At 68.2% G+C, this 114,577-nt stretch carries 107 protein-coding genes and 1 pseudogene (1 of these 108 only partly in view); 58 read left to right on the top strand and 50 right to left on the bottom strand.

Translation table 11 applies throughout. The features are described from left to right. Window positions 1–3,548 carry the end of a non-ribosomal peptide synthase/polyketide synthase gene (locus O3I_RS21495; RefSeq protein ID WP_014985082.1) on the top strand. 17,197 nt of this gene lie to the left of the window's left edge, so 3,548 of the gene's 20,745 nt are visible here — the last part of the coding sequence; the start codon falls outside the window, past its left edge; its stop codon occupies window positions 3,546–3,548. Here the strand turns inward: O3I_RS21495 and O3I_RS21490 are convergent, their stop codons facing one another. Further along, window positions 3,549–4,109, bottom strand: a complete 561-nt coding sequence (locus O3I_RS21490) for a TIGR03086 family metal-binding protein (RefSeq protein WP_014985081.1) — start codon at window positions 4,107–4,109, stop codon at window positions 3,549–3,551. A 122-nt stretch (window positions 4,110–4,231) separates the two neighbouring features. Between O3I_RS21490 and O3I_RS21485 the strand changes: the two genes are divergently transcribed. Beyond that, entirely contained in the window at window positions 4,232–5,047 is an 816-nt protein-coding gene (locus tag O3I_RS21485; protein WP_014985080.1) for a DUF1206 domain-containing protein, read from the top strand. Window positions 5,048–5,081: 34 nt separating this feature from the next. Here O3I_RS21485 and O3I_RS21480 read toward each other — a convergent pair whose 3' ends face one another. From O3I_RS21480 to O3I_RS21445, 8 genes are all read right to left on the bottom strand, one after another. Further along, window positions 5,082–6,062: a glycine betaine ABC transporter substrate-binding protein gene (locus O3I_RS21480; protein ID WP_014985079.1), complete on the bottom strand. Its 981-nt coding sequence runs from the start codon at window positions 6,060–6,062 to the stop codon at window positions 5,082–5,084. Further along, on the bottom strand, window positions 6,059–6,796 hold the full coding sequence (locus O3I_RS21475) for an ABC transporter permease (RefSeq protein WP_014985078.1): 738 nt from the start codon (window positions 6,794–6,796) through the stop codon (window positions 6,059–6,061). Before O3I_RS21475 ends, O3I_RS21480 begins: the two co-directional genes overlap by 4 nt. Then, the gene (locus tag O3I_RS21470; RefSeq protein WP_014985077.1) at window positions 6,793–8,073 is read right to left on the bottom strand and encodes an ABC transporter ATP-binding protein; all 1,281 of its coding nucleotides are present in this window, start codon (window positions 8,071–8,073) and stop codon (window positions 6,793–6,795) included. The genes O3I_RS21475 and O3I_RS21470 overlap by 4 nt, the downstream gene beginning before the upstream one ends. Further along, window positions 8,070–8,714 carry an ABC transporter permease gene (locus O3I_RS21465; protein ID WP_014985076.1) on the bottom strand — a complete coding sequence of 215 codons (645 nt, stop codon included), beginning with the start codon at window positions 8,712–8,714 and terminating at the stop codon, window positions 8,070–8,072. The genes O3I_RS21470 and O3I_RS21465 overlap by 4 nt, the downstream gene beginning before the upstream one ends. A 194-nt stretch (window positions 8,715–8,908) precedes the next feature. Beyond that, window positions 8,909–9,817: a TauD/TfdA dioxygenase family protein gene (locus O3I_RS21460; RefSeq protein ID WP_014985075.1), complete on the bottom strand. Its 909-nt coding sequence runs from the start codon at window positions 9,815–9,817 to the stop codon at window positions 8,909–8,911. Between the two features lie 104 nt (window positions 9,818–9,921). Further along, window positions 9,922–10,818, bottom strand: coding sequence for a type II CAAX endopeptidase family protein (locus tag O3I_RS21455; RefSeq protein WP_081594061.1), 897 nt, complete (start codon window positions 10,816–10,818; stop codon window positions 9,922–9,924). A gap of 103 nt (window positions 10,819–10,921) precedes the next feature. Continuing rightward, window positions 10,922–11,965, bottom strand: a complete 1,044-nt coding sequence (gene mgrA, locus O3I_RS21450) for an L-glyceraldehyde 3-phosphate reductase (RefSeq protein ID WP_014985073.1) — start codon at window positions 11,963–11,965, stop codon at window positions 10,922–10,924. 77 nt (window positions 11,966–12,042) lie between these two features. After that, entirely contained in the window at window positions 12,043–12,504 is a 462-nt protein-coding gene (locus O3I_RS21445) for a MarR family winged helix-turn-helix transcriptional regulator (protein WP_014985072.1), read from the bottom strand. A gap of 90 nt (window positions 12,505–12,594) precedes the next feature. Between O3I_RS21445 and O3I_RS21440 the strand changes: the two genes are divergently transcribed. The 4 genes from O3I_RS21440 (at window position 12,595) to O3I_RS21425 (ending at window position 16,015) form a co-directional block, all read left to right on the top strand. After that, window positions 12,595–13,353, top strand: coding sequence for a dioxygenase (locus tag O3I_RS21440; protein ID WP_014985071.1), 759 nt, complete (start codon window positions 12,595–12,597; stop codon window positions 13,351–13,353). Between the two features lie 28 nt (window positions 13,354–13,381). After that, window positions 13,382–13,942 (top strand): DoxX family protein, encoded by a 561-nt coding sequence (locus O3I_RS21435; RefSeq protein ID WP_041562757.1) that lies wholly within the window; start codon window positions 13,382–13,384, stop codon window positions 13,940–13,942. A 127-nt stretch (window positions 13,943–14,069) separates the two neighbouring features. Then, the gene (locus tag O3I_RS21430) at window positions 14,070–15,353 is read left to right on the top strand and encodes a hypothetical protein (protein WP_014985069.1); all 1,284 of its coding nucleotides are present in this window, start codon (window positions 14,070–14,072) and stop codon (window positions 15,351–15,353) included. A gap of 116 nt (window positions 15,354–15,469) precedes the next feature. Then, window positions 15,470–16,015 carry a nitroreductase/quinone reductase family protein gene (locus O3I_RS21425; RefSeq protein ID WP_014985068.1) on the top strand — a complete coding sequence of 182 codons (546 nt, stop codon included), beginning with the start codon at window positions 15,470–15,472 and terminating at the stop codon, window positions 16,013–16,015. Window positions 16,016–16,075: 60 nt separating this feature from the next. On the opposite strand, the gene O3I_RS21420 is transcribed toward O3I_RS21425, so the two are convergent. The 11 genes from O3I_RS21420 to O3I_RS21370 all read right to left on the bottom strand — a co-directional run bounded on the left by O3I_RS21420 (window position 16,076) and on the right by O3I_RS21370 (window position 31,317). Next, window positions 16,076–16,678 carry a hypothetical protein gene (locus tag O3I_RS21420; protein WP_014985067.1) on the bottom strand — a complete coding sequence of 201 codons (603 nt, stop codon included), beginning with the start codon at window positions 16,676–16,678 and terminating at the stop codon, window positions 16,076–16,078. 64 nt (window positions 16,679–16,742) lie between these two features. Next, on the bottom strand, window positions 16,743–18,182 hold the full coding sequence (locus tag O3I_RS21415; protein ID WP_014985066.1) for a short-chain fatty acid transporter: 1,440 nt from the start codon (window positions 18,180–18,182) through the stop codon (window positions 16,743–16,745). A 187-nt stretch (window positions 18,183–18,369) separates the two neighbouring features. Then, a complete protein-coding gene (locus O3I_RS21410; RefSeq protein WP_014985065.1) occupies window positions 18,370–20,661 on the bottom strand; it encodes an ATP-binding cassette domain-containing protein in 2,292 nt (763 codons plus the stop codon). Window positions 20,662–20,705: 44 nt separating this feature from the next. Further along, window positions 20,706–22,568 (bottom strand): asparagine synthase (glutamine-hydrolyzing), encoded by a 1,863-nt coding sequence (gene asnB, locus O3I_RS21405; RefSeq protein ID WP_014985064.1) that lies wholly within the window; start codon window positions 22,566–22,568, stop codon window positions 20,706–20,708. 28 nt (window positions 22,569–22,596) lie between these two features. After that, window positions 22,597–24,084, bottom strand: a complete 1,488-nt coding sequence (locus O3I_RS21400) for an aldehyde dehydrogenase family protein (protein ID WP_014985063.1) — start codon at window positions 24,082–24,084, stop codon at window positions 22,597–22,599. 19 nt (window positions 24,085–24,103) lie between these two features. Further along, window positions 24,104–25,159: a zinc-dependent alcohol dehydrogenase family protein gene (locus O3I_RS21395; RefSeq protein ID WP_014985062.1), complete on the bottom strand. Its 1,056-nt coding sequence runs from the start codon at window positions 25,157–25,159 to the stop codon at window positions 24,104–24,106. Next, the gene (locus O3I_RS21390; protein ID WP_014985061.1) at window positions 25,156–26,358 is read right to left on the bottom strand and encodes a cytochrome P450; all 1,203 of its coding nucleotides are present in this window, start codon (window positions 26,356–26,358) and stop codon (window positions 25,156–25,158) included. The genes O3I_RS21395 and O3I_RS21390 overlap by 4 nt, the downstream gene beginning before the upstream one ends. Next, complete coding sequence (locus O3I_RS21385; RefSeq protein WP_014985060.1) at window positions 26,355–27,419, bottom strand: methyltransferase domain-containing protein; 1,065 nt, start codon at window positions 27,417–27,419, stop codon at window positions 26,355–26,357. The genes O3I_RS21390 and O3I_RS21385 overlap by 4 nt, the downstream gene beginning before the upstream one ends. A gap of 36 nt (window positions 27,420–27,455) precedes the next feature. Further along, window positions 27,456–29,255, bottom strand: coding sequence for a gamma-glutamyltransferase family protein (locus O3I_RS21380; RefSeq protein WP_014985059.1), 1,800 nt, complete (start codon window positions 29,253–29,255; stop codon window positions 27,456–27,458). A gap of 50 nt (window positions 29,256–29,305) precedes the next feature. Continuing rightward, complete coding sequence (locus O3I_RS21375) at window positions 29,306–30,685, bottom strand: FAD-binding protein (protein WP_014985058.1); 1,380 nt, start codon at window positions 30,683–30,685, stop codon at window positions 29,306–29,308. 146 nt (window positions 30,686–30,831) lie between these two features. Beyond that, window positions 30,832–31,317 carry a MarR family winged helix-turn-helix transcriptional regulator gene (locus tag O3I_RS21370; RefSeq protein WP_202804855.1) on the bottom strand — a complete coding sequence of 162 codons (486 nt, stop codon included), beginning with the start codon at window positions 31,315–31,317 and terminating at the stop codon, window positions 30,832–30,834. A gap of 103 nt (window positions 31,318–31,420) precedes the next feature. On the opposite strand from O3I_RS21370, the gene O3I_RS21365 reads away from it, so the two are divergent. The 13 genes from O3I_RS21365 (at window position 31,421) to O3I_RS21305 (ending at window position 48,344) form a co-directional block, all read left to right on the top strand. Then, window positions 31,421–32,191 (top strand): VOC family protein, encoded by a 771-nt coding sequence (locus O3I_RS21365; RefSeq protein WP_014985056.1) that lies wholly within the window; start codon window positions 31,421–31,423, stop codon window positions 32,189–32,191. A gap of 35 nt (window positions 32,192–32,226) precedes the next feature. Continuing rightward, the gene (locus O3I_RS21360) at window positions 32,227–33,441 is read left to right on the top strand and encodes an MFS transporter (protein WP_014985055.1); all 1,215 of its coding nucleotides are present in this window, start codon (window positions 32,227–32,229) and stop codon (window positions 33,439–33,441) included. Between the two features lie 191 nt (window positions 33,442–33,632). Beyond that, entirely contained in the window at window positions 33,633–34,103 is a 471-nt protein-coding gene (locus O3I_RS21355) for a VOC family protein (RefSeq protein ID WP_014985054.1), read from the top strand. After that, window positions 34,100–34,999: an L-tyrosine 3-hydroxylase gene (locus O3I_RS21350; protein WP_202804854.1), complete on the top strand. Its 900-nt coding sequence runs from the start codon at window positions 34,100–34,102 to the stop codon at window positions 34,997–34,999. Before O3I_RS21355 ends, O3I_RS21350 begins: the two co-directional genes overlap by 4 nt. Further along, on the top strand, window positions 34,996–35,880 hold the full coding sequence (locus O3I_RS21345) for an LLM class flavin-dependent oxidoreductase (protein ID WP_014985052.1): 885 nt from the start codon (window positions 34,996–34,998) through the stop codon (window positions 35,878–35,880). Before O3I_RS21350 ends, O3I_RS21345 begins: the two co-directional genes overlap by 4 nt. Next, window positions 35,880–36,710: a phenazine biosynthesis protein PhzF gene (locus O3I_RS21340; protein WP_424769586.1), complete on the top strand. Its 831-nt coding sequence runs from the start codon at window positions 35,880–35,882 to the stop codon at window positions 36,708–36,710. Before O3I_RS21345 ends, O3I_RS21340 begins: the two co-directional genes overlap by 1 nt. Further along, complete coding sequence (locus O3I_RS21335; RefSeq protein ID WP_014985050.1) at window positions 36,707–37,888, top strand: kynureninase; 1,182 nt, start codon at window positions 36,707–36,709, stop codon at window positions 37,886–37,888. The genes O3I_RS21340 and O3I_RS21335 overlap by 4 nt, the downstream gene beginning before the upstream one ends. Then, entirely contained in the window at window positions 37,885–38,685 is an 801-nt protein-coding gene (locus tag O3I_RS21330) for a tryptophan 2,3-dioxygenase (RefSeq protein ID WP_014985049.1), read from the top strand. Before O3I_RS21335 ends, O3I_RS21330 begins: the two co-directional genes overlap by 4 nt. Window positions 38,686–38,724: 39 nt before the next feature. After that, entirely contained in the window at window positions 38,725–39,789 is a 1,065-nt protein-coding gene (locus tag O3I_RS21325; protein ID WP_014985048.1) for a methyltransferase, read from the top strand. Further along, window positions 39,782–40,672, top strand: coding sequence for an alpha/beta hydrolase (locus O3I_RS21320; protein ID WP_014985047.1), 891 nt, complete (start codon window positions 39,782–39,784; stop codon window positions 40,670–40,672). Before O3I_RS21325 ends, O3I_RS21320 begins: the two co-directional genes overlap by 8 nt. Beyond that, on the top strand, window positions 40,669–42,510 hold the full coding sequence (locus O3I_RS21315; RefSeq protein ID WP_014985046.1) for a non-ribosomal peptide synthetase: 1,842 nt from the start codon (window positions 40,669–40,671) through the stop codon (window positions 42,508–42,510). Before O3I_RS21320 ends, O3I_RS21315 begins: the two co-directional genes overlap by 4 nt. Window position 42,511: 1 nt before the next feature. Then, window positions 42,512–46,954, top strand: coding sequence for a non-ribosomal peptide synthetase (locus O3I_RS21310; RefSeq protein WP_081594060.1), 4,443 nt, complete (start codon window positions 42,512–42,514; stop codon window positions 46,952–46,954). After that, entirely contained in the window at window positions 46,947–48,344 is a 1,398-nt protein-coding gene (locus tag O3I_RS21305) for an FAD-dependent oxidoreductase (RefSeq protein ID WP_014985044.1), read from the top strand. The genes O3I_RS21310 and O3I_RS21305 overlap by 8 nt, the downstream gene beginning before the upstream one ends. 24 nt (window positions 48,345–48,368) lie before the next feature. On the opposite strand, the gene O3I_RS21300 is transcribed toward O3I_RS21305, so the two are convergent. Beyond that, entirely contained in the window at window positions 48,369–49,106 is a 738-nt protein-coding gene (locus tag O3I_RS21300) for a response regulator transcription factor (RefSeq protein WP_202804853.1), read from the bottom strand. A 26-nt stretch (window positions 49,107–49,132) separates the two neighbouring features. Continuing rightward, window positions 49,133–50,572 (bottom strand): flavin monoamine oxidase family protein, encoded by a 1,440-nt coding sequence (locus O3I_RS21295; RefSeq protein ID WP_014985042.1) that lies wholly within the window; start codon window positions 50,570–50,572, stop codon window positions 49,133–49,135. Between the two features lie 1,029 nt (window positions 50,573–51,601). On the opposite strand from O3I_RS21295, the gene O3I_RS21290 reads away from it, so the two are divergent. The 4 genes and pseudogenes from O3I_RS21290 to O3I_RS44880 all read left to right on the top strand — a co-directional run bounded on the left by O3I_RS21290 (window position 51,602) and on the right by O3I_RS44880 (window position 53,270). After that, on the top strand, window positions 51,602–51,790 hold the full coding sequence (locus O3I_RS21290) for a hypothetical protein (protein WP_014985041.1): 189 nt from the start codon (window positions 51,602–51,604) through the stop codon (window positions 51,788–51,790). Window positions 51,791–52,176: 386 nt separating this feature from the next. Further along, window positions 52,177–52,323: pseudogene (locus tag O3I_RS47065) on the top strand (DUF4236 domain-containing protein); the annotation flags it as partial. 138 nt (window positions 52,324–52,461) lie between these two features. After that, the gene (locus tag O3I_RS46390) at window positions 52,462–52,722 is read left to right on the top strand and encodes a DUF2510 domain-containing protein (RefSeq protein ID WP_237748105.1); all 261 of its coding nucleotides are present in this window, start codon (window positions 52,462–52,464) and stop codon (window positions 52,720–52,722) included. 68 nt (window positions 52,723–52,790) lie between these two features. Continuing rightward, the gene (locus O3I_RS44880; protein WP_141691934.1) at window positions 52,791–53,270 is read left to right on the top strand and encodes a hypothetical protein; all 480 of its coding nucleotides are present in this window, start codon (window positions 52,791–52,793) and stop codon (window positions 53,268–53,270) included. Between the two features lie 13 nt (window positions 53,271–53,283). Here the strand turns inward: O3I_RS44880 and O3I_RS21280 are convergent, their stop codons facing one another. Further along, complete coding sequence (locus O3I_RS21280) at window positions 53,284–54,849, bottom strand: sugar porter family MFS transporter (RefSeq protein ID WP_014985039.1); 1,566 nt, start codon at window positions 54,847–54,849, stop codon at window positions 53,284–53,286. A gap of 140 nt (window positions 54,850–54,989) precedes the next feature. Between O3I_RS21280 and O3I_RS21275 the strand changes: the two genes are divergently transcribed. Both O3I_RS21275 and O3I_RS21270 read left to right on the top strand, forming a co-directional pair. After that, on the top strand, window positions 54,990–55,274 hold the full coding sequence (locus O3I_RS21275) for a hypothetical protein (protein WP_014985038.1): 285 nt from the start codon (window positions 54,990–54,992) through the stop codon (window positions 55,272–55,274). A 247-nt stretch (window positions 55,275–55,521) separates the two neighbouring features. Further along, on the top strand, window positions 55,522–56,103 hold the full coding sequence (locus tag O3I_RS21270; protein WP_014985037.1) for a hypothetical protein: 582 nt from the start codon (window positions 55,522–55,524) through the stop codon (window positions 56,101–56,103). A 117-nt stretch (window positions 56,104–56,220) separates the two neighbouring features. Here O3I_RS21270 and O3I_RS21265 read toward each other — a convergent pair whose 3' ends face one another. Together O3I_RS21265 and O3I_RS21260 are read right to left on the bottom strand one after the other, a co-directional pair. Continuing rightward, a complete protein-coding gene (locus O3I_RS21265) occupies window positions 56,221–56,958 on the bottom strand; it encodes a PP2C family protein-serine/threonine phosphatase (RefSeq protein ID WP_014985036.1) in 738 nt (245 codons plus the stop codon). A gap of 110 nt (window positions 56,959–57,068) precedes the next feature. Beyond that, window positions 57,069–57,566, bottom strand: a complete 498-nt coding sequence (locus O3I_RS21260; protein ID WP_041564114.1) for an Lrp/AsnC family transcriptional regulator — start codon at window positions 57,564–57,566, stop codon at window positions 57,069–57,071. Between the two features lie 70 nt (window positions 57,567–57,636). On the opposite strand from O3I_RS21260, the gene O3I_RS21255 reads away from it, so the two are divergent. From O3I_RS21255 to O3I_RS21245, 3 genes are all read left to right on the top strand, one after another. Beyond that, window positions 57,637–58,800 carry a MalY/PatB family protein gene (locus O3I_RS21255; protein ID WP_014985034.1) on the top strand — a complete coding sequence of 388 codons (1,164 nt, stop codon included), beginning with the start codon at window positions 57,637–57,639 and terminating at the stop codon, window positions 58,798–58,800. Between the two features lie 116 nt (window positions 58,801–58,916). Next, the gene (locus tag O3I_RS21250; RefSeq protein WP_051066711.1) at window positions 58,917–60,278 is read left to right on the top strand and encodes a M20/M25/M40 family metallo-hydrolase; all 1,362 of its coding nucleotides are present in this window, start codon (window positions 58,917–58,919) and stop codon (window positions 60,276–60,278) included. 22 nt (window positions 60,279–60,300) lie between these two features. After that, on the top strand, window positions 60,301–60,843 hold the full coding sequence (locus O3I_RS21245) for a YbhB/YbcL family Raf kinase inhibitor-like protein (protein WP_014985032.1): 543 nt from the start codon (window positions 60,301–60,303) through the stop codon (window positions 60,841–60,843). A gap of 58 nt (window positions 60,844–60,901) precedes the next feature. On the opposite strand, the gene O3I_RS21240 is transcribed toward O3I_RS21245, so the two are convergent. The 4 genes from O3I_RS21240 to O3I_RS21225 form a co-directional block, all read right to left on the bottom strand. Next, on the bottom strand, window positions 60,902–62,734 hold the full coding sequence (locus O3I_RS21240) for an AMP-dependent synthetase/ligase (RefSeq protein ID WP_014985031.1): 1,833 nt from the start codon (window positions 62,732–62,734) through the stop codon (window positions 60,902–60,904). Window positions 62,735–62,936: 202 nt separating this feature from the next. Next, a complete protein-coding gene (locus O3I_RS21235; RefSeq protein ID WP_014985030.1) occupies window positions 62,937–63,521 on the bottom strand; it encodes a GTP cyclohydrolase in 585 nt (194 codons plus the stop codon). Window positions 63,522–63,540: 19 nt separating this feature from the next. Next, window positions 63,541–64,494 (bottom strand): GTP cyclohydrolase, encoded by a 954-nt coding sequence (locus O3I_RS21230; protein ID WP_014985029.1) that lies wholly within the window; start codon window positions 64,492–64,494, stop codon window positions 63,541–63,543. Continuing rightward, window positions 64,491–65,975 (bottom strand): PfkB family carbohydrate kinase, encoded by a 1,485-nt coding sequence (locus O3I_RS21225; RefSeq protein ID WP_237748104.1) that lies wholly within the window; start codon window positions 65,973–65,975, stop codon window positions 64,491–64,493. The genes O3I_RS21230 and O3I_RS21225 overlap by 4 nt, the downstream gene beginning before the upstream one ends. 477 nt (window positions 65,976–66,452) lie before the next feature. Here O3I_RS21225 and O3I_RS21220 point away from each other — a divergent pair, with 477 nt between their 5' ends. Together O3I_RS21220 and O3I_RS21215 are read left to right on the top strand one after the other, a co-directional pair. Further along, a complete protein-coding gene (locus tag O3I_RS21220) occupies window positions 66,453–66,743 on the top strand; it encodes a hypothetical protein (RefSeq protein ID WP_014985027.1) in 291 nt (96 codons plus the stop codon). Between the two features lie 31 nt (window positions 66,744–66,774). Next, window positions 66,775–67,161: a hypothetical protein gene (locus O3I_RS21215; protein ID WP_014985026.1), complete on the top strand. Its 387-nt coding sequence runs from the start codon at window positions 66,775–66,777 to the stop codon at window positions 67,159–67,161. A gap of 15 nt (window positions 67,162–67,176) precedes the next feature. Here the strand turns inward: O3I_RS21215 and O3I_RS21210 are convergent, their stop codons facing one another. The 3 genes from O3I_RS21210 to O3I_RS21200 are packed head-to-tail and all read right to left on the bottom strand — an operon-like array spanning window position 67,177 to window position 69,561. Continuing rightward, window positions 67,177–68,253 (bottom strand): quinone-dependent dihydroorotate dehydrogenase, encoded by a 1,077-nt coding sequence (locus O3I_RS21210; RefSeq protein WP_041562756.1) that lies wholly within the window; start codon window positions 68,251–68,253, stop codon window positions 67,177–67,179. 4 nt (window positions 68,254–68,257) lie between these two features. Continuing rightward, window positions 68,258–68,545, bottom strand: coding sequence for a DUF5703 family protein (locus tag O3I_RS21205; RefSeq protein WP_226887334.1), 288 nt, complete (start codon window positions 68,543–68,545; stop codon window positions 68,258–68,260). Beyond that, window positions 68,545–69,561 carry a hypothetical protein gene (locus tag O3I_RS21200; protein ID WP_051066707.1) on the bottom strand — a complete coding sequence of 339 codons (1,017 nt, stop codon included), beginning with the start codon at window positions 69,559–69,561 and terminating at the stop codon, window positions 68,545–68,547. Before O3I_RS21200 ends, O3I_RS21205 begins: the two co-directional genes overlap by 1 nt. 154 nt (window positions 69,562–69,715) lie before the next feature. On the opposite strand from O3I_RS21200, the gene O3I_RS21195 reads away from it, so the two are divergent. From O3I_RS21195 to O3I_RS21180, 4 genes are read left to right on the top strand one after another with little or no spacing between them, the layout of a single operon-like run. Then, window positions 69,716–70,072 (top strand): hypothetical protein, encoded by a 357-nt coding sequence (locus O3I_RS21195; protein ID WP_014985022.1) that lies wholly within the window; start codon window positions 69,716–69,718, stop codon window positions 70,070–70,072. Between the two features lie 6 nt (window positions 70,073–70,078). Beyond that, a complete protein-coding gene (locus O3I_RS21190) occupies window positions 70,079–70,612 on the top strand; it encodes a hypothetical protein (RefSeq protein ID WP_141691935.1) in 534 nt (177 codons plus the stop codon). Window positions 70,613–70,624: 12 nt separating this feature from the next. Next, complete coding sequence (locus tag O3I_RS21185; RefSeq protein WP_014985020.1) at window positions 70,625–72,778, top strand: MMPL family transporter; 2,154 nt, start codon at window positions 70,625–70,627, stop codon at window positions 72,776–72,778. Between the two features lie 9 nt (window positions 72,779–72,787). Then, window positions 72,788–73,156, top strand: coding sequence for a YrdB family protein (locus O3I_RS21180; RefSeq protein WP_202804851.1), 369 nt, complete (start codon window positions 72,788–72,790; stop codon window positions 73,154–73,156). Window positions 73,157–73,159: 3 nt separating this feature from the next. On the opposite strand, the gene O3I_RS21175 is transcribed toward O3I_RS21180, so the two are convergent. Then, a complete protein-coding gene (locus O3I_RS21175; RefSeq protein ID WP_014985018.1) occupies window positions 73,160–74,035 on the bottom strand; it encodes an LLM class F420-dependent oxidoreductase in 876 nt (291 codons plus the stop codon). A gap of 336 nt (window positions 74,036–74,371) precedes the next feature. Between O3I_RS21175 and O3I_RS21170 the strand changes: the two genes are divergently transcribed. Together O3I_RS21170 and O3I_RS21165 are read left to right on the top strand one after the other, a co-directional pair. Beyond that, the gene (locus O3I_RS21170) at window positions 74,372–74,821 is read left to right on the top strand and encodes a nuclear transport factor 2 family protein (protein WP_041562755.1); all 450 of its coding nucleotides are present in this window, start codon (window positions 74,372–74,374) and stop codon (window positions 74,819–74,821) included. A gap of 75 nt (window positions 74,822–74,896) precedes the next feature. Beyond that, window positions 74,897–75,652 (top strand): aminoglycoside phosphotransferase family protein, encoded by a 756-nt coding sequence (locus O3I_RS21165; protein ID WP_202804850.1) that lies wholly within the window; start codon window positions 74,897–74,899, stop codon window positions 75,650–75,652. Between the two features lie 55 nt (window positions 75,653–75,707). Here the strand turns inward: O3I_RS21165 and O3I_RS21160 are convergent, their stop codons facing one another. From O3I_RS21160 to O3I_RS21145, 4 genes are all read right to left on the bottom strand, one after another. Continuing rightward, on the bottom strand, window positions 75,708–76,556 hold the full coding sequence (locus O3I_RS21160; protein WP_014985015.1) for a heme ABC transporter ATP-binding protein: 849 nt from the start codon (window positions 76,554–76,556) through the stop codon (window positions 75,708–75,710). Window positions 76,557–77,103: 547 nt separating this feature from the next. Continuing rightward, entirely contained in the window at window positions 77,104–78,192 is a 1,089-nt protein-coding gene (locus O3I_RS21155; protein ID WP_041562754.1) for a FecCD family ABC transporter permease, read from the bottom strand. 73 nt (window positions 78,193–78,265) lie between these two features. Further along, complete coding sequence (locus tag O3I_RS21150) at window positions 78,266–79,333, bottom strand: heme/hemin ABC transporter substrate-binding protein (RefSeq protein WP_014985013.1); 1,068 nt, start codon at window positions 79,331–79,333, stop codon at window positions 78,266–78,268. Between the two features lie 60 nt (window positions 79,334–79,393). Next, window positions 79,394–80,362, bottom strand: coding sequence for an aldo/keto reductase (locus O3I_RS21145; protein ID WP_014985012.1), 969 nt, complete (start codon window positions 80,360–80,362; stop codon window positions 79,394–79,396). Window positions 80,363–80,632: 270 nt separating this feature from the next. Between O3I_RS21145 and O3I_RS21140 the strand changes: the two genes are divergently transcribed. From O3I_RS21140 to O3I_RS21105, 8 genes are all read left to right on the top strand, one after another. Continuing rightward, window positions 80,633–81,577 carry an undecaprenyl-diphosphate phosphatase gene (locus O3I_RS21140; protein WP_014985011.1) on the top strand — a complete coding sequence of 315 codons (945 nt, stop codon included), beginning with the start codon at window positions 80,633–80,635 and terminating at the stop codon, window positions 81,575–81,577. Between the two features lie 79 nt (window positions 81,578–81,656). After that, on the top strand, window positions 81,657–82,409 hold the full coding sequence (locus O3I_RS21135; protein ID WP_014985010.1) for a histidine phosphatase family protein: 753 nt from the start codon (window positions 81,657–81,659) through the stop codon (window positions 82,407–82,409). A 74-nt stretch (window positions 82,410–82,483) separates the two neighbouring features. Then, the gene (locus O3I_RS21130; RefSeq protein WP_014985009.1) at window positions 82,484–83,068 is read left to right on the top strand and encodes a DUF3090 domain-containing protein; all 585 of its coding nucleotides are present in this window, start codon (window positions 82,484–82,486) and stop codon (window positions 83,066–83,068) included. A gap of 3 nt (window positions 83,069–83,071) precedes the next feature. After that, window positions 83,072–83,875, top strand: coding sequence for an SCO1664 family protein (locus tag O3I_RS21125; RefSeq protein WP_014985008.1), 804 nt, complete (start codon window positions 83,072–83,074; stop codon window positions 83,873–83,875). 440 nt (window positions 83,876–84,315) lie between these two features. Continuing rightward, window positions 84,316–85,554 carry a cysteine--1-D-myo-inosityl 2-amino-2-deoxy-alpha-D-glucopyranoside ligase gene (mshC, locus tag O3I_RS21120; protein WP_014985007.1) on the top strand — a complete coding sequence of 413 codons (1,239 nt, stop codon included), beginning with the start codon at window positions 84,316–84,318 and terminating at the stop codon, window positions 85,552–85,554. A gap of 314 nt (window positions 85,555–85,868) precedes the next feature. Further along, the gene (locus O3I_RS21115) at window positions 85,869–86,327 is read left to right on the top strand and encodes a hypothetical protein (RefSeq protein ID WP_081594059.1); all 459 of its coding nucleotides are present in this window, start codon (window positions 85,869–85,871) and stop codon (window positions 86,325–86,327) included. 63 nt (window positions 86,328–86,390) lie between these two features. Beyond that, entirely contained in the window at window positions 86,391–87,671 is a 1,281-nt protein-coding gene (locus O3I_RS21110) for a sensor histidine kinase (RefSeq protein WP_051066702.1), read from the top strand. Continuing rightward, entirely contained in the window at window positions 87,656–88,309 is a 654-nt protein-coding gene (locus O3I_RS21105; RefSeq protein ID WP_014985004.1) for a response regulator transcription factor, read from the top strand. The genes O3I_RS21110 and O3I_RS21105 overlap by 16 nt, the downstream gene beginning before the upstream one ends. Here the strand turns inward: O3I_RS21105 and O3I_RS43920 are convergent. Next, window positions 88,285–88,617 (bottom strand): histidine phosphatase family protein, encoded by a 333-nt coding sequence (locus O3I_RS43920; RefSeq protein ID WP_081594057.1) that lies wholly within the window; start codon window positions 88,615–88,617, stop codon window positions 88,285–88,287. The two genes, O3I_RS21105 and O3I_RS43920, sit on opposite strands and share 25 nt — an antisense overlap. 129 nt (window positions 88,618–88,746) lie before the next feature. On the opposite strand from O3I_RS43920, the gene O3I_RS21095 reads away from it, so the two are divergent. From O3I_RS21095 to O3I_RS21085, 3 genes are all read left to right on the top strand, one after another. Continuing rightward, window positions 88,747–89,244 (top strand): pyridoxamine 5'-phosphate oxidase family protein, encoded by a 498-nt coding sequence (locus O3I_RS21095; protein ID WP_014985002.1) that lies wholly within the window; start codon window positions 88,747–88,749, stop codon window positions 89,242–89,244. 150 nt (window positions 89,245–89,394) lie between these two features. Next, entirely contained in the window at window positions 89,395–89,802 is a 408-nt protein-coding gene (locus O3I_RS21090; RefSeq protein WP_272944310.1) for a VOC family protein, read from the top strand. A 138-nt stretch (window positions 89,803–89,940) separates the two neighbouring features. After that, window positions 89,941–90,249, top strand: coding sequence for a DUF7677 family protein (locus O3I_RS21085; RefSeq protein ID WP_041562752.1), 309 nt, complete (start codon window positions 89,941–89,943; stop codon window positions 90,247–90,249). Between the two features lie 120 nt (window positions 90,250–90,369). On the opposite strand, the gene O3I_RS21080 is transcribed toward O3I_RS21085, so the two are convergent. From O3I_RS21080 to O3I_RS21070, 3 genes are read right to left on the bottom strand one after another with little or no spacing between them, the layout of a single operon-like run. Continuing rightward, the gene (locus O3I_RS21080) at window positions 90,370–91,245 is read right to left on the bottom strand and encodes a TIGR03619 family F420-dependent LLM class oxidoreductase (protein ID WP_014984999.1); all 876 of its coding nucleotides are present in this window, start codon (window positions 91,243–91,245) and stop codon (window positions 90,370–90,372) included. A 1-nt stretch (window position 91,246) separates the two neighbouring features. Next, entirely contained in the window at window positions 91,247–92,695 is a 1,449-nt protein-coding gene (locus O3I_RS21075) for an FAD-binding protein (RefSeq protein ID WP_014984998.1), read from the bottom strand. Further along, on the bottom strand, window positions 92,686–93,273 hold the full coding sequence (locus tag O3I_RS21070; RefSeq protein WP_237748102.1) for a VOC family protein: 588 nt from the start codon (window positions 93,271–93,273) through the stop codon (window positions 92,686–92,688). The genes O3I_RS21075 and O3I_RS21070 overlap by 10 nt, the downstream gene beginning before the upstream one ends. A 65-nt stretch (window positions 93,274–93,338) precedes the next feature. On the opposite strand from O3I_RS21070, the gene O3I_RS21065 reads away from it, so the two are divergent. From O3I_RS21065 to O3I_RS21055, 3 genes are all read left to right on the top strand, one after another. After that, window positions 93,339–93,941, top strand: a complete 603-nt coding sequence (locus O3I_RS21065) for a helix-turn-helix domain-containing protein (protein ID WP_014984996.1) — start codon at window positions 93,339–93,341, stop codon at window positions 93,939–93,941. 79 nt (window positions 93,942–94,020) lie between these two features. Next, the gene (locus O3I_RS21060) at window positions 94,021–94,542 is read left to right on the top strand and encodes a DUF1772 domain-containing protein (RefSeq protein ID WP_014984995.1); all 522 of its coding nucleotides are present in this window, start codon (window positions 94,021–94,023) and stop codon (window positions 94,540–94,542) included. 63 nt (window positions 94,543–94,605) lie between these two features. Further along, the gene (locus tag O3I_RS21055; RefSeq protein WP_041562751.1) at window positions 94,606–94,992 is read left to right on the top strand and encodes a VOC family protein; all 387 of its coding nucleotides are present in this window, start codon (window positions 94,606–94,608) and stop codon (window positions 94,990–94,992) included. Here the strand turns inward: O3I_RS21055 and O3I_RS21050 are convergent. Next, the gene (locus O3I_RS21050) at window positions 94,980–95,789 is read right to left on the bottom strand and encodes a HugZ family protein (RefSeq protein ID WP_014984993.1); all 810 of its coding nucleotides are present in this window, start codon (window positions 95,787–95,789) and stop codon (window positions 94,980–94,982) included. The two genes, O3I_RS21055 and O3I_RS21050, sit on opposite strands and share 13 nt — an antisense overlap. 154 nt (window positions 95,790–95,943) lie before the next feature. Here O3I_RS21050 and O3I_RS21045 point away from each other — a divergent pair, with 154 nt between their 5' ends. Next, window positions 95,944–97,035 carry a hypothetical protein gene (locus O3I_RS21045; RefSeq protein ID WP_014984992.1) on the top strand — a complete coding sequence of 364 codons (1,092 nt, stop codon included), beginning with the start codon at window positions 95,944–95,946 and terminating at the stop codon, window positions 97,033–97,035. Between the two features lie 59 nt (window positions 97,036–97,094). Here the strand turns inward: O3I_RS21045 and O3I_RS21040 are convergent, their stop codons facing one another. The 4 genes from O3I_RS21040 to O3I_RS21025 all read right to left on the bottom strand — a co-directional run bounded on the left by O3I_RS21040 (window position 97,095) and on the right by O3I_RS21025 (window position 103,314). After that, window positions 97,095–98,357, bottom strand: a complete 1,263-nt coding sequence (locus tag O3I_RS21040; RefSeq protein ID WP_014984991.1) for an alpha/beta fold hydrolase — start codon at window positions 98,355–98,357, stop codon at window positions 97,095–97,097. Window positions 98,358–98,509: 152 nt separating this feature from the next. Further along, entirely contained in the window at window positions 98,510–99,493 is a 984-nt protein-coding gene (locus O3I_RS21035) for an SMP-30/gluconolactonase/LRE family protein (protein ID WP_081594056.1), read from the bottom strand. Window positions 99,494–99,926: 433 nt separating this feature from the next. Beyond that, the gene (locus O3I_RS21030; protein WP_041562750.1) at window positions 99,927–100,643 is read right to left on the bottom strand and encodes a metal-dependent hydrolase; all 717 of its coding nucleotides are present in this window, start codon (window positions 100,641–100,643) and stop codon (window positions 99,927–99,929) included. A 439-nt stretch (window positions 100,644–101,082) separates the two neighbouring features. Beyond that, window positions 101,083–103,314 (bottom strand): serine/threonine-protein kinase, encoded by a 2,232-nt coding sequence (locus tag O3I_RS21025; protein WP_014984988.1) that lies wholly within the window; start codon window positions 103,312–103,314, stop codon window positions 101,083–101,085. A gap of 196 nt (window positions 103,315–103,510) precedes the next feature. On the opposite strand from O3I_RS21025, the gene O3I_RS21020 reads away from it, so the two are divergent. The 3 genes from O3I_RS21020 to O3I_RS21010 are packed head-to-tail and all read left to right on the top strand — an operon-like array spanning window position 103,511 to window position 104,778. Next, window positions 103,511–103,975, top strand: a complete 465-nt coding sequence (locus O3I_RS21020; RefSeq protein ID WP_014984987.1) for an SRPBCC domain-containing protein — start codon at window positions 103,511–103,513, stop codon at window positions 103,973–103,975. Next, the gene (locus tag O3I_RS21015) at window positions 103,972–104,313 is read left to right on the top strand and encodes an ArsR/SmtB family transcription factor (protein WP_014984986.1); all 342 of its coding nucleotides are present in this window, start codon (window positions 103,972–103,974) and stop codon (window positions 104,311–104,313) included. Before O3I_RS21020 ends, O3I_RS21015 begins: the two co-directional genes overlap by 4 nt. 15 nt (window positions 104,314–104,328) lie before the next feature. After that, window positions 104,329–104,778, top strand: a complete 450-nt coding sequence (locus O3I_RS21010; RefSeq protein ID WP_014984985.1) for an SRPBCC family protein — start codon at window positions 104,329–104,331, stop codon at window positions 104,776–104,778. 3 nt (window positions 104,779–104,781) lie between these two features. Here O3I_RS21010 and O3I_RS21005 read toward each other — a convergent pair whose 3' ends face one another. Then, a complete protein-coding gene (locus O3I_RS21005; RefSeq protein ID WP_081594055.1) occupies window positions 104,782–105,330 on the bottom strand; it encodes a YfbM family protein in 549 nt (182 codons plus the stop codon). 718 nt (window positions 105,331–106,048) lie between these two features. Here O3I_RS21005 and O3I_RS21000 point away from each other — a divergent pair. Then, complete coding sequence (locus O3I_RS21000) at window positions 106,049–106,678, top strand: YczE/YyaS/YitT family protein (protein ID WP_041562749.1); 630 nt, start codon at window positions 106,049–106,051, stop codon at window positions 106,676–106,678. A gap of 572 nt (window positions 106,679–107,250) precedes the next feature. Here O3I_RS21000 and O3I_RS20995 read toward each other — a convergent pair. Both O3I_RS20995 and O3I_RS20990 read right to left on the bottom strand, forming a co-directional pair. Then, a complete protein-coding gene (locus O3I_RS20995) occupies window positions 107,251–107,652 on the bottom strand; it encodes a hypothetical protein (RefSeq protein ID WP_014984982.1) in 402 nt (133 codons plus the stop codon). Then, a complete protein-coding gene (locus tag O3I_RS20990; RefSeq protein ID WP_141691936.1) occupies window positions 107,649–108,311 on the bottom strand; it encodes a hypothetical protein in 663 nt (220 codons plus the stop codon). Before O3I_RS20990 ends, O3I_RS20995 begins: the two co-directional genes overlap by 4 nt. 24 nt (window positions 108,312–108,335) lie before the next feature. Here O3I_RS20990 and O3I_RS20985 point away from each other — a divergent pair, with 24 nt between their 5' ends. The 3 genes from O3I_RS20985 (at window position 108,336) to rox (ending at window position 113,603) form a co-directional block, all read left to right on the top strand. Beyond that, a complete protein-coding gene (locus O3I_RS20985; protein WP_141691937.1) occupies window positions 108,336–109,304 on the top strand; it encodes an SGNH/GDSL hydrolase family protein in 969 nt (322 codons plus the stop codon). Between the two features lie 60 nt (window positions 109,305–109,364). Continuing rightward, window positions 109,365–111,569 carry a molybdopterin oxidoreductase family protein gene (locus tag O3I_RS20980; protein WP_014984979.1) on the top strand — a complete coding sequence of 735 codons (2,205 nt, stop codon included), beginning with the start codon at window positions 109,365–109,367 and terminating at the stop codon, window positions 111,567–111,569. A 528-nt stretch (window positions 111,570–112,097) separates the two neighbouring features. Continuing rightward, window positions 112,098–113,603 (top strand): rifampin monooxygenase, encoded by a 1,506-nt coding sequence (gene rox, locus O3I_RS20975; protein WP_272944309.1) that lies wholly within the window; start codon window positions 112,098–112,100, stop codon window positions 113,601–113,603. 205 nt (window positions 113,604–113,808) lie between these two features. Here rox and O3I_RS20970 read toward each other — a convergent pair whose 3' ends face one another. Beyond that, on the bottom strand, window positions 113,809–114,198 hold the full coding sequence (locus O3I_RS20970) for a hypothetical protein (RefSeq protein WP_014984977.1): 390 nt from the start codon (window positions 114,196–114,198) through the stop codon (window positions 113,809–113,811). Window positions 114,199–114,577: the final 379 nt, after the last annotated feature.

Genomic DNA, 114,577 nt, shown 5'->3' with positions numbered 1-114,577 from the left:
CGCTGCTGGCAATCGTGCAGGCCGGGGGCGGGTATCTGCCGATCGATCCGGGCTACCCGGCGGATCGGTTGGCGTTCATCCTCGCCGACGCGGCACCGGTGGTCGTGCTGACCGACTCGGCCACCGCCGCAGTGCTGCCGCAGACGGCGACGCCGCGGGTGGAACTCGAGGCGATCACCACGTCCGAGGCAGATCACGCGGACCGGTTCGATCCGCCGCGGCCGCAGAATCTCGCGTACGTCATCTATACCTCCGGCTCGACCGGTGTACCGAAGGGCGTCGGCATCACGCATCGGAACGTGGTGAACCTGGTGGCACAGGCGTGGTCGACGGGCCTCTCCGACCGGGTGCTGGTGCATTCCTCGATCGCCTTCGACGCATCGACGTACGAGATCTGGCCCGCGCTGTGCGGGGGTGCGGCACTCGTGATGGCGAGCGCACAGCGCTCGGATCCGGCCGAGATCACGCGGCTGGTCCAGACAGCTGCGGTGACGAAGATGTTCGCGACGCCACCGCTGCTGGCGGCGTTGGTCGAATACTCGGAGGCGTTGCCCGGCAAGCCTTTCCAGAGCCTCCGGCAGGTGAACACCGGTGCCGACAGTCTTTCCGCCGGACTGGTCGAGGCGTTGCGGGCCACCTGCGGTGTGTCCCGTATCGACAATCTCTACGGTCCGACCGAGGCGACCGTGGATGTGACGTCCTATGTCGTGCCCGGCGCAGTGTCCGGGGCGACGGTGCCGATCGGCGCTCCGGTCGCCAATACCCGCGTATACGTGCTGGATTCGTGGTTGTCGCCGGTGCCGGTGGGGGTGGCCGGTGAGTTGTACGTCGCCGGTGCGAAATTGGCGCGCGGCTATCTCGGCCGCTCGGGTCTCACGGCGGCGCGGTTCGTGGCCGACCCGTTCGATCCGGCCGGTGGGCGGCTCTATCGCACGGGGGATGTGGTGCGGTGGACCGCCGCCGGGGTGCTGGAGTTCGCGGGCCGCGCCGACGATCAGGTCAAGATCCGCGGCTTCCGTGTCGAGCCGGGGGAGGTGGAAAGCGTGCTCGCGCAACATCCCTCGGTGGCGCAGGCGGTGGTACTGGCCCGCGCGACCGGCACCGGCGGGAAACAGTTGGTGGGCTACGTGGTCGCGGACAAGGCCGGCCCGGTGGTCGGTGAGGACGAACTGGTCGGGCAGTGGCGCCGGGTCTACGACGACCTCTATTCCGGGGTGACCGGCGGCGCGGAAGCGGCGGCGGAACCCGGCGATGAACCGGCCCGCGCGGACGAACTGGCCTCGGACTTCGGTGGGTGGAACAGCAGTTACACGGGCGCGCCGATTCCGTTGGCGCAGATGCGGGAGTGGCGGGCGGCGACGGTGGATCGGATTCGGGAGTTGGGTCCGCGTCGGGTGCTGGAGATCGGTGTGGGTTCGGGTTTGCTGATGTCGCAGTTGGCCCCGGAATGCGCCGAGTACTGGGCCACCGACCTGTCGGCGGAGACGATCGGGAAGCTACGCGACCAGTTGGCGCGCGTCGACGCCGGATGGGCGGCCAATGTCTTCTTGAGCGCCCGTCCGGCCGACGATCCGGCCGGGCTGCCCGAATGTCATTTCGACACCGTGGTGTTGAACTCCGTCGTCCAGTACTTCCCGAGCCAGGCCTACCTCAGCAAGGTCCTCGAACAGGTGCTGCGAGTGCTCGCACCGGGCGGCGCGGTATTCGTCGGCGACGTGCGGAATTTCGCGTTGCTGACGGAATTCACGACCGCGGTGCAACTCGTTCGCCACGGCGGGGCAGACGCCGTGGCCGTGCGGGAGCGGGTGCGCCGCGATATCGCCGCGGAACAGGAACTGCTGCTCGCGCCGGAGTACTTCACGGCGCTCGGGCGCGAATGTGGTTTCGACGCCGTCGATATCGAGCTCAAGCGCGGGCATTCGGTCAACGAGCTGAACCGCTACCGCTACGACGTGGTGCTGTGGAAGGCGCCGGCGCAACCGCTTTCGGTGGCGGATCTGCCGAAAGCCGGGTACCGCGATTACGACTGGCTGTGCGCGCTCCTGCGGAACGGTCATTCGGACGGCCTGCGGATCACCGGTATTCCGCACGCCGGGCTGGTCGGTGAGGTCGCCGCGGCGGAGCTGATCCGAGGTGGGCAGCCCGTGCCGGATGAACCGGAATCGCTCTCGAAGGCAGTGGGTTTCGAAGGAACACTCGATCGGGCCGTGCGACCGGACACCGGCCTGCTGCCGGAGGAACTGCACGTGCTGGGCTCCGCGCAGGGCTACACCACCGCCGTGACCTGGTCCGCCACAACGGGATACATGGACGCGGTGTTCCTCGACGCCGAGACCCGGGACGGGCGGCCGCTGGCCGACGTGTACGAGCCGACGGCGAGCCCGGCGGCCTGTGCGAACAACCCGCAGGCGGGCCTGCTGGCCGCGGCGGTGCGCCGCTGGGCGGGGGACCGGTTGCCGGAATTCATGGTGCCCGCCACCGTGCTGGTGCTCGACGCGCTCCCGCTGACCGCGAACGGCAAGCTCGACCGTGCCGCACTGCCCGATCCGGAACTGTTGTCCGCCAACGAGTACCGGGCCCCGCGTACCGAGCGCGAACAGACCGTGGCCGAGCTGTTCGCCGAGATCCTCGGTGTCGGACGGGTGGGTATCGACGACGACTTCTTCGCGCTGGGCGGCCACTCGCTGCTGGCGACCCGGCTCACCAGCAGGATTCGCGCGACCCTGGGGGTGGAGGTGCCGGTGCGGGTGGTCTTCGACGCGCCGACCGTCGCCCAGCTGGTGCCGCGGCTCGACGAAGGCGCCACGGCGGGCACGGATTTCGATCCGGTACTGCTGCTGAAGAGTTCCGGCGGGCAGCAGCCGCTGTGGTGCCTGCACCCGGGTGGCGGTCTGGGCTGGTTCTATCAGCAACTCGGGGGGCACCTGCCCGACCGGCCGGTGTACGCCATCCAGTCCCGCGGGCTCGACGGCGGGCCGGTCGCCGCATCGTTCGGCGAGATGGTGGCCGACTACATCGACCGGATCGTCGCCCTGCAGGACGAGGGCCCCTACTACCTGCTCGGCTGGTCCTACGGCGGCATCGTCGCGCACGCGCTGGCCTGCGAACTCACCAGGCGGGGAAGGGAAGTCGGGTTCCTCGGCATCCTGGACAGCAAGCCGCCGGTGGCCTCGGACGACGATCCCGATATCTCGGAAGAGCAAGCCATGGCGGGCATCCGGGATTGGGCGGCCGACCGTTTCGGCGAGCAACTCGAATCCCCGGTGATCCAGCGGCTGGTGGCGCAGGCGACCAAGGTGCTGATCAACAACAGCACCCTGCTGGACGGCTTCACCTCGCCGTTCTTCGACGGGGACCTGACCGTCTTCGGCGCCGCGATCGACGAGGAGGGTAATCGCACGACGGACGCGGCGGCGGAGTTCGAGCAAGCCTGGCGGCCCCATGTCGGCGGCCGGATCGACGTGCGCGAAGTGGACTGCGCGCACGGCGACTTCGACCGGCCCGAGAACATGCACCGCGTGGGCCGGATGTTGAACGAGCTGCTGTGATCAGTGCGCGCGACCGAGAAAGGCGAGGACGCGGGTCTGCTCGTCGGCGTCGGCGGGGGCTTCGACGGCGGGCCCGCAAACTCCGGGCATGCGCAGCGAGTCGCCGAGCGAGTGCGCCACGCCCTCGACCCATTCGAGATCCGCGGCGGGGATGGTGGCGTCGGTCCCCGTGGCGCGGGCGATATCCCAGCCGTGCACGACCAGGTCGAAACAGTAGAAGCGCTCGATCGTCGCGGCGAGGTTTGTGCGGCCGAAGTGGCCGTCGTATTCCAGGGTGGCCCGCGCGGGATCGTCGAGAATGTCCTGCACAGCGGCGCGGGTCGCGGCCCACGCCGCGGCCGGATCGTCGTCGACGGACGGGCCCTGCGGCAGCTCGAGCCCGACCATCCGCACGATATCGCGCTCGCTGTCGATGACGTGCCGGACGACATCGCGTGCGGTCCAGTCGGCGCACGGCGAGTCGGCGTCCCAGCCGGTCGCCGGGACGGCCTCGACTTTGCGGGTGAAGGTCTGCGCCAGCGCACGATAGCGGTCGGCGGGAGAAGGGGTCGTTTCAGCCATGCGGCAAATTCTGCGCCACCGCCGGGTGCCCGTCTTGGATATTCGCGACACCCTGTTTCGAGCGGCCCGGACCGGGTATTTGCCCCGACGTTCGGTTCGATCGAAATGAGATGAGTGCCAGCATGACTCAGACCAAGGCGACCAGCAAAGCGGAACGGATCGCCCAGCACCGCGTCTTCGAGCGCTTCGCCCGGGCGGGGTTCGTCATGACGGGCGTCGTGCACCTGATCATCGGCTACATCGCCATCCGCATCGCGCTCGGCGGTTCGGGCGGCGCCGCCGACCAATCCGGGGCGATGAAGGAATTGGCGGCGGAGCCCGGCGGCCCGCTCGTGCTGTGGGTCGGCGCGGTGGCCTTCCTGATCCTGGCGCTGTGGCGCCTGGTCGAAGCGGTGCTGGGCAGCGCGTCCAAACCGGACAAGGACAGCAAGAAGTCCGAGGCGTTCCGCCGGGTGAAGGCCTTGTCGCTCGCGGTGATCTACTTCGTCTTCGCCGTGTCCGCCTTCGGTTTCGCCCGCGGCAGCGGCAAGTCCAGCAGCGGCGAGAGCGCCGGGCTCGCGGCCCGCGTCATGCAGCACACCGCGGGCGCCATCGCCTTGGTCGTGGCCGGGCTGATCATCATCGGGGTCGGCGGCTACCACGTCTACAAGGGCGTCACCCAGAAGTTCGTCGACGATTTGCAAGGCGCGCCGAGCAAGCTGGTCCGGCGCCTGGGCATGGCCGGCTACCTCGCCAAGGGCCTCGCCGTCGGCGCGGTCGGCCTGCTGGTCATCCTCGCCGCGACCAAGTCCGAGCCCGAGAAGGCCGCGGGATTGGACGGCGCCCTGAAAATCCTCGGTGCCCAACCCTTCGGCATGGTCCTGCTCATCGTCGCCGGTCTCGGCATCATCACCTACGGCCTCTACAGCTTCGTCATGGCCCGCTACGCGAAAATGTAAGCCCCAGCACGACTTTGCCGCCGCAGCCCGCTGATCAGGCGATCAGTTTCTGGGTCTTCAGCCAGTCGTAGGCGACGTCGGCGGGGTCTTCGCCGTCGATGTCGACGCGGCCGTTGAGTTCCTGCATGAGGTCGTCGGTGAGGCGTTCGGAGATGATGCCGAGCAGCGGGCGCAGTTCCGGATGCCGTTCGAGCACGGCGCCGCGCACGACGGCGGTGCCGCTGTAGGGCAGGAAGAACTTGCGATCGTCTTCCAGGACAACGAGGTTCAAGTTCTTCACCCGGCCGTCGGTGGTATAGATCATGCCGAAGTTGCAGGGTGTGCCCTTGGCGGTGGCGGTGTAGACCACCCCCGCGTCCATCCGGGTCACGTTGCCGGACGGGACGCCGTTCGGATCGTTGTACGGAATACCGTATTTCGCCAGCATCGGTATGAAACCGTCAGAACGGCTGAAGAATTCGTCGTCGAGGCAGAAGGTGCGGTCGGGGACCGGCAAAGCGGCAACGTCGGACAGCGATTTCACCCGCAGGCGTTCGGCGTTCGGTGTCGACGCGCCGAAGGCGTAGGTGTCGTTGAAGTTGGCCGGCGGCAGCCACACCAGATCGTGATCACGCTGCTCCAGGTCGTGCACGCGCTGCCAGAGCTGTTGCGGGTCCGCGATCGTGTCGGTCTGGTTGTGGTAGTTCACCCACCCGGTGCCCGTGTACTCCCAGAGGATATCGGCGTCACCGTTGAGCTGAGCCTGCCGCGACGACGCGGAACCCGGCGCCCCGGTGAGGTCGGTGACCTTCGCGCCCGCCGCGCCCAGATAGGTCGCGGTGATCTTGCCGAGCAGCACGCCCTCGGTGAAGCTCTTCGAGGTGACGACCAGCTTCACCCCGTCCAGCGGCTGCGCGCCGTCGGGCAGCTGTGCGTCGTGAAAAGTGCCCGACGAGCTGACGAGGCCACACCCGGTGAGCGCGGCGCTCGCCACGACGAGCGCGGCGAGCAGCGTCGTGAGCCGCGGCGGCCTCATGCGATGCCCCGCGGCGTCGCGGCGAGTTCGACGAGCCGGCCCAGCCAGTCGATGGTCAAAGCCAGCAGGCCCACCAGGATCGCGCCGGAGACGAGCAGTTTCGGCAGGAACAGCGTGACACCCGTGGTGATCAGCGTGCCGAGGCTGGTCGCACCGATGAACGTGCTCAGCGTCGCCGTGCCGACCAGGATGACCAGCGCGGTGCGCACGCCGTTGAGGATGACCGGCACCGCGAGCGGCAACTCCACCTGGAACAACGTCCGGCTGCCGGAGTAGCCGATTCCGCGCGAGGCCTCGATGGTGCGATGGTCCACCTGCCTCAGTCCGACGATGGTGTTCTGCAGGATCGGCAGGATCGCGTACACGACGAGACCGACTATCGCCGTGCGGAATCCGGTGCCGAGCCAGAAAGTGAACAGCACCAGCAGGCCGACCGCCGGCGCGGCCTGCCCGATATTGGCGATGTTCACCGCGAGGGGTTCGACGCGTTCGAGCGCGGGCCGGGTGAGCGCGATGCCGAGCGGGATGGCGATGACGACCACGATCAGCGTGGCCACAACGGTGAGTTTGATGTGGGCGAGGATCGTAGTCTGCAAGTTGTCCCAGGCCAGGGACGCTTGCTCGGTGGGGGTGAAGGTCGTGGACCGGTACCAGAGGATATAGCCGAGACCGATGACGACGATGATGATCGGTTCGAACCACACGTCGAGCGGCACGCGCCGCAGCCTGCTCATGCCGGCTCGGCCGATCCGGGTTCGTCGTCGGCGGCGACCACCGGCGTCGGCGCGGGATCGGTGCCGTCGACGTAGGTTTCGTAGGACAGGTCGGGCTCGTCCGATCGCACCTCGGCGAGTTTGGCCTGGATCGTCTCGGTCACCGTGCCGATGCTGAGCGCGCCGACGACGGCGCCGCGACCGTCGGTGACGAGCGCGGCCCCTTGACTGGCCGCGAGCATGGCGTCGAGCGCATCGTTGAGCGTGGAGGAGCGGGCGACCACCGGCAGGCGCCGATCGAGGAAGTCCGAGACCTCCGGTTTGGTCCCCAGCTCGGTGAGCGAGGGCCACGACCGCGGCCGCCCGGCCTCGTCGACGACCACGACCCAGGTGTGCCCGGCCGCCATCGCGCGCTGGATCACGCCCTGCGCGGGTTCGCCGACCCGGGCGGTGACCACCTCGTCGTATTCGACGTCGCGCACCCGGGACACGGTGAGATACGCCAGCTTCGCGCCGGACCCGACGAACTCCTCGACGAACGGCGTGGCCGGGTCGGTGAGGATCTCCTCCGGGCTCGCGTACTGCTCGACATGCCCGCCCTCGGACAGGATCAGCACCTTGTCACCGAGTTTGGTGGCCTCCTCGAAATCGTGCGTCACGATCACGATGGTCTTGCCGAGTTCGTGCTGGATCGCGATCAGGCTGTCCTGCAAGCGCACCCGGGTGATCGGGTCCACCGCGCCGAACGGTTCGTCCATCAGCAGGACCGGCGGGTCCGCGGCGAGCGCGCGGGCGACGCCGACCCGCTGCTGCTGGCCGCCGGACATGTCCTTGGGTAGCCGGTCGGCGAACGTATCGGGATCCAGCCCGACGAGATCGAGCAGGTATTCGGTGCGTTCGGCGATCCGCTTCTTGTCCCAGCCGAGCACCCGCGGGATGGCGCCGACGTTCTTGGCGACGGTCCAGTGCGGGAACAGTCCGCCGGACTGGATGACGTACCCGATCGACTGCCGCAGCTTGTCCGGGTCCTCGCGGGTGACATCGCGGCCGTCGATGAAGATCCGGCCCTCGGTCGGTTCGATCAGCCGGTTGATCATCTTCAACGTCGTGGTCTTGCCGCAGCCGGACGGACCGACGAACGCGACGATGTCACCGGCGTCGATCTCCAGGTCGAGCCGCGCTACCGCGGGCGCGTCCTGGCCGCGGTAGCGCTTGACTACGGCGTCGAGTTTTATGTCGGCGCCGGTCACGTTGCGCTCCGGCGCGGGCGGAGCGGGGCGGCTGGTCACTTCGGTCATGACAGTCCCTTTGCGATCGTGAGGCGGCCGAGCAGGACGAGGAGTGCGTCGAACACCAACGCGATGAGGACGATGAGGATGGTGCCGGTCAACGCCATCTCGATGGCGTTGGCGCCACCGAGCCGGGACAGGCCGTTGAAGATCAGCGACCCGAGGCCGGGGCCGAGGACGTAGGCGACGATGGCGGCCACGCCGACGATCATCTGAGTGGAAACCCTGATGCCGGTGAGGATCACCGGCCAGGCGATCGGCAATTCGACGGTGAGCAGGATACGCAGCCGGGAAAAGCCGATGCCTTTGGCGGACTCGATGACCGAGGGCGGCACCGCGCGCAACCCCACGATCGCGTTGCCGATCACCGGCAGCGCCGCGAAGAACGTCAGCATGAGAAACGAGGGGACCACGCCCAATCCGAACGGCACCAGCAGCAGGGCGAGCAGGGCCAGCGACGGAATGGTCAGCGCCACCCGGCTAGAGGTGAGCGAGAGCGCGGCCAGCAGCGGCAGCCGATAGACCGCGACCGCGATGAGCACCGCGACGACGGTTCCGACCAGGACGGTCTGAAACGCCAGGGAGGCATGCTGATAAGTGAGGAACGCGAGGAATTCGCCCCGCCCTCGGATATAACTCCATAAATCCACGCGATTCCCCTCGTCGGGCAAGACCGGTCGGTACCTGCGGGTGCGTAATCACCGGACGCGAGCCGTCAAAGCGTAATCGAGACTTCGTGTGCGGTTCTGGATGGCGCGCTGCGCGCGGATCGCCGGGTTGCCGATCTCGCGATTGTTTTCACCGCCGAGCCGGTGTCCAAACAATTCGCACTCGATGGGGACGGCTAAGCCGCCGTGGTAAGTGGATCGACGGCGGAGTAGGATTCGGCATTTCCCGCGATCACGGTGCTGGACGTGCCGTCGACGCCGACCGGGATATCGCCGGCCAGGGTGATCCGGGTGAGCCTGCGGTGCTCCGCGCCGTCGTAGTCGTCGATCGCGTAGTGCTGGGTGGCACGGTTGTCCCAGATGGCCACGTCGCCGAGCGACCAGTTCCACCGGACGGTGTGCTCGAGCCGGGTCACCCGATCCTGGAACAACCGGAACAGCGCCTGCGACTCGCTGCTGGACAGGCCCACGATCTGCTTGACGAAGCAGCCCAGCAGCAGTGCGCGCTCGCCGGTCTCCGGGTGCACCCGGACCACCGGATGTTCGGTCTCGAAGTAGGTCGACTCGAATTCGCGGCGGTAAGCGCGCGCGTTCTCGTCCGGGCGATCCTCGACGGTGGCCGCGTAGTCGTACTGGTTGGTGTGCCGCGCGCGCAGGCTGTCGGCCAGCCGCCGCAGCGGCTCCGGCAGCGAGTTGTAGGCGGCGACGGTCGAGGCCCAGGTGGTCGCGCCGCCGTAGCTCGGCAGCGTGACCGCGCGCAGGATGGAGGCCTTCGGCACGCGGTCGACGAAGGTGACATCGGTGTGCCAGGTATTGGACCGGCCGTGGTGGGAGTCGATGGCCAGGCTCTTCACGCCCGCGGAGGTGAGCGTCGGGTGCGGTGTGGTCGGGGTGCCGAGCAGTTCGGCGAATTCGTACTGGCCGTCCTCGGTGAGGTGGTGCTGTTCCCGGAAGAAGATCACCTTGTGCTCGTTGAGCGCGGCGCGCACGGTGGCGACGGTCGCACCGTCCAAGCCACCGCCGAGCCGGACTCCCTCGATTCGGGCGCCGATGTGCGCACCGAGCTTGACCACCTGCACCGACATTCCACGACCTTTCGCTCCACCCGGATGATTACGGATGAGGAAACCAGGCCGGGCGCGGCTCGGCCAGTATTACGGTCACCGGGATCGCAATGTGCAATCGCGCATCAACTGCCATTTTGTGCGGCCGAATCCGACGCGCTCGAAAGTGGTCGGCGCAGGAATCTTCCCGGACGCCGGTAGAGCAGGAATACACAGATCGCGTTGGCGGCCAACAGTAGTAGTCCTTGTTCGCCGAGCCACAGCCATGCCCGCGCGCCCGTGGTGTGGGTGTCGAATACGGATTGAATCACCGAATTCCACGACGCGTGCAGCACGACGGCGGGCCAGACGCTGCCGGTATCCAGCCGCACTCGCGCGAAAACATAGGAGACCACGACGATTTGGATCACGAACAGCGGGGCGATCACCAGCACGGAACCGCCGTTGCCGCTCAGATAGTTGCCACCGATGATCAACGGCAGATGCCAAGCGGCCCAGATCAATCCGCCGACCAGAATCGGCCGCGGTATGCCCGCGTCGATGAGCCGGGTGAGCAGATAGCCGCGCCATCCGAGTTCCTCGCCGAGCGCGAACACCAGGCCGATGGCGGTGCCGGGCACCAGGCCGATGAGCAGTTGGACCGCGAAGGCGAACCAGCCCGTGGCTTCGCCGTCCGGCGTGCTGAACTCGGCCAGGCCGGTGAGCCAGCCGACGCCGTACGCGGCCCCCGCGACGACCACCGGATAGCCGAGCGCGAACAGGCAGGCCCACCAGCCGCGCCGGCCGCCGAAGCGCAGCGAGATATCGCCGAATCCCTCGCGCAGCAGCAGCCGGGCGAGCAGCGAGGCGACGCCCGGCGCCCACATGAGCAGCAGGATGCCGATTTCGTTGCGCGCCACGACCGCGAAGATCATGGCCGGTGCGGACAGCGCGACCAGCGCGACGAGGAATAGGCCGACGCCCCGCTGGGCGAGTCGACGGCGGTCGGGTAACGGTGGAGCGTCGGGTCGCCCTGGGGTCATGCGGGCACACTATGCAGCGGGCAGACGGTTCGTCGTCAGCCCGGAGGATGGTATCGGCCTCCGGTATTTCCCTGACTCGCTTGTGCGCGAAGGGGTTCCGGGGTCAGAGCGTGCCCTCGCGGGCCGACCGCCACAGATCGACCGCTCCGTCGTCGTCGAGCAGGGCGTCGATCTCGGCCAGTTCCTCGGCGCGGAACTCGAGGCCGTCGAGCGCGGCGACGTTCTGCTCGAGCTGGCCGGTCGTGGACGCGCCGATGACCAGGGACGTCACCCGCTCGTCGCGCAGCGCCCACGCGAGCGCGAGCTGCGCGAGCGTCTGGCCGCGCCGCTCGGCGAGGGCGTGGAGCTTGCGCAGCCGGTCGATCATCGCGGGGGTGAGCAGCTCGTTCTGGAACGACTTGTCCTGGGCGGCCCGCGATTCCCGCGGAATGCCGTCCAGATATTTCGCGGTGAGCAGGCCCTGGGCCAGCGCGGTGAAGCCGATGACGCCGAAGCCCGCCTCGGCGGCGGCGTCGAGCAGTCCTTCGGTCTCGATCCAGCGGTTCAGCATCGAGTACGACGGCTGGTGGATGAGCAGCGGCGTGCCCAGCTCCCGCAGCAGCCCCGCGATCGTGCGCGAATCCTGCGCGGTGTACGACGAGATGCCGACATAGAGCGCTTTGCCCTGCTGCACCGCGGTGTGCAGCGCCGACGCGGTCTCCTCCAGCGGTGTCGTCGGGTCGAACCGGTGCGAATAGAAGATGTCGACGTAGTCCACGCCGAGCCGGGTCAGTGACTGGTCGAGCGAGGCGAGCACATACTTGCGCGAGCCACCGCCCTGCCCGTACGGTCCGGGCCACATGTCCCAGCCCGCTTTCGTGGACAGCACGAGTTCGTCGCGATACCGAGCCAGGTCCTCGCGCAGGATGCGTCCGGCGTTGATCTCGGCCGCCCCGTACGGCGGCCCGTAATTGTTCGCCAGATCGAAATGGGTGATACCCAGGTCGAAGGCACGCAGCGCGATCTCGCGCTGGGTGCCATACGGCCGGTCGTCGCCGAAGTTGTGCCAGAAGCCCAGCGACAGCATCGGCAGATCGAGCCCGGATCGGCCCGATCGCCGATACCGCATCGGCCCGTCGTACCTGGTGGGTTCGGGAACGTAGGTCATAGGGGATCTCCTCGGCGTTCGTGGTCGACGGTTGCGGCCGGTGCGCGTGGCACGCACCGCATCATTGCGCTGCGTGCTCAACGGAGGTCGGCGGCGACCTTGCCCAGGCCGTCGGCGATGGCTTTGCGTTGTTCGGGGGTGAGGACGTCGATCAGGAGTTCGCGGACCAGAGCGACGTGGCCGGGGGCGGCGGCCTGGAGTTTGCGGCGGCCGGCGGGGGTGAGGGTGGCGATGATGCCGCGGGGGTCGTCGGGGGCTGGGGTGCGGCGGACGAAGCCTGCCTTCTCCAGCTGTCCGATCTGATAGGTGAGACCGCTCTTGGAGGTGAACAGGGCGGCGGAGAGTTCGGTCATCCGCAGCGCGTCGCCGGGCGCGTCCTCGAGTCGCACCAGCACCTCGTACTGGGTGTGCGACAGGTGCGCGTCCTCCTTGAGCTGCTGTTCGATCCGGCGGTTCAGCAGTGCCGTCGAGGCGAGGAACGCCTGCCAGGTCCGCATCTCTTCGTCGTCGAGCCAGCGGGGCTCGTCCAATGTGACCACCCTCCCTATTGTTCAAATTCGAACGATAATCTACCATCGTCGACAGATGTTCAAATTTGAACTACTTGCTGGAGGCCGAGACCGATGCGAATGCCCGTGGTGTACCTCTCGCACGGCGCCCCGCCGCTGGCCGATGACGCGGTATGGCCGGGGCAGTTGGCCGCGTGGTCCGCCGAACTGCCGAAACCCGAAGCGGTACTGATGATTTCGGCGCATTGGGAAGACGCGCCGCTCGCCGTCGGTGCGACCGCGACGGTTCCGCTGGTCTACGACTTCTGGGGCTTCCCGCAGCACTACTACGACGTGACCTATCCCGCGCCCGGGGCGCCCGAACTCGCCGACGACGTGCGCAAACTGCTGCGCGCCCCCGGCCGCTCGGTGCACGACGTGCCCGATCGCGGGCTCGACCACGGGGCGTACGTGCCGCTGGTGGAGATGTACCCGGCGGCCGACGTGCCCGTGCTGCAACTGTCGATGCCGACGCTCGACCCGTCCGGTCTGCTGGACCTCGGCCGCAAACTCGCGCCGCTGCGCGACCAAGGCGTGCTGATCGTCGGCAGCGGTTTCTTCACCCACAATCTGCGCGCGCTGACCCAGGACGGCTCGGTGCATCCGGTGATGACCGAGTTCGACGACTGGGGTCGCCGGGCGCTGGCCGCCGGGGATGTCGACGCCCTGCTCGATTTCGAGCAGAAGGCCCCGGCCGCGGCGGCGGCGCACCCGCGGACCGAACACTTCGCGCCGCTGTTCGTCGCGCTCGGCGCGGCCGACGCCGACCTGAGCACCCAGCGCAGCGTGATCGACGGCTTCTGGAACGGCCTGGCGAAACGTTCCCTCCAATTCGGCTGACCCCTGCCCCCACTGAAAGGACCATCGAATGAGTTCCACCGCAACACCCGCACCTACCGCATCCACTGTCGCGGCCCGCGTGGCGACGGACCACGCCGCGACCCCGCACGCCTACGACGCGGGCCTGCTCCTGCTGCGCATCGCGGTCGGGCTGACCATGGCCGCGCACGGCGCGCAGAAGCTGTTCGGCTGGTTCGGTGGTGGGGGACTGGACGGGACCGGAAAGTTCTTCACCAGCAAGGGTTATCCCGCCGGTGAAGCCATGGCGTTCGTCGCGGGCGTGACCGAGACGTTCGGCGGCCTCGCGCTCGCCGTCGGCCTGCTCACGCCGCTGGCCGGCGCGGCCGTGGTCGGCACCCTGCTCAACGCCATCGCGGTCAAGGGCACCGGCGCGTTCTTCGCCCCCAAGGGCATCGAATACGAACTGATCCTCACCGCGGCCGCCGCCGCCCTCACCCTGACCGGCCCCGGCCGCTACGCTTTCGACCGCTTCGTCCCGGTCCTGCGCAATCACCGGCTCATCTACGGCCTCGCTGCCATCGTCCTCGCCCTCCTCGCCGCCGGAGCGGTCCTCGTCGTGCGCAGCTGAGGGCTGAATCGCCGCTGCCGAGTGGTGCGGCGGTCCCATCTGCTGCCGAGGAACCGGCGGTATCTTCTGCACGAAATCTCCACAGGCGCAACACCACAAGCGTCTCGCGGCTCGCTATCGTAGCCTCGTGCCCACCCTGCAGCCCTGGCAGCGTTTCGGCGGAAGCCACGCGGCCTGGATCGTCTTCGCTGTTGCCGTCCTCGCCGGTCTGTCCGTGCTGCTGTCGGTGACGTTCGCCGACGCCTGCTACTACCTGGAGTGCCGGAACACGTTGGCGCCCTACTCCCTTTCGCTGGGGATGACCGCTGCCGGTGTCGGACTCTCGCTGATCGTGGGCGCGGTGCTGCTCTACCGCACCGGGCGTCACGGTCGGCCGCGGTTCAAATGGGCGGTGATCGCGGCAGCCGGCGTTTTCGTGTCCTCCTGCAGCGGTTGGCAACTCATGACCGTCGCGCCCTTCGACGACCGACCGGCGCTGACCCGGGAGGCAAGGGATATCGCGACTGTGCTCGGCCGGCTGCCGGGAGTCCACCGGGTGTCGACCGAGATCGACGGTCTGTTCTCGACGGTCGTCGTGCTGTCCGGGGAAGCGTCGGCGGCGCAGGCCAAGGCGGTGATCGAGGCGTTCCGCGACCAGGTGGGGGCCGCAACGGATTTCGCTCAGTGGGAGACAGAGCTGGAAGTCCGTCGCGAACAGTCCGGAAGCTCCTTCAGGGCCGGGAAGCCCGGGTTCGTCGAGGCGCCGGACCGCGCCGGTCTGTGGTTCGCCTTGACCGAGGCTCTTCCCGAGGACGAGGTGAAGTGGACCTACCGCACGTGGGCCCACTACTCCTACGGATCAAGCGATCAGTTCGAGCGAGGAGATGTCGGCGTCGGTGATATCTCCGTGAAACTAATGCGCGCGAGCGATTTCGGTGGTGTCACCGACACGTACCGACGCCTGATGCAGGAGTTTCCCGGGCTGTCGGGGGCGCGCTGGCAGATAGGTCCCGCCGCCGCCGGGAGCGGGTCGCTGTCCGTGGCCAACCGGTACCCGACCGAACTCGAATTCTCTGTCTGGCAACGACTCAACGAAGACCGATCCATGCCGCACAGCGTGCTGATGGCTTCGGGGACCGCCCTACCGGCACGGCCACCGCGACCTCAGGTCACCGAGCAGCTCCACTCGGGGAATCTCGACGACGCGAGAGTGCTGGCCGAGCAGCATCTTCCGATCGTCGCGGAGCTGGGTGCGCCCGAGATCGACTATTTGGTCACCACCGACCCCGACGACTACTTCACCCCCGAAGGATTGAGACGCATTTGCCTCGAACCAAGCCTGTCGATGACCGTCACCAATCGCGCGTATCCCGCAAACCACCCGCCTGCGTCCGCCGCAGAGCCCTTCTCGGTCCGGTACCGGACCTGCTGATCGGCGGTGCGGCATGAGCGACGAGCAAGGCCCGCCGGACCACTGGCTGCGGCTCCCGGACGGTGACTACTGGCGTTAGGACCGTATCTGTCCTAAGCGCCCGGCATGCTCGAACCATGAGCGAAATCGAATCGACTGCGGCACCGGCGGAACAGACCGCGATCACCGACTACGACGATCCGAACGCGCCGTGGAACCAGGAGTGGGATCCCGCGGTCGGCATCGCCGACTGGAACGATGATGTGATCGCCGAGTTCCGGGCGAACTCGGGCAAGGTGGGTGGGGCGTACGCGGGTGGCGACCTGATCCTGCTCACCACGACAGGCGCGAAAAGCGGCAAGCGGCATACGATTCCGCTGGGCCCCGGGTATCGCGGCGACATCATGTATGTGAGTTCGTTCATGGAGGACAGGTACCCGGCCTGGTGGCACAACATCAAGGTGAACCCGCAGGTCACCATCGAACTCCGGGACAAGACCTACCGGGGGACCGGCAAGGTGCTCGAAGGCGCGGACTACGCCGAGTTCGCGACCTGGGTGCTGGCCGACAACGCGCTGCTGGCGGACTTCCAGTCCAAGGTGGACCGCCCGATACCGCTGGTTTTGCTGACCCTCGATAGCGAGATCGCCTGCCGGACAAGCGATCGGGAGGAACTAACTTAACCGCCTGCTCGGTCTACGCCGCCGTCGATTCCTCCTGATCGTCCGACCTACCGGCGGAGATCAGGATCCGCGGAGCCCGAGGGTGCGCAGTTCCAGGGCGGCGAGGGCGCGGACGGTCGAATCGTCGCCGCGGCGCCACGCCGCCACCACCTCGGGATCGATGCGGTCGAGCCGGCGCAGCGGCTGGTGGGTGAGGGCGCGCAGGGCGAGGAGGTCTCGTCCGCCGGGCTCCGCACGCAGCCGAGTCGCGGTGGCGGCGCGGCGAATCCAGCGCAGCCGCAGCGGCAGCCAGACGAACAGGACCAAGCCGAGGGGCACGACGGACAGGCCGATGGCGAGGGCGAGCGCGAGATCGCCGACCAGGTCCTGCTGATCGTGGCCCGCCTCGGCGATCGAGCGGGCAGCCGTGGCCGCCCGCTCGAACGGCGAGGTCAGTTCGTCGCCCACCACGGGAACCCGGCCCACCTTGTCGCCGACGGTGTCGAGGTTGTCGGCCAGGCCGCCGCCCGCGCCTTCGAGTTTGCGCCCGGGCACGGCGAGGGCCAGTACCAGGTCGTGTAGCCACAGGGCAGCGCGGAGGGTACCGTACACCCACGCTGCCACGAGGAGATCGGTGACGAGCTGACGCAGTGCGGTGGGCGGGCGGTCGGCGTAGATCCTCATGCCCTCAGAATCCACCGGACCGGCTGCTGATCAACGGTTTTCGGTTATTGCGGCCGATCCGATCTCACTTGCCCGCGGGGATGATCGGCGGGACGTAGTCGAACGTCATGCCGAGCAGCCAGACGAGCAGCAACACCACCGGCAGGTGGAAGATGAACTGCAGGAACGTGAACCCGACGAGATCGCGCGCCCGCAGTTTCAGCACCGCGAGCAACGGCAGCATGAAGAACGGGTTGATCAGGTTGGGCAGCGCCTCGGCCACGTTGTAGATCTGTACCGTCCAGCCGAGATTCATCTGCACATCGGTCGCCGACTGCATGACGTAAGGCGCTTCGACCAACCACTTTCCGCCGCCGGACGGGACGAAGATGCCGAGCACCACGGTATAGAGGGCGATCACGACGGCGAAGCTGCCACCGCCGCCGATGCTGGTGAAGAAGTCGGCCAGGTGTTCGGAGACGGTGATCCCGCCGCGCCCTTTCGCTTTGGTGAGGATCGCGGCCATCGCGGCGTAGAGCGGGAACTGCACCAGGATGCCCGCGGTGGCGGGCACGGCCAGGGTGACGGCTTGCAGGAACTTGCGCGGCGTCCCGTGCAGCACCAGCCCGAGCATCAGGAAGACGAGCAGGTAGCCGTTGAGGCTGCTGACCACGGTGAGTGCCGCCTTGGTGACGAACTGGGAGATCAACCAGCCCAACGTCATCAGCCCCGCGATGATCGGCAGGATGCGGCTGTACTCGAGCCATTCGCCGGGCCGCGCCCGCGGGGTGACTTCGTCGGGCTGATCGTCGAGGTCGACCTCGAGTTCTTCGGCGGTCTTGATCGCCTCGCCTTTCGGCGCCGAGAAATGGGCGATCACCACGGTGATGGCCATGATGATCGCGCACGTCAGCAGCGACTGCCAGGTGAAGATCGTCTTCCCGAAGTCCAGGACGCCGGTGATCCGCAGCAGAGCGGGCGGTAAGGAACTCGCCGTCGCTTGCAACTGCGCGGCGGAGGACGAAATACCCAGTGCCCATACGGCGCCCAGCCCCATGAAGGCCGCCGCGCCGAGCGCGCGATAGTCCACCCGCAGATCGGTGCGCCGGGCGATCGCGCGGGCCAGCAGGCCGCCGAACACCAGGCTGAGTCCCCAGTTCAGGAAGGACACCGACATGCTCAGGAACGCAACGAAACTCACCGCGCCGGCCGCGGATCGCGGTACGGCGGCGAGGCGTTCGATGAGCCGCGCGACCGGTGGGGAAGTGGCCACCACGTAGCCCGTCAGCACGACCATCGCCATCTGCAGCGTGAAAGCCGTGAGATCCCAGAAGCCGTCGCCGAACGCGGTCACCACGGTCTGCGGCGACGAGCCGTTCGCGAATGCCGCGACGGCCACGATGAACACACCGGCCAAGGCGACGACGTAGGCATCCGGAAACCATCTCTCCGTCCATTTCGCGAGCGACTGCGCGATTCGCGCTAGTCCCTTCTCGGAGCTGGCTTCGTCGATCGTGGCCGTCATGGAGCTGTCCCTCATCTTTCTGCACACCACCCACGCGCGCGCATGTGACGCACCGCACACGGGCTCGGTTGGCCAGTATCGAGGCCCACCTGTCCGCAGACAATAAGGAATCGCGCAGATCCGGTCTGCAAATATGCAGAAATCCCCCCTGGTCAGGGGGGAGGGTGACCGGTATGTCCGGGTCGGGCTAGCGGTCGGCTCGTGCGAGGTCGGCGCGCAGGTATTGCGCGGTCACGGACTCGTCGTCGTCGGTCAGGTCCCGGGGCGTGCCCTCGAAGAGGACCCGGCCGCCGTGCCGTCCGGCGTCGGGGCCGAGGTCGATGACCCAGTCCGCGTGTTTGACGACCTCGAGGTCGTGTTCGACGACGATGACGGTGTTGCCGTCGTCGACCAGCTGATCGAAGAGGGTCAGCAGGCGGTCCACATCGGACATGTGCAGGCCGGTGGTCGGCTCGTCGAAGACGAAGACCGTCCCGGTGTCCTGCAGGCGATGGGCGAGCTTGAGCCGCTGCCGTTCCCCGCCGGACAGGGTCGAGAGTGGTTGGCCGAGTGTGAGATAGGCGAGTCCGACCTGGTCGAGCAGGGCGAGCTTGCCGATGACCTTGTCCTCGGTGAAGTAGTCGAGGCCCTCTTCGACGGTGAGTGCGAGCACCTCGGCGATGTTCTTGCCGCGCAGGGTTTTCTCCAGCGCCTCGGGCCGGTACCGCAGCCCCTCGCACACCTCGCAGGTGACGGTCACCGGGTCCAGGTAGGCGAGGTCGGTCTGGATCACGCCGCGCCCGTGGCAGGCCGGACACGCGCCGGTGGAATTGAAGCTGAACAGACCGGGTTCGGCGTCGTTGGCCTTCGCGAACAGCGTGCGAACCGTGTCCATGATGTCGACATAGGTGGCCGGGGTCGACCGCGCGGAGATGCCGATCCCCGACTGATCGACCATCACCGCGTCCGGATGCTGCGTGGCGAAAGCCCCTGAGATGAGCGAACTCTTGCCGGATCCGGCCACGCCGGTGACCGCGGTGAGCACCCCGGTCGGGATCCGCACCGTGACGTTGCGCAGGTTGTTCAGCTTCGCCTTGCTGATGGTCAGCGACCCCGTGGCCGTGCGGACCTGTTCCTTCAATCCGGTGTGCGCGCACAGCCTGCGTCCGGTCAGCGTGTCGGAGGCGAGCAGCTTGCGGAAAGTGCCCTCGAACACCACCTCGCCACCGTGCGCGCCGGCGCCGGGGCCCATGTCGACGATGCGATCGGCGACACTCATCACGTCGGGGTTGTGTTCCACGACGAGCACCGTGTTGCCGTTGTCGCGGAGCCGGCCCAGTAGTTCGTTGAGCCGGTGTACATCTCGGGGATGCAGCCCGACGCTGGGCTCGTCGAAGATGAAGGTGAGATCGCTGAGGCTGCTGCCGAGGTGGCGCACCGTCTTGAGCCGCTGGCCTTCGCCGCCGGACAGGGTCGAGGTCTCGCGGCCGAGGCCGAGGTAACCCAGACCGATGGATTCGAGTCGCTCCAGCGCGGTGACAGCCGCCTGGACAACGGGTTTCGCGACCGGATCGTCGATCTTCCCCAGCTCGACGATCAGCTCGCTCACCTCCATCTCGGCGTAGTCGGCGATGTTCTTGCCCTTGATCTTCGAGGCGAGCGCCGCCTTGTTGAGCCGCGCACCACCGCACACCTCGCAGGTCCGGGTCGTGACGACCTGCTCGACGTCCTTGCGCTCCTTGTCTTTCAGCGCGTCCAAGCCGTTGTCCAGGTACCGGCGGTTGAACCGGACGACGATGCCCTCGTAGGTGTTGGAGTGGGTGACGTCACGCCCCGGCCGCCTGACCTTGAAGCCGCCCCCGTGCAGCAGCAGGTCCCATTCCTCGGAGGTGAAGTCCCGCAACGGTTTATCGGCATCGAAGAGCCCCGATTCCGCGTACGTGGTCCACGGGTATCCGCCGACCGCGAAGAGGGGAGAGGTGATCGCGCCGTCGTTGAGCGATTTGCTCTTGTCGAGCAGCAGGTCGAGGTCGAGCCGCGCGGTGCGGCCGAGCCCCTCGCACTCGGTGCACATGCCCTGCGGCACGTTGAACGAGTACGCGGTGGATTCCCCCGCGCTGGGCTTGCCGTGCCGGGAGAACAGCACGCGCAGCATCGGATTGATCTCGGTCATCGTGCCCACGGTCGAGCGGCTGTTGCCGCCGAGCTGACGCTGATCGACGACGATGGCGGTGGACAGGTGCGCCATGTTCTCCGCGTGCGGGCGCTCGTATTTGGGCAGCCGGTTGCGGATGAACCACGGGAAGGTCTCGTTGAGCTGCCGCTGGGACTCGACGGCGATCGTGCCGAACACCAGCGACGACTTTCCGGAACCCGACACGCCCGTGAAGACGGTCAGCTGCCCCTTCGGGATGCTCAGCGATACGTTCTTCAGATTGTTCTGCCGGACTCCGGCCAGGGTGATGCTGTCGTTCGCTTGTCGTCCGCCTCGACCGGACATCTCCGACTCCCCTCAGCGTGACCAAACTAGTTTCCAAAAGGAAACTATACCAGTACGCGCACGTCGTAAGCGGTGAGCCACTCATCGATGCGGATCGGTGTTTCGTTGAGTAGCCCCCTTTCCTGCATCGAAACAGGCTTGTCGACGGGCTGATCCAGATGCCGGTGGATCGCGTCGAGATCGAGCAGCGGCAGCGACGGCGAATTCGGCTCCGCGACGATCTTGCCGAGGACCTGCTTGATCGCCTTGTCGTAGCCCGAATCCTGGGTGGACGGATAGGGCGCTTTCCGGCGTCGCACGATGGAGTCCGGCAGCAGATCCCGGGTCGCGGCGCGCAGCAGACTCTTCTCCCGGCCGTCGAAGGTCTTCATCGACCACGGGGCGTTGAAGACGTACTCGACCAGGCGGTGGTCGCAGAACGGTACCCGCACCTCGATCCCGCTCGCCATGCTCAGCCGGTCCTTGCGGTCGAGCATGACCGGGAGGAACCGGGTGAGATTCAGGTAGCTCGCGGCCCGCATCCGGCGGTCGAGTCCGGTCTCGCCGGGCAGTTCCGGAACTTCCCGCAGGGCGGTGTGATATTGGTCCGCAATGTATTCGGTGAGGTTCAGCTGCGCCGTCAGATCGGGATCCAGGAAGGCCGTGGACTGATCGGCGACGGAGCGCTCGCCGAGCGCGTGCCACGGGAACGTATCGGCCTGCACCGCACGCTGATCGTGGAACCAGAGGTAGCCGCCGAACACCTCGTCCGCCGATTCACCGGACAGGGCGACGGTCGATTCCTGCCTTACCGCGCGGAACAGCAGATAGAGCGACGGACCGAGATCACCGTCGCCGTAGGGCAGATCCCAGGCGCGCAACACCGCCGCTCGTGCGCTCGGCGACGCCAGATCCGCGTTGTCCAGCAAGATGACTCGATGATCGGTGCCGACGTGGCGGACCAGTTCCGCGGCGAACGGCGCGTCCGGCGCCTCGCGCAGCGGTTCCGGTTCGAAATTCTCCACCTGACCGACGAAATCCACCGAGAAGCTGCGAATCCGGCCACCGCGGCCGGCGTCGAGCGCGCGCTGGCCCAGGGCGGTCAACGCGCTGGAATCCAACCCGCCGGACAGTAGCGTGCACAGCGGAACGTCGGCGACCATCTGCCGGGAGACGATATCCGCCAACAACTCTCGCACCTTACCGACGCTGGTGGTCACATCGTCGGGGTGCGGCCAGGATTGCAGCTCCCAGTACTTCTCCTCGGATCGCCGTCCGCCGCGGAGCCGGAGTACATGGCCGGGCCGCACCTCGTACATGCCTTGTAGCGGCGTCCGGCCGGGGACGCGGACAAAGGACAGCACGTCACGGAGTCCGTCGAGAGATAGTTCGGCGCGGCTTTCCGGATGGGCGAGAACGGCTTTCGGCTCGGAGCCGAAGAGCAGGCCGTCGCGGGTGGGGTAATAGAACAGCGGTTTGACGCCGAGCCGGTCGCGGTACAGCAGCAGTTCCTCGGTTCGGCTGTCCCAGATCGCGAAGGCGAACATGCCGTTGAGCCGCCGCACAAAGCCCGTTCCCCATTCGAGATAGGCGCGCAGCACGACCTCGGTGTCGCTTCTGGTGCGGAAGCGGTGGCCGAGTGTCAGGAGTTCGTCGCGCAGTTCGACGAAGTTGTACACTTCGCCGCTGTAACTCAGTACGGCCAACGGTGTTCCGTCGGACAGTGTTTCCGGTGTGGCCATCGGCTGCTTGCCGCCTTCGAGGTCGATCACCGACAGCCGCCGGTGCCCGAGGGCGCAGCGCGGGTGCAGCCACATGCCTTCGTCGTCGGGGCCCCGAGCGGCCATGGTGTCGACCATGGCCTGCACTGTCCGGCCTTCGGCGGTGAGGTCACGGTCGAGCGCGACCCAGCCGGTGATTCCGCACATCGTTGGTCCTTTCGCTGCTGTCGGGCGCTCAGGCGAGCGTCGCCCACACGGTTTTCGGCTCGAGATAGGCCTCGACGCCCGCGCGGCCCATCTCGCGGCCGACCCCGGAGGCCTTGACGCCGCCGAACGGGGCCGCCGGATCGCCCGGCGCCCAGGTGTTGAGATAGACCGATCCGGCGCGCAGCCGGGCGGCGAGGGTGTGTGCCCGGCCGAGGTGCTGGGTCCAGATGCCCGCGGCCAGACCGTATTCCGTGTCGTTGGCCTGCCGCACCACCTCGTCGACGCAGTCGAACGGTGCGGCCACGAGCACCGGCCCGAAGATCTCCTCACGGCAGATCCGCATCCGCGGGTCGACGTCGACGAAGAGCGCGGGCGAGACGAAATAGCCGCCTTCGGGGGAAACCGGCGGCACGGTACCGGCTTTCAGAGTCGCCCCCGCGGCGACGCCGTCTTGGAGATACCCGCGCACCCGGCGGTACTGCTCGGCCGAGACCACCGGCCCGAGTTCGGTGGCCGGGTCCAGTGCCGGACCCACCTGTGCCTTCTCGGCCCGCGTCGACAGTCCCGCGACGACCTCGTCGAACACGCTCTCGTGGACGAAGAGCCGGGACGCGGCATTGCACGCCTGGCCGGTGTTGAAGTAGATCCCGTTGAAGGCGCCGGCGATCGCCGCGTCGAGGTCGGCGTCCGGCAGAATGATGTTCGGGCTCTTCCCGCCCAGTTCGAGCGTGACCGGCTTGAGCTGCGCGCCGGCCTTCGCGCCGATCTCGCGCCCCACGGCGGTGGAACCGGTGAACACGATCTTGTCGACGCCGGGATGCTCGACCAGCGCCGCGCCGGTGGTGCCGTCGCCGGTGAGCACATTGACCGTGCCGGGCGGAAACCCGGCCGCCGCAACGAGTTCGGCGAGGCGTAGTACGGTCAGCGGTGTCTGTTCGGCCGGTTTCACCACCACGGTGCACCCTGCGGCCAGGGCCGCGCCGATCTTCCACGCCGCCATCAGCAGCGAGAAGTTCCACGGGATGATCTGCGCGCACACGCCGACCGGCTCTTTGCGGGTGTAGCACAGCGTGTTCGGCACCGCGACCGGGATCGTCTCGCCCTCCAGCTTGGTCGGCCACCCCGCGAAGTAGCGGAATTGCGCTGCGGCGGCCGGGATATCGAGCGCGCGGGTCACGCTGATCGGCTTGCCGCCGTCGAGGGCTTCGAGCTGGGCGAGCTGGTCGGCGTTGCCCTCGATGAGGTCGGCCAACCGAGTGAGGAGGGTGCCGCGATCCGCGGCCGACAGTGCGCCCCACGGCCCTTCGAGCGCGGCGCGCGCCGCCGCGACCGCCGCGGATACGTCGGCCGGTCCCGCGTGCGCGACCTGCGTGATCGCTGCGCCGGTGGACGGGTCGACGGTGCCGAAGGTCCGGCCGTCCGCGGCGGCGGCGAACTCGCCGCCCAGATAGAGCAGGTGCGGTCCGGACAGGAAGTGCTGTGCCGCCGGACCCGGTGTGCTGGACGAGGTTTCCACGGTGTCCTCCCGGTCCGCGTCAGAAGCGGTCGATGACGGTGATGCCGCTGGTGCCGAAATCGCTCATCGCGGCAAGGACATCCCCGGCCTGCTCGAGCGCGACGGTGCGCTGGACCAGGGATTGCGGTGCGAGACGGCCGGATTCGACCAGGGCGAGCAGCCGCGGGTAGCTGGTGTGCGGGTTGCCGTGTGAGCCGACGAGGGTCAGCTCGCCGAGGGTGACGGTGTCCATGGGGATCGCGATCTGCCCGGCATCGTCGGAGCTGGTCAGCCCGACCTGCACGTGCCTGCCGCGTTTGCGCAGCGAGCGAAGGGAATTGACGACCGTGGCGCGGGTGCCGAGCGCATCGATCGAGACGTGCGCGCCGCCGTCGGTCGCGGCCTGGACCGCCGCGGGCACGTCCGCCTCGGCACTCGCATCGACGGTGGCGAGCGCGCCCTGCTCCTCGGCCAGCGCGAGTTTGGCGGCATCGATGTCCACGGCCACCACGCAAGCGCCTGCGGCAGTGGCGATCTGCACGGCGGCGAGTCCGACTCCGCCGACGCCGTGGACCGCGACCCATTCGCCGGGGCGTACCCGTCCCTGTCCGGTGACCGCGTGGAACGCTGTCATGAAGCGGCAGCCGATCGCGCTCGCCGCGACCGGGGTCAGCGTCTCGGGGACGCGCACACAGTTGAAGTCCGCGTCGGGAATCGGGACGAACTCAGCATAGCCGCCGTCGCACCAGAAGCCGAGCACCTGCATGGCATCGCAGATATTGGCCTGTCCGGACCGGCACTGCGCGCAGGTGCCGCACGCCAGATGGAACGGCACCGTGACGCGATCGCCGAGCCGCACCGTGTGCACGTCGGCACCGACTGCCACGACTTCGCCGACCAGTTCGTGACCGAGCGTGCGCGGCAGCGCGACCTGTCCGCCCATCCAGCCCCAATCGCCCCGCCACGCATGCCAATCGCTGCGGCAGATACCGGTGGCGCGGATCGCGAGCACCACACCGTCCGGTTCGGGGGTGGGATCGGGCAGCTCGCGCACGACGAGCGGGGCGCCGTACTCGACTATCTGCGCCGCTCTCACGATGTCGCCTTGCCGGCGATGCGGATGGGCAGCCGGTCCAGTCCGCGGGTGATGTTGTTCGGTGTGCGGGTGGGTTCGCCCGTCAGCTCGAGCGTGTCCGCCCGTTCGGCCAGCGCGCCGAACAGCGCGTGCGCCTCCATCGAGGCGAGCGTGCGCCCCGGGCAGTTGTGCACCCCGAACCCGAATCCGACGGTGTCGGCCGGGTTTCGGCGCGCGTCGAAGCGATCCGGCTCGGGATAGTGCCGTTCGTCGCGGTTCGCGGCGGCGAAGGAGACCACGACGCGGGCGCCCTCGGGGATGGTCACGCCGTCCACGTCGGTGTCGCCGGTGGTGACCCGGGAGAACGACTGGATCGGGGTCTCCATCCGGACGCCCTCCAGGAAGGCTCCGGGAATCAGTTTCGGATCCTGCCGGATGGCTGCCCACTGTTCCGGATTCCGGGCCAGCAGCCAGAGCGTGCTCGCCACGCCGGCGATGGTGGTGTCCAATCCGGCGCAGGCGTAGGCGCTCATCGTCATCAGCGCTTCGTTCTCGGTGATCTCGCCGTGTTCTGCTGCCGCCCAGACGATCTGGCCGAAGCTGTCCGGCAGCAGTTTGTCGGGCGTGGCATCGGTGACGAGGTACTGCATCAGCGCCTGCACGTCGGGGAAGGTCGAGGACTGCCGAGCCCCGGGCGGCCCGAAGTAGTTGAACGCGCCGAGCGCCCAGACGAGGATCTTGTCGCGGTATTCGTCGCGTGGGAAGCCGATGAGGTCCATGACGATGTCCACCGGCAGCTTCGCCGCGAAATCGGTGACGCCGTCGAACTCGTCACGGCGCATCAGGTCCTCGACCAGATCGTCGGCGAGTTGCTCGATATCGCCGGCGACCTTGCGAACGTACTTGGGGCGCAACGCGTCATCGAGGACTTTGCGTACCGCCCGGTGCCGCGGCGGGTCCATCGAGAGCAGGGAACCGTCGGAGAGCTCGTTGGCGGTGGGATTCATCGCGATGCCCTGGGCGGAACTGAAACCCTCCCAATCGACCAGTGCCGCACGCACCTGGTCGTAGCGGAACAGTCCGTAGAGATCGTGCTCGCGCAGGTAGACGACCGGCCCCAGGTCGCGCAACGCCTGGAACTGCGGATAGGGGTCGAGCAGGGCTTCGGTCGAGAACGGATCGAGGTCGGTGGCAGCGGCGCGGATCGTCGTCTCGGTCACGGCTGCTCCGCTCCGGCGACCAAGTCGTAGAAGCACATGCGCGGCCCGGCGCTCGGACGCGTGTACATCCGGCGGCAGGTCAGCGTGGACTTCTCGAACACGTCGAACCAGGCCGAGCGGTCGCGCGGCAGGCCCTGTCCGGTCAGCACGTGGATCAGGAAGAAATCGTCGTCGTTCTCGCGCCCGTCGTAGCGGATCTCCGGTTCGCCGACGAGCAGGATCTTCAACTGCGGGAACTTGGTCGAGATGTCGTCGAGCAGGTCGACGACGGCTTGTTCGCCGTTGCGGAAATGCTCGTGCAGCGCGCTCATCATGCAGAGCCCGTCGGCCGCGAAGCACTCCTGCGGCCAGGTGCCGGGGGCGAACGCGTCCCCGACGACGAACCGCACGCGATCGGCGACGCCGCTGCGGCGGGCGTGCTCGTTGGCCACGTCCACGGCGTCGGCATCGATATCGAGGCCGATGCCGCTGAGCGTGGGATCGCGCAGGCAGGCGTCCACCAGCAACTGCCCACCGCCGCAACCGATGTCGAGGATGCGCGTCACCTCGCGCCCGCGCATGGCGCGCAGCAGGGTCGGGGTATGGAAGACGGAGAACAGCGTGTCGCAATGCGCGCCCAGCTTGCCGCCGTCGCGCACCACGTCCTTGCCGTACACCGCGGTGCCGGTGAGCAGATCGCCGATCCGGCTGGTGACCGCGCCGTACGCGTCGACGTAGACGCCGAGGCGCGCGAGCGAGACATCGGTGGTGAGGAATTCGCCGAGGCGGGTGAGAAAGTATTCCGCGCCGCGGGTTTCGAGGATGCCGCGCCGCACGAGGTAGCGCAGGAACCCGGGTCCGATCTCGGGATCGATGCCGGCGAGCAGCACCTGCCGGGTCCGCTGCGGCCCGGTGCGCAACCGCTCGAGCAAGGGCGTGTCGGCGAGCGCGCGCACCGCGTGGCACGCGTGCATCGAGCTGATCATCTCGGGCAGGTCCGACAACGTGAACGCCTGCCACTCCCGGCGCTGCTGTGCGTCGTCGAGTTCGACGATCTCCGGCCGGTATTGCGTGCTCGTCATGATTGTCATCTCTTTCTGAATCGTTGTCGCCCAGCGCTATTCGGCCACCGCGTAGGCGTGCCTGCCGCGCGGGCTCGCCGCCGCACGGACGAACTCGTGATCGTCGGTGAACCCGACCGCGCAGACCCGGCCCAGCGAGTACGCGGGGACGAGGTCCACGTCGTGTCCGCGGGCGCGCAGGTCGGCGACGACCTCGGGCGGGCACGTTTGCTCCGCCACCACCACGCCGGGCCGATGCGCGTGCGGAGTGAACGACGCGGGCACCTGATCGGTGTGGAAAGCGGTCGTCTCGGTCGCGCTCTGGAAGTCGAGCCCGAAATCGGCCACGTTGAGGAAGAACTGCAAGGTCCACTGATCCTGCCGGTCGCCGCCGGGGGTGCCGAAGGCGACGTACGGACGTCCGTCCCGCAGCGCCACCGACGGACTCAGCGTGGTCCGGGGCCGTTTGCCCGGCCCGAGCGAATTCGGGTGGCCCTCGGTGAGGAACATGCACTGGCCGCGGGTGCCGAGCGGGAAACCGAGGCTGCCGATGGCCGGTGAACTCTTCAGCCACCCGCCGCTCGGAGTCGCGGCGACCATGTTGCCGTGCCGGTCGACGGCGGTGACGGTGACCGTGTCGGTCTTCGCCTTGGTCGCCTGCAGGATCGTCGGTAATCCGTTCTGCAACTGCGACATCCACTCGGAGTCGGCGTCCGGATCGTCGGGGACCGGCAGGTCGGGGAGGAACGAGGTGCGCCCGCCGGGCGCGCCGGGCCGCAGCGTGGGTTCGGCGCGCGCGCCGACGAGGGCGCGGCGCTGCCGGTTGTACTCCGCGTCGAGCAGGCCGGCCAGCGGCACGTCGCTGAAGGCCGGATCGCCGTACCAGGCTTCGCGATCGGCCATCGCGAGCTTGGTGCACTCGATCACCGTGTGCACGTACTCGGCACTGCCCTGGCCCATGCGGGCGAGATCGAAGCCGTCGAGCAGCGCGAGCTGCTGCAGGAAGACCGGACCCTGCGACCACGGTCCCGGCTTGAAGACCTGGTAGGGCCCGTAGCTGTGGCTCGGTGCGGTCTCGACCGAGGGTGTCCAGTCGGCGAGATCGTCGGCGGTGAGCAGACCGCGGTGCCGGCGGCCGGTGGCGTCGAGCATCGGCCCCGACTCGAGGAATTCCGAGATCTCCGCTGCGACAAAGCCTTTGTAGAAGGCGTCGTGCGCGGCCCGGAACTGGGCTTCGCGCTCGCCCGACGCGGACTCGGCGGCCTTGATGAGGCGTTGATAGGTGTTGGCCAGCGCGGGATTGCGGAAGCGGCTCCCCGCGGCGGGGGCGTTGCCGCCCTTCAGATAGACCTGTTCGGATCCGTGCCATTCCGCGCGGAACAGCGGGGCCAGCACATCGATGGCCCGCGCCGTCTCCGGTAGCAGCGGAAAACCCTTGTCGGCGTAGCCGATCGCGGGCTCGAGCACCTCGGCGAGGCGCTTGGTGCCGAACTCGGCGAGCAACCGCATCCAGCCGCCGAACGCCCCGGGGACGCAGGCGGGCAGCAGCCCGGACCCGGGGATGCTGCGCAGGCCGAGGTCGGCGAAGGTGCCGCTGCTGATCGCGCGGGGCATCGGGCCCTGCGCGCAGAGCGCCTGGACGTCGTCGTGTCCGGCCTGATGCGCGACCAGGGACAGATCGCCGCCGAGCCCGTTGAAATGCGGTTCGACGACCTGGAGCACGAATCCGGCCGCGGCGGCCGCGTCGAACGCGTTGCCGCCGTCGGCGAGCATCCGCATCCCCGCGGCGGAGGCGAGCCAGTGCGTGCTGGCCACGGCACCGGTGGTGCCGGTGAGTTCGGGCTTGGATGGAGGCATGCGGCTACTCCCTAGAAATCGTGGTGCGTGCGCGAAGGTGCGGAATGCGACTAATCGTCGGTGCGAATGCCGAGGCCCGGGGCGAGAATTCCCCGTGGGTCGAAACGCTTTTTAGCCGCGCTGAACGCGGGCCATCGGTCGCCGTAATGATCACGCCAATCCTGAGCCGTGCGGCGCAGCGAGCCGATGGGATAGAGCACCGCGCCGTACTGTTTGCGCGCCTCGGTCAACAGGCGGTCGTTGCGATCGAGCATCTCCTCGACGAATTCCGGGTGCGCACCCCGAGTTTCGGCGACCGTGTTGATATCGAGCACGAAAACCCAATCCGAACCGTCGGGTTCGGGCACCGGTGGGTAGGGCCTGGTCATGGTCGTGCGGCACTGCGGGTACAGCAGGCTGATCCCGAAGGGGCCGATATCGCGTGCGGTGAGCGAGGATTGGACCTCGTCGACGTAGTCCTCGACGACCGCGCCGCCGAGCCATACGTCGTACCACGGCTTGACGAGCTCGTCCCAGTGCACCGTCTCGCGCATCCCGTCGACCAGCGTGTCGATCTTGAACACGTAGTCGAGGTAAGGGGTGTCGTCGATGACGGGCTCGGTGGTCAACCCACGGACGCCTGCCTCGTCGTCGGGCGGGTTCGCCGGGTCGTACATGACGGTCGCATAGAGCCGGTGTGTCGGCTCGGACTGCGGCGAATACAGCTCGGCGTACACGTGATCGATGCCGGGCCGTTCGATGAGCGTGCGCAGGTCACGGAAGAAGTCGGCATTGTCGGTGTAGTCCAGCACGTAGCTGCGGGCGCGTTCGCGCGCGGGCTCCAGTTCGACCACGGCCTTGGTGATCACGCCGCACTGGCCGAGTCCGCCGAGCACGGCCTCGAACAGGTCGCGGCGCTGCGCCGGCGAGCACCGCACGAGTTCGCCGGTCCCGGTGACCACTTCGAGTTCGCGCACGTGGTCGACCTGCAGGCCGGTGCGCAACGCGCCGACGAGCCCGCCGAGCCCGCCGACCGAGAGCGTGCCGCCGACGGTCAGCGAGGTGTATCCGGTGACGGCGGGCGGCGTGCGCCGCGGTGACTGCTCGAAGGCGGCGGTGACCAGGTCCCGCCACAGGACGCCCGCGTCGACCTCGGCCACGTCGCCGTCGAGGGAATGGATGCGGTTCAGGTGGCGGTTCTCGATGACCAAGCCGTCGGACAGGCCCTGACCGAGCGTGGTGTGCGCCTGCCCCCGGGTCGACACGCTGATGCCGTGGGTGTGGCAGAAGCCGACCAGCGCGGCGATGTCCTGGGCCGAGCGCGGCCGCAGCACCGCCGCCGGGGTGACGCTGGTGATGTTGCCGAGGTCGGTGGCGACCGCCCGGCGCGCGGACTCGTCGAGCAGCAGCTCGCCGTCCACCGCGGGCGCGGCGGCAAAAATTCCGGGCACGAAAACTCCTTTCGGCGTACCGGTTTCGGCCTGCGTCAGCGAAATGGCTGCAGGCTGTTACCGATACGTCGAACATATCCGGGACGACCGGCCCGGCACATTCAGAGGAGTTTCAAATTACCTTCAAAACCTCTTGAAGCCGGGCGTCATTCAACCGTCTGCAAGGAGGAGTGGATCGCCTCGGCGACGCGGCCGCACAGCTGCGCGAAAACGGCCTGCTCGGCCGGATCGAGCACGGACTCGGCTATTTTGGCGTTCTCCCGCCGGCATTCGGCGGCGCGGTCGAGGAATTCGCGTCCGTCCGCGGTGAGGGAGGTGGTCTGTTCGCGCCGGTCGGTGCCGAGCGCCGCCTGGGTCACCAGGTGCTGGTCCTTCAGCACGCGTAGGGCTTTCGACATCGTCGGGCGGGAGACGCTCAGCGATTCGCTCAGCGCGGAAGGTGTCATCGGGCCACGTAGACGCAGCATTTCGAGCACGTCGTACTGCTGCCAGGTGACCCGCTCCGGAGTGGTCCGGGTGCGGCGCGCGACGAGCACGCAGGTGAGGTGGGCGAGGGCGTTCTCGACGCCGTCCTGCCAGTCGAGGACCTGGCTGTGGCTGTCCGCCGCCGCGGGCATTGGGTCAACGGGCACGGGTCTCTCCTCGCCGTTCGGTAACTTGATTTCCGGTTGGAAACTAGTTTACGGTAGGAATCGCTACACCAACTCACAACCCTGTCACACAGGAGGAGTGGTCATGGGCGGCTTCAGCCCGCGGCCGGCGACTGTGGGGTGGTTCGATATCACCGCCAGCGATCCGGCGCACACCAAGCAGTTCTACCAGGAAGTGTTCTCCTGGGAATTCACCCCGATCGGCGACGACTACCACACGATCACCGCGCCGGGCGCGGACGCCGCGATGGGCGCGCTGCGCCCCGGCGGCCGCGACGCGCTGTGGATCGATGTCGTCTGCACCGACCTCGCGACCACGATCCCGCGACTGGAATCGTTGGGCGCCAAGGTGATCGAGCCAGTCGGTGAAACACCGGCGGGCGCGCGGACCGCCGTCGTCGCCGACACCCGAGGCAACCGGCTCGGACTGTACGTACCGCCGCGCACCGGCACAGCCGACACGACGGCCACGGCCGCGCTGCCGAACGCCACCGCGTGGTTCGAGATCGGAACCCTGGATTTCGCCGTCACCCGGCAGTTCTACGAGCAGGCGTTCGGCTGGGCCTTCGACCGGGACGAAGCCGCCGAAGGGGCGGTCTACTACAGCATTTCGGCGCCGGACGCCGCCGAGCCGATCGGCGGCACGATGGACCTTTCGGCCCTGCCGGACGCCGCCGAGTACGCGATCCCGGGCCTGCTCGTCACCGACGTCGCCGCGTTGCTCGATCGAGTCGAGCGGGCGGGCGGACACCGCGTGATGGATCCGTTCGCCGATGCGCACGGCCTGGTCATCGCGCAGTTCACCGACCCGTTCGGCAATCGGTGGACCTCCTTCGCGCAACCCGCCGCGCGCTGACCACGGGCCGATCACCGGCCCCCGGAAGGGGATTCATGCCTTTCGCCGTCTATGTGCTGGGACTGGGCGTCTTCTGCCTCAACACCACCGAGATCATGGTTGCCGGACTGCTTCCCGGCATGTCGAGCGACCTGGGCGTCTCGATCGCCGCCATCGGCTACCTGGTGTCGCTGTTCGCCGTCGGCATGGTCGTCGGCGGCCCGGTGCTGATCGTCGCCCTGTCCCGGGTGGCGCAGAAGAAGTCGCTGATCCTGTTGCTCGCGGTGTTCGTCGCGGGACAGACCCTGGCCGCCACGGCGGCCGACTACTGGGTGCTGGTGATCGCGCGCATCGTGACCGCGCTGGCCGCCTCGGCGTTCTTCGGTGCGGCCGCCGCGGTGTGCGTGCGGCTCGTCGGCGCCGAACGACGCGGTCGCGCAATGTCGGTGCTGTACGGCGGCATGATGGTGGCTCAGGTCGTCGGACTGCCGACGGCGACGTTCATCGAACAGCACTACGGCTGGCGGGCGAGTTTCTGGATCGTCGACCTGCTCGCCGTCGCGTGCATCGTGGCGGTGGTGCTGCTGGTGCCCGGTGGCGGCGGAGCCCAGACCTTGGATTTCCGCACCGAGATCCCAGCCTTCCGCAATCTGCGCCTGTGGGGCGCGTACGCGACCAACGCGCTGGTCATCGGCGCGGTGGTGGCCGGATTCACCTACCTCTCACCGATTTTCACCGATGCGACGCACTTCGCGCCCGCGACGGTGCCGGTGTTGTTCGCGGTGTACGGGATCGCCACGGTGCTGGGCAATGCGGTGGTCGGCCGGTTCGCCGATCGCTACACCCGCCGCATCCTGGTCGGCGGGCTGCTCGCGCTGACCCTCGTGCTGGTCGCGTTCGCGCTGTGTGTCTCGTACAAGGTGCCGACCATCGTGACGACCGTGCTGCTCGGGCTGATCGGGCTGCCGCTCAACCCGGCCATGGCGGCCAGGGTGATGTCGGTGTCCAACGAGGGAGCGCTGGTCAACACGGTCAACGGCTCGGCCATCAACATCGGGGTCGTGCTCGGCCCGTGGCTGGGCGGCCTCGGGATCAGTGCCGGGCTCGGCCTGGTGGCGCCGCTGTGGATCGGCGCGGGCATGGCGCTGCTGGGGTTGCTCACGTTGCTGCCGGACCTGCACCGAGGCGCAGTCGGGGATCCGCGCCAGGGCGCGGCCGGGGGCCGGTCCGCGCCCGAAGAGCGCGGGAGTATCCCGGTGGGCGATTGTTAAACCACCGGTGGGGCAAAGGATTTCGACAACTGCCGACAAACCTTCCCTGACACCGACTTTAGAGTTTCTCGAGCATCTTTTGATTGCCCCGGGCCGCGCGCCCGACCGACGATGGAAGCGCTGGGACGATCCCCTCCCACAGCTGCGATGAGGGGAATACCGCAAGCGTATTCGCGACGGAAGGGCATCCGATGCACGGGCTTGACATCGCGCCGAGATTCCACCACCTCGCCATCCAGACCGATGACGTGGACGCCACGATCGAGTGGTATCGGGAATTCCTCGGGGCAACGGTCGAATGGTCACTCGACAGCTTCTCGCCACTGACCCACGACCGGCTACCCGGAATCGAGAAATTGGTCGAACTGAAGAAGGGCGACCTGCGATTCCACGTCTTCGACCGGGCCGGGCACAGCAAGGACGGCCCCGACCCGCTCGGTTACCAGTTTCAGCACGCCGGCATCACGGTGCGGCACCCGGCGGATCTGGTGCGGCTGCGCGCGCAGTGGCTGCAGGTGCGGGAGCGGTCCGATATCGCTTGGGCCAGAGACGATCCGCCGTCGGACATCGTGACCGACGCGGACGGCATGCAGAGCCTGTACGTGCTGGACCCCAACGGTCTCGAGCTCGAGTTCATCTACTTTCCCGAGGCGGCGTCGTGAGCAGGAATGGCCGATATAGGTCGGCGGGCCGGCAACGCCCGCCCGCATTGCAACCGCGGCTGCTGTTCATGCCGTCGCTCGGCGAGCCGTTCGACGAGTCCGCGCCAGCGGGGGACGCCGTGCTCGCGGCACGAGATGCGGTGGAGTACCCCATGTTCGGCACCGAACCGGTCGAGGCCGAGCGGTTGTTCTGGTATCGCTGGATCGCGGGTCACCAGATCTCCTTCCTGCTCTGGCGGGCGATGTGCGATGTGGTGTGCCAGTACCCCGACGAGGTGCCGGGCGAACGAGAGCTGGAAGTGCTCTCCGCCTGCATCGACGGTTACAGCGCGATGCTGCTGTATTCGTCCACGGTCCCGCGGGACCACTACCACGCCGACATCCGCCCGCGGATGGCGTTGCAGCATCCCGCGTTCAGCGGCACCTGGGCGCCGGACTACCGGCCGGTGCGCCGGCTGTTCCACGGCAGGCTGCCCTGGCAAGACGATCCGTCGTGCCGGGCGCTCGACGCCGCGGTCGACCGAAACGAGTTGACGCACAGTCATATCGCCGATCATCTGGTCCCGGATGGGCGTTCGCTGCTACAGCAGTCGGTGGGGGCCCCGGGCGTCAGCGTGTCCCGGGAAAAGGAAGACCTGTACGACAACTTCTTCCTCACCGTGCGGCGTCCGGTGAGCCACGCCGAATTCGTCGCCCAGCTCGACGCGCGGATCACCGAGCTCACCGTGGACCTGTCGCACCACGGGATGTATCCGATGGTCGACGGCCGGCACCACCCGGTGGTCGGCGACCGGTCCGAGGCGGTGATGCAGCCGCTGATCACCTACGCCGTCCAGGTCGTGGACCGCGCGGCTCGGCTGGTATCGGAGATGCGCCTCGAGGAGGTGCGCCGATGAAGCACGGAATTGTCCTGCTGCCCGAGCACGAATGGAAGGTCGCCGCCGAACGCTGGCGCGCCGCAGAGCAACTCGGCTTCCGGCACGCCTGGACCTACGACCATCTGATGTGGCGCTGGCTCGCCGATCGCCCGTGGTACGGCGCGATCCCGACGCTCACCGCCGCGGCGACGGTCACCGACACCATCGGTCTCGGGCTGCTCGTCGCCACCCCGAACTTCCGGCACCCGGTCGCGCTGGCCAAGGAACTCGTCACCGTGGACGACGTCGCCGGCGGCCGGCTGATCTGCGGGCTGGGTTCGGGCGCACCGGGTTTCGACGTGAGCCTGCTCGGCGGCCCCGATCTGGGCGCGCGCGAGCGCGCCGATCGCTTCGAGACGTTCGTCGAACTGCTGGACACCGTACTGGCCGGCGGGCGGGTGAACAAGGTGTCGCGCTGGTACACGGCCGCGGGGGTGGACTTCCATCCGCGCGCCGGCGCCGCCGGGCGCATGCCGTTCGCCGTGGCCGCGACCGGCCCGCGGGGCATGGCGCTGGCGGCCGGGTTCGCCCAGTACTGGGTTACCTCCGGGCCGCCCAACGACTTTCGCGGTCGGCCGCTGCGCGAGGTGGTGCCGGCGCTGCGCGAGCAGTTGCGCGGCATCGACGCCGCGTGCGAGCGGCTGGGCCGGGATCCGGCCACCCTGGGCCGGGTGTTCGTCGGCGATGCCGCGGTGGCGGGGATCACCGGCTCGCTCGCGGCCTACGAGGACGCCGCGGGCGAACTCGAGGAACTCGGCATCACCGACCTCGTGGTGCACTGGCCGCGCCCGGAGCAGCCGTACCAGGGCGACGAACAGGTCGTGCTCGAGTTCGCCGAAAAGCATGTGAGGGCCGCATGATGCGGGTGACGACAGTGGACATGTTCGGGGCCGCGCCCGGGCGGGGCAGCGCGCTGGATGTGCTCGTCCGCACGGACGCGAGCGCCGAGGACGCGGCGCGGGCCGCCGCGGCATTCGCGCGCCGCAGCGATGCCTGCGAGACCGTCTTGGTCGACGAGTGCTCCCGAACGCGAAAGACTTTCGCCTCGCGGACCTTCAACGCCGCGGGCGAGACGCCGTTCGCGACGCACTCGCTGGCGGGCGTCGCCGCCTGTCTGGTCGGCACCGGCCGGCTCGCCCCGGGCGAGGTCGGCTGGACCGCGGCGGCGGGCACCCAGTGGTTGTGGACCGACGGCAGCGAAGTTCGGGTGCCCTTCGAGGGACCCGCCGTGCGGCAGGAACCGGCGCACGACGCCGCCGAGTTCGGCTGGGCTACCGGCGAATCGCATGCGGGCGGAGTCGGCAGGGCGTTCAACTTCGTCCGGGTGTCGGCGGACCCACGAGGGCTGCCCGTACCCGACCTCGATCGCATGCGCGAGCTCGAGGTCACCGACCTGACCGCGTTCCGCTGGGACCCGGCGCGCCGGGAGGTGCTCGCCTGTGTGTTCGCCCCTGGCTTCGGCATACCCGAAGACGCCGGATGCCTCCCGGCCGCCGCCGCGCTCGGCGTAGCCGCGCTGCAACTCGATGCGCCCGATTCGACGCCGCTGACCATCCGTCAGGTGACCCGGCACGGCACCGAGTCGGTCTTCGGCTGCGTCGGCTCGCTTCGGGACGGCACCGCCCGCGTGCGCATCACCGGACAGGTCTGGGTGCCGCAGGGCGACGATGAGAAAGCTTGTGAAGCATGACAATTCGCGACGATACCGATCCGCTCGCCGCCTATGCGGACGAGTTCGCCACCGACGGCGCGGTCCACCTCAACGGCAACTCGCTCGGACCGCCCCGGCACAGTCTCGGGGACGAGCTCGACCGGGTCGTGTCCGGCCAGTGGGCGCCCAGGCAGGTGCAGGGCTGGTTCCAGGACGGGTGGCTCGACCTGCCGCGCACGATCGGGGACCGGCTGGCCCCGCTGCTCGGCGCCGGGCCGGGGCAGGTGATGGTGGCGGGGGAGACGACCTCCACCACGCTGTTCAACGCGCTGGTGGCGGCCTGCCGCCTGCGTGGCGACCGGCCGGTGCTGCTGATCGAGGCGGAATCGTTCCCCACCGACCTGTATATCGCCGACTCGGTGGCCCGGCTGCTGGACCGGCAACTCGTCGTCGAATCACACGGGGAGTTCGACTCGTACCTGTGCGAGCACGGGGGGCAGGTGGCCGTGGCCGTCACCGCGCCGGTGGACTTCCGGACCGGTGAACGTCGCGCGATCCGGCCGATCACCACGTTGTGTCACGACGTGGGGGCGCTGTCGGTGTGGGACCTCAGCCACGCCGCCGGTGTGCTGCCCGTGGACCTGGATGCCAACGCGGTCGACCTCGCCGTGGGATGCGGATACAAGTACCTCGGTGGCGGTCCCGGCGCACCGGCGTTCCTCTACCTGCCGGCCAGACTGCAAGCGACGGTGGACTTTCCGCTGACGGGATGGCACGCCCACGCGCGGCCGTTCGATATGTCGCCGGTCTTCGAGCCGGCCGCCGGGATCGAATGCGCCCGCACCGGGACACCGCCGCTGCTCAGTCTCGTCGGACTGCACCACGCGCTCGCGCCCCTGGTCGAGGTGGGGATCGACGCACTGCACCGGCGCAGCGTGGCGCTCGGCGAATTCTTTCTGGACTGCCTCGCGCAACGCCGTTCGCCGCTGCTGGAGCGACTGGCCTCGCCCCGGGATCCGGCGCGGCGCGGCGGGCATCTCGCGTTGCGAATTCCGGAGGCGGACAAGGTGGAACGCGTACTGGCCGAGCACCGCGTGCTCGTCGATGCCCGGCCGCCCGACCTGATCCGGTTCGCTTTCGCGCCGCTGTACGTGACCCACGAGCAGGTGTCCCGCGCGGTCGACGTGCTGTGCCACGCCACGGAAGGAGTGCTATGACCAGCGCCCCGGAATACCTTGTCCCCGAGTACGTCACCTACGCGCACATGGACGAGCTGCACGCGCTGCAGCGACCGCGCAGCGACGCGCGCGGCGAGCTGAATTTCATCCTGCTCAGCCACGTCAAAGAGCTGCTGTTCCGCGCGGTGATCGATGATCTGAGCACCGCTCGCGCCGCGCTCGGGCGCGACGACGTCGCCGACGCCTGCCTGGCTCTGTCCCGGGCGACCCGCACGCAGCGGGTGCTCGTGGCCTGCTGGGAATCGTTGAACGGCATGTCCGTGGACGAGTACGTGGCCTTCCGCGAGGTGCTCAACGACGCGTCGGGCACGCAGTCCTTCGCCTACCGCGCTTTGGAATTCGTGATGGGCAACCGGCCGGCCCGGCAGGTCGAGGCGGCACACCGGGACGGGCATCCGGTGCTGCGCACGGAGCTGGCACAGCCGTCGCTCTATGACGCGGCACTGCAACACCTTGCGCGCCGAGGGTTCGCGATCCCTGCGGCGTGCGTCGCGAAACCCGCTGCCGCGCAGCACGAACCGCTGGCGGAGGTGGAGGACGTCTGGCTGCAGATCTACCGGGACCCGGCCCGGCATCGCGACGCACACCGGCTCGCGGAGGCGCTGCTCGAGGTGGCGTACCAGTTCTCGCACTGGCGGGCCACGCACCTGCTGGTGGTCGAACGGATGCTCGGCGGCAAGAGCGGGACCGCGGGCACCGACGGCGCGCCGTGGCTGCGGGCCATCAACGAACACCGCTTCTTCCCGGAGCTGTGGACCTTCCGCACCCGGCTCTAGCGGTAAACGACGACAACGACGGTAAGGAACACGATCACGATGACGGAAACGCAGACCGAGCTCAGCAAGCCGGTCGATCTCACCTCGCTGGTCCCGGTGCTGTTCGGCTTCGCCGCCTTCCAGCAGCTGCGCGCGGCCTCGGAACTGCAACTGTTCGAATATCTCGACCTGAACGGTCCCGCCACGAGCGACGACGCGGCGGCGGGCCTGGGCCTGCCGGGTAAATCGGCGCGCATGCTGCTGCTCGGCACCACCTCGCTCGGCCTGACCGACCGCGACGGCGACCACTACCGGCTCGGCGCGACGCTGGCCGCGGCGATGGCCGACGGCACCTGGCCGCTGCTGCGCAACATCATCGACTTCCAGCAGCGGCTGTCGTACCTGCCCGCGAAGGAGTACGCGGAATCGTTGCGGACCGGGAAGAATCTGGGCCTCAAACACCTGCCCGGCACCGGCAGCGATCTGTACTCGCGGCTGGAACAGACCCCGGAGCTGGAGAATCTGTTCTTCCGCGGCATGCACTCCTGGTCGGAGCTGTCGAATCCGGTGCTGCTGCACCAGGTGGACTACACCGGCGTGACCAGAATCCTCGACGTCGGTGGCGGCGACGCGGTCAACGCGATCGCGATCGCGCGGGCGCATCCGGATCTGCGGATCACGGTGTTCGACCTCGAAGGCGCGGTCGACGTGGCCCGGGACAACATCGCGGCCGCGGACCTCGGCGACCGCATCGACGTGATCGCGGGCGATATGTTCGGTGAACCGCTGCCCGGCGGCTACGACGTCGTACTCTTCGCGCACCAGTTCGTGATCTGGTCGCCGGAGCAGAACCGGACGCTACTGCAGCGGGCGTACACGGCGCTGCCGCCCGGCGGACGGGTGCTGGTGTTCAACGCGTTCGCCGACGACGACGGGCGCGGACCGCTCTACACCGCGTTGGACAACGTGTACTTCGCCACGCTGCCGTCCGAGGAATCGACGATCTACCCCTGGCGCGAACACGAAGAGTGGCTGCGCACAGCGGGATTCGCTGAGGTCACCCGCATTCGCAGCGCCGGGTGGACACCGCACGGGGTGATCGAGGGGCGCAAATCCGATGAGTGAGCGCAGCACGCTCGACCGCGAGTATTCGCCGAGCAGCGCCGCCCGCGATCCGGCGGGCACGCTGCGCCGCTACCGGATGCGCAGCGATCTGGCCCGGTCCCGGCTGGACGCGCACATGGCCGTGCCGTACGGCGGCGGGCGGGGCGAACGGTGCCACGTGTTCCCGGCCGTGCCGCCCGGCACGCGCGGGCCCGAGACGCCCGCCCTCGTTTTCGTGCACGGCGGGCACTGGCAGGAGTCCGGCATCGACGACGCGTGTTTCGCGGCCAGGCAGGCACGGGCCCGCGGATGTGCTTTCGTGGCGCTCGGATACGGGCTCGCGCCCGACCGGACACTGCCGGGCATGATCGCCTCGGTGGCCCGGGCGCTGGCCTGGCTGGACGGTTCCGGATCGCTGTTCGGCATCGACCCGGCGCGCGTACACGTCGCGGGCAGCAGCGCGGGCGCGCATCTGCTCGCCGCGGCGCTGGCCGGCGACGATGCGCCGCGGGTGCGCAGCGCGTGCCTGCTGAGCGGGCTCTACGACCTGACCGAGATCCCGCGCACCTACGTCAACGACGCGGTACGGCTGACACCTGAACTGGCGCACGAGTGCAGTCCGCTGCGGATGCCCGCGCCGCGCTGCGACTCGATCCTGCTCGCGGTCGGCCGCCACGAGACGCGGACCTACCTGCGTCAGCACGAGATGTACGCGGCTTACCTTGCCGCACAGTCGATCCCGGTGCGGGCACAGATCGTGCCGGACCGCGATCACTTCGATCTGCCGCTGGATCTGGCCGATCCGTCGACCCCGTTCGGCCGGATCAGCCTGCGGCACTTCGGCCTCGCGGCAGGCCGTCGAGGCGCAACCACACCGGAAGGGACGGTGACATCAGCCCGATGACACACTCGCCAACCGCAACACCGGTCGAGTCCGTCGACACGGACCGGACCGGGGCGGCAACCACCGACACGATCGTCGACGCCTTCGAGCGGGCGGCACGGGAACATGCCGCACGCGAGGCGATCTCGGACGGCACGACCACCCTGACCTACGCCGAGCTGGACGCGGGGGCCGATCGACTGGCGCGGGCGCTGCGCGAACACGGCCTGGCACCGGGGGCCCGGGTCGGCGTCCATCTCGACCGTGGACTCGCCACGTATCAAATATTTCTCGGGATCCTGAAGGCCGGGCTGGTGGTGGTCCCGTTCAATCCGGCCCACCCCGCGGCGCACAAGGACCGGATGTGCGAAGTCGCTACTCCCGCCCTGACGGTGGTCGACGCTGTCGTCGACGGCCTCCCCGAAGCCGGGTGCGTGCCGGTGGACGAGCTGCTGGCCGCGGCGTCGGCGCTGCCCGGTACACCGCTCGAGCTCGACATCGACCCGGCGGCACCGGCTTTCGTCTTGTTCACCTCGGGCTCGACCGGCGCGCCCAAGGGCGTGGTGATCGCGCATCGGGGCATCGCCAGGGTCGCCCGTCATCTCACCGGGTTCACCCCCGGCCCGCAGGATCGGTTCCTGCAACTCGCGCAGCCCGCGTTCGCGGCATCGACCACCGATATCTGGACCTGCCTGCTGCGCGGCGGCAGGCTCAGCGTCGCGCCGCAGGAGATGCCGCCGCTCGGCGAGCTGGCGGAACTCATTGCGCGCGAACAGATCACGGTGCTCAACCTGTCCGTCGGTTTGTTCAACCTGCTCGTCGAACATCATCCGCAGAGCCTGGCCGGGGTGCGGACGGTGATCGTCAGCGGTGATTTCCCGGCCGCGTCGCATGTCGAGCGCGCCCTCGCGGTCGTGGGCGGTGAGGTGCTCAATGCCTTCGGGTGCACCGAGAATTCCGCGCTGACCGCGGTACACAAGATCACGCCCGCCGATCTGGCCGCGGCCGAGATCCCGGTCGGGCGCCCCATGCCCACGGTCGAGCTGACGGTACGGGACGAGGCCCTGAACGAATGCCCGCCCGGGACGATCGGCGAGCTGTGCATCGCGGGCGACGGCGTCGCGTCGGGGTATCTCGGCGATCCCGACCTCACGGCGCGAAAGTTCGTCCGGCACGACGGTGTTCGGCTGTTGCGGACCGGCGACCTGGCCAAGCTGACCGAGCGCGGCGAGATCGTGCTCGCGGGACGCACCGACCAGATGGTGAAGGTGCGCGGGTTCCGGGTGGAACCGCGCCATGTCGAACTCACCGCCGAGGAGTTCCCCGGCGTGCAGCAGGCGGTGGCACAGGCGGTGCCGAGCGGTGGCGCGGCGGGCCAACTCGCCCTGTGGTGCGTGCCCGCGCTCGGCACCGAACTGTCCGAGGTCGAACTCACCGCCCACCTGCGCGAGCGGCTGCCCGACTACATGGTGCCGTCGAAAGTGCTGACGCTGGAAGCATTTCCACGCAACACCAACGGCAAGATCGACCGCAAGCGCCTGTCGTCGCTGCTCGCGGAGCAGACGGCGGACGGCGCCGACGGGGCCGACGGGGCCGAGACCGTCGAGTCCGCGCAGCGCGAGCCCCCGGATCGGATCGCCGCCGTGGTGCGCTCGGCGTTGGCCGACATCACCAGGACAGCGGAACTCGAGCTGGACGCGGGCCTGCTCCAGAGCGGTGTGACGTCCCTGCAATTGATCGACCTCGGGGCACGGCTCGAGGACGTGCTGGGCGTCGCGTTGGCGCCCGACGAGATGGTCGGCGCCGGCTCCGTGCGCGGCGTCGCCGACCTGATTCGCACCAAGCGAGCGCGAGGCTGACATGACGGCTTGTAATGAGTTCCAGACGGTCGAGGCGCGGCGATGGCCCGCCTCGCCCGCCCAGCCCGGGATGTGGTTCGCCAGCGTCTACGGCGCCGATCCCACGGCCTACAGCCAGCCGCTGGTGCTGCGGGTGCCGTTGCGGCTGGCGCACGGGGTGCTCGTGCGGGCGCTCGGTATGGTCCATCAGGATCACACCGCCCTGCGCACGACCTTCGAGATGGCCGACGACGGCGATCTGCGGCAGGTGGTGCACGGCGAACTGGCCCCGGTGGTCGACGTAGTGGACTACCCGGGCGGCGATCCCGAGGAATGGGTGGCCGACCAGGTGACCCGGGTGACCGCAACCGAATTCGACCTGCGCAACGGTCCGCTCGCGCGGGTACGGCATCTGCGCTGGCGGGCCGAAGGCCGCAGTGTGCTGGTGTTCAACATTCACCACACCGTGTTCGACGGACTGTCCTGGAAGCCATACCTCAGTCAGCTGGAAGCCACCTATACCGCACTGACGCAGGGCAGGGAACCGTCCCGGCGGGAACGGCGGCAGTCGGTCGAGTCCTACGCGCGGTGGTCGGATCTGTGCGCCGACGCCGCGGACTTGCGGCATTGGCAGGCGAAGCTGGCGAACGCGCCCGCGGCACCGCAGCTGAGTCTGCCGGGCGTGGGCGAGGCCCGGCAGGTGACGCGGCAGCTGATCCTGGACGAGGACGTATCTGGGCGGGTGCGGGCGTTCTGTGCCGCCGAGGGCGTGACCACCAGCATGTTCTTCATCGCACTGTGCTTCGTGCTGCTGCATCGGCAGACCCGGCGCGACGATCTGCTCCTGGGTCTCCCGGTCTCGGTGCGCGGCGCCGGTGACGCGGAGGTGCTCGGGCATCTCACCAACACCGTGGTGCTCCGGCACCGGCTGGACCGCGCCGACACCGCCCGCGATGTGCTCGAGGCCGTGAAAAAGGAAGTGCTGGAAGCGCTTCGGCATCGGCACACACCGCTGGCGACGGTGCTCGGCGAGTTGCGCGGGGGCCACCAGGACGGTGCCGCCGACCTGTTCAACGCGATGATCACGGTGATGCCCGCGGCCGCCCGGCGGTTGGACCTGCCCACCTGGGGCGTGCAGACCTGGGAACACGCGCCGGGTGGGGCCAAGTACGACATGGCGATGCTGGTCGACGAGACGGCGGACCGTTTCACCGTGGTCGTGGAGCACCGCACCGCCGCACCGGAGGGTGGGCGGTTCACCGCATACCTGGCGCAGCGGGTGGTCACGCTGGTGGACAGCGTGCTGGCCGACCCGGACACCGCGGTGACGGCGTTGCGCTGGATCGGTGCGGACGAAGAGCGGGCGATCACCGAACTGTGTGCCCGCCGCGGTGCCGCGCCCGCCCTCGGCACCGAGCTGACCGCCGATCTCTTCGCGGCGAGGGTGGCTGCCGCGGCAGCGGATCCGGCAGTGCGTGCGGACGGTACGGAGACCTCATACGCCGAATTGGCCAGGCGCGCAGACGCGGTCGCGGAGTCGCTGGCCGCCAGAGGAATTCGCGACGGGCAGCCGGTGGCGGTGCTGCTGCGTCCGGGGTTGGACCTGGTGGCCACGATCATCGGCATCCTGCGTGCGGGCGGCGGCTACGTGACGCTCGATCCGGACCACCCAGGGGAGCGGCTGAGCTTCGCGCTGCGCGACTGCGGCGCAACGATTCTGCTGCGGACCGCCGACTCGGGCGCCGCGGAGATCGAACTCCCTACCGGCGTCGAGGTGCTCGATTGCACCGAGATCGAAGCTGTCGCAGCGACATTCGACGAGTCGCGCAAGACCCCGGTGGACACGGCGTACATCGTGTACACCTCCGGTTCCACCGGCCGCCCCAAAGGCGTGCGATTGCCGGAGATCACACTGGCCAACCTGGTGCACAACCAAGCCCTCTGCTCGTCCGGCCGCGCGCTGCGCACGTTGCAGTACATGCCGCCCGCGTTCGACGTGTTCGCCCTCGAAGTCTTCGGAACCTTGTGTGCGGGTGGCACGCTGGTCGTTCCGCCGGCGGCGGCGCGCACCGATTTCGAGGCGCTGGCCGAGCTGTTGGCGCGCGAGCGGATCGAGCGGGTGTACCTGCCGTACGTGGCGTTGCGTGAGCTGGCCGCGGTGCTGCGATCCGCGACGGTGTCGTTGCCGGAGCTGCGCGAGGTGTACGTGACCGGGGAGCGGCTGGTGGTGACCGAGGACTTGCGGGCGATGTTCCGGCGGCACCCGGCGGCCCGGCTGATCAACGCGTACGGCCCGTCCGAGGCCCACCTGTGCAGCTGGGACGAACTGCCCGCCGATCCCGGCGCCTGGCCCACCATCCCATCGATCGGCCGGGTGGTCGCGGGCGTCGACGCCTACGTGCTCGACGATTCCGGCACGACCGGCACCGCACAGCGGGTTCCGTTCGGCGTCGAGGGCGAACTATGCGTTGCGGGACCGGTGATTTCGCCCGGGTATCTCGGTCTGCCGGAGAAGACGCGCGAGGCCATGGTGCCGGATCCGTTCGTCGCCGGGCAGCTGATGTATCGCACCGGCGACGTGGTGGTGCTGGCCCCGGACGGGCAGTTGCACTACCGCGGCCGCAAGGACGACCAGGTCAAGATCCGCGGGTATCGCGTCGAACCGGGCGAGATCGAGGCCGCTCTGGAACGCGAATTGGCGGTGGAGGCCGCCGCGGTCCTGGTCGTGCCCGCGGGCGGCGACCGCACGCTGCACGCGTTCGTGCAGAGCGACACGGAGCCGCCGCCGGACTGGCGTGCGCGCGTCGGGGCGGCGCTGCCCGACTACATGATTCCGCGCCGGCTCACCAGGATCGACGCGATGCCGGTGACCGCGAACGGCAAGACCGACCGGCGTGCACTGACGGCGCTGTGCAATCCCCCCGACTGCAATCCCCCCGACTGCAATCTCCCCGACTGCAATCTCCCCGACTGCGATCCCCCCGAGCGCGGTCCCGCCGAGTCGAGCGGGCCTGCCTCGGCAGGGTCCGGTTCGGCCGAGGCCGAGTGGACCGGTACCGAACAGGTGCTCGCGGAGCTGTGGGCCGAGGTGCTCGGCGAGCGGCCCGCGCACCCGGACGCCGACTTCTTCGTGCTCGGCGGGCATTCGCTGCTCGCCGCGCGCCTGCATCGAATGGTCAAGCGGCGCTTCGACACCGAGGTCGGGCTCTCGGCGCTGCTGAGCACGCCGACACCGCGCGGGATGGCGCACATCCTCGCCGACCGCACGGCGGCGGCCGGGCCGGATCTGCGCGCGGAAGCCGAACTGCGCGACTTCGTGGTCGGTGCCAGGCAGGAACCCGCCGACGGAACGGTATTCCTCACCGGCGCAACCGGATTCCTCGGCAGTCACCTGCTGGACGAGTTGCAACGCACCGGCCATCACGTGCGCTGCCTGGTCCGCGCGGACAGCGTCGAGGAGGGACGGGAACGGCTGCGGCGCGCGTTCCGGAAATTCGCGCTCGATCCGTCCGGGCTCGACGAGGTCGACATCTGCCTCGGCGATCTCGACCAGCCGCGGTTCGGCCTGGGCAGCGGCTACGAATGGCAGGCGCGCGATATCGCGCAGGTCTATCACGCGGCGGCGCACATCAATTTCGTCGTGCCCTATCACACGGTCAAACGCACGAACGTGGACGGACTGCGCCACCTGCTGGACTTCTGCGCGGTCAACGCCACGCCGCTGCGCCTGATCTCGACGATGGGCGTTTTCCCGCCCGATTCCGGCACCGGCCTGATCGGCGAGGAAACGGTGCCGGGCGACCCGGCCTCGCTGGGCATCGGGTACTCCCAGAGCAAGTGGGTCGGTGAGCAATTGGCGCTGCGGGCGCGCGCGGCCGGACTGCCGGTCACCGTGCACCGGGTCGGCCGCATCGCCGGGCACCGCCGGACCGGTGCGTGCCGGCACGACGACTTCTTCTGGTTGCAGATGAAGGGTTTCGCGCTGCTCGGCCGCTACCCGGACGATATCGTCGACGCTCCCGCGGTGGACCTGTTGCCGGTGGACTACGTGGCCCGCGCGATCATCCAGCTGTCGGAGGGCAAGCCGGACAACGAGACCTGGCATCTGTACCACCCGGACGGGTTGAATTGGCCGACCATCCTGGAAACCGTGCGCGCGGAAGGGTATTCGATAGCGCCGACCAGCGGTACCGAATGGATGGGCGCCCTGGAGCAAGAGGTGGGCGACAGCGACGACCAACGGCAGGGCCTCGGCCCGCTGGTGCCGCTCATGCGCGAGGGCGTGATGCGGCTCGGCACGCACACCTTCGACAACGAAAAGTCCAGGCGCGCACTGGCCGACGTCGGCTGCCCGTATCCGCAGGCGGACACCGGCTGGATCCATCGGATGTTCGAGTACTTCCGCGCGGTCGGGGCCGTGGCGCCGCCCGACGGGCCGGATACGGGAGGAGACCACAATGACTGAACTGGAGATGCGCTCGGTGGTGATCATCGGCGCGGGCCCGGTCGGGTGCGCGCTGGCTACCCTGCTGCGCCAACAGGGTTTGCAGGTGGACGTTTTCGAGCGCGGCACCGAGTCCGCGGGCACCGGGTCCGGGCACTCGTTCAACCTGACGCTCACCTCGCGCGGGCTCGACTGCCTGCCGCGCACGGTCAAACGCCGGCTCTATTTGCAGGGCACGGTGCTGGCCAAGCGGATCATCCATCACCGGGACGGCGCGATCTCCACCCAGCCGTACGGGACGCTCTACAACCACCACCTGTTGTCCATTCCGCGCGGGGTGTTACAGGATCTGCTGCGCGACCAGGCGTTACGGGCAGGCGCGCGCATCCACTACGGCCTGGAGTGCGTCGGGGTGGACACCGGTCGGGCCGCAGCGCTGCTGCGCGACCGGGACGGCAGTTCGGCGTGGGTCGACGGCGACCTGCTGGTCGGCTGCGACGGCGCGCACAGCGCGGTGCGCGACGCCATCGTCGCGGCGCATCCCACGGATATGTGGGTGACCCGCGACACCATCGCGCACGGCTATGCCGAGATCACCATGGACTACGGCGACGCCGATCCCACGGGCATGCACCTGTGGCCGCGCGGCGACCACTTCCTGCAGGCCCAGCCCAACCGGGACCAGACCTTCACCACCAGCCTGTTCAAGCCGCTGACGGAAAGCGATGGGCGCAGGCACTTTTCGGAGCTGTCCTCGGCCGCCGCGATCAGCGACTACTGCGCGACGCAGTTCCCGGACGTGTTCGGCCGGATGGCCGAGGTGGGCTCGGAGCTGGCGAGCCGCAGCCCGGGCCAGCTCCGGATCATCAGCTGCGCGCCCTACCATCACCGCCGCGCGGTGCTGGTCGGCGATGCCGCGCACGCGGTGGTCCCGTTCTTCGGGCAGGGCATCAACTGCAGTTTCGAGGATGCGGCCACGCTGGCGAACCTGGTGGAGAAGTTCCAGGCGGCCGTCCGCTACGAGGGCGGCACCCTGGCGACGGTCGCCGAGGTCGTCGCCGACGAATACAGCGATGTACGGGTGAAGGCGGGTCATGCACTCGCGGAACTCTCGTTGCGGAACCTGGAAGAGTTGTCCGACCACGTGAACAATCCGGCGTTCCTGGAACGGCGCGCACTGGAACGTCGGCTGCACGAATTGCGCCCCGACCTGTTCACTCCGCTGTATCAGTTGGTGGCGTTCACGCACATGCCCTACGACGCGGCGCAACGCGCGCATCGAGAAGCGAGCGCGGTACTGGACGCGCTGTGCGACGGCCGTGATCCGCGCATCGAGCAGGACGCCATCATCGCCGAATTCCTCGGCTCGGCCCGCGGCACCTTCGGTGCGCACGAGCGGCGTACGGGCTGAGCCGACCGGGGCGGCGTACGCGCGTCAGCCCGCGGTGCCGCCCGCATTGGCCGCCTCCACGGCCGGTGCGGGCTTGCCGCGGGTCGCTTCGTCGTTGAACCGGAAGCCGATGCCGTGCACGGTGACGATCCAGTCCGCGGAGCCGAGCTTCTTGCGGATGCTGCTCAAGTGGGTGTCGATGGTGCGGCTGGCCAGTGAGGTCACCTCGGCGTCCACGTCGTCGTACCCCCAGACCCGTTGCAGCAGTTCGGCTCTGGAGAAAACCTTCTGCGGTTCGGTGGCGAGCAGGCGGAGCAGTTCGAATTCCTTGCGGGTCAGCTCGATGAGCCGATTGCCGACGCGGACCTCCCGCAGGGCCGAGTCGATCTCCAGCTGGCCGACGATCAGCGCGGGCTGCGACATCATGTGCACCCGGCGGAGCAGACCGCGCAGCCGTGCCATGAGTTCGCGGCTGTGGTAAGGCTTCACGATGCAGTCGTCGCACCCGGCTTCGAGGGCGAGGACCTGATCGAGTTCGTCGAGCGAAGAGGCGAAGGCGATGATCGGAATATCGCTGGCGGCGCGGATCTCCCGGCACAGCGTGAGTCCGTCGAAATCGGTGAAGTCGAGATCGATGAGCACCACATCGAAATCGGCGTAGGTGGCGAGCGTGGCGGCCCCCGTCGAGATCGGCTCGGGCACGAACCCGTGCCGTTCGAGGTCTTTGACGGTGTCGTCGACCCCCGCGCAATCCGACACGATCAACAAGCGCGGATGAAGCAACGCGCTACTCCTTCCAGGTGTTGCCATCAAGTGAAAGACGTGAGTTCGAGCAGAACTCGTATGGACGACTCCAGCGCGTAGTTCATCGAGCCGCCGTTGGGTTCGAATGCGGTGTGCTCGCCTGCGAAATGTACGCGTCCTTCCGGTGTCCGGGTGTGTGCCATCAGCTCGCCGTGTTCCAGTTCGGGTAGCACGTAGGCGCCACCGATATAGGGCTCGTTGTCCCATGCCACCGAGGTGCCCAGTTCGAAGTGGTCCCGCGCCCCCGGCAGAATCGACTCCAGTTCGTGCAGCGCGAAATTCACCCGCTCGCCCTCGCTCATGTTCGCCGCGGCTTGCGCGGGCCAGCCGGTGAGCCAGCATTCGAGGATCTTGCGGGGGCCAGGTAGGCCGGGTGTGCCGTCGCGCACGGTGCCGAGCGGGGTGTCGGTGGACAGCATCAGCCGTTTCTCCGGCCAGAATTGGGCTCGCATCTGCAAGAAGATGCGCAGCACCGACGAGTAGCGCAGCCGGCGCATGGCCGAATGTTTCGCGGCGGAGAGCCGCGCCATGGACAGGTTGATCCGGCGCAGGCTGGTGAAGGGGACGGTGACGATCACCCGGTCGGCGCAGAGCGTCTGCAGCCGGTTGTGATCGACGAAGCTCACCTGCGCCTCGTGGTCGGTCTGGCTGATCCGGACGACCGGTTTGCGATAGTGGATGCGGTCTTTGATCCCGTCGGCGAGTGCGTGCGCGAGCCGGTCGGTGCCGCCCTCGACCTTGTACCAGCGGGCATCCGCGGTGGTGAACGAGCGGGGGCCGGATTCATAGCGGGCCCACGCCATGGCCGAGGCGGATTCCAGTTCGCCGCCGCGCATTTCCAGGAACATCGGTTCCATCAGATCGATCGCCGCGGCCGACGCCCCTCGATCCTCGAGGACCCGGCGCACGGAAATACGGTCGAGTTCCAGTAGCTGCGGGGCCGGTGTCCAGCCGAGTTCCGCTATTTCGGGGCAGATGTCCGCATTGGGCTTCGTCACGTATTCGGCGATCAGATCCGCGACCGTGCGATTTCTTTCGTGCGGATGCAGGCCCAATATTTCGGCGTGGTCGTCCAGCTGGTCGGGGCGTATTCTGGTGCCATGACGGTAATAACTGAAATCGGTGTCGACGAGATCGCTCGGCTCCGTTTTCAGGCCGAGCGCCCGCAGATAATGCATGGTGTAATGGCAGTGCTCGGTCACCGTCATCGCGCCGGCTTCGGTGCGCAGTCCGTCGTCGAAGGGGTCGCGCAGGGTGCGGGTGCGGCCGCCGGGCCGATCGCTCGCCTCCAGCACGGTGACGTGAGTTCCGTTGCGCGCCAATTCATTTGCTGCGGCGAGGCCGGACAATCCGGCGCCGACGATGATGACGGAGCCGGTGTGTTTGCCGACCGGGAGTCCCGCGTCGAAGGTGCGCCTGACGTCTTCCTGTGTAAGCCTCAGCACTGCGATCCTTCCGGCGAACTGCCACTGATTTCCGCCGGGCTCGCTGACGTTATTGATGAAGCTTCTTCATCGACAGGTCATAGCGTCGACGAAAATCAAGCGTCCGCATCCAAGCTATAATCCTTTTGCGAATGAAATTATCGTATCAATGTGCCCGAAGTGGTGCAAACAAGTTTCAGTTGCCGCAATGTAACTCGGTGAGTGCGTTGTACACCTCACTGGCGGGACGTTGTTTGCTTGCTATGTTGTGACCGTTGTCACATTCGATGCCTGTTTGAAGCCTGTCAACTCTCCGGCGAATCGGGCCGAAATCGCCGCTTTCATCGGTGTTTTCACTGGCCATCGGTGATACGCACGGTCTGTCTTCGATCTTCTGCTCGGCGAAGTGTGGGCCCGAGGCTAATCGTGTGCGAACGCTTGACCGCGGTGACGGGCAGTGGTAACCGACCGGTCAGCGTGCTGAGCGGGGTGCCAAGGAATCCGCGCTCGGGATGTGCGATGAGGCAAGGAAATCGGGGCTTGCGCCCACCGAACACTATGCGGGCGAATGATGGCCGGCTCGATTGCCCGGCTCGAGCCAGGGTGGGTATCGACCCTCGCGCATTCGGGTTTCGGTGTCGGCTCCGGTGGCATCTAATGGATCGTTTTGATGTGTCCGGCTTTTCGTCGAAACGATAATCGAAGTGCAATGGTTGCGTTTTTAAGGTCTGGCGATTTGGTATACGGGGTTCACGTACGGTCAGCCGGAAGTCTGCAGTGCCGCATGCGCGTGCGAAGCAGGCGGCGTCCTCGCCGACACAGCGCCCGGTGCCGCCTCTAGTGGGTGTGGACAAGAGTGCGCTGGAGTACCTGGGACGTAACGACTTTCAGGTCCGGGGTGCACGGTGTGTGCATCGGCCAGAGGGGTGCGAGTCGGCTCTGACAGCGTCTGGTCGACCCCCGTAACCGGGGCGGACGGTGTTCGACCCAAACGGTGTGGTTGCGCCGCGCGCCGCTGGGTACTTCCGGGGCAGCACAAGGAGGTTCACCATGATGGCCATTGCCGCCGCAGTCGCGTTCGGACTCGCGCTGCTGCTCGACCTGACCGATGCCACCCTCGGCGACACGATCACCGCGGGCACCCTGGTGACCCTCGGCTTCCTCTTGATCGCCCTGCACCTAGCCGGCGTCGGCACCGGCACCCGCTCCTTCCGCTTCCGCCGCCGCGCGCGCCGGTAGTCAGGGCGCCGCGCGGCTCCGTCAGACGGGTCGGCGCGGTCTTCCGCACCACCGCCGCAGTCAGCGTCCCAGCCTCCGCGTGCGAAGGTTGGGCGCGGGCAGTAGCCCTGCGGGCGCGGTGGGGCTTCTTCGCCTGCGCTGGCGCGGGATTCGGCGCGATCCGCCGCTGTGCGAGCGGAGCGGGTTCGGCACCGGCAGGCGCTCGTCGTCGGCGGAGATGGGTGGCCGGGTAGCGGCCGTGGCTGATCGGACGTGCGGGCCTGTGGTGCCCTGGGCATCGAGGGGCGTGAACCGGGGGCGCGAACTCATCGATCGGGCGGGGTGGGGCGCAGTACCATCGGAGTCGTTCGCAGGCTGGTCGAGTTCGATGCTCGAAGGAGCAGTGCGTGGTCCGGGTACACAGAAAATATGGTCCGGTGCGGGTCACCGTATCGAAGACCGGGTTCGGGTACAGCGCGGGTGGGGGTCCGTTACGGGTGACCAAGCGCGCCGACGGGCGGGTGAGCCGAACGGTACGAATTCCCGGGACGGGGATCTCGGACACCAAAATGGTCGGGGCGCGGCGCGTCCGAGGCCGGAATCCGTCGCCTCGTGCCGTGTTCGCGGGGCGTTCGTCACCTCGTCTCACGGACGGGCGCGTCCTCCTGCAGGTACTCGCCGGGATCTGCGGTGTGGTCGCGCTCCTGCTGCTGGTGCAAGGGTTGATCGCCGGCGCGCTCGCGCTTGCAGTCACCGCCGCGTTCTTCGTCTTCTGCGCGCGCATCGCCGGGGAACAGCACACCGCTGGGCAGACATCGCCCGCGCCGGTGTGGAACGTACCCCCGGGCTGGTATCACCCGCCCTCCGGTGGTCGGCTGCTGTACTGGTGGGACGGGCAGGCATGGACCGAACACACCAAACCGGCTCCCGATACCGAACAGCGCCGAGCCTGAGCCGCCGGACGGTTCGCTGAGCAGACCGAATCCTCGACCCCAGCGCGGGTGTCGGCGACAGTGACCCGATGCCGCTGATGGACATGCCCCCGCCGCCACCCGCCCTGCACGCGCAGGTCGAACACGTCGCCGTAACCGAATCCGGTGCCAGCCCAGTGATCCTGCCGTCCGCGCGCCCGAAAACCGTTCGCGCGGAGGGTGATCCACCCGAAACGCGGCGCGACGAAGGTGAGCCACCCGGCACACTCCGGGACGAGGGTGGCCCGCCTGGAACGGTCCGCGATGAGGGTGCGTCGCCTGGCGCGGTCCAGGATGAGGGTGGCGCGCTTGGCGCGGTCCTCGATGAAGGGGAGCCGCCCGGTTCGGCCCGCGGTGCGGGTGACCCGGTTGCGCTGGTACGCGGCGAGGGCGACCGGTCTCGGCTGGTCCGGGATGAGGGCGGCCGACCTGGCGCGGTCCGGGATGAGGGGGAGCCGCCCGACACCGTCCGCGACGAAGGCGATCCGCCTGGACCGGTGCGCGCGGAGGGGGAGCCGCAGGGGCGGTGAGAGTTCTTCGGGATCAGGGGGATTGGGTCGCGGGAAGCGGGCCATTGTCGGGAACCTGGACTCGGCTGCCGATATTGCCGCGCAACGGCATAAAAGTTCCTTCGCGCAAGGACTGTTCGATGTCTTCGAGCGAATGCCCCTTTGTCTCCGGGACGAAGAAGAACACGAAAATCAGTGACAGCAGGTTGAATCCGGCGTACATGACGAACGCGGGGCCGAGACCGAGGGTGTCGATGGTGCTCAGCGCGGTGAGGGTGAGCACCAGGTTCGAACCCCAGAGCGCCACGGCGTGCAGGCTGGTCGCGCGATCGCGGATGCTCAGCGGGTAGAGCTCGGAGCCGAGCAGCCAGCCGACCGCCTGGAGCCCGGCGGCGTTGCACGCCATGTAGGCGAGCATCAACCCGACGGTGAGATAGCGGTTGGGGTGGTCGGTGAGCACGAACATCAGTCCGAAGCAGAGCAGGAACACGGTCGAACCGGGGATCAGCGTGAGCATCAGCCGGCGGCGGCCCACCACGTCGACCAGTCGTTCGCCGACCGCGGTGAAGATCAGATAGACGGTCGCGATACCCAAACCGGACCACACCACCAGGCCGGTGCCGAAACCCGCGGCGCTGCCGAGGATGGTGTGCGAGTAGTAGATCATCATCTCCAGCCCGGACAGCTGGGTGAAGGCGGCGATGCCGAGGCCCGCGAGGAGTGCGGGCCGCACCCAGCGCTGAGTCAGGTTCGACCAGCCGCCCCGCGCTTCCCGCTGCTCCTGCTGGGAGATCGCCCAGATCTGCAAGGTCTCGTCGACCGCGGCGGACCGATTGGGCCGCAGCCAGCGCAGCACGACGCGGGCTTTGCCGATCGTCCCGTTCTCGATCAGCCAGCGCGGGGTCTCCGGCAGCCGCAGCATCGCCGCGCCGAGCACCAGGGCGGGGAGCACCGCGATGCCGATCATCCAGCGCCAATCGCCGCTGGGCTCGGCGGTGTCGCCCGCGGCCGCGAGCAGGCTGACCAGGTTCGCCAAGAAGATTCCGACGCCGATCGCGATGTTGAAGAAGGTCACCATGGCGCCGCGGCGATGCGGCGGTGCCAGCTCGGCGATGTAGGTCGGGACGATCTGCGAACAGCCGCCCACCGCGAGGCCGAGAAACAGCCGGGCGGCGGCCATCATCCACTCGTCCACCGCGAGCGAACACGCGATGACCCCGACGGCGAAGACGCACGCGATGAGGAAGATGACCTTGCGCCGGCCCAGCGTCTTGGACAGCGATCCGCCGATCAGCGCGCCGATCACCGCACCGGCCAGGATCGCGGCGGTCACGATCTCCTGCCTGGTGTGGTCGATGCCCCACTCGGCGGACATCTTGGGCAGCGCCCCGGAGATGATGCCGGTGTCGTAGCCGTAGAGCATGCCGCCCAGCGCGGCGAACAATGCGACGACCACGACATTGCGGTCCGCAATGTGCCTTTCGTCCTTTGTCGGTTTTTCCGGCGCGGAAACAACCATTTCGTAACCGTCGAGATTCCGGCGGCGCAGCCGCGGCAGAAAAGGCCTGCGTCTGATCGTCGTCGAATTCTCGGTCGGCATCCTTCCAGTTGATAGTGTTCGTCGGCGGTGCGCAAATCAGCGGTACTGATTTGTGAACAGAATTACCCCGAGGTTTGATGAGCTGCTTTCGGGGAAACGTTCGCCGTCGAGACGTGCCACGCCCGATTCGCCGGAATACGTTGGCGGCGACCGACACCCGTTCCAGTTGCACCTTTCCTGGGCGGACCTCGCCGGATCCTGATCCGTCGACGGAATCGGCAGCGACCCAATATGATCCGACGAAGCCGATCGAGGAAGCCGAACATCCGCTCGGCGTCAAGCTTTTCGCGGACACCGAAGAAGGTGCGGGGCTGACACTGCATGATGCGCAGGGGCGTCCGCGAATTCGGTTGCACGTCGCCGCCGACGGCACTCCGTCGATCGCCGTGCTGGACGAGAACGGGAACATCGTCAAGCAGCTCTGAAATACCGGACAGCTCCGAAATGGACCGCCGAACGCCGACCTTACCGCCCTGAAACGTTAGGCAGAGCACGCGTGCCCTTGTTTCCCAGGGCACCCCGCAGGGTCCTCCGGATGTCGGGAGGCAGGTCGTTCTATCGGAGGACGCGTCGACGCCGGAGCGCGACCTACGTTGATCAGGCAGGGCGGGTCGGCGTCGGAGAGGGGCGCGCACCTGCTCGAACTGTTCGACGAATCGGCGGGAGACGGAAATGTTTGATCTTGTTCGCGACAACCCGGTCGCGACGATGATCGTGGTGTCGGAGGTCGGGCTGTGGGTGCTGCTGGCCGCGGGGCTGGTGGCCCGGTATCTGCTGCGGTTGCGGGGGCTGGGTGCGGCGCTGCTGTGGGGGATCCCGCTGCTCGACGTCGCGCTGATCGTGGCGGCGGCCATCGACCTGCATCAGGGTGCGAAGCCCGGGACGATCCACGGCATCGCCGCGCTCTACCTGGGCGTGAGCGTCGCGTTCGGACCGGCGATCGTGCGCTGGGCCGATGTCCGGTTCGCGCACCGCTTCGCGGGCGGCCCGGCACCGGTGAAACCGGCGAAGGGCTCACCGGAGAAGGCCGCGGCACTGTGGCGGGAATGGAATCGAGTGGTGCTCGCGGCCGCGATCGCCTCACTGACGCTGGGGCTGATCATTCTCACCATCGCGCGCGGCGATCAGGCGGACGCACTCTGGTGGTGGATCGGTCGCGCCTGGGCGATCGTCGGCCTGTGGCTGGTGTTCGGTCCCCTGTGGGAGGAAGTGTCGGCGCGGACCACCGGGTCATCTTCTGTGGCCAAAAAGTAAGCAAGAAACCGCCCCCGAGACCCTGCCGTCCGGTGTAGCCTCGCTACCGAGGCCCCCGAACAGATCCTTGTTCGGGGGCCATCGCCATTCTCGTAGGGGTCTACACCGCACCGGGATTCACCGGGGCCTGCGGTCGGCGACGAGCGCGGTGGCGTTGTCGGTGCCGCCCGCGTGCAGTGCGGACTGGACCAGGGTGTCGGCGGCGAGAGTGGCGGAGGCGGAGTTCGCGAGGACGGCCTTGATGGTGGCGATATCGAGCCGCTTGTGCACGCCGTCGGTGCTGAGCAGCAGCCGCCCGCTGCTGGAGCCGGTGCCGGCCTGGCCGATATCGGCGGCCCGGACGGTGCGGGCCGAGGTGGTCACGAGGTGATTCAGGCGCGGCGGCGGTTGCTGGCCGCGGATCCGCCAGAATTCGGCGACGGTGTGGTCGACGGTGATCTGGTGCAGCACCCGGCCGTTCCAGCGGTAGGCCCGGCAGTCGCCGACCCAGGCGATATCGGCGGGACCGTCGCCGGCGGGCAGTACCGCGACGACGAGCACACTGTCCGCCTCGGACTGCGGGAACTGGCGGAGCAGTTCCGCTTGGGCGGCAAGGATTCCCGCGCGGGCGCCGTCGGCGGTGGCGACCCGGGCCGCGACCGCGGCGACCATGCGCGCGGCGCGGACCGCGAGCAGATGATTGCCGATGCCGTCGGCCACGACGAACGCGGTCCGGCCGGTGCCGGGGTCGGTGTGGGTGGCGGCCGCGTCGGCGTTGAGCGAGCGCGCGCCGCGCCTGCTCACCGATTCCCATGTGGCGCCGGTGAGGCGGACCTCCTCGGGATCGGTGTCATCGCTGACAGGTGCCGAGCACATGGGCCGGACCTCCTCGTGCAGACCTGCTCGTGCCGATCGGCACCTTTCCAGTTGACCATCTCAGGCCGTGAACGGGGCTAACGTTTTCCGTGCTGATCCTGTGAAGTCGGTTACGGTTTGATCTCCGTACTCGTCGATGCCGACAATGGCACGGCCAGTTGCGCTTTCACGCGTTCATAGGTGGGCAGGGTCTCATAGCGCTGGACCGATTTGTCGCCGACGAACAGTTCGTTGGAGATCTTGCGGTAGTCGGCCAGATCCGCGGTGACCATCACTACGACGTAATCCCACTGTCCGACGACCGAATAGCACTGCTGCACAGCGGGTTCGGCGAGCATGCGGGCGCAGAACGCGGCGTACTGGTCGGCGTCGTCCTCGGTCAGTTCGACGAGCACGACGGCGGTCAGCGTCATCCCGACCGCTTTCGGATCGACCACGGCGACCTGTGCGGTGATCACCCCGCCGGCCCGGAGTCTGCCGAGTCTGCGCTGAACGGCACTGGGGGACAGGGCAACCCGCTCGCCGAGCTCGTGCAGGGAAAGGGTGGCGTCGACCTGCACCAGGTCGAGCAGCTGGTGGTCGATGTCGTCCAGGGGTAGCGCCGTCACGCAAGAAATTTGCGCCGGGTCGCGAAAATTGTCAATCGCGTCCCGTGCCATTACTTCTAGGGTTCTCGATATGGAGCTTGTCGATATCGGTGACCTGCGGCGACGTGCCGGTGTCAAGTGGGCGCGCGCCGAAGCCGAAGTACTGCCGGGCTGGATCGCGGATATGGATTTCCCGGTGCCCGATGCGGTGCGCGAGGTGCTGCAGCGGGCCGCCGCGGGCGATCTCGGGTATCCGGCCTGGGATGAACACCCCGAACTGAATCCGCTGCCGCACGCCTTCGCCGCCCGCATGCGGGACCGCTACGATTTCGCGATCGATCCGGCCCAGGTGCACGTGTTCACCGAGCTGATCCAGGTGGTGCAGATCGTGCTACAGCTCACGACCCGCCCGGGTGACGCGGTGGCGGTGCACACGCCGACCTACCCGCCGTTCCTGGAGACATTGCGTGTCATGGGACGGCGGCTGGTACCGATCCCGATGATCGCAACGGCCGACGGGTGGAGTTTCGACGCCGAGCGGATGGCCGCGGACGTCCGCGAAACCGGTTGTCGTGCGCTGATCATGGTGAACCCGAACAATCCGACGGGTCACGTCTTCGACCGGGCGGAGCTGACCGCGATCGCGGAGATCGCCTGCCGTCACGATCTGGTGGTGCTCGCCGACGAGATCCACGCCGAACTGGTCCACGACCCGCACCGGCATCTGCCGATCGGCTCGCTCGGTCCGGAAATCGCCGCTCGCACAGTCACACTGAACTCGGCGAGCAAGGCGTTCAACCTGGCCGGGTTGCGCTGCTGTGTCGCGCATGTCGGCGACCGCCGGGTTCGCGAGGCGTTGGCCGCGCAACCGCCGAAGCTGTACGGCCAGGTCAGCGCGCCGAGCGTGCTGGCGACCCACGCGGCCTGGCAACAGGGCGACGAGTGGCTGGCACGCACCCGCGCGGTCTTGACCGCCAACCGCGACCTGGTTGCCGCGTCGCTGCCCCCGCAGCTGCGTTTTCGTCCGCCCCAGGCGAGCTATCTGGCCTGGATCGACTGTCGCGCAATGGAACTGGACCAGGATCCGGCCGCGTTCTTTCTCGATCAGGCCAAGGTCATGCTGCTGTCCGGCCCCGATTTCGGCCCCGGCGGAACAGGTTTCGCCCGCTTGAATTTCGCGACCTACCCTTCGGTGCTGACCGAGATGCTGGACCGGATGCGCGAGGCCACCGTGCGCCGATTGCGATCAGCGTGATGCGGACCCCGCGGGCACCGGGATCGGCACCGTACGCTGTGCCGTCCGGTGTCGCCGGGGGCGTGGGCGCGGGGACGCCGACGGTGCCGTGACGCGCAGGTGGTAGGAAAGGGTACGTGTCCACATCTGTCGAAGGATCGGTTCCCAACAGCGGCTCTCGTGCGGTAGACGAGGTGGTGGACCTGGTCAGCGCGCTGATCCGGTTCGACACCTCCAACACCGGCGAGCTGGCCACCACCAAGGGCGAACGCGAGTGCGCCGAATGGGTGGCCGAGCAACTGCACGAGGCGGGGTATACGACCGAGTATGTGGAATCCGGCGCGCCCGGCCGCGGGAACGTCTTCGCGCGGTTGGCCGGCGCCGACCCGAGCCGGGGCGCACTGATGATGCACGGGCACCTGGACGTGGTGCCCGCGGAGGCCGCGGACTGGAGCGTGCACCCGTTCTCGGGCGCGGTGCGCGACGGCTACGTGTGGGGCCGCGGCGCCATCGACATGAAGGACATGGTCGGCATGATGCTGGCCATCGCGCGCCAGTTCAAGATCGAGGGCACGGTGCCGCCGCGCGATATCGTCTTCGCGTTCCTGGCCGACGAGGAGAACGGCGGCAAATGGGGATCGCAGTGGCTGGTGGACAATCGGCCGGATCTGTTCGAGGGGGTCACCGAGGCGGTCGGTGAGGTCGGCGGGTTCTCGCTGACCGTGCCGCGCCCGGACGGCACCGAGCGCAGGCTCTATCTGGTGGAGACCGCCGAGAAGGGCTTGGGCTGGATGCGGTTGCGCGCCAAGGCCCGTGCGGGCCACGGCTCGTTCCTGCACGACGACAACGCGGTCACCATCCTCGCCGATGCGGTGGCCCGGCTCGGCAAACACACCTTCCCCCTGGTGATGTCGGATTCGGTGGCGGAGTTCCTGGCCGCCGTCGCCGAGGAGACCGGGCTCGACTTCGACCCGGACAGTCCCGATATCGAAGGCCAGCTGGCCAAGCTGGGCACCATCTCGCGGATCATCGGTGCGACACTGCGGGATACGGCGAATCCGACCATGCTGCAGGCCGGGTACAAGGCCAACGTCATCCCGCAGACCGCCGAGGCCGTGGTCGACTGCCGGGTGGTGCCGGGACGGCAGGCGGCGTTCGAGCGGGAGGTCGACGAGTTGATCGGCCCGGACGTCGAGCGGGAGTGGATCACCAAACTCGACTCGTACGAAACGACATTCGACGGTCACCTGGTGGACGCGATGAACGACGCGATCCTCGCGCACGACCCGCAGGGCCGTACCGTGCCCTACATGCTCTCGGGTGGCACCGACGCGAAGGCGTTCGCTCGCTTGGGCATTCGCTGCTTCGGGTTCGCGCCCTTGCAGCTGCCGCCGGAGCTCGACTTCACCGCGCTGTTCCACGGTGTGGACGAGCGGGTTCCGGTGCAAGCGCTCGAATTCGGCACCCGCGTACTGGAACATTTCCTCCTGAACAGCTGACGATCGACGAAAGGACACCCTCGTGCCCGATTACTCCTACAACCCCTACGACGCGCTGCCGCAGCTGCCCTCGTTCACGCTGACCTCCGCGGACGTCACCGACGGTGAGCCGTTCGGCAACGATCAGGTCAGCGGCGTGTTCGGCGCGGGCGGCAAGGATATCTCGCCGCAGCTGTCCTGGTCCGGATTCCCGGCCGAGACAATGAGTTTCGCGATCACCGTGTTCGATCCGGACGCGCCGACCGCGTCCGGGTTCTGGCACTGGGCGGTCGCCGACATCCCGGTGAGCGCGACCTCGCTGCCCAGCGGCGCGGGCAGCGGTGAGGAGGGCGGCGCGCTGCCCACCGGCGCGATCTCGCTGCGCAACGACGGCGGGTTCGCCGGCTTCGTCGGCGCCGGGCCGCCGCCCGGGCACGGCTACCACCGGTACTTCATCGCGGTGCACGCGGTGGACGTGGAGAGCCTGGGCATCGACGCGAGCGCCAGCCCGGCCTACCTCGGCTTCAATCTGTTCTCGCATGCCATCGCGCGTGCGGTGATCGTGGCTACCTACGAGCAGAAGTAGGCCGGCGCAAGACTGTGGCCCTGGGTGAAAAACCCAGGGCCACAGTCGTGTTCGCGTGTTACTTGACCGAGATGACGTGCTCGGGCGGCTGCGCGGCGTAGAGCGCGGCGATCTCGGCGGCGTACTTGGCCGCGATCGGGTTGCGCTTGAGCGACATCTTCGGGGTCAGCTCGTCCCCGCCGGGCTCCCACACCGCGCCGATGATGGTGAAGCGCTTGATCTGCTCGACCCGGGAGAGCTTGACGTTGCCCTGCAGCACCGCCGCCCGCACCTCGTCGACGATCTCCTGGCGGCGCGCCAGGGTCGGCAGGTCGGCGTCGGTCGCGCCGAGATCCTTGGCGCGCAACGCCGCCACATCGGGGTCGAGCACGATCAACGCGCCGATATAAGCCCGCGCGTCACCGATCGCGACGACCTGCCCGACGAGCGAAGAGGCGGCCTTGACGGCGTTCTCGACGTTGCTGGGCGCGATGTTCTTGCCCGCCTCGTTGATGATCAGTTCCTTCTTGCGATCGATGACGCGCACGTATCCGTCGGGGTCGAGGGTGCCGACATCGCCGGTGTGCAGCCAGCCGTCCGCGTCGATGGTGTCGGCGGTCTGCTCGGGCATGTTGCGGTAGCCGCTGGTGACCATGGGCCCGCGCACCAGGATCTCGCCGTCGGTGTCGAGCCGCAGTTCGATGCCGTCGAGGGGACGACCGACCGAGCCGGGCCGCGGCTTGTCCAGTTCGGTGAACGTGCCGACGCCGGTGGTCTCCGACATGCCCCACACCTCGCTCACGGTGAAGCCGAGGCCGAGGAAGTACTCGAGGGTCTCCGGCGGGATCGGGGCGGCGCCGGAGGCGGCGATGTTCAGTGCGTCGAGGCCCATCGCGTGCCGCAGCTTCGCCAGCACCAGCGTTTCGGCCAGCCGATGCTGCACCGCGAGCACCGGGCCGCGGCTCTTACCCGCGAGATCGGCTCGGGCCGCGGCGATTCCGGTGTCGATGGCCCACAGCGCGAGGGTCTTCTTCACCTGGCTGGTCTCGGCCGCGAGCTTGGTCTCGATGCCGGCCTTGATCTTCTGCCACACCCGGGGCACGCCGAAGAAGCTCGTCGGGCGGGCGTCGGGGAGTGCGGCGGCGACCTCGCGCGGGTCGGTGACGGTGGTCAGCTGGATGCCGGTGAGCAGGTTCATGGCGTGCGCGGAGATGCGGTCGGCGACGTGCGCGGCGGGCAGATAGGACACGGCGCGGTCGTCCAGCCCGACCGGCAGCGGCCCGGCCACCAGCCCGATCACCTGGGCGAGCACGTTGCGGTGGGTGACCTCGACGCCCTTGGACGGGCCGGTGGTGCCGGAGGTGTAGATCAGGGTGGCGAGGTCGTCCGGTTGCACGGCGCGCCAGGTGGCCTCGAAATCGAAGTCGGCGGCCGGGTTGCCCTCCACCTCGTCCAGGGTGATCGTGCCGGTCGCGGGGCCGTCGACCACGATGATGTGGGCGAGCTCGACCCCGGCCGCGGTCACCTTGTCCAGGAAGACCCGTTCCGTCACCACGACTTTGTTCGCGGCATTGGTGAACAGGTGGGTGATCTGCTCGGGTGAACTGGTGTTGTAGATCGAGAACGGGGTGGCGCCCAGATGCAGGGCGGCCGTGTCGACCAGATTGAACTCGGGCCGGTTGGTGAGCATGATGCCGACGGTGTCGCCGCGGGTGACGCCGAGCCGGGCCAGGCCCGCCGCGATCGTCCGCACGCGCCGGCCGTACTCCCGCCACGTGATCTCCTGCGTCCCGCCGACGGTCCGCAACGCGACCTGCTCGGGCCGCACGCTCATGGTCTCTTGAAACGCTTCCGGGATGGTGTAGACCGTTTTGCCCGATTTGTGCGAATAGCCGATGTCTGTAGTCGTCATAACCCTGTTCCCGATAGCTGTGCCATGAACCGCGCCTCACGGCGTCCGCACGCGGGCGGTTCGAGACCCGATCCTGACAGAATGCAGCAGCTCAACTGTCAGTTTCTCACGAGTCGATGCGCCAGGAGTGGCGCGGCTCACTCATGGTAGCCAGATCCGCAGGTAGTGGTACGGCTTACTCGGGAAGTTATGGACGCGCGACCTACTGTGCCTCGAATCGTCGGATGACGCGAACCCAGCGAGCGCGCAGCGCCGCGATCCGGCCGCCGCGGACGGTTGCCGCAGGGCTGCGCACGATGACTTTGATCCCGCCCGCGCGCACGGCACGGACCTTGTCGGGGTTGTCGGTGAGCAGCCGCACCGATCGCAGTCCCAGTCGTTGCAGCGCGGCCACCGCGTGCCGATAGGACCGGGCATCGGCGGCAGGATTGCAGGGCGTGCCGATGTCGTGGCGCTGCGCGGCCCGCAGTCCGCGGGCCTTGCCGACCAGTCCCGCGCCGCGGCCCTCCTGCTCCAGATAGATCAGCACGCCCCCGCCTGCCGCCTGGATCCGGTCCATCGCGTCGTCGAGTGCGACGCCGCAGCGGCAGTGGTCGGCGCGCAACGCGTCACCGTAGAGGCACCGCGAGTGGATCCGGACCAGGCAGCCGTCGGCGATCTCGCCGAAGACCAAGACGTGTCCGCCGTCGCGGTCGCCGGGCAGTTCGTGCACCCGGACCTGGAGGTCGCGGCCCTTGCGCAGCAACCGATGTCCGGTGTCGGCGGGTGCCGAGTCGATGATGGTCACCGAGGACCCCCGGTGCGCGTCATGAGCAGCACTCCGGGTGCGCGACGACGATCACGGTGTCCACACCTGCCGAGTCGTCGGCGAGGGCCAGCGGCGGGGCGGGCAGCGGCGTCAGCTCGAGCCGCCCGGTCTCGGCGTGCCGGTCGTGCCGGGTTCGCAACTCGGCGATGAGATCGCTGGATCGCAGCGCGTGACCGCCGAGCAGGAGCACGCCGAGCAGCGCCGCGGTCACCGCCACACTGATATGACCGAACGACACGAGCAGCACGGCCAGCAGCGCGATCGGCGCCATCAGCACCACCTCGCGGCTCGGTAGCAGTGAGCGCAGCCGAGGCACGGGCAGCGGCGGTGCGGGCGCGTCGAACGGGGCCAGATCGGCGGGCAGGGTGTGCCCGCGGTACAGCCGCTTGGCCTCGAGATAGGCCCGGGCTCGGTCGCTGCGTACCGGCGTGATCAGCGGTGCGGCAATGACATTCAAGCCCGCGGCGCGCACCGTCTCGATCTTGATGGGATTGTTGGTGAGTAACGTGACCGAGCGCAGGCCGAGCCCGGCCAGCCCATGAGCCGCCGCCTCGAAGGTGCGCGCGTCGACGGGGTAGCCCAGCTGTGCGTAGCTGGTGAAGCTGTCGGTGCGGTGCTGCTCGCTGTGCCGGTATCCGCGGGCCTTCGCGACCAGTCCGAGCCCGCGGCCCTCCTGTTCCAGATAGACCAGGACGCCGCAGCCGGCCGTCTGGATGAGGTCGAGCGCGGCGTCGAGCTCCGGACCGCAGTCGCAGTCGTCGGAGCGCAGGGTCTCGCCGTACAGACAGCGCGAATGGATCCGGACCAGGCATCCGTCGGTGAGCTCACCGAAGATCAGCAGATGTCCTCGTTCGGTCGCGTCGTCGAGTTCGAGCACCCTGACCGGCAGGGTGCTCTCCTTGCGCGTGAACCGGTGCTCGGTCTCGGCAAGGCCGGACAGCGACGTGGTCAATGCTCCTCCGAAGCAAGTCTGACGATGCGGTCGATATCGCTGACCGGTGGCATCGCTCCGGGGACATCCCCGAACGACTGCGTTGCCACCATCGCCGCGGTCGCCCAGATGTAGTCGTTCTCATCGGCCGGTCGGCGGGTCGAGACGAGACGGTATACCAGCGCCGCCGCGAAGGCTGCCTGAGCACCCGGTGAATCCGCCATCGCGGCGGGGAACGGTGGAATCTGGGTGCTCACGCGGTCGGACCAGACGGTGCAGCGGAAGTCCTCGATCGCGCAGACCGACCGGACCCCGAGGGCGCGCAGGCGCTGCGCGGTGGCGGCGGGGGAGGCCGCGGCGCCGTCGGGCACCATCGCGGCCAGGTCCTTGCTGGTGCCCGCGAGATAGTCGACGGCGCCGAGGTATTGGTAGAGATACTGCGGTACGCCGATCGACGGCGCCGGGTGGACGACGAGCAGCGGACGCGGAGACAGCCGCTGCACCAACGACATCACGCGTTCGAGGACCGGGCTCGGTTGTTCGAAGGTGAGCAGCACCGCGTCCGAGGAAGCGAGCGCGGCGTTGATCATCGGGCTGCGTAAGTCCTGGGCGCTCAACCGGATCCGGTCGTCGCGGCAGCCGATGAAGCCCGCGGCGCCGGTGCTGGTGATCAGCACGGCGGTCACCGGCGTCGGTGCGTCGGGCACCACCTTCACCAGGTCGGTGTCCACGCCCTGGTCGCGCAGATACTGCAGCACGCGCCGGCCTGCGGCGTCGTCGCCGACCGCGGAGATCAGCCGGACCTGCAGACCGAGCCGGGCGGCGGCCACCGCGCGACTGAGCCCCTTGCCGCCGGGATGTTCTTCGAAGCTGCTGCCCTGCGTCGACGCGCCCGCCACCGGGATGTGGTCGACGAAGTAGAGATGGTCGATCACCGCGTCGCCGATCACCGTGACCACGCCTGGAACCGTCGGTGTGGCAGGCGGTTTCGTGGTCGGTGGGGCGCGGAAGATCGGCGTGGTGTGCGCCGAGGCCGCGTCGTAGACCGATTCGTTGACGAGCAGGTTCGCCAGCGCGGTGAACGCGCGGCGCTCGGGGGTGGCGCGCAGCGAGCGCACGGTCGGCGCGGGCGGGATGTCCTCGGCGGCAAGGGCTTCGTGCAGCAGGCGCCACTGCTCGGTCAGGTACTCCCGGCGCTCGCCGAGATCGGCGGCGTAGAGCCGATCGAGATCCACTGCGGCGGCGGCGTTGTCGTCGCGGAGCAGCCCGAGGACGAGCTCGGCGTCGGCGATGAGCCGGTTCGTCGGCGGCAATTGCGCGGCCAGATCGCGGACGACCGGTAATACCGCCTCTTCGGCGGAGATCCCGTTGCGGTGCGCGTGCTGCCGTACGGCCAGCAGATCCAGTAGCGGTGCGACGTCTATCTCGGTGGTGCGCAGGCGGTCCAGGCTGAGTCCGGATCGCTTGCACAGTCGCGTGAGGATGTTGCGTACGGCAACCACTCCCGAGTCCTGCGGGACCATGGCGGGCTCGACCTCTCTCGTCGTCGTTGCTGAGGGGTATACCCGCGTTCGCCGAAAATCGGCGTTTAGCCCGCGGGCGAACTGTCAATTACCAACCTACAACGGCAATTGACGGTCCGATACGGCAAATGCCACACTGGGTTCGGCGAGGCATCGCCTCCCAGCCACCTCGGGAGGGGACCCGGAGATGAAAACAGTTCTCCTGATTCGGCACAACCGGCGGCGCAGGCCGCACCGGCACCTCGGTACCGACACCGAGCTGGAACCGAACATGGTCGGAGCTTAGGCGGGGCGCGGCGCAGTTCTCGCAGACCCCTTACTCGTGCCGGTCGTGGCCGGCATTCGCATCGCTTCCGCGAGGAAGCCGCACCGGTTCGCGCACGACGCCGACCGGGCTCACCGATCTCGAGTGCAGCAGCACGCGCCCATGCGACGACCCACCTGGAGGAGGCCGCCGTGACGATTTTCGAGAACAGCCGATCGATGACGAGCAGTGTCTGCGGCGAATGGGCGGAACGGGTGACCGGACGCGCCGAACCGGCCTGGCTCGTGAGCTGGCTACCGCACCGGCTGAACCGCGAGCAGGCCAGGGCGGCAATGGAATTGGGCGAGCTGCTGAGTCGCCCCGACTTCGCGTCGGACCATCCGGCGCAGGCCCGGGCCGAGGCCTCGGCCGGTGTCCTCGGCGTCACCGTGCGGCAGGCCCTGGAACTGCTGCATCGGCGGATGCGGGACAGACATTCGTGAACACGTTCGATTTGTTGGACCGGAGGCAGTCATGACTGTGCACATCACCTTCTGGACTATGACCAGCGATATCACCCCGGAATGGGCGTACCGCGAAGCGGACGGCACGGACCGGTGGCGGTTGAGCTGGCTGCCCGAGCGCCTGCTCACCGCCGAGCAGGCGCAGTTGGGCATGGAACTCGACGAACTGCTGAGCGACCTGAGCGCGGTGCACGACCGGGCGGTGCAGGATCGGATCGATGTCTGCGCCGAGCAGCTCGGCATACCGCGCAACGGCGCACTGTTGCTGCTGGCCCGCCGGATGGCGGTGCGGCTGCACCAGGAACGCGCCGCGGGTGCGGCTGCCGCGCCGGGACGCACTCCGCGGTCGCATCCGCTGCGCAAGCACCTCGTCGAACCGCCGTACGTCCTCGGCTGAGGCGCGCGAACCGGCTCAGGCGTTGGCGGTGTGCTCGGCACCGACCGCGTCGGCCAGGCTCCGATAGCCGTTGGCGCGCAGGCGTTCGGCGAGACCGCGATGGATCTTGCGGGTCCAGAACGGGCCGCCGTAGATGAAGCCGGTGTAGCCCTGCAGCAGGGTGGCGCCGGCCAGGATGCGTTCCCAGGCCTGGTCGGCGGTTTCGATGCCGCCGACCGAGATGAGCACGAGGCGGTCGCCGACGCGGCGGTACAGGCGGCGCAGCACGTCGAGCGAGCGATCGGCGACGGGCGCGCCGGACAGGCCGCCCGCGCCCATGGCGGTGACCTCGGCGGCGGCGGTGGCCAGGCCGTCGCGGCGGATGGTGGTGTTGGTGGCGACGATGCCCGCCAGGCCGAGTTCGACGGCGAGGTCGGCGACGGCGTCGATGTCCTCGTCGGACAGGTCGGGGGCGATCTTCACCAGCACCGGTACCTGCACGCTGTCCAGCACCGCCTGCAACAGCGGGCGCAGCGATTCGACGGCCTGCAGGTCGCGCAGGCCGGGGGTATTGGGGGAGCTGACGTTGACGACCACGAAGTCGGCGAGCGGGCCGAGCAGTGCCGCGCTGATCGCGTAATCGTCTGCGGCGTGGGCGGCTTCGACGATCTTCGTCTTGCCGATGTTCGCGCCGATCGGCACTCCGCCGCGCCGATCGCGCAGCTGTCCGGCGGCCGCCGCGGCACCGAAGTTGTTGAAGCCCATACGATTGATGAGCGCGCGATCGGCAGGCAGCCGGAACAGGCGCGGCGCGGGGTTACCCGGCTGCGCCTGGGCGGTGACGGTGCCGATCTCGGCGAAACCGAAACCCAGTGGCGCCCACGCGTCGACGCCGTCGGCGTTCTTGTCGAAGCCGGCGGCCAAGCCGAGCGGCGCGGGGAATTCGACGCCGAACGCGGTATTACGCAGGATCGGATCGTCGGTGACGAAAAGCTTGGTCATCAGCCAGCGGGTCGGCGCGAGCCGGCCGCACACGCGCATCGTGGCGAAGACCAGGTGGTGGATCCGCTCCGGCGGGACCAGGAACATCAGGCGTAATAACAGGGCGTACATCGGCTCACATTCCCGGTTCGGGCTGGGGTAGTGCGGTTTTTCGGCGGCGCAGCAGCACCCGGCGGCTGCCGTCGGTGTAAGCCCGCACGCGGGACAACTCCCAGCCCCCGAATTCGGCCTGGATGGCCAGCCGCATCGAGGCCGTCACCCGGGTCACCTCGGGCGGCAGCCGCAGCGGCACGTATTCGTAATCGTCACTGGTGGTCTCCCACCCGGCAGGCAGGGCGCGCGGGCGCACCGTCCGCCTGCCGGAATGATGTGCTGAGGCTGGTTCGTCCGCTGCCCGAGTCATCAGTGCCCTCTCTTCCGATCGTCCGCGCGGATCCGCTGCAGACCGTCGCCGGTCGCGGAGCCCACGAACATGTCACCGGTGCGCTGCTCGATGGTCACCGAGTTCGGCTGCCGGACGGTGGCGTACCGCCCCACCTCTTTCGGTATACCCGTCGACAGATCGAAGCCGACGACTTCGTTGGTCTGTGTGCACGTCACCCACACGGTGTCGGACCGCTGGTCGTAGGCAATCGCGTAAGGCGAAGAGTTTACCGGGAATCGCTGGTGCAGGACGAGAGGTCCGGCGCTGAAGACCAGCAGTTCGCCCCCGTCGGTGTCGGTGACGAGCACCCGGCCGAACCGATCGGAGATCATGTTCGTGGCCCCGTCACCGGCGCGAAGGGCCAGGCCGAGGGACTTTTTGCCGAGTTCGATCTCGGTCACCGAGGTCTGCCTGCGGTCCAGAACTGTGACGTGATCGTCGGTCAGCGCCAGCGCGTCGGCCGAGGCCAGTCCGGAGACGGTGCGGGTGTTCTCGCCCTCGGGCGAGAGTGTGCGCACCTTGCCGTCGGCGGTGCCGACGATCAGCGTGTCGTCCGCGCGGCGCTGCACCGAGCGGGCGTCGCCGTCGACCGCGACCTCGGTGAGCGCGCCGGTCGCGACCTCGACACGCAGGACGCGCTCGGACGCGGGGACCAGGACTTCGCCCGGCTTGCCCTGCACGAGCGCAGCCCCCCGAGCGGGCAGCGAAATCGTGCGCGGGTTCGGCGTGTCGGGGTCGATAAGCAGCGTGTCGCCGTTCGTGCCGAGTGCCACGATCCGCCCGGTGGACTCCTCGGCGAGCAGTGCGCCGATCGGGGTGGTCACGCCGACGATATCGCCTGTGGGGCGGGCACTCTGGGCGGGCGCGACCGCGGCGGTCGCGGGGTCCCGGGTGGCCAGATCGTCCCCGTCGGCACTCGAGGAGCATCCGGTCAGCAGCAGCACGGCCGCCACGCCGGAGATCGCCGCCGATTCCACCCAACCGCGAGGGGGCATCCTCCGAACTCCTTCTACCGACGAATCAACCGCTACACAAACATCTGACCATGTCGGTATACCGGCATGGCGTACCGGGGTGTCGGCGGGCGGTGAATGTCGGTGACGCGGGTTACCGTTGAGTTGAAACAGTGTCCAAGTCAGGGAGAGCCGGTTGATAGCCGACCACACGTCGGGGTTTGCCATCGATGACATCACCGTCGGTCCGTTCGCGCACGGGTTCGGGACCACCGCCGACGGCAGGCCGTATGCGTTTCGCACGGTCCGCGCCACGCTCACGCTGGAGATCTACCGGGCCGACCTCGCCGACGATATGCCCGGCCCGGACGACGTCGTCGCGGTCGCGCAGGCCCGCGTCACCGATATCGACCTCGACGACGAACGCAGCGTCGTCGCCCTCGTCCGTGACACCATCCCCGCCGCCGTGCCCACCGCCGCGATCCCGGATCGGGAAATGACCACGGTGCGCGCGTTGCTGGGACGAATCAGCTCTGTCATAGATGGTATGTAGATGGTGATGCCCTACACACGATTCGTCCGCCCCGCGCTCTTCGCGGCCGCCCTGCTCACCGTCGCCGCGACCGGGGCGTGCAGCACCGGCCCGGACGAGGCCGCCGTCGACGCCGCCCGGTCCTCGGCCAACGCGTCCCTGTCCGCCTCGATCACCACATCCTCGCTGGCCGCGCATCCGCCGCTGCCGAGTGCCGCGCAACTGGACGCGCAGATCAAACGTGCGCTCGATCCGGCCCTGCCCGACAGCGAACGCACCGATCTGATCGAGGACGGCGACGCGTTCCGCACCGCGATCCCCGACATGTACAAAGCGCTGCAAGACAATCCGCGCGCGATCTACGGCGTCACCGACCCGGTGTTCGACAACCACGACGGCACCCTCACCGCCACCATGCGGCTGGACAAGGACGGCACCGGCACGGCGGTGCGCACCACCGTGGTGCATTTCGTGCTGCTCGACGGCAAATGGAAGATCTCGCGCACCGACCTGTGCGGCATCCTGCGTTCGGCCGACTACCGCACGCCGGCCTGCGGCTGACCCGGCCCGATCGTGTCAGATCTGCGCAGCGGGCGCGTCGAGGCGGGGCCACGTGCCGCGCGAGGGGAGTCGAAGCTGCACAGCGGGCTGCTGCGCTGGGGACGAGGCGTCTATCGGCATCGCTTCGCCGTGCTTGCGGTGTTCGCGTTGGCGGTGGTGCTGTCGGGGCTGTTCGGCCGTGACCTCGCGGGCCGGTTGACCCAGGAGGGCTGGTTCGACGAGTCGAGCGAATCGGTGGCCGCCTCGAAGATCGCCGACGCCACCTTCGGCCGGGACACCGACAGCGACCTGATCCTGCTCTACACGGTGCCCGCGGGCACGACGGTCGACGATCCCGCGGTGCGGGCGGCCGTGACCGGCGCGCTGAACGAGCTGCTGGCTCGGTTCCCCGAGCGCATCCTGAAGATCGACAGCTACTGGGACAGCCCGTTCGCCGCCAACGCCACCGACGCCTCGCGCACGCACGCGTTCGCCAGCATCGGACTGCGTGGTGAAGGCACCGCCACCGTGGAGAACTACGCCGCGATCAAGGATCACCTCGGCGCCGGGCACGACGGTGGTGGTCCCGGCGGTACGACGGTCCAGCTGGCCGGGTTGCAGCCGGTGCTGGCCGGGCTGAACACCGGCATGCAGAACGACATCCACCGGGCCGAACTGATCGCGCTGCCGCTGGTGGCGATCCTGCTGTACTTCGTGTTCGGCGGCGTGGTGGGCGCGTTGCTGCCGGTGCTGATCGGCGGCATGACGATCATGGGCACCGCGGGCATCATGCGGGTGCTCACCGGCTTCATCGACGTGAACGTCTTCGCGAGCACGGTGATGACGCTGGTCAGTCTCGGGCTCGCGATCGACTACGGGCTGTTCACCGTCACCCGGTTCCGGGAGGAACTCGCGGCCGGGCACACCGTCGAGGAGGCGACCGCGCGCACCGTCGCCACGGCCGGACGCACCGTGCTGTTCTCCGCGGCGATCATCGCGGTCAGCTTGGCCGCGCTGTTCATCTTCCCGAACGGGGTGCTGCGCTCGGTGCCCTACGGCGGCATCAGTTCGGTGCTGCTCGCCGCGCTGCTCTCGGTGACGGCGCTGCCCGCCGCGCTGAGCATCGCGGGGCGACGCATCGACTTCCTGGGCTGGAAACGGTTCTCCCGCACCAAAACCGAGGCGCAGATCGACGCGGGCTTCTTCTCCCGCCTCGCGCAATGGTCGATGCGCAAGCCCTGGGCTGTCGCGGTGCCGATCGTGCTCGCACTGCTGGCGCTGAGTATTCCGTTCCGGCACATCGAATTCGGCGGGATCAGTGAGAAGTATCTCGGCGCGCAGAACCCGGCCCGGGTCGCCCAGGAACGATTCGACGAACTGTTCCCCAGTTTCCGCACCGAACCGCTGAAACTGCTCGTGCTCGGCGCGAATCCGCAGCAGCTCAGCGATATTCGCTACGAAGCCAGCCAGATACCGGGACTCACCGGACGATTCGAGCCGTCGGTGGCGACCAAGGACGGCATCAACGTGCTACAGGCCGGACTGGTGGACAAACAGGACTCCGATCGGGTGATCGACGCGCTGCGCGCGATACCGGAACCGCCCGGCGTGCGCGTCATGGTCGCGGGGGTGCCCGCGCTCGAACGCGACAGCATCAACGGGTTGCTGCGGGGACTGCCGGTGCTGGTGGCGTTGCTCGCGGCCGCGGCGCTGGCACTGATGTACGCGGCGTTCCGGTCGATCGTGCTGGCGGTCAAGGCCGTGGCCATGAGCGCGCTGAGTCTGGTGTCCACCCTCGGTGTGCTCACCTGGGTGTTCGTCGAGGGGCACGGGTCGGGGATCTTCCATTTCACCCCGGGCCCGTTGATGTTCGCGGTCCTGGCGTTGATCGTGACCGTGGTGTTCGGCCTGTCCACCGACTACGAGGTGTTCCTGCTGTCCCGGGTGGCCGAAGCCCGCGCCGGCGGCGCCGACCCGCCCGAGGCGATCCGGTACGGTATCGCGCACACCGGCGGCGTGATCACCTCTGCCGCAGCCATTCTCATCGTCGTCACCGGCGCGTTCGGCTTCTCCGATCTGGTGCTGATGAAATACATCGCCTACGGGATGATCGCCGCGCTCATCCTCGATGCCACCGTCATCCGCATGCTGCTGACGCCCGCGGTGTTGAAGATCGTCTGGCGCTGAGGGGGATTCGTGCGTGCCGTCAACCTTGTCGTGATGTTTCTACTGGAATTGGGAGTCATTGCGGGCGTTGCTGTTTGGGGATTCTCGGTATCCGGCGGGCTGGTGGTGCGGGTGGTCGCGGGTGTGCTGGCGCCGCTGCTGTTCATCCTCATGTGGGCGATGTTCGGTGCGGCTGCCGACGCACGATTCCCGCTCACGGGCGCGTGGCGTGTTGCGCTGGAACTGATCTGGTTCGGCGGTGGCGCGCTGGCCTGGTCCGCCGCCGTCAGCCCGCTGGCCGGAGTGCTGTTCTTCGCCGTCTGGGCCGTGAATGCCGTTATGCGCGTGCTGATCCAGGGCGGACTGAACGTCGACCCCGCGCCGTCCGTCGACGAGTAGTGGCTACCTCAGGAGTTCGATCACCGGGGCGAACGCCTCCATATCCGGTTCCAGCATCGTGAAGTAGGTGATGCCGAAGCGGTCGCGGATCTCGCGTACCCGGTCGGCGATCTGGTGCGGTGCGCCTACGAGAACGCTTGGGGTGGCAGCGATCCGGTCGTCGGTGAAACCGGGCTGGAATCGGCGCACCCGGTCGGGCAGGGTGTCCCGCTCGGCGGGGTCGGCGACCGCGTACACCAGGAGATTGAGTTCCACCTGGTCGCGGCGGTCGCCGAGCAATCCGTGCAGATAGTCGACACGTTCGGCGAGTTCGTCCGGGAGCATGGCGTTCGGCAGGCCGTTCGCCCCGATCGCCGCACCGGGCAGCGCGATCACATCGGCGTGCTCAGCGGCCAAGGCCAGCAGGCGGTTTCCCGACCCGGCGAGCATCAGCGGCGGGCCCTCCGGCTTGGTGGGCGCCGGTTGGTACGCCGGGTCGGCGAAGAGTTCGCGCATGGTGCGTACGGTCTGCTCGAGGTGGTCGACGCGGGCGCGCGGGCTGGGCATCGGAATCCCGGCGGCGTCGAACTCGTGCTCCACATAGCCCGCACCCAGCCCCAGTTCCAGTCTGCCGCCGGTGAATTGATCCAGCGCCGCGACGTCACGGGCCAGCAGCACCGGATTGTAGAACGGCGTATTCAACACGAAGGTGCCCACGGTGATCCGCTCGGTCGAGTCCGCCGCCAGCGACAGACTCGGAAACGGTGCGGGCAAACCGAGATGGTCGGGTACCGAGAGCACGTCGTAACCGAGGGCTTCCGCACGCCGGGCCTTCTGCACCCACCGGTCGCGCGAACCCGGAAACCCCATGTTGATGCCGAAACGGAATTCAGTGACCATGATCGTTCTCCACAAAAGTAGGCCAGGGCGGACAGAGTCTGATGCCTCGTCTGCCGGTTGCGTGCCGACCGACGCTGGACGCCGGTGGTCACCCACGTCAGGCTCCGAACGGGCAGACGAACCTGAGCATGCTTCGAATCTAGGAGCCGAGAACAGCCGGCGGAACCAGCCGATCGGACGAATGACCCGGCCGACCGGAGGGGGTGCTGGCGAGATGTGCTGGAGACCAACGTGTCTGCGGCCGCCGACGACCCGTCGCGCCGTGGGCGGCGGTGAACGAGCGGTATTACCTCGCAGGTAATCGACGTGGTCCGAATGGCAGGGGAGAGTGGCCGGGTGAATGTTGTGGAGGCAAGTGCGACGCGTGCCGTCGTGGCGGAACTGCTCGAGCGGATCGGGGCGGGTGACGCGGAGGCGATCGCCGCGCTCTACGCGCCGGTGAGCGACTGGAAACTGGATTGGCCCGAGAACGAGCACGGGCGCACGGCGACGCCCTGGATCCGGCATCGTGCGACGCGCGCGGACGCCGCCGAGCATTTCCGCGAGATCGCCCGCCACCATGTGCCCGAGGAAGTCGGCACCGTCATCGAACGCGTCCTCGTCGACGGCCCTGATGCGGTGATCCTCGGCGAGATCCGCCAAACGGCCCGCCCCACCCGCCGCGCCTACCGATCCCGCTTCGCCCTGCACGTCACCGTCGAGAACGGCCTCATCACAAGGCATCACGTCTACGAGGACAGCCTGTCGGTAGCCCAAGCCTTCGAGCCGTCGTCGCGCGAGGGTTGACCATGGTCGTCATCCGTGACATCGCCCCTCGAACGGCGATAAACCTGGCGACACCGGCCGGCGCCGCTGGCGATAATGGCTGGCGTGGGAGAGGTCGAGGTTGTCGTCGCGCATCACGCTTGTGCGACCTTGCGGGTCGGGGAGGTGTTTCTGAAGGTCGACGGAGATCAGGGGCGGACCGACGTCGAGGTCGAGGCGATGGAGTTGGCACCTATTCCGACGCCGGAAGTGTTGTGGCGTAAGCCGCCTGTGCTCGCGCTCGCCGCGCTTCGCGGCACGCCGCTCGGCCGGCTCGGTCGACCTTCGACCGCGTCGCGGGCGGCGTGGGCGGCGGCGGGCGCGGTGGTACGCAGACTGCACGATGCGCCGCTGCCACCCTGGCCCGGTCGCACCATCGAGAGCCTTGCCGCGGAATTGGACGGCGAATGCGAATGGATCGTCGCCAATGGCGTTCTCCCTGTCGAGGTGGTCATGCGCAATCGCCGGATCGCGGAGGCCGCGCTGCGACCGTGGACGCCGGTGTTCACGCACAGCGATCTTCAGGTCGCGCACGTGTTCGTCGACGGTGACGAGGTCACCGGAGTGCTCGACTGGACCGAGGCGGCCTGCGGCGATGCCCTGTTCGACCTCGCCACCTTGACGCTCGGGCACCCGGAGCATCTCGATGATGTGCTGGCCGGTTACGGCACCGAGGTCGACCGCGAGGTGATCCGCGCCTGGTGGTCCCTGCGCAGCTTGCGCGGCATCCGCTGGCTCACCGAGCACGGCTTCGACCCGACCTCCCCGGGCGGCGAGATCGACATCCTGCGCCGCGCGGCCCTGCCCGGCTGAGCACCGAGTTCGGCCGAGCGCCCGGCACCGCCAGTACCTGGTGATCACCTGACGTTCAGCGGCGGACGGGCAGGACGAGTTGGGCGCCGGTTTCGGGGTGGTCGAGGACTTCGACGGGGTGCTGGTAGACGCGGGTGAGGAGGTCGGTGGTGAGGACCTTGCGGGGCGGGCCGTCGGCGGCGATGCGGCCCGACTCGAGGACGGCTACGCGGTCGGCGTAGGCGGCGGCGATGCCGAGGTCGTGCAGGACGATGACGACGGCGGCACCGGCGCGGGCGCGGGCGGTGGCCAGGTGCAGCACGGCTTCCTGGTGACCGAGGTCGAGGGCGGCGGTGGGTTCGTCCAGCAGCAGGGTGCCGGTGTCCTGTGCGAGCACCCGGGCCAGTGCCACGCGGGCGCGTTCGCCGCCGGACAGGGTCGGAAACGACCGGGCGGCAAGATGTTCCACGTCGGCGGCGGTCAGCGCGGCGGCGATCCGTTCGTCGTCGAGTTCTCGGCGTTCGGTGCGCAGCCATGGCGCGCGGCCCATCGCGACGACCTCGCGCGCGGTGAACGGGAAACCGACGGTGTGGGTTTGGGGGAGCACGGCGCGCCGGCGGGCCATGTCCAGCGGCGACCAGTGGGTGAGCGCGTGCCCTTCGAGTTCGATCACGCCGGTGCTGGGCGTGAGTTCCCCGGCCAGTGCGGCCAGCAAGGTGGACTTGCCTGCCCCGTTCGGTCCGACCAGCGCGACGATCTCCCCGGCGACCACGTCGAAGTCGACGTCTTCGAGCACCCGCCGCTGCGCACTGTGCGCCCCGCGCCGCTCCACGCTCACCCCCCGCGCGCGCAACGTCACCGCGCCCGCCTCCGGCGCCACCGGCACCTCATGCGTCCGCGCGAACACCTGCCGCACCCCGCTCATCGACCACCTCGCACACCCAGCACCCATGCCCCCCAGAAACTTCGCGTCGACTGCACCTCTGTGGCAGCTACCCGGCCTGCCTGTGGGAAACAACCGGCGCTGATCGGTACAGACGCGCCGCGCGCGAAGTGTCGTTCTGGGAGCCGATCCGGGATGCGCGCCGCGACGACCATGGTGTCAGGCCGCGACTTCGAGGAACGCCGCGTCGACTCGTTCCCAATCGGTTGCTGCGTCGATCTGATGGCGCAACCTTGTCCGGCGGGCATTGAAAACGCCGCCAGCGCACCAGCTGCCACGATATCCGCGGCCACCACGGCGCCGGATCGCGACTCCGAGGAACGCCCCGTCGATCGCGTCGACTCGCACCCAATCGGTTGCTGCGCCGAACTGATGGCGCAACCCTGTCCGGCGGGCGCTGAAAACGCCGCCACCGCACCGGCTGTCGCGATGATTGGGTCGCCCAACGCACGGACTGCCGCGATATCCGCGTCGTCGAGCACGAAGAACGCCGACTTGCCGACGCCGGACGCACCTCCCCACACGGCGCTCATGCCCATCCTCCGGCGCGGGCGCGGGTGCGGCGGAGCAACCAGAAGAAGAAGGGGCCGCCGATGAGGGAGGTGAGCATGCCGAGCGGGAGGTCGGCGTTGTGCACGAGGGAACGGGCGGCGACGTCGGCGGCGAGCAGGACCACCGCGCCGAGGATCGCGCTCAACGGGATCAGCACGCGGTGGCCGGGGCCGACGAGCATGCGGACCAGATGCGGCACGATCAAGCCGACGAACAGCACGATCCCGGTGAACGCGACGCCCGCGGTGGCAAGGATGGCGACGATCAGGATCACGTTGCGCCGCAACCGTTCCACGTCGACGCCGAGATGCCGCGCGGCCGCCTCACCCAGCGCGAGCAGGTCCAGGCGGGGCGCGATGAGCACGGCCGCGGTGATGCCGACGGCGCTCAGGGTCGCGACGATGCTCACCGAATCCCAGGTGGCGCCGTTGAGCGAACCCAGCTGCCAGAACACGATCTGATCGCGCGCGGCGGGCGAGGCGACGAACAGCAGGAACGCGATGAGCCCACCCGCGAACGCGTTGATCGCGACGCCGGTGAGCACCAGCGTGACCACCTCGGTGCGCCCGTTGGATCGAGCCAGCACATACACCAGCGCGGTGGTGGCCAGCCCGGCGACGAACGCGGCTGCGGCCACGGACCAGGCGGCGACGAACGCCCCGCCGATCACGATGACCGTGCCCGCCCCGACCGCCGCGCCCGCGGACACGCCGATCACGCCGGGTTCGGCGAGCGGATTGGCGAACACGCCCTGCAGCAGTCCGCCCGCGGTCGCCAATGCCGCGCCGACGAGCATCGCGAGCAGCACCCGCGGGAAACGCACCTCCCACAGCGTCACCTCACCGGCGGGATGCGCGGGCATCGGTCCCCAGTCGAGTCCGATCCGGTGCAGCACGCTGCCCGCCACTTCGGCGGGAGTAGTCGGCACCTGCCCGATGGCGGCGGAGGCGAGCGCGAGCCCGATCAGCCCGAGGATCGCGACCGCGAAAACCATTGTGGTGCGCGAACGTCCACGCGATCTGGGGGCGGGAGTGACGGGCTTCGTGGCGATGGTGGTGTCGCTCATGACTCCACCTCGCTAGCGCTCGGTTCCATCATGTGCGAGGCGCACTGTGCCATGGTTCGCTCACTACGTTCGCTCACGCGGGTTTCGTGCCGTACACGGCCTCGCTGAGCGCGGTGATGACCCGGCCGGTGTTGGGGCCGAAGCTGAGCACCACGGTGTCGGCCATGTCGACGACCCGCTTGTTGCGTCCGGCGGGTGTCTGCGCGATGCCGGGCACCTTCTCCAGCCCGTCGACCCCGCCCACGGATTTCAGCCCGTCGGACATCACGATGAGCACGTCCGGCGCGGCGCCGATCATGGCCTCGCTGGTGATCGTGATGAACGGCTCGGACAGCGCCGAACCTGCGTCGTCCCCGCCGATCGCGGCGATCAGGGTGTCCGCGCCCGAGCCGGGGCCCGCCAGCATCGTGATGGCGGTGGAGCGCAGGTAGAGGAACGCCATCTTCAGCTTCGGATCCTGCTTGGGCACCGCGGCGATGGCGGCCGCGATCTCGTCCCTGGTGCGCTGGGCGAGCGCGCGGCCGCGATCGGGCACACCCAGGGCGGCGGCGACGGCTTCGATCTGCGGGCCGACGCCCTCCATGGTCCGTTTCGGATCGAAGAAGACGAGGTTCACCCCGGCCGCGCGCAACTGCTCACGCAGCTGCGGCGTCACCGTGACGTCGTCGGTCAGGAACACCGAAGGGCGAAGGGCGAGTACGCCTTCCAGGTTCAAGGACCCGTTGCCGCCGGCCACGATCGGCACGTTCTGGATGGCGGGGTTGGCGACGGTGCCGCGCCCGATCAGCTTGGGCCCCAAGCCCAGTGCGTACACGACCTGGGCCAGGGTGCCGTAACGGTCGACGGCGATGATGCGGCTCGCGTCGGTGATGGTGACGTCGGTGCCGTCGAAGGAACGGACCGTCACCGGCAGCGTCGGCGCCGGCTCGGGTCCGATCGGTACCGGATCGAGGTCGGTGAGTTTCGCGGTCGCGGGGCCGCGCTGGCCGGAGTTCGGTGCGGCACTGTCGGTACCGCATGCCGCGGTGGTCACCGCCAGGGTGAGCGCGAGCACCGCGAGCACGCACCGGGCCAGCCCCGATCGGCCACCGCCGATGCGCTGCGCCTGGACGGACGGGTCTGCCGACGTCGCATGCCTCATGTAGGTAAGCCTAAGACGTGCCGTGCTGGAGCGGGCAGGCGGCACACGCACGGGCGGCGATCATTCGGCGCGGGCACTCACGTCGTCCAACGCGGCCGCGATCGCCCGCGGCAGTTCGAGCGCCTCGGCCGCGAGCACGCCGGTGAGCTGGCCGATATCGCGCGCGCCGACGATCATGCTGGCCACGCTCGGCCGGTCCCGGATCCAGGCCAGCGCGACGGCCAGCGGCGAGGTGCCGAGCCCGTCGGCGGCGGTGACGAGCGCGTCGACCACGCGGGTCGCGCGTTCGTCGAGACTGTCGCGGATATCGGCGGCGGTCGATTCGTCCGCGCCCCGCGAATCCGCGGGCACCCCGTCGCGATACTTGCCGGTGAGAATGCCGCCCGCGAGCGGCGACGACGCGATCACGCCGACGCCGTGATGCTGCGCCGCGGGCACGAAATCGGTTTCCGCGCCCCGCGCCAGCAACGAGTACGGCGTCTGCGCGGCACTGATCGGGGCGAGCGCGGCGAGGCTGGCGAGCTGCCAGGCGTTGAACCCGCGCACGCCCGCGTAGCGGACCCGCCCGGAGCGGACCGCGAGTTCCAGCGTCGCGGCGACCTCGTCTAGCGGGGTCCGCGGATCCCACACCGCGACGTTCCAGATGTCGAGATGGTCGGTGCCGAATTCGAGCAGGGTCCGATCGAGCTGACGTAATAGCGCACGCCGGGATGTGTCGACGGCGGAATGCGTCGCGTCGGGGACGGCGGGCCCGGCCGGGGCGGGCGTCACCCGCGGCGCGATGCCCGCGCAACCGCTGAGCACCAGATCGTCGCGGGAGACCAGATCGCCGAGCAGCTCGGCCAGGATCCGCTGCGCGCCGCCGCCGGTGTAGGCGGGGGAGGTGTCGACGAGCGTGCCGCCTGCTTCGACGAACGCCACCAGCTGCACCGCGGCGTCGTCGGTGTCCGTGTGCGCACCCCAGGTATGGGTCGCCAATCCGATCCGGGACACCCGTAGGCCGCTGCGGCCGACCGTCCGCTGTTCCATCACTGTGCCCGCGCAATCGTCACGGCGCCAAGCCTAGAGCGTGCGCGGCCGTGCGGTCGCCCACCGCGCAGTGGGTTCGCGCGTCGCGGCGGATCGTGCACGCCGAACATGGCAGCGGCGGGCATGCCCCGTACGCGCCGACACTGTACTGTCGCTGCGGGATTGCGGCCGACCCCACGGCATCGCGACCCACCTGTTGACCAATTGCCCAGTCGGAACGGTTCTTTCGGGCAGCACGGATGGAGGCGGAATGAGTGACCGGGAGGCTGCATGACCGGCGAATCGATGACCTGGTTGCAGGCACTGGTGCTCGGTCTGGTGCAGGGACTGACAGAGTTCCTGCCGATTTCCTCGTCCGCGCACCTGCGGATCGTGTCCGGGGTGTTCTTCGGTGACGACGCGGGCGCTTCGTTCACCGCGGTCACCCAGCTGGGCACCGAGGCCGCCGTGCTGGTCTATTTCGCCAAGGACATCTGGCGGATCGTGCAGGCCTGGTTCACCGTGCTCGGCCGCAAGCTGTCCGCGGTCCGCGAGACCGTCCCGATCACCGAACAGGTGACGACCCGGCTGCCCGTCGTGACGAACGCGGCGGCGGACCGCTACTTCGACGAGGAACGCCAGCGCGAGCTGGACTACCGGATCGGGTGGTATGTGATCATCGCCACCATCCCGATCGGCGTGCTCGGCTACCTGTTCAAGGACGTGATCCGCACCGCGGCGCGCAACCTCTGGCTGATCTCGTTCATGCTCATCGCGTTCGCGCTGGTGATCGCCGCGGCCGAATACTACGGACGCAAGCAGCGCCCGATCGAGCGGCTGACCACCCGCGACGGCCTGGTGATGGGTTTCGCGCAGTGTCTCGCGCTGATCCCGGGGGTGTCGCGTTCGGGCGCCACCTCGTCGGCGGGTCTGTTCCTGGGCCTGACTCGCGAAGCGTCCGTGCGCTTTTCGTTCCTGCTCGCGATTCCCGCGGTGACCGCCTCGGGCCTGTTCAGCATCCCCGACGCGTTCAAACCGGCCGGTGAGGGGCTCAACGCGAGCGGACCGCAGCTGCTGGTGGCGACGATCCTGGCGTTCGCCGTCGGCTACGCGTCGGTGGCGTGGCTGCTGAAGTTCGTGGCGAAACATTCGCTGGATTGGTTCGTCGGATACCGCATCCTGCTCGGTCTGACCGTGATGGGGTTGCTCGCGACCGGGGTCGTGTCGGCCACATGAGTACCGCCGCGGCGGGGCATGCGGACGACCGCAGCCAGCGATGTGGGGGCCGGTCCGACCGCATGACTAGGCTGACTACATGACGGTGATTCTGCTGCGACACGGTGTGTCGACCTCGAACACCGCCCGCACCCTGGCCGGTCGGAGCACCGGCGTCGAGCTGACCGAGCGCGGCGAAGAGCAGGCAAGGGCCGTCGCCGAACGGCTCGCCGGACTGCCGATCGAGCGGATCGTGCACTCGCCGCTGCTGCGCTGTCAGCGCACAGTGGCCCCGCTGGCGGAGAAATTCGGGCTGGAACCGGTATTCGACGATCGGTTGATCGAGGTCGACTACGGCGACTGGACCGGGCGGCCGATCGGCGAACTGCTGGAGGAGCCGCTCTGGAAGGTGGTGCAGCGGCACGCCTCCGGTGCGGTGTTCCCCGGCGGGGAAGGGCTGGCGCAGGTGCAGAGCCGTGCGGTCGCCGCATTGCGCGAGCACGATCGGGCGCTGGCCGAACAGCACGGCGGCGACGCGCTGTGGGTCGCGTGCACGCACGGCGACGTCATCAAGTCGGTGCTCGCCGACGCGCTGGGCATCCATCTGGACGGGTTCCAGCGGATCATGGTGGAGCCCGCCTCGATCAGCGTCATCCGCTACACCCCCACCTCGCCGTATGTGTGGCGGTTCAACGACACCGGCGCCGACCTCTCGGCGCTGTCGAATCAGCAACGCCCCGTTGCCGATTCACGCTCCGCGGGGCAGCAGCCCGCGGCCGATCCGGACGGCCCGGTGCCCGGCGGCGAGCTGGGCGGGGCGGGGAGTGCGGATAATGGGAATGCGGAGCGTTGAGATTCCTTGTACACGGGTAGTCGGCGGCACCGCGCCGCGGATAGTCGATCAGGGTCACGTATCAGGAGGTGCATGTGTCACGCGCAATCCATGTATTTCGCACCCCCGATCGTTTCGTCGCCGGGACCGTCGGTGAGCCGGGCGATCGCGCGTTCTATCTGCAGGCCGTTCAGGAACCGCGGGTCGTGAGCGTGCTGCTGGAAAAGCAGCAGGTGAAGGTGCTCGCCGACCGGATGGGTCTGCTGTTGGACGAGGTGGCCCGCCGCTTCGGCGCCGAGGTGCCGCCGCAGGCCGAGGACATCAGCGACAGCGCCCCGCTGGTCACCCCGGTCGACGCCGAGTTCCGGGTCGGCACGATGGGGCTGGGCTGGGACGCCGACGCGAACGCCGTGGTGGTGGAGTTGCTGGCGATCACCGAAACCGAGGTGGACGAGTCGGTGGTGCTCGACGACACCGAGGAGGGGCCCGACGCGGTGCGCGTGTTCCTGACCCCGATCCAGGCGCGGGAATTCGCGCTGCGCTCGACCAGGGTGATCGCGGCGGGTCGCCCGCCGTGCCCGCTGTGCGGGGAACCGCTGTCGTCGCGGGGACATATGTGTGTGCGGACCAACGGCTACAAGCGCGGCGACATCTTCGGCGCGGCCGAGCTAGAGGAGTGAACGGTGACGCGGGCCGGGGAGCGGTTCCACAGTGGTGAGTTGACGGTGATCGGGCGGATCAGTACCGCCAGCAACGTGACCCTGGTCTGCGACATCCTCGACGAGCACGAACCGCCCCTGCGGGTGGTGTACAAACCCGTGCGCGGCGAGCGCCCGCTGTGGGACTTCCCCGACGGCACGCTCGCGGGCCGGGAGGTGGCGTCCTATCGGATCTCGGCGGCCGTCGGCTGGGGCGTGATCCCGGAGACGATCCTGCGTGACGGACCGTACGGCGTCGGCATGGTGCAACGCTGGGTGGACGGCGTCGATAATCACACCGAGCGCGGTGACCGGCTCGACCTGGTGGATCTGGTGCCGCTCGGCGCGGTGCCCGACGGTTTCCGCGAGGTGCTGCGCGCGCAGGACCCCGCGGGCAACGACGTCTCGCTCATCCACGCCGACGACCCGCGCCTGCAACGCATGGCCGTGCTGGACGTGCTGCTGAACAACGCCGACCGCAAGGGCGGGCACGCGCTGGAAGGCACCGACGGACAGGTCTACGGTGTCGATCACGGTATCTGCTTGCACACCGAGCACAAACTGCGCACCGTGCTGTGGGGGTGGGCCGGCCAGCCCCTGAGCGACGCGCTGGTCGACGACATCACCGCCTTCGCCAAAGAACTGCCCGGCGCGGTCGCCGACGACCTCGCCGAGCACATCACCGACGCCGAGATCGAAGCCCTCGTCGACCGCACCCAGGAACTCGTCGACGACCCGGTGATGCCGACGCCCCGCACCTCCCGCCCGATACCCTGGCCCGCGTTCTGAGCGAATCGGCACGGTGTGCGTCGTTGCATAGCGTGCCGAATTGGCTTGGGGGGCTTGCATTCTGGAGTGGGTCGGCGGTGTCGGCGCCGGGTGCGGGTGAAGTCCAAGGTGGGGCAGCGGCGCCGGTCGCTCGGAGACAGCCGACCGGGCGCAACTTTCAGCGTGTGCCGTCTGGCACTTGATACGATCTTGCAGCGTGCGCTTACGCGGGGGTGCGTGACCCCTGGCATTGCTCTCGGCGGGTGCACGCGCTACCGTCGCGCGAAGCGTTGGGTGGTCCCGTCAACTGTCCGCTGACAAGGGACTCAGCGAGAGCGAAAACCTTGACATCCCATGATTTGCTGATTTCCGCAGGTCGTGAGCGGCGTATCAGAGGGGTTCGGCGGCGGATCGGCCGGGGCGGAGAGCGACGATCTCGACCCCACCTTTACCCTCGAATTATGCAGTCCTGGTCCGATATCGCCCTACCCACCATCCCCGGAGCAGGGCCACCGTTGCGGTTGTTCGACACCGCCGACCGTCAGGTGCGTCCGGTCACACCCGGCGCCACCGCCACCATGTACGTCTGCGGGATCACCCCTTACGACGCCACCCATCTCGGGCACGCCGCCACCTATCTGACCTTCGATCTGGTCAACCGATCGTTGCGCGATTCGGGGCACGAGGTGCACTACGTACAGAACGTGACCGACGTGGACGACCCGCTGTTCGAACGCGCCGAACGCGACGGCGTGGACTGGCGCGACCTCGGCACGCGTGAGATCGAACTGTTCCGCGAGGACATGACCGCGCTGCGCATCGTGCCGCCGCGTGAGTACGTCGGCGCCATCGAATCCGTCGACGAGGTGGTCGAATTCGTGCAGAAGCTGCTCGCGTCGGGCGCCGCGTACGTGGTCGACGACGCCGAGTACCCCGACGTGTACTTCCGGGCCGACGCGACCGATCAGTTCGGCTACGAATCCGGCTACGACCGCGAGACCATGGAGCGCCTGTTCGCCGAGCGCGGCGGCGACCCCGACCGTCCGGGCAAGCGCGACAGCATCGACGCCCTGCTGTGGCGGGCCGCTCGTCCCGGCGAACCGTCCTGGCCTGCCCCGTTCGGCGAGGGCCGTCCCGGCTGGCACATCGAATGTTCGGCGATCGCGCTGAACCGCATCGGCCCCGAGTTCGATATCCAAGGCGGCGGCAGCGACCTGATCTACCCGCATCACGAGTACTCCGCCGCGCACGCCGAATCCTTGATCGCGGGCCGCCGTTTCGCCCGTCATTACGTGCACGCCGGCCTGATCGGCTTGGACGGCGAGAAGATGTCGAAGTCCAAGGGCAACCTGGTGCTGGTCTCCACGCTGCGCCGCAGCGGCGTCGACCCGGCCGCCATCCGCCTGGGCCTGCTGGCCGGCCACTACCGGCAGGACCGCATGTGGACCGACGCCGTGCTCGACGCGGCCAAGACCCGCCTCGACCTCTGGCGGCGCGCCACCGCACTCCCCACCGGCCCCGACGCCACCGACACCATCGCACGCCTGCGCCAGCACCTCTCCGACGACCTGGACACCCCCAAGGCCCTCGACGCCGTGGACAACTGGGCCCGCCAATCCCTCGACTACGGCGGCACCGACCCCGCCGCCCCCACCTCGGTGAAGACCGCCGTAGACGCCCTCCTCGGCATCACCCTGTAGCGGGTTCGCACCTCCCGCCCTGTCCGCGGGAGGTGCGCTACCGGGCCAGGATGGACAACACCAGGTCGCACGATCCCCCGTCACGAGGTGTGAGCGTTCAGAGTTGGCCTATGAGAGGTCCGTGGCGGTGTTCGCGGCAGCTCGGCGCCGACGGAACTCCGGGGCCGCAGTGCCGTTGTGCGGGTGATCTATTCGGCAGATTCTGACCGCCGATGACGGGGAGTTGGAGGATGCCGGGCTGGTGGGTCTAGCCCCACCAGCCTGTGGGTCTAGACCCGTGTTGCATGGCTGTTGGTCTTCGTAGCGTCGTTGGCATGACGAACTCGAGAGACTCGAAGAAGCCGAGCAACAGCGACTCTGCGGTGGCGGTGTCGCCGAACGATACTCGCGTCCAAGACATCTTCGACATGGTGAAGAAGTGCATCGTGATCTTCGGTGTGATCAGTGCCGTGGTCTTGGCGACGGTGGCCGCGATCGCAGCGGCTCATGGCCTGGTGAATACATTCATGTGGGTTCGGGCCGGTCTTCTGCTCCTCGTTACTCCGCTGTTCTACCGACTGGCCGTACTTGCGTCGCGGGGAGGGCGGAAGAGCTTGGAGCGCTTGCGCATCGTGACGACGATCTTGCCGATCGCGATCGTCGTGGTCGACTTGATTCCGGGTGTCTGCCCGGTGTGGTACGCGGGGATGCAGGCGGTGTCGGCAGTGCCGCTGATCGTGATTGCCGTCCGCACCCGACGCGTCATGCATACCGCTTTGCCGGCGGGGGCGTGAGTCGCCGTGACTCGTGGGGCAGGCAAGATGGCGCACAGGCGATCCTTGGGAAGGAGGGGGCTCGTGCGACGGTCGAGTTCGTGGTTGGGGGCGGCAGTCGCCGGGTTCGCGAAGGCGGCCCTGCTCGCAGCGGCGGCAGTGCTTCTTCCCGCGCTGTCCCTTGCCCCGGCTGTTGTCTCCGCGTTGTCGGGTTCTGCATGGTCGTGGCGCAACCCGTGGTCGTGGGTGGGCGTGCTGATGTTCTTTGTTCCGCTCGCCTTGGTGTTCGCGCGGCGGGTCGGCGCGTTGTTCCGTCGGCTCGTCGCCCGGTGGTGCGGCATCGTGATCGAGGACGGCTACCGACGGCCGGAGACCGCGCCAGAGCCCGTGCGGTTGTCGACGGGGTACTGGTGGAACGGCCACTCCTATGAGCGCAGCCGCCGTGACGCCGAGGCAGATCAGCAGTGGCGTCGACGGATCGGCGATCCGGCGTATCGGCGGGATGTGCGGTGGGTGGTGATCGCAGCCGTCATCGTGGGACCGGTGTGCGCTGTGCCGGTGGCTGCGCTGGCCGGCGCGGTGATCGCGTTCGCTCATCCCACATCGGCCTCCGTCGTAGTGGGAGTTCTGCTCGTGGCGGTCGCCGTGGCCAGCGCACCCTATGCCTGGCGGATCGTCGGCCCGCTCGCGCACCGATGGCTACGACTGTCCGAAGACGCCGCTACCGCCGGACGCGTGCGGGAGTTGGAGTTGCAGCGCGCGGACCTGACCACGGCGCAGGCCGCAGAGATCCGCCGTATCGAGCGTGACCTGCACGACGGTGCGCAGGCTCGCCTGGTCGCGGTGGGGCTGTCCCTCGCGACCGCGGAGAAGCTGATGGATCACGACCCGGCGCGCGCCAAAGCACTCCTGCGCGAAGCGCGGGAAGGCACGTCGACCTCGCTGGCCGAGCTGCGCGAGCTCGTGCGCGGCGTCAACCCGCCGGTGCTCGTCGAGCGGGGAATGGTCGAGGCGATCCGTGCGCTGGCGCTCGACAGTCCGGTCGACGTCCGCGTCGAGGCTCCCGACCGGATACGGCTGGACGTCCCGGTCGAGGCCGCTGTCTATTTCGCCGTCGCCGAACTGCTGGCCAACGCGGCGAAACATGCGCCTACCGGGCACGTGCACGTACGCGTCCGAGATCGTGGTTACGCCGTCGAGGTGGATGTCGACGATGATGGCCCCGGCGGCGCCGAAGTCGTTCCCGGCGGTGGGCTCGACGGCATCCGCAGGCGCCTTGCCGCATTCGACGGCGTGCTCACTCTGGCCAGCCCGGCGGGAGGCCCGACACAGGCCAGGATGGTGGTGCCATGCGAATCGTCGTAGCCGAAGATCTCTACCTACTTCGCGACGGCATCGTCCGGCTGCTGGACGCGTACGGTCACGAGGTCGTGGCAACGGCCACGACCGGCCCTGAAGCGCTGCACGCCATGCTCACCCAGCGCCCGGATATCGCGATCGTCGATGTCCGGATGCCACCGACGAACACCGACGAAGGCCTCACCGCGGCGCTCAGCGCGCGCAGACAGATCCCGGGTCTTCCTGTGCTCATCCTCTCTCAGCACGTTGAGCAGTTGTACGCCCGCGAACTCCTCGCCGACCACGCAGGCGGTGTCGGGTATCTCCTGAAGGACAGCGTGTTCGACGCCGACCAGTTCATCGACGCACTCGAACGTGTCGCCGCCGGTGGCACCGCGCTCGATCCCGCTGTCGTGACGAAGCTGCTCGCCCGCCCGACGGCCGCCCCGAAGCTCGCCCAGCTCACCGAGCGGGAACGATCCGTCCTCGCGCTGATGGCCCAGGGGCTCTCCAACAGCGCGATCGCGAGCCGCCTATTCCTCAGCGAGAGCGCGATCAGCAAGTACACGACCACGACATTCGACAAACTCGGCATCAGGGAGGACGGCACGGCCAACCGACGCGTCCTCGCCGTTCTCACCTACCTCAACGACAGCACCAACTGATTCACTCCTGACCGTTGCTCACTTGTCCTTCCGCGCCGCAAGACTTCCGCTGTTTGCCGGTGGATCGCAGGGGCGCCCGCGCCTTCGAGTTCGCCGATGCCGACTTCGTTCAGGTCGGACAGCTCGGTGATGTCGATGTGAAGATCGGATGTCAGGGGAGCCGCGGTTTGTTGTGCGCGCAGTGCAGTGCTGCAGTCGATGCCGGTGATCGGTTCTTCGCGCAACGTTCGCATGACGTCGACCGCTTGGTGGTGGCCGTGTGCTGTCAGCGGTGACCGGGGCCCTGGATGCCCATGATCGCGAAGCATGCCGGACGCGCTCCCGGCGGAGGCAAAAAGTTCGGAAATTCTTGTCAGGGGATGTCGAGAACGCGTTGGTGGCTCCGTCCCCGGGGTACGAGCAGCCGAACGGCCCCTCGCCGACACGAAGGAGTGAACATGCACGCCGACGCGATCGCCACGATCCTGAATCAGCCGCACAGCCAGGAACTTCTGGCTCGTGACCTGCTGCGGATGGCGTATGTCGCCAAAGATGGCAGTCCACGCAACATTCCGGTCGCATTCGCCTGGAACGGACGCGAGATCGTCGTGTGCACCTCGAAGAATGCCGCGAAGCTGCACTCGCTGCGGCACGCACCCGAGGTCGCGCTGACCATCGACACCGAGGTGCACCCGCCGAAGATCCTGTTCCTGCGCGGTCGCGCGGAACTGGACGAGGTCGAGGGCATCCCCGACGAGTATTTGCAGATTAACGGCAGCTACGAGATGAGCGCCGAGCAGCGCGTCGAATGGGAAGCCGAGGTCCGTTCGCTGTACGACGGCATGGTCCGGATCGTCATCACGCCGACCTGGGTCAAACTCATCGACTTCGAGACCACCCTGCCGTCGGCGGTCGAAGAACTGATCCGCCGGCGCGCCGAACGCCAGAACGCCTGAGCTGGGGCAAGTCACACAGGTGGCTCCAGAAACCCGGACACCGGCCCGGGTAACGAACCGCAGGCATAGCGCCTGACACGATCAACGGGCACCGTAGGTGCCGCAACGAAAGAGGAGAAACAGCATGACGATCCGGATGATCACGCAGGCATCGTGGTCGAGGATCTGGCGGCCGCGGTCGCCTTCTTCGTCGAACTCGGCCTGGAACTGGAGGGGGAGACCGTGGTCGAGGGTCCGTGGGTGGACCAGTTGATCGGCTTGACGGAGGTCCGTGCGGACGTCGCGTTCCTGCGCGTGCCGGACGGCAGTGGCCGCCTCGAGCTGTCGACCTTCCAGAACCCGGTGTCCACCCGCACCGCCCACCGGGAACCGGTCAACACGCCGGGCATCCCGCGCCTCACCTTCGTCGTCGAGGACACCGCCGAAGTCTTCGAACGCCTGCGCCCCCACGGAGCCGAACTCGTCGGTGAAATCGCCCAGTACAAGGACATCTACCGCTACGGCTACGTCCGCGGCCCCGGCGGCGTCATCATCGGCCTCGTCCAGGAACTCCACTGAACGACACCCCGGAAGTCGCCCGCGCAGTGCCCCTTCGACCAGGAACGCCGCACTCTGCTCGTACTGTCCGCGCCGGATGCCCGGTACTGCCGAGATAATCGGATGCTTGTGGCGACGCGGAGGTGATACTTTCCGCGCGTGTCAGCTCGCCTCAGCAACGGCGCTTCTGGAGCGATTCGTCGTTTCGCCGGATGGGTGGCCCGTGGGTCGGTCGGTCATCCGATGCTCACCGGGATCAACTATTGGGACGAGCTGAAGGATTCGCCCTCGCAGATGGAGATCTGCTTCGCCATCTTCGCCAACGTGCTCGAGCTCGACGACGAAGGCGAGCCCGTCAACGAGAAGTACGCGGAACGCCGTGCCGCAGTGTGGCTCTACAGGTACTGCACAGGGGAGCTCCCGCCAGGTGAAGCAGACCTCGAGTCGTGGGAAGTCGAGCTTTTCTGAAGTGGTTCGCGGTTTCGCCAGATGGGGAACCGTTGGTGTTCAGTCGGACTCGGTGAGCATCACGCTCGCAGGGGACGACCGGCGTTGGTACGTGTTCGACCCCCGTGGGGTGGCTGGGCATCACCCGTTGACCTTCGCGATCACGTGTTCGGCGAAGCGGGAGAGGTTGGTGATCTTGGTGTCGAGGGGTTCGGTGTCTTGGTCGAGGGTGTAGGGGAGGCGGAAGCCGACGATGACGTCGGTGACACCTTTGTCCTCGAGTCGTTTGATGCCGTCGACGGTGAAGCCGTCGAGGGAGATGACGTGGATCTCGAAGTCTTTGCGGGTGCCGTATTCGGCGCGCAATGCGTCCAATTCGACGAGGAGCCGGTCGAGTTCGTCGCCGTCGCCGCCCGCGTGCATCCAGCCGTCGCCGCGTTGTGCGGCCCGGCGCAGTGCGGGCTTGCTGTGCCCGCCGATGAGGATCGGGACGGGTTCGGTGGGCACCGGACTGATCTTGATCGGCGGGATGTTGTAGAACTCGCCGTGGAATTCGAAGTAGCCGCCGGCGGTGAGCCCGCGCACGATGTCGATGCACTCGTCCATTCGCGCGCCACGCTTCTCGAACGGCACGTCCATGATCTCGAAATCGTCGGGCCACGGGCTGATCCCGACGCCGAGCCCGAACCGGTTACCGCTCAACGCCGCGATCGACGCGGTCTGCTTGGCGACCAGTACCGGCGGCCGGATCGGCAGCTTCAGCACGAACGGCGTGAACCGCAACGTCGTGGTCGCGGCCGCCATCGCCGCGCTGAGCACGAACGCCTCGATGAACGGCTTGTCCTCCAGGAACTCGCGATTCCCGTCGGGCGTGTAGGGGTACTTGGCGTCGGAGTCGCGCGGGTAGGCGATGCTGTCCGCGACCGCCATCGACGTGTACCCGGCGGCCTCGGCGGCGCGGGCGAGAGGGACGTAGTAGGCCGGGTCGGTCATCGTCTCGGCATAGGTGAAGCGCATATCAGTCGCCTTCCTGGCGCCGCGAGTGCAGCGCCGCGTGCGCCCCGGCGCGGCGCCCGAAGAACGAGCCCTCCCCGAGACAGGTTCCACTCGAATAACCGTCGCAGTCCTGCGCCAGGTTGGACGCGCAGGCTCCGGCGGCGTACAGCCCCCCGATCGGTGAGTCGTCGGCCCGCAGCACCTGCCCGTCGACGGAGGTGCGCAGGCCGCCCAGGGTGAACCCGACGTAGGTCGCGATACCGGGCGTCAGATCGAATGCGCCCCAGGGCCCTTCGGTCAGCGGCGTCACCCAGTCCGGATGCTTGTCGAATTCGGGGTCGTGCTCGTCGGCCGCGGCGACGTTGTAGTTCGCCAGCGTCTCCTGCAGCGCGCCGACGGGCATGCCGAGCGCCGCCTCCATTTTCGCGACCGTGTCCCAGCCGTCGACGAACTTGGCCATCGGCAGTTCCGGCCACACCAGGTGGTTGCTGTCCACGATCAGGTACGCGGTCGAATCCGGTTGCGCGACAACCGCGCCCGCGGTGCGCCCGTGGTAGGAGTCCTCGGCGACGAACCGGCGGCCCGCCTTGTTCACGATGATCCCGTGCAGCAGTTGCGCGGGCGGATAGAACGAGGCGGTGAGGAACGCGCCGTGCATGTGCGCGGTCGCCGCGCCCGCGGACTGGCCGAGCCGGATGCCGAGCCCGTCGTCGGTGGGTACACCCAACGGCAGGAAATGCCGCGCGAGCGGGGTGTAGGCGGCGAGCATGCCGGGGTTGGCGACGAAGCCGCCCGCGGCGAGCACCACCGCACCGGTCGCGGCCCCACCGGACCAGCACGCGCCGACGACCCGATTGCCGTCGAGCACCAACTGTTCGACTCGCGTCTCGTAGCGCACCCGGATGCCGAGCGCGTGCACCCGCGCGGTGAGCACCCGCATGATCTCGGCGCCCCCGCGTTCGGCGGGCACGTTCACCTTGTGCCCCCGTGGCGCGGGAGCGATCTGGTCTCGATGCGGGGCGACGTTCTCGTTGCCCGTCCACATCAGGCCTTCGGTGCCCGGCCGCACCACGGCCTTGCCGGAGTAGTACGAACGCACGAAGCCCAGCCCTTGCGCTTCCAGCCACGCGAGGTGCGCGACGCTGCCCGCGCAGTAGGCCTCGATCTTGCGATGGTCGGGGTCGGGGCTGACGGCGACCAGATAGTCCCGCATCGCGGCGACGCTGTCCTGGTGGTCGGTGGCGTGCTGTACGGGTGTGCCGCCGCCGAGGTAGAAGTGCCCGGCCGCGAGCGCGGAGGCGCCGCCCGCGGCACCGGTGCGTTCGAGGATCAGTACCCGCGCGCCGGCCTCGGCCGCGCTGATCGCCGCGCACGCACCGGCGATGCCGAAGCCGACGACCACCACATCGGCGGTCTCGTCCCAGTCCGCCGGTGGGACGGCCACGTCGGGGAGTTCGGTTCCTACTGCCATGGGTTGCTGCAGCCTTCCGGGATCAGCGCGTCGAACATCGCCCGCATCTCGTCGGACAAGCGCATGAGTTCGACCTGCGATCCGAGCGGTCCTCCTTCGAGATACGCGAACTCCATTCCGGCACCCGGGAACTTTCCTCGAGCGACGATCTCGATGCCCGCGGCCCGCGCTTCGTCCAGCGCGCCGTCGTAGTCCTCCGGCACCCACGCCACATGATGCAAGCCCGCGCCGGCCCGCTCGAGGTGTTCGGCGTACAAGCTCGCCCCACCGCGCGGCTCGATCAACTCCAGTTGCTGTCCACCCGCATAGCCGAGCGCGACCGAGATCGTGTAATCGGCTGGCGCGCCCCGTAATTCACACAGTTCCGGCCCGAAGTGCACGTCCGGGATCGAGAACCATTCTGCCACCCCGTACCGCTCGGTGAACTGCCGTCGGGCTGCCACGATGTCCGGCACCACCCAGCCCAGCTGAAAGATCGGCCCGCGCGCGATCACCGGCCGACCTCCGCGCGGCCGCGCCGCCGCGGACCCGTAGGCGTCAGGCCACGGCCCGACGCTGCTCGGCACTGAACCCCGCAACCCACCTCCTCAACTAAACACGTGTGCTTAACTCAGTCAAGGTGGGTGTTTAGTAGAGTCTCGCTATGTTCATCGCCGATTCGCGCGCGGCACTGCTCGACGCGGGGGAGCGGCTCATCGCCGAACGCGGGGTCGACGTCCCGCTGCGCGATATCGCCGCGGCCGCGGGCAACCGCAACAACTCCGCCGTGCACTACTACTTCGACTCCCGCACCGGCCTGATCGAAGCCATCGTCGACCGCAGAATGAACTGGCTCGAAGACCGGCGCATGCAATTGCTCGCCCGCTACGAGGCCGAAGGCACCGCACACGACCTCGACACCCTCGTCACGATGCTCGCCGCGCCGATCCTCGAACTCAGTGCCGCCGACGGTGTCACCCACTACGGCCGCTTCCTGGAGGTCGTGCGCGCCCACCCGGTGATCGCCGATCCACGCCGCCTGGCGGGCACCGACCGCGCCGCCGTCCGCATCATCGCCACCCGGCTCACCGCCGCCCTGCCCCACCTGGCCGCACGCAAACGCAGGCAACGCCTGGAAACCATGGCCACCATCATGTTCGCGCTCATCGCCGACTACGAACGCACCCTGGAAGCGGGCGTCCGTAAACCTCACCCCGACGACGCCGCCGAAATCATCGCCATGATCGTCGCCATGCTCACCGTGTGAACACCGCACTGGACGCTCCCACATGCACCGGCGCGTCTCGCGCATGGTGCTTCGCGCGCACGGCTGATGTTGTGGAAGCATGCGAAAAGACAACCCCGGCGCACCGGAGAGGCGCAGCCCGGACCAATGGCTGACCTGGACGGCAGCACTGGCCACGGCCGTCAACGGCGGCGTGTTCTTCGACTTCTCCTTCGTCGTCATGCCCGGTCTACGCGAGCTGCCTTCGGCGCAAGGGATCGCCGCCATGCAGGCACTCGACCGCACCGCCGTCACACCACCGCTGATGCTGGCCATGTACGGCACCAGCGCGCTGTGCCTCGTCCTGATCGTGCGCGCGGCCATGCGGTGGCGTACACCATCGGCACCGTGGATCCTCGCCGCAGCCATCACCTTCCTGTTCGCCACGGTCGTCATCACCGGAGCCGGCAACGTGCCCGTCAGCGCGTCGGTGGACGCGCTGGACCCGGCTGATCCCGGCGCGGCGACCCGATGGGACGAGCTGTACACGCAATGGGTCTGGTGGAACCACGCCCGCGTACTCACCGCGCTCGCCGCCGCATCGGGATTCCTGATCGCCGCGACGCGGCGGCAAACCGTGTGATCCGCCCGCGACCCGAACCGGGGCCTACCCGGAACGAACGCACCCCTGAGATACGGTCGCGGAGTGGAACTCCTAGGCATTCACCACGTGGCGATCATCGCGTCCGACTATGTGCGCTCCAAGCGGTTCTACACCGAGACACTCGGGCTCGCCGTGATCGCCGAGCAATACCGGGCCGAACGCCGCTCCTACAAACTCGACCTCGCCATCCCCGGCGGCAGCAGGATCGAACTGTTCTCCTTTCCCGAACCCCCGAACCGCGCGAGTTGGCCCGAGGCCGCCGGGCTGCGCCACCTCGCGTTCGCGGTCCGCGACGTCGCCGCCACCCTGGACCGGCTCGCCGCCAAAGGCGTACGCACCGAAGAACTACGCGTCGACGAGGTCACCGGCAAACGGATGGCGTTCTTCTTCGACCCCGACGACCTGCCGCTCGAACTCTACGAAGTCTGATTCATCCCGCGCGCCCGCCGCGCCAATTCGACTGTCGCCGCACGCAACTCGTCGATCGAACCGATCGGCTCGGCATAACCCACCCGGGTCCGCGCCACCCCGCGCGGCGTCACCACCCGCAGGTCCAGCCCATACCGGTCCGCGCGCTCACAGCTCGCCTCCGTTGCATCCGGATACCCGCCGAGCGCCTGCGCCATCGCCAGCAGGGCCGGCGCGTGATCGTCGTTGAGGTGCGTGATCGCCCCCGCCGCCACCGGCACGATCGGATCCGCCGACGTCGCCGCGTACTGTTCCGCGCTCGCCGAATCCATCCGCCCGTACCCGCCGACCCAGCGGACCCGCCGCACCCGCAACACCCACAACGAGAAATCGCTGTAATCGATGTAGTGCTTCGCCGCGGGCACCGCCGCCAGATGCGCCGCTCGTGCCGCCTCTGCCTCCGCGCCCACCGGCTGCTCCACCACACCCGCGAGCGTGATCCTGGTCCCCGCCAACGGATCCGCCGGCATATCCGGCGCCACGATCGCCACACTGGCCCGCGCGTCGGCCGCCAGATTACGGCCGTGCTCGGCCAACCGTGACACACACAGCACCGGCTGCCCGTCCAGCAGCCCATACGTCACGAACGACGCCCACGGCGTGCCGTCCTCGCTGAGACTGGCGAGCGTCGCGGTATTCGTCGCGGCGGCAACCGTTCTCGCCTCCTCCGCGGCAGAAGGGCGAGCCGAATTCGCCACCGGGCCCGTGGGCTGCGGAATCGACGGCGCGTCGCCGGGGTCACCATGGTCGAGAGTCATGCCGTTCATCCTCTCCTGCCCGCCCGACACGCGGACGCCGGGCCTGTCTCCGAGCTGCCATCTTTCAGCGTGCCACGTCGAATCGTGCTGCGCGGCGGAGTCGATGCACGGGATTGGACGCGCGGATCGCGCGCGAATAGACCAGACTTGCCGGGTGACCCGATACGCATTCGACGCCGACCGCAACGTACTGGTCGCCACCTGGGCGACCGGGCGCGGCGATCTCGCGCAGACGGTAGCCGTGCTGTCCAACCAGGTGACCCACGATCAGGCAACCAATCTGGCGTCGAACCTGACCACGCTGTCCCGGTTCCACTGGCGCACCTACACCCACCCCGCCAGCGCGGCAGGCGATCCCGACATCCCCAACAGCGAAGCCTGGCGCCGCGCCGAAGAGCGCCGCAACTTCAAAGAGGTCGAAGCCGGCCTGCGCACCCCCAACCTGCCCTCCGAAGAAGGACTCGTCGTCTCCTACAGCGGCGTCGTCGAATCCGCGCACCGCGTCGGACGCACCCTGCACGACATCGACGACCCCGTCCTGCGCGACACCATCATCGCCGAGGTGAGCGCCGAACAAGCGGCCATCGAATCCGCCGAACGCGGCGACCTGTCCGGCCGCGCCCGCCAAGCCGTCGAACTGTCCCGCCCCGACGTCTCTCCGGCCCAGGTCCAAGCCGCCGACGACCTGCTGCGCGCCGACCCGCTCGGCTCCATCGAACTGTTCACCGAACTCGACCCCGCCTCCGCCGCCGTGGCCGCCGCACACTGGCTGCTCGCCGCCGCCGAAGTCGCCGGCGAGATGGCAGGCGTGCCCGCCACCGACGTCGTCGTGGAAGCCGACGACATCGAAGCCCTCCAGGTCGAGACCCCCACCCTGGTGCTCGAACGCCTCGACGCGGGGGAGAGCCCCACCGAGGTCGTCGTCGACCTGATCGCCGAAGCCATGGCCGTGCACGAAGGCCGGGTGCCCGCCCCCTGGGCCGTGGTCGGACGCGTCGCCGAAATCGAAGAACAGGCCCGCACCTTCGAGGTCGACGCCGACACCCGCGAAGCCATGCTCGCGAGCTTCCGAATCAGCCGGCTCGACCCCGCCCGCCCCGCCCTCGACCTGCTCGAAGACCTCCTCGACGGCATCCGCGGCTCCCTGCTGCTCTACGCCGCCCACACCGATGACGACGACGTCGAAGCCCTGTTCACCGCCGACGTCCGCATCGAAGCCGACTCCGACCCCGAACACCTGCTGTAGACGACAGGGTCAGTCGGCGATCTGCACGGCGTGTGCGTTTGCACGTCGTGCAGATCCTGTCACGACTCGGCGAGCGTGCCCGCCTCTTCGACGGCCAGCTCAGGTGCGGTGCTCAACCAGCGGACCAGGCTTTCGTAGACCGCATAGTGGTTGAGGAGGGTGAAGTGGTTGGCGGCGGGGACGTGTAGCCCGTTGGCGTCGTCGAAGCCGATGCGGCGGGCCCGGTTCCGGCCTGCCGCGCTCGTGGTCAGCACCAGACCGTCACCGATGATCCGCCCGAGCGGATGCCGGGGACTGCGCGTGACGCACGCGGTCACGAAGTAGTGCGCCACCCCGTCCAGCAGCGGGACCTCACGAATAACCCTGCGCCGCAGCGTGTCCGTGTCGATATCGCGCCAATCCTCATCGACCAGCGACCCCTGCCGCAGATCGCGGATCCCCGCACTACGCCGCCGCAGCAACCGGCCGAACGGACGCGTCTCCGGCACCCGAACCAACGCCGCGGACGCGAAGTGCACGAACTGCTCCAGCGGCGCACCCAGATGCGGCGAACCGAGACAGACGAGATGCCGCACCCGCCGCACCCACGCCGCCCCGGACTCGCTCGCCTCGAAACAAGCCCCACGCGCGATCAACCCGCCCATCGAATGACCGACCAGCGACAGCTGCTCGACCTCGACGGGCCAGTGCTCGACCACCCGCTGCAACAGCTCGCTCAACTGGTGGGCGTTCTCCGAAATATGCAGGCCGCTGTTGTAGCGGATCTGCAGCGTGCTGTAGCCGAGGTCCTGCTCGAGCCCCTCCGCATAGCTCGTCCGCCCGCCCAGCCGCCAGGCGTGCTCGGTCTCCACCAACCCGTGCAGAAACACCACCACACACGAACTCGGCTTCGCCACATACTGCCCGATCTGCTCGGGCGCGACCGGCTCCCCGTCCACCCGCAACGTCATCGGCCCGGCCAGGATCGGCCGCGCCTGCTCCAGATCGTCGCCGATGAAACCCTGTAGCGCGCCGAGGAACCCGGCCCCGAACACCGTGCGCGAAGGCGGCTGCGCGCCGGGCAGATCCGCGGTCCGCTCGGCCAGTTTGCCCACCGCCACCGCCGACTCGCTCACGATCCGGTAGACCCCGCCGGCGATCGCGTCGTGCACCACCTCGACCGGCGTCGCGGCCGGACCGACCCCCAACCGCACCGCCGCGAACACCCGGCCGGCGATCGCCCGATGCACCGCCGCGATCCCGTCCACCGCGCCACCGAGTTCGTCGCCCGCCAATCTGGCGAGGGCGCGTACCTCAGCCTGCCGCTGCGCCTGCTCAATCATAATTTCAGTGTACAAGCGTGCACTGAAATCGTCCGGGTGACCGCCATCGTCCTCGCGCCTGTACTTGCCGGAGCGCGGGGGACGGCCGAAGGTGCCTGAATGCCGAGGGGGTTCAGCGTCGGTTGACCAAGTCGAGACCGGCGTGTCGGCGGCTACGGAACGCGCGTCACGCCGACCGCGGACTCGGTGAGGCTGCCCAGGTACAGCGTGCCCTCGTGCTCGACGACGCCGGTGACCATCGCGAAATTCGTGCCCTCGGTCTGCAGGTCGTGCACTACGTTGCCGTCGAAGTCGACCGCCATCACCCAGATCGTCTTCATCGGTTTCGGTTGCACCCAGTCCGGCAGCGTCCACACGATGCGGCGGAGCATGCCGGGCAGGGGAAGCAGCCGGTCCAGGATGGGATTGCGGGCACTGGGCAGGGTGATCCAGATCAGCCCGTCGCTGCCGAGACCCAGATTGTCCGGGAAGCCGGGCAGGTTCTCGATGAGCAGGTCCCGGGTGCCCGCCTTCGGTCCGGTCAGCCAGTACCGGGTCAGCCGGTACCCGCCGGTTTCGGCGACCACCACACACGACCGATCCGGCGCGAGCACCACACCGTTCGCGAATTGCAGCCCGTCGAGCAGCAATTCGACCTTTCCCGACGGATCGCGCCGGAACAGCCGGCCTGTCCCGGAATGCTCCAGCAGGTCGCCCATGTACTGGTCCAGCGGATACCGGCTGGTCGACGAGGAGAAGTAGATGGTCCCGTCCGTGTCGCGAACCACGTTGCTGGCGAAGGGGAATCGCGCGCCGTCGAACTCGTCGACGAGCACCTCGAGGGTGCCGTCCGGACGTAATTCGAGCAGGCCGCGCTCGAAGTCGCAGATCAGCACGGTGCCGTCCGGGTCGGCGTGCAAGCCCAGCGGCCGCCCGCCGGTGTTCACCAGCGATCGCACCTCGCCCGTCGCCGGGTCGATACTGTGAATCGCGCCGTCACCGGTTCCCGCGAGTAGTCGTCCGTCCGGCGTGCGGACCACGTCCTCGGGACCCGCCGCGGGCAACTCGACTCGCGTCAGCGCGGGAAGGGGTGGGGTACTGCGTGTTTCGCGCGCCCGTCGCGTAGCGGGGGGAGGGGTCCAGCGTTGCGGTTTCATCGTCGATGCGAGCACGTCTCAGCGTAACGCCGGGGTAGGGAGGTGCCTGACGAAATCGGGTCCAGAGGGTGAGTGCGGTAGCAAGTGTGGACCCGCGCCGCGCTGGGGCTTCGAGCACCCTTCGGCGTCGGCCCCTATTGCATGTCTGTGAAAAAACATGTTCATACGTAGATATGCGCATCTAGCTATGCGTTCTGCCCTATAGCAATCCTGCAGTAATAGAGTGCGCACGATCAAAAAACCGCCTCGACGGGAGAGGGTGTGCTCTCCGCGGGGGCGCGGGGTGCACTCTCCCGTGAGACTGCAAGGGGTTATCCCGTGAGACCAAGGGTACGGAGGGGGTGCGCTCTCCGGGAAACCGCAGCGGCGTAGAGGTCGCCCGCGGATGTGGCGGGGGCGCACTCTCCCCGAACGGTTCGTTGCGCGCGGCGGCCTACGGCTGGTGGGTGATCGCGTACCAGAGCACGGCTAGGGTGCCGATCACGAAGAGCGGGGACAGGATCCACGTTTCGACCTTGTTCCCGGTGCGCTCGATGATGGGCAGGCTGGTGCGGAGTTCGAACGGCCAGAACAGTCGGCAGCCGCGGTCGGTGAGACAGTCGCCGAGCAGGTGGGTCAGGGCGCCGAGGCCGACGCAGAACGGCAACCAGACAGGTTTGTCGGCGATCCAGTGGTCCATGGCGAACGTGCCGGCCACGGCGAGGACGACGACGGTGCCCCAGGCGGAGAACCCGTCGCCGGGCGGGCACAGATGCAGGGCGCGCACGGCCAGGGCGAGCAGGAAGAAGACGAGTCCGAGGGTGAACCAGCGACCGATCCAGTGTTCACCGGCCCACGTCCCGTACGTCACGGCGGCCACGAAGGCCAAGGAGTGCGTGGCATGTCGATGTCCGCCGGACACCCACGAGATGATCTTGCAGAGCGTGTAGGAGAGCGGGCCGAGCACATGTGCGATGGTCCCGTTGGGGTGATCGGCGTCCGGCAGCAACGCCGCCCCGGCAGTGAGGAAGGTTCCCAGCAGCAGATCGACGGGCCCGAGATGTCCGGTGGCGCCTTGAATCGTGGGGTAGGTCAAGATCGTGACGGGCAGCACTGCTGCCGCCGCCGACCAGGCCAGAGCGCCACTGGTCGCATGTGAATGTCCAAGCACGATTGAACGTTAGTTCACCTCACGACTATTCGGCGAATCCCGATTCAGTGATCTTGGTAGACAAGAACATCCAAGCTAGGGGAGCCCGGTTGGCCTCGGGCGCAAGGGAGCCGACGGTCAGCTGCCGCGCACTTCCCGCGCGCGTGTCAGCTGACCGACACGCGCGCGGGGTGACAAGAAGTACGCGGGAGGGGAGGGGGTGGTACTCCGTCTGCGGTCGCAACCCGGGGGACTGCTCGTCAGCGGGAGGCGGGGTCGCATGCGCCCTGCCGCATCGCCGATTACTGATCGCCCCGCAGTGATTGCAAACCGTGTGGATCGCCTACTACGGTTTGCAAACATGTTGGTACGCTCCTGTGCGTATATATGCATATAAAGCTCTACTCAGCACATCAGCGAAAGCAACAACCAAAAACGCATAGACAGAGAGGGGCGCCCCTCACGGCCGGGCGTGCGGATCCACGATCCGATGTAGCGCGTGCAGATCCGATTCGAGTGTGTAGAACACCCGTAGCGCACCGACGAACGCGAACAATCCGCACACGCACAGCGCCACGATGGAGGCGATGACCGTCTGCTGCTGGGTCGGGTCCAGGAATGCGACACCCGCCGCGACCCCGAACAGCGGCACGGACGCGGCGATGCCGAGGTAGATCCGGCTCCGCCGCGCGAGCCGATGCAGCTGTACGGCCTCACCGGGGGAACTGTGCCCCGCGGCGACCAATCCGGGGTAGTACCAACGGAGTACGAAGAACGTCACCGGGAAGTAGGTGTAGACGACGGCGACGGCCGCGGCGACGAGGTGCGAGGCGATCAGGTTGATCAGCAGTCCGGGGGAGAGGTCGCCGATGTAGTGCAGTTTGACCAGGAATACCCCGAGCGCGAGCACCCAGCCCGTGAACGCGACGGTGGCGATGCGGTCACTGCAGGCGAGGGTGTCCGCGCGGGCTTTGGCCAAGGTCTTGTCGTCGTAGCGTTTGCCGCGCCGCAGTCCCTCGGGAACCAGGAACACCAACCGGCACCAGTACAGCAGCAGCCCGATGCCGATCGGGTATCCGATGGCGGCGGTGATCAGTGCGAGTCTGGTGAGCTCCGCGCGTCCGTCGACGCTGAGTTCGAGGTCGAGCAGCCTGGTGTTGTGGCCCGCCAGGTACATGCCGCCGAGTAGTTGCCCTAGCGCGCTGGACAGCGTGACTACGGGCATCGGCCGCATCCGCAGTCGTCCGCGCAGGCTGTGTGCGGGCGGGTCGATGAGATCGCGTGCGGTGCGATCCAGTGCCAGGTTCAGTTGTTCGGCGAGTTCGGCACCGGTGCGGTAGCGGTCGTCGCGGTCGGGGGACAGGCAGGTGAGCAGGGCGTGCCGGAGGATCTGCGGACAGTCGGCGGGGGCGCTGCTGCGGCGTTCGTCGATCGGACGCCTGCGCAGTTCGATCATCCGGGTGAGCGAAGTGTCGGATTCGCCGATGCCGATCTCGTCGGCGAACGGGAGGCGTCCGGTCAGTAGCTCCCACAGGACGACCGCGAGGGCGTAGAGGTCGCTGCGGGTGTCCAGGTCGGCGGCGGTGGTGGGGATCGCCGGATGGCAGGCCTCGAGTTGTTCGGGCGACATGTATGCCAGCGACCCACCGAAGTACGCCACGGGACTCGCGCCCGGGATGTGCGTGCTGAAGCTGATGTTGAAGTCGGCGAGTTTGGGTTGGCCGTCGACGGTGAGCAGCACGTTGGCGGGTTTGATGTCGCGGTGCAGGACGCCGGCGCGGTTGGCGTAGTCCAGCGCGGTGGCGAGCCGGCTGCCCAGCCACGCGACGGTCTCGGGCCAGGTCAGGTTCGCGAGTTCGGTTCGGGTGGTGGACGGTTGGGGCGTGAGCACGCCGCCCGAGGTGACCGCGGTGTCGACGGCATCGAGCAGGAGTTGTCCGGTGCGCTGGTCGATCGGTGTGGTGCGGAGCAGGCGCAGGACGCCGAGCAGGGTGCCGCCCGGCACGTACTGCATGTACATCAGCTTGAGGTGTTGTTCCTCGATCTGGCGCTGATCGAAGACGCGCACGATGTGTTCGTGGTCGAGTTGGGCGAGGGTCTGCGGTTCGCTGCCGCGGTCGCGGGAGATCTTCACGGCGACAAGGCGTTGCATCGATCGTTGCCGGGCGAGGAAGACGCGGGCGAACGCGCCTTGACCGAGTCCGATGAGCAGGTCGAAGTCGCCGATGGTGGCGCCGGGCGCGATGGTGTCGAGTGCGTTGGACGCGGTGGCGTCGGCGAGCAGGGTGGTCCGGAAGTTCTCGCCGGTGTCGAGGCGTTCGGCGATCTGCGCCATCTGGGTGGCGAACTCGTGCTCGTATTCGGTGAGGTCGAGGTCGTCGCCGCCGCGGCTGCGCGCGGTGATCTCCTCGTAGATGAGGTCCGGTGGCAGTGGGGCAGTGTCGAGTTCGGGGAACTGGGCCCGGTAGTCGGCGAGTCGTTTGCCGTTGCCGGTTGCGCGCCAGCGGTGCTGGAGGTCGACCTTGATCAGTTCGATCAGGGCGGATCGGCGAAGTCCGGTCTCGGCCGGCAGGTGCGCGGCCAGGTCGGGAGGTTCGGCGGCGCCCGCCCAAGCGCTGTCGAATCCAGCGACCAGTTGCGTCAACGCGCTTTGCGTCGCCGTCACCCGGTCGGCACCATAGTGCGTTTCCATGTGGCCCACCCGATCAAATGGCTTCCCGAGCCCCCAACAGAGCTTAAACGATCACTCTAATTGGGACCGTCGAATTATCCGGCACTGAAGCTTTCCGATGATCGGGCCGCCCCGTTGTGCAACAAAGTGTTGCGCATCGCGTAGTCTCCGGCTACCGTCATGTGCAACAAAAGGTTGCGCATCGAAAGGTCAGAACATGGAGTACGGACGCATCGAACGAACCCTGTACGTCGAGGCCACCCCGGAGGTGGTCTACGAGGTCATCAGCAGTCCCGAACATCTGCGCGAATGGTGGCCCGACGAGGCGTCGCTCGATCCGGTGCCCGGCGCGGTCGGCGAACTCGTGTGGGGTGACCGGAACGATTCGGATGCCTCCGTCGCGCTGCTGACCGTCGTCGACGCGCTACCGCCCAAGCTGTTCTCCTTCCGCTGGGGACACCCGGCCGACGAGGCTGCCGACGCCGGGAACTCCCTGTTCGTCACCTTCGAACTCAGCCCATCCGGAACGGGCACCACCGTGCAGATGACCGAGATCGGGTTCCGCGAAAGAGGCTGGGAGATCGCGGTACTGGAACGCGAATACAACTCCCACATCGAAGGCTGGGAGCTGTTCCTGCCGCGCCTTGTGGCCTACGCCGGGAAGGTCGGTGCGGGTCGATGAGCACCGCCGTCGACGACGATCTCTGGTCCGCGATCGGGGACCCGACCCGGCGTCGCATGCTCGATCTACTGCTCGCCGAGGGCGGCGGCACCGCGACATCGCTCAGCGAACAGCTGCCCGTGACGCGACAGGCCGTCGCACGCCACCTCGGCGTCCTGGACCGGGTCGGTCTGGTGCACGGCACGCCGTCCGGTCGGGAACACCGCTACCACGTCGACGACGCCCAACTGGCCCGCGCGGTCGCCCAGCTCGACGCGGTCGGTTCCGCGTGGGATGCCCGGCTGCAGCGCATCAAGAAGATCGCCGAGGCGATTCAACGCAGCAAAGAGAAGAAGTGAGAGAGGAACTCCGAAATGGTCGACATTCTGCACAGGGTCGGGATCGAATCGCCCCTCGACGACGTCTACACGGCACTGACGACGATCGACGGACTCGCCAACTGGTGGACCACCAACACCCACGGCGATGAAAACGCCGGGGGAGTAATCCGGTTCCGCTTCGGCCCCGAAGGTAAGGACGGGTTCGATATGAAGGTCACCGACCTGCAGCCCGCCGAGCAGGTGCTGTGGGAGGTCGTCGGCGGTCCCGAGGAATGGATGGGCACCGAGGTGTCGTTCGCCCTCAAACGCGAAGGTGACTACACCATCGTGCTGTTCCAGCATCGAGGCTGGCGCGAACCCATCGAGTTCATGCACCACTGCAGCACCAAGTGGGCGATGTTCCTGATGAGTCTCAAGAGCTACCTCGAAACCGGAACGGGCGCACCGGATCCGCGTGATGTGCTGATCGACAACTGGCACTAGACCCTACTGGTCCACCGTGAAGATCACGGACCGGTCGAGCTGCGCGGCTCTGGTGAAGAAGGTCGTGACCTCGACGAGGTTCGACCAGGTGTAGGCGAAGTCGGTTGCGTCGCGGGCCCCGTCGTAGTCGTCGGGGTCCAAGGCGAAAAACCGTTCGCGGAAAGACTGTTCATCCAGCAGCGCCAGCGCTCGGGCGACATCGCCGACCTGCACGGCCGTGACATGACTGACGAAATAGTCTTCGCCCGCGTCCAGGCGAGTTCCGCCGAGCACGGCGTGGGAGAGTGGGTAGGTGCCGCCGGCGGGATCGAGGGTGCCGTCGGACAGGCATCGATGAATGGCATCCCACGCTTTGTCGCTGTTCACCTGGTCGGCCTCGTCGGCCAGCTCTTCCTCGATCTCCTGGACCAGCGCCAGAAGATCATCAGGGTCATCCGCACCGAGCAGGCCTTCCGACTGTTCCGCTGTCAGCGCGAAATGAACACCTAGAGATCCCACCGTGCCATCCTTCGTGTCAGATATTGCCGTAACGCGAGTCGGGTCATCGCTCATCGCAGGAGGAATCTGCCGCTTTCATCCTGATCCCGCGAACGTGGCAGAACGCCAGCGTATTTCGCTGGTTGGTCGTCCGCAACGCACTGTTATCGGGAGCAACGGCGTTGGGGTCGGTCGTCGCTTGGAGGAGGGGTGGCGGACGGTGACTCTGGTGCAGTAGATGGATGTTAGTTGACATAATGTTGATTATCGGCGTAGAAACGGGCGCGCAGGAAGAGTGTCCCGCTGGGCGTATGTTGTTGGCGTTGGCGGTGTTTCATGCGGCGGATCCCCGCTGTCCGGGCGGCCTAGGGTTCTGGCCCTGGTGTCATGTGCGTCGTCGGCTGTGCCGGTGTTCCCTGGGTTGATCTGTGGCCGATGTAAATATTCCTGCCGTTTGGCGATTTGGCCGTAAAGTCCTGAGGCGGGCCCGGATTGGGATATTCGAGGCTTCTCCCCTGGGTCCACTCACCTACGTTCAAAACGTCACTGTGACGATTCTAAGGTAGGTGAGTGGGCGGTAACTTGTTGTGCGGCATGGGCTCTGACATGCCTCGCGTGCACTACGCCGCGGACTCGCTCGGCCTGCGAGACTCTGGCGCGCCGCATCGATCGTCCGAAGGTGTGGTCGATTGCGGTGGTGCGCACGTGATCCGGCGATTGGTCTTCTGTCGGCAGTCCATCACTTCATGACTGGCTCTGTTTTGGATGGCCAGTGGTCGGCGATGCTGGGTCGGTGTTGATTCGTCGGTTGGGTGCGTTGTATGTCGGGCTGTGGTTGTACGGGTTCTCGATGGCGGTGATGGTGCGGGCGGGGCTCGGACTGGATCCGTGGGATGTGTTCCATCAGGGTGTGGCGGGTCACGTGCCGCTCAGTTTCGGTGCGGTGACGGCGATTACCGGTATCGCGGTGCTGCTGGCCTGGATTCCGTTGCGGCAGCGGCCCGGCCTGGGCACGGTGAGCAATGTGGTGGTGATCGCCGTGTCGGTGGATGTGGGCCTGTGGCTGCTGCCGGCGTGGGAGGCGATTCCGGCGCGGGTGGTGGCGATGGGTGCCGCGGTGGTGCTGAATGCGATCGCGACGGTGCTCTACATCGGCGCCGGTATGGGGCCGGGTCCGCGTGATGGACTGATGACTGGACTGGTCCGGCGGACGGGTGTTTCGGTCTGGGTGGTGCGGACGTCCATCGAGGTGACGGTGTTGTCGATCGGCTGGATTCTGGGCGGCAGTGTCGGGATCGGCACGGTGGTGTACGCGTTCGGTATCGGTCCGCTGATCCAACTGATGATCCCGACGGCGAACCGTTTCCTTCCAGGGTTCGAACCTCGGACCGCTACCGAGCCTGCCCCGGTTGTCCCGGCCTGAACGGCATCTCGGGCATCCAGCCTGCGACATCGATGCAGTTGGCACATCGCCGCCGTCGTCCTGTTCGTTGCCACGGGCTCCGTTGCCGTAGGTTCGGCGCCGACCTTGCCTCGGATTACCAACGCAGTCGCGGCGCCATATCCGATCGCCCGCAACACGAAGCCGCGATCGGTTTCGCCGACCGCCGCGAGCGGAACCGACGACTCCCGCGTCCGGGCCGCGACGGATCGTTTCGCTCGAGAGTCGAGCCGAATCACTCGGGCTGTCGAACGACGCGGTTCGACGGCACTCGCCCGAGGCGTTGATCATGCTCCGTGCGCGCGTCTCGGCGAGCGGTCGACTCCCCCGCCGTTATCTCCGCAACCCTCGAACCGATCGAGAATCGTCACTGTGACGATAGTTGAGGGCGATAGCCCTGGTCAGAGGCCCAAGGACTCCGTGTCGTACAGCCGGCCAAGCGGTCTGCGCGGATACCGAGTAGTCCTATCGCGATATCGAACGAGTCTCAGGCCGTTGGTCGCACAGCACCTGCTCGGCGGAGCGCCAGCCGTGACCACTGGTCCGCTCGCCCCTCAACTCACCAACGGATCGTCCTGAACCACGGGTCGCGCCGGCCGCCAGCGCAACAACCGAACGATGCCGACCACCGCGATCACGATGATGCTGTGCAGCACCCACAGTGCGATCCACGGCCGCAGAAAACCGACTTCGGTGTATTGCCCACGCTCGCCGACGCAGTACATCGAATAGTTCGTGCTCTGTCCTTCGGAGTCGTGGTAGGTGTCGGAGACGACGATCGGTTCGGTGAACGGTTCCGCGCAGAACAGGGGCGCGGTGAGTTCTGCTTCGCCGGGCCAGATGGCAATGGGCAGTACGCATCCCAGTATCGCGGTGCCGGTGAGGATGGCGGCCAGCGTGGCCAGGATTTTCGGGGCGCGTCGCGGGGTGTGGTCTTCGGGGTGTGCGTCGCTCATGCCTGTCGCATTCGTAGCATGTTTCCGGCCTGGTCGAATTGGGCGATCATGGTGGTGCGGGCCGAGGCGACGTTGACGGTCATGATGATTTCGGTGCCGATGCGGTTGACCACGATGGCCGAGACGTAGCCGCCGTCGACCTGGGTTCGGGTGACCGCGGTGTCGATGATCTGTTCCAGGGCGCGCAGGCCGGAAACGTCTCGGACGGCGAAGGATTCGGCGTCGAGGTCGTCGAGGGCGGAGACGTGCACGGGGTCGGGTCCGTGCAGGGTGCCGTTGGCGTAGGTGTAGTCGTCTTGCTGGTCGGGGTGGCCGGGGACGCGGATGCGTAGGCGTACGGCGGTGTCTTGGCCCGCGAGGTTGTGGTGGTCGTTGAAGTAGCGGCTGACCTGGGGTGGCTGGTCGATGGTGGTGAGCCGGAATTGGCTGGAGTCGGGGGTGGTGAACAGGATGACGGAGGCTTGGAGGTCGTCGACGCCGAGGCGTCGGTGCAGGGCGTCGAAGGCTGCGGCGGGCAGGGCTGAGACGAGTCCGCCGCCGCGGGTGCGCAGGGTGTGTTCGAAGTCGGCGCGGTCGACTGCGCCGATGCAGCCGGTGGTGGTGGCGGCGATCAGGAGCGCTCCGAGTGCGGCCGGCAGGCGGGAGCGGCGCGTTGGCATGGTCTGCATCGTATAGCGCTGGGGTTGCTCGGGATTGATGTTAGGTTGCAGTTGGGCTGGACGACCGTCCAGCACGGTGTGATTCGGGTCGGGCGGTCAGGAGGCGTGGTGCGCGGTACAGCGCGGATGGTATTGGCGTGTGCGGCTGTGGGAATGGTCGTGCCGATCGGTGGTGTGCCGGTCGCGTCGGCGGCGCCGGCGTTCGGTGAGTATGTGGCATTGGGTGATTCGTGGGCGGCGGACGCGTCGTTGAGTCAGCCGAGCGACGAGTTCGTGCCGCTGGGTTGTGGGCAGAGCCGGCGCAGTTATGCCAAGCAGGTGGCGGCGGCGTTGTCGGTGCCGGTGTTCGAGGACGCGACGTGTGGCGCGGCGACAACGGTGAATATGACGGCGGCGCAGAGTGTTCCGATGGGCGTCAATCCCCCGCAGTTCGATCGGCTGAGCGCGTCGACGGATCTGGTGACGCTCGGCATCGGTGGCAACGACGCGGGGTTGGCGGCGACGGTGCAGAACTGCCTGACTACCGATCCGGCGGTGTCGCCGTGTCTGGATTCGCTGGTTTCCGGTGGGGTGGACCGGATGTCGGTGAGGATCGAGGCGGCCGAACGTGCCGTGACGGGCGCGGTCGCAGGGATCCGGGCGCGTTCGCCGCGGGCGCGGATTCTGTTGCTGGACTACTTTGCCGGCGTGCGGACCGGTGCGGGTTGTTTTCCGCTGGTGCCAATTTCGGATCGGGACGCGGATTGGCTGGGCCGCAAGCTGATCGAGTTGAATGCGATGCTGGCGCGGGTGGCGCTGGCGACGAAGGTCGAGTTGGTGGACACCTACAGCACCAGCGGCGGCCATGATGCTTGCCAGCCGCCCGGTACACGCTGGGTGGAGGGTCTGATCCCGCTCTCGACCGATCCGCCGGGGCTCGCGGTACCGTTCCATCCCAATCAGCTCGGTGCCGATCATCAGGCGCGCAGCGTGCTCGCGGCCTTGGCGGATTGATCGTAGAGCCGCCTACGGTTGGTTGATAGCCTGTGGGGAACCGGCAGAAGGTGAAAACCGATGGGTGCTACCACGATCGCGCGGCAGTGCACGCTGTGCGAGGCGCATTGCGGAATTCTGGTCACCACCGAGAACGAGCGGGTGACCCGGATCGAGGGCAATCCCGACGACGTACTGTCCCAGGGCTACATCTGCCCGAAGGCCACCGCGATGGGCGGACTGCACCACGACCCCGATCGGCTGCGGACCCCGGTGAAGCGGGTGGGTTCGCGTTTCGAGGCGATCGGGTGGGATGAGGCCTTCCGCGAGATCGGGCAGCGGCTGCGCGCGGTACGTCACGAGCACGGGCCCAGCGCGATCGGTATGTACCTGGGTAATCCGGCCGCGCACAGTTCCTCGGTGATCTACGGGGCGCTGCTGCGCGCGGTGCTGTTGACCAGGAACTTCTATTCGGCGTCCTCGATCGACCAGTTCCCGCAGGAGTTCGTGGCGTGGCGGATGTTCGGGTCGAATGTGCTGATGCCGGTGGTCGACATCGATCGGACCGATCGGCTGGTGATCCTCGGGGCCAATCCCGCGGTCTCGAACGGGTCGATCACCACGATGCCCAACGCCAAGCAGCGGATCCGGGATGTGCGCCGGCGCGGGGGTCGGGTGGTGGTCATCGATCCGCGGCGGACCGAGACCGCGCGCCTGGCCGACCAGCATGTGCCGATCAGTCCCGGCGGTGACGTGTACCTGCTGCTGGCGATGCTGCACGTGCTGGTGACCGAGAACCTGTGTGACGAGCGAGCGATTCGCGCCCAGTGCACCGGATGGGACGAGTTGCGTGCGCTGGTCGGTGAGGCCTCACCGGAGCTGCTGGCGCCGCACGCCGGTGTCGACGCCGAGGTCATCCGTGAGCTGGCGCGGGCGCACGCGACCGCGAGTTCGGCGGTGCTGTACGCGCGGATCGGGGTCTGTCAGCAGGTGACGGGCACGCTCACGCATTGGCTGGTGAACGCGATCAACGCGGTGACCGGGAACCTGGACCGGGCGGGTGGGCAGATGTTCGCCAAGCCGCCGATCGACGCGGCGCGGTTCGCGAAGTATCTGCCGATGGGTTATGGGGCGTGGACCGACCGCTCCGGCACCTACAAGTCGTTCCGGACGGAGTTGCCCGTCGCGGCGCTGGCCGAGGAGATCCTTACCGAAGGCCGCGGGCGGATCCGCGCGATGATCACCTATGCGGGCAATCCGGTGCTGTCGACGCCGCAGCGCGGCCGGTTGGGTGCGGCGCTGGAGTCGCTGGATTTCTATGTCGCCGTGGACATGTACGTCACCGAGACGACCAGGCACGCCGACATCATCCTGCCGCCGATCTCACCGCTGGAACGTGAGGACGTCAACATCCTGTTCCCGGTGTTCAGTGTGCGCAACAACCTGCGTTACGACGCGCGAGTGTTCGAGCCGCCCGCCGAGGGGTTGGAAGATTGGCAGATTCTGGCGCGGATGATCACCGAGTTGGTGCCGTTGCCCGCGCGCCGGTTCACCGGGCAGGTGCTCAATGGTGTGCTGGGTCAGGTCAGTCCGTTGCGGATCGCGACCGTCGGTGTCGCGACGGGACCGTACGGGGTGTTGCGGCGTGGGCGCAAAGGGCTGACCGTCGCGAAGGCGCGGGCGGCGGCGGGCGGGATCGATCTGGGTCCGTTGACGCCGCGGTTGCGTGCGTTGATCGGGACGAAGGACCGCAAGGTGCGGTTGGCGCCCGCCGATTTCGTTGCCGCGGCACAGCAGGTGCTGACCAATGCGCGGCGCGGTCACTCGCTCACCACTCCGGCCGACGGCTACGACCTCAAACTGATCGGGCGCAGGCATCTGCGCAGCAACAACTCCTGGCTGCACAACGTGCCCGCGATGGTGAAAGGCCGCGACCGCTGCACCGCGCTCATGCACCCCGACGACGCGACCGCGCGCGGCCTGACCGATGGTGCGCCGGTCACCGTCAGCTCACCCACCGGGTCGATCGTGGTCCCGCTCGAGGTCAGCGACGACATCCGCGCAGGCACGATCGCCATCCCGCACGGCTGGGGTCACGGCGAACCCGGTGTCGGCTGGACGGTGGCGGCGTCCTCCCCCGGCGCCAACGTCAACCTGCTGCACGACCCCGCCCTCACCGACCCGTTCTCGGGTACCTCCGCCGTCAACAACACCTGGGTCACCGTCACCGCCGCACCTCCGTCCCCGGTCGCCGCCACATCGGTGGATGTCGCGTCGACTGTGTGATCCGGGTCAGGGTTGCCGCAGTAACCGGCATCGGTGTCTCGATTCTGGGCCGGGCTCGCGGTGGCGCTGGTTCGCGGCGGGCGGGGCCGCCTGGCTCTATCCGGCACCCCGCGACCTGAAGCGGGACCCGACGGCACCGCGAACGAGATGGTCGACAGGCACTCGACCTCTTGCGATTGTTGCTCCCTGTGACCTCGGCTCGATACTCGTGCCGTCGCTCGTCAACGGCCTGTAAGCAGCCGAGCAGTGCGCGTTCGGGTTCTTTGCAAAACCTGTTGGCGAACCACAGCGGCCACTGTTACTTTTCCGGAGGCCGTGCAAGAGACCGCGGAGGTGGTATCAGTGAACGCAGTGTCGACACGGGTGCTCCCCTTGTGGGTCATGGTCGGGCGGTAGGCCGTCCGGGAGCGCCGTTCACCAGCACTCCTGAAAGGCACTATCGTGCAATTCAATTCCGAAAACCGCTTCGGCGACGACAACGTTTTTGAGCGCGATGTCGGTGCCGGTGGTGTCTCCGGCCGTCGGTCGCTGTCCCCCGACACCGATCGCACGTCCCCCTCGTTCGACGTGATCATCGCCGGATGCGGACCAACGGGTGCGATGCTGGCCGCCGAACTGCGTCTGCACGGTGTGCGGGTACTCGTTCTGGAGAAGGAAACCGAGCCTGCGTCGTTCGTGCGCATAGTCAGCCTGCACATGCGCAGTCTCGAGCTGATGGCGATGCGCGGTCTGCTGGATCGCATTCTCGAACACGGAAGGCGGCGTCCGGTCGGCGGCATCTTCGCCGCGATTCCCAAGCCTGCGCCCGACGGCCTGGATTCCGCGTACGCGTATCTGCTGGGCATCCAGCAGGCGGTCATCGTTCGCCTGCTCGAAGAACACGCGATCACGCTGGGCGCGCAGGTCCGGCGCGGTTGCGCGGTGGCCGGTTTCGAGCAGGACGATGACGGCGTGACCGTCGAGCCGGCCGACGGTGTGCCGCTGCGTGCGCGTTACCTCGTCGGCTGTGACGGCGCGCGCAGCGCGGTGCGCAAACTGCTAGGCGTCGGCTTCCCCGGCGAGCCCGCACAGAACGACACGCTGATGGGCGAGATGGAAGTGGATGTGCCGCAGCAGGAGATCGCCGCCAAGGCAGCCGAGATCTACCGAACCAACAAGCGATTCAGTCTCCGGCCCGTGGGCGATCGGACCTACAGCGTTGTCGTCCCCGCTGCGGGCGTCAGTGATCCCGCGGAACCGCCCACCCTCGAGGACTTCAAACAACAGCTGCGCGCCATCGCCGGAACCGATTTCGGCGTGCACTCCCCGCGCGGGTTGTCCCGCTTCGGCGATGCCACTCGGCTGGCCGAGCGCTATCGGGTCGGGCGTGTGCTGCTGGCCGGCGATGCTGCGCACATCCATCCGCCTGCCGGTGGTCAGGGCCTGAACCTGGGCATTCAGGACGCGTTCAACCTGGGTTGGAAACTGGCCGCACAGATCCGCGGCTGGGCGCCGGAAACACTGCTGGACACCTACCATGCTGAACGTCATCCGGTCGCCGAGGACGTGCTGGACAACACTCGCGCCCAGATGGAACTGCACGCCACCGAACCAGGCCCGCAGGCGGTGCGCAGGCTGCTCACCGAATTGATGGACTTCGATGAGGTGAACCGCTATCTGATCGAGAAGATCACCGCGACCGGCATACGCTACGACTTCGGCGAGGGCCCCGACCTGCTCGGCCGCCGCCTGGCCGACATCGACCTGAAACAGGGCCGCCTCTACAGTCTGCTGCACCGCGGCCGCGGCCTGCTGCTGGACCGCACCGAACGCCTGACCGTCGGCGGTTGGTCGAACCGGGTCGACTACCTCGCAGATCCCGTTGCGGCACTTGATGTTCCATGCGTCCTGCTACGCCCCGACGGCCATGTCGCCTGGTTCGGAGACGATCAGCAGGAGCTGAACGACTGTCTGTCGCGCTGGTTCGGCGAACCTGCCACTGAGTTCACATCCGGGCAGCCGACTGCCCGCGAGGAGGATCGAACGGGCGGGTAGGAACTGACCATCGGAAGGCAGCTGGCCGGCTCGGCCGCTCCCGCGAGCGTCTGATCGAGCTGTCCGACGCGCTGCAGGCGCGCGGCGTGGATCTGGTGGTCCGCGACCAGGGAATAGGCACTTCCACCGCAGTCGACGGCAAGCGCCGCTACACCTTCGACTGCTGCGCCCGCGCGTGGAAGCGCGAAAAGTGCTGTGGGGCAGTTCAATTGACGGTCAAGACGGTTACTCGGTAGCCGAGGCGGATTTCGCGGCCGATGTGGGCGGCGCCGCTGAGGTAGAGCCAGCGGTCGGTGCCGCCGCGGGGGTCGGGGGCGTAGGCGGCTCGGACGTATTCGACGCCGAAGGGGAAGTTGCCGGAGGTGGAGGTGGCGATGCCGGTCATGAGGTGCGCTTCGGCGAGCAGTCGCGGTTCCGGGGTGCCCTCGGGTAGTGCGGTCGCGGTCGGGACGAAGAAGCCGAACTGTTCGGGCGGTGCGCCGGAGCCCTGCACGAGCATGCCGGTGACGAACAATCGCGCTATTCCGGTGTGTACCAGGCATTCCGGGGTCAACGGCAAGGGTGGAGTCGGCCGCAGCTCGAGTTGGAACGCCATGCGCCGAACTCTACGGTCACCACCGTCCTGTGTCCCTGCGACGACATCACCGTCGCGTCGCGATCAGCACACGAAACAACCGCACCACTTCTCGGGATCCGCACGGGCCGCCAGAGCTATATAGGGTGCGACGGTTCGCGTAGATGTTGGTCTGTTGATCAGGAGGCAATGGTGGCGTTGTCCTCTCGACCGATGCCGCCACCAATTCCCCTGAATAACAGACCAACACCACGTCACAGACCTCGCGCACCGAGGGTCGGCGCGGCGCGCGGCAAGTCGCTGTGCGAGGTGTCGACAACCTCTGTGAGAACCCTGTGGGATGACCGCGCTACGCGGCCGTCGGCGAGCTGGTCACCGCGTACGAAGCGCGAACGGTACG

It is taken from the genome of Nocardia brasiliensis ATCC 700358, from assembly GCF_000250675.2.
In the GTDB taxonomy this organism is placed as follows: domain Bacteria; phylum Actinomycetota; class Actinomycetes; order Mycobacteriales; family Mycobacteriaceae; genus Nocardia; species Nocardia brasiliensis_B.
Note: the sequence above shows the minus strand (reverse complement) of the source record. Positions and strands in the feature narration are given on the sequence as shown.

What these genes read in the sequence shown, in the direction of transcription:
- O3I_RS21015 (WP_014984986.1), top strand. Translation starts at nt 103,972, where the DNA reads ATGAGCACCGCCGTCGACGACGATCTCTGGTCCGCGATCGGGGACCCG.
- O3I_RS21290 (WP_014985041.1), top strand. Translation starts at nt 51,602, where the DNA reads ATGATGGCCATTGCCGCCGCAGTCGCGTTCGGACTCGCGCTGCTGCTC.
- O3I_RS21135 (WP_014985010.1), top strand. Translation starts at nt 81,657, where the DNA reads ATGACGGTGATTCTGCTGCGACACGGTGTGTCGACCTCGAACACCGCC.
- O3I_RS20970 (WP_014984977.1), bottom strand. Translation starts at nt 114,198, where the DNA reads ATGGCGTTCCAACTCGAGCTGCGGCCGACTCCACCCTTGCCGTTGACC.
- O3I_RS21150 (WP_014985013.1), bottom strand. Translation starts at nt 79,333, where the DNA reads ATGAGGCATGCGACGTCGGCAGACCCGTCCGTCCAGGCGCAGCGCATC.
- O3I_RS21305 (WP_014985044.1), top strand. Translation starts at nt 46,947, where the DNA reads ATGACTGAACTGGAGATGCGCTCGGTGGTGATCATCGGCGCGGGCCCG.
- O3I_RS21485 (WP_014985080.1), top strand. Translation starts at nt 4,232, where the DNA reads ATGACTCAGACCAAGGCGACCAGCAAAGCGGAACGGATCGCCCAGCAC.
- O3I_RS20995 (WP_014984982.1), bottom strand. Translation starts at nt 107,652, where the DNA reads ATGAGCGACGCACACCCCGAAGACCACACCCCGCGACGCGCCCCGAAA.
- O3I_RS21240 (WP_014985031.1), bottom strand. Translation starts at nt 62,734, where the DNA reads ATGACGACTACAGACATCGGCTATTCGCACAAATCGGGCAAAACGGTC.
- O3I_RS21365 (WP_014985056.1), top strand. Translation starts at nt 31,421, where the DNA reads ATGGGCGGCTTCAGCCCGCGGCCGGCGACTGTGGGGTGGTTCGATATC.
- O3I_RS21330 (WP_014985049.1), top strand. Translation starts at nt 37,885, where the DNA reads ATGACCAGCGCCCCGGAATACCTTGTCCCCGAGTACGTCACCTACGCG.
- O3I_RS21255 (WP_014985034.1), top strand. Translation starts at nt 57,637, where the DNA reads ATGGAGCTTGTCGATATCGGTGACCTGCGGCGACGTGCCGGTGTCAAG.
- O3I_RS21440 (WP_014985071.1), top strand. Translation starts at nt 12,595, where the DNA reads ATGCCCGTGGTGTACCTCTCGCACGGCGCCCCGCCGCTGGCCGATGAC.
- O3I_RS21065 (WP_014984996.1), top strand. Translation starts at nt 93,339, where the DNA reads ATGTTCATCGCCGATTCGCGCGCGGCACTGCTCGACGCGGGGGAGCGG.
- O3I_RS21455 (WP_081594061.1), bottom strand. Translation starts at nt 10,818, where the DNA reads ATGACCCCAGGGCGACCCGACGCTCCACCGTTACCCGACCGCCGTCGA.
- O3I_RS21160 (WP_014985015.1), bottom strand. Translation starts at nt 76,556, where the DNA reads ATGAGCGGGGTGCGGCAGGTGTTCGCGCGGACGCATGAGGTGCCGGTG.
- O3I_RS21165 (WP_202804850.1), top strand. Translation starts at nt 74,897, where the DNA reads ATGGCTGGCGTGGGAGAGGTCGAGGTTGTCGTCGCGCATCACGCTTGT.
- O3I_RS21470 (WP_014985077.1), bottom strand. Translation starts at nt 8,073, where the DNA reads ATGACCGAAGTGACCAGCCGCCCCGCTCCGCCCGCGCCGGAGCGCAAC.
- O3I_RS21425 (WP_014985068.1), top strand. Translation starts at nt 15,470, where the DNA reads ATGAGCGAAATCGAATCGACTGCGGCACCGGCGGAACAGACCGCGATC.
- O3I_RS21325 (WP_014985048.1), top strand. Translation starts at nt 38,725, where the DNA reads ATGACGGAAACGCAGACCGAGCTCAGCAAGCCGGTCGATCTCACCTCG.
- O3I_RS21435 (WP_041562757.1), top strand. Translation starts at nt 13,382, where the DNA reads ATGAGTTCCACCGCAACACCCGCACCTACCGCATCCACTGTCGCGGCC.
- O3I_RS21335 (WP_014985050.1), top strand. Translation starts at nt 36,707, where the DNA reads ATGACAATTCGCGACGATACCGATCCGCTCGCCGCCTATGCGGACGAG.
- O3I_RS21175 (WP_014985018.1), bottom strand. Translation starts at nt 74,035, where the DNA reads ATGGTCACTGAATTCCGTTTCGGCATCAACATGGGGTTTCCGGGTTCG.
- O3I_RS21270 (WP_014985037.1), top strand. Translation starts at nt 55,522, where the DNA reads ATGTTTGATCTTGTTCGCGACAACCCGGTCGCGACGATGATCGTGGTG.
- O3I_RS21265 (WP_014985036.1), bottom strand. Translation starts at nt 56,958, where the DNA reads ATGTGCTCGGCACCTGTCAGCGATGACACCGATCCCGAGGAGGTCCGC.
- O3I_RS21140 (WP_014985011.1), top strand. Translation starts at nt 80,633, where the DNA reads ATGACCGGCGAATCGATGACCTGGTTGCAGGCACTGGTGCTCGGTCTG.
- O3I_RS21490 (WP_014985081.1), bottom strand. Translation starts at nt 4,109, where the DNA reads ATGGCTGAAACGACCCCTTCTCCCGCCGACCGCTATCGTGCGCTGGCG.
- O3I_RS44880 (WP_141691934.1), top strand. Translation starts at nt 52,791, where the DNA reads ATGCCGCTGATGGACATGCCCCCGCCGCCACCCGCCCTGCACGCGCAG.
- O3I_RS21115 (WP_081594059.1), top strand. Translation starts at nt 85,869, where the DNA reads ATGACGAACTCGAGAGACTCGAAGAAGCCGAGCAACAGCGACTCTGCG.
- O3I_RS43920 (WP_081594057.1), bottom strand. Translation starts at nt 88,617, where the DNA reads ATGCTTCGCGATCATGGGCATCCAGGGCCCCGGTCACCGCTGACAGCA.
- O3I_RS21190 (WP_141691935.1), top strand. Translation starts at nt 70,079, where the DNA reads ATGCCCTACACACGATTCGTCCGCCCCGCGCTCTTCGCGGCCGCCCTG.
- O3I_RS21320 (WP_014985047.1), top strand. Translation starts at nt 39,782, where the DNA reads ATGAGTGAGCGCAGCACGCTCGACCGCGAGTATTCGCCGAGCAGCGCC.
- O3I_RS21210 (WP_041562756.1), bottom strand. Translation starts at nt 68,253, where the DNA reads ATGTACGCCCTGTTATTACGCCTGATGTTCCTGGTCCCGCCGGAGCGG.
- O3I_RS21380 (WP_014985059.1), bottom strand. Translation starts at nt 29,255, where the DNA reads ATGCCTCCATCCAAGCCCGAACTCACCGGCACCACCGGTGCCGTGGCC.
- O3I_RS21420 (WP_014985067.1), bottom strand. Translation starts at nt 16,678, where the DNA reads ATGAGGATCTACGCCGACCGCCCGCCCACCGCACTGCGTCAGCTCGTC.
- O3I_RS21145 (WP_014985012.1), bottom strand. Translation starts at nt 80,362, where the DNA reads ATGGAACAGCGGACGGTCGGCCGCAGCGGCCTACGGGTGTCCCGGATC.
- O3I_RS21035 (WP_081594056.1), bottom strand. Translation starts at nt 99,493, where the DNA reads ATGAAACCGCAACGCTGGACCCCTCCCCCCGCTACGCGACGGGCGCGC.
- O3I_RS21005 (WP_081594055.1), bottom strand. Translation starts at nt 105,330, where the DNA reads ATGAGCGATGACCCGACTCGCGTTACGGCAATATCTGACACGAAGGAT.
- O3I_RS21010 (WP_014984985.1), top strand. Translation starts at nt 104,329, where the DNA reads ATGGTCGACATTCTGCACAGGGTCGGGATCGAATCGCCCCTCGACGAC.
- O3I_RS21410 (WP_014985065.1), bottom strand. Translation starts at nt 20,661, where the DNA reads ATGTCCGGTCGAGGCGGACGACAAGCGAACGACAGCATCACCCTGGCC.
- O3I_RS21460 (WP_014985075.1), bottom strand. Translation starts at nt 9,817, where the DNA reads ATGTCGGTGCAGGTGGTCAAGCTCGGTGCGCACATCGGCGCCCGAATC.
- O3I_RS21480 (WP_014985079.1), bottom strand. Translation starts at nt 6,062, where the DNA reads ATGAGGCCGCCGCGGCTCACGACGCTGCTCGCCGCGCTCGTCGTGGCG.
- O3I_RS21280 (WP_014985039.1), bottom strand. Translation starts at nt 54,849, where the DNA reads ATGCCGACCGAGAATTCGACGACGATCAGACGCAGGCCTTTTCTGCCG.
- O3I_RS21060 (WP_014984995.1), top strand. Translation starts at nt 94,021, where the DNA reads ATGCGAAAAGACAACCCCGGCGCACCGGAGAGGCGCAGCCCGGACCAA.
- O3I_RS21355 (WP_014985054.1), top strand. Translation starts at nt 33,633, where the DNA reads ATGCACGGGCTTGACATCGCGCCGAGATTCCACCACCTCGCCATCCAG.
- O3I_RS21415 (WP_014985066.1), bottom strand. Translation starts at nt 18,182, where the DNA reads ATGACGGCCACGATCGACGAAGCCAGCTCCGAGAAGGGACTAGCGCGA.
- O3I_RS21475 (WP_014985078.1), bottom strand. Translation starts at nt 6,796, where the DNA reads ATGAGCAGGCTGCGGCGCGTGCCGCTCGACGTGTGGTTCGAACCGATC.
- O3I_RS20990 (WP_141691936.1), bottom strand. Translation starts at nt 108,311, where the DNA reads ATGCCAACGCGCCGCTCCCGCCTGCCGGCCGCACTCGGAGCGCTCCTG.
- O3I_RS21075 (WP_014984998.1), bottom strand. Translation starts at nt 92,695, where the DNA reads ATGGCAGTAGGAACCGAACTCCCCGACGTGGCCGTCCCACCGGCGGAC.
- O3I_RS21080 (WP_014984999.1), bottom strand. Translation starts at nt 91,245, where the DNA reads ATGCGCTTCACCTATGCCGAGACGATGACCGACCCGGCCTACTACGTC.
- O3I_RS21340 (WP_424769586.1), top strand. Translation starts at nt 35,880, where the DNA reads ATGCGGGTGACGACAGTGGACATGTTCGGGGCCGCGCCCGGGCGGGGC.
- mgrA (WP_014985073.1), bottom strand. Translation starts at nt 11,965, where the DNA reads ATGACCTACGTTCCCGAACCCACCAGGTACGACGGGCCGATGCGGTAT.
- O3I_RS21025 (WP_014984988.1), bottom strand. Translation starts at nt 103,314, where the DNA reads ATGGAAACGCACTATGGTGCCGACCGGGTGACGGCGACGCAAAGCGCG.
- O3I_RS21095 (WP_014985002.1), top strand. Translation starts at nt 88,747, where the DNA reads ATGCACGCCGACGCGATCGCCACGATCCTGAATCAGCCGCACAGCCAG.
- O3I_RS21020 (WP_014984987.1), top strand. Translation starts at nt 103,511, where the DNA reads ATGGAGTACGGACGCATCGAACGAACCCTGTACGTCGAGGCCACCCCG.
- O3I_RS20980 (WP_014984979.1), top strand. Translation starts at nt 109,365, where the DNA reads ATGGGTGCTACCACGATCGCGCGGCAGTGCACGCTGTGCGAGGCGCAT.
- O3I_RS21385 (WP_014985060.1), bottom strand. Translation starts at nt 27,419, where the DNA reads ATGACGAGCACGCAATACCGGCCGGAGATCGTCGAACTCGACGACGCA.
- O3I_RS21215 (WP_014985026.1), top strand. Translation starts at nt 66,775, where the DNA reads ATGACTGTGCACATCACCTTCTGGACTATGACCAGCGATATCACCCCG.
- O3I_RS21345 (WP_014985052.1), top strand. Translation starts at nt 34,996, where the DNA reads ATGAAGCACGGAATTGTCCTGCTGCCCGAGCACGAATGGAAGGTCGCC.
- O3I_RS21040 (WP_014984991.1), bottom strand. Translation starts at nt 98,357, where the DNA reads ATGATTGAGCAGGCGCAGCGGCAGGCTGAGGTACGCGCCCTCGCCAGA.
- O3I_RS21315 (WP_014985046.1), top strand. Translation starts at nt 40,669, where the DNA reads ATGACACACTCGCCAACCGCAACACCGGTCGAGTCCGTCGACACGGAC.
- O3I_RS21310 (WP_081594060.1), top strand. Translation starts at nt 42,512, where the DNA reads ATGACGGCTTGTAATGAGTTCCAGACGGTCGAGGCGCGGCGATGGCCC.
- O3I_RS21050 (WP_014984993.1), bottom strand. Translation starts at nt 95,789, where the DNA reads ATGACTCTCGACCATGGTGACCCCGGCGACGCGCCGTCGATTCCGCAG.
- mshC (WP_014985007.1), top strand. Translation starts at nt 84,316, where the DNA reads ATGCAGTCCTGGTCCGATATCGCCCTACCCACCATCCCCGGAGCAGGG.
- O3I_RS21205 (WP_226887334.1), bottom strand. Translation starts at nt 68,545, where the DNA reads ATGACTCGGGCAGCGGACGAACCAGCCTCAGCACATCATTCCGGCAGG.
- asnB (WP_014985064.1), bottom strand. Translation starts at nt 22,568, where the DNA reads ATGTGCGGAATCACCGGCTGGGTCGCGCTCGACCGTGACCTCACCGCC.
- O3I_RS21155 (WP_041562754.1), bottom strand. Translation starts at nt 78,192, where the DNA reads ATGAGCGACACCACCATCGCCACGAAGCCCGTCACTCCCGCCCCCAGA.
- O3I_RS21105 (WP_014985004.1), top strand. Translation starts at nt 87,656, where the DNA reads ATGCGAATCGTCGTAGCCGAAGATCTCTACCTACTTCGCGACGGCATC.
- O3I_RS21360 (WP_014985055.1), top strand. Translation starts at nt 32,227, where the DNA reads ATGCCTTTCGCCGTCTATGTGCTGGGACTGGGCGTCTTCTGCCTCAAC.
- O3I_RS21200 (WP_051066707.1), bottom strand. Translation starts at nt 69,561, where the DNA reads ATGCCCCCTCGCGGTTGGGTGGAATCGGCGGCGATCTCCGGCGTGGCG.